This is a genomic window from Pseudomonas sp. gcc21, from assembly GCF_012844345.1.
GTDB lineage: Bacteria > Pseudomonadota > Gammaproteobacteria > Pseudomonadales > Pseudomonadaceae > Halopseudomonas.
The window spans coordinates 1720379-1833915 of sequence record NZ_CP051625.1 but is presented as its reverse complement, the minus strand read 5'-3'; the positions used below and the strand labels follow the sequence as shown (position 1 = coordinate 1833915).

Sequence of the window (113537 nt, the reverse complement as noted above, 5' to 3'; positions counted from 1 at the left end):
CAGTCCTGATCAGCTGCTCACCGTCGATATCCAGCACCCGTCACGAACCGCCAGCGCAGGGACTGTCTAAAACACTTTGTCCCTGAGCGAGGCCCGATATGAGAACGCGAAAGCCTGTTACTGATCACGCCACCGAACACGGCGGCAAGGGAGGAGTGTCGTCTTTTGCGCTGGTTGCCGCTGCACTTGGCGCATCGGCTGCGGCTGCGCGGTATTGTACATCCCGCGCTGAGAAGGAATACCCGCCGGCCGGGCAGTTCGTCGAAGTCGATGGAGTGCGGTTGCACTATGTCGAGCGCGGTTCCGGTGAGCCACTGGTATTGCTGCATGGCGCTGCCAGCATGACCGACGATTTTCTGATCAGCCCCTTCCTGGAGATGGCTGCCGAGCGGTACCGGGTGATCGTCTTCGATAGGCCCGGTTACGGATACAGCGAACGGCCACGTTCGACCGTATGGGGGCCGGTCACCCAGGCTGCGCTATTTCAGGAGGCGTTCCGTAAGCTGGATATCGACCAGCCGCTCGTGCTCGGCCACTCATGGGGCGCGATGGTCGCGTTGGCGCTGGGTCTCGACTTTCCCTGGTCGATTAAAGGCGTGGTATTGATGAGTGGCTATTTTTATCCGACATCCCGGCCGGAACTCGCGCTGACCAGCGTTACCGGCTTGCCTCTGTTCGGCGATATCTTGCGTTATACGCTCTCGCCCTGGCTGGTGCGCGCGGCCTGGCATCTGGGATTGAGGAATATTTTTGCGCCAGGGCCGGTGCCTGAGCATTTCAAGAACCAGTTCCCGGTCTGGTTAAGTCTGCGTCCCCTTGCGTTGCGCACGGCGAATGAGGAGTTCGCCTTGCTCAATCCCGCCAGTGACAGCCTGCATAACCGCTACTCTGAGCTCGAAAAACCCTGCGTCATTATTTCCGGCGATGGAGATCGGGTGCTCAGCCCATTGGATCATTCGGCGCGCTTGCACGCTGAGGTGCGTGGTTCGGATTACTGGGTATTTCCCGGGGTGGGGCATATGCCGCACCACGTCGAGCCGCAACAGGTTCTGGCAGCAATCAATCTGGCGAGAGAAAAGGCGGCCGATCGCAAATGACGTGCGCTGTCGTCAGCTGTTTATCGCGAAGAGCGGACTGATCAGCAGCAACACAAAAGCGGCCAGCGGGCAGAGGGGTAGCAGGTACGCGAGCGGCGCCGTCGGCGCGCCCATTATCGCGCCCCGGTCGACCAGCCACAGGCTGAGAAGCGTGGCAGCCGCGGCCAGTAGTAGGGCGTTGATGGCGACCAAAGGCGGGGTGGCAAGGCTGATCAACGCCGACCCGATCAGCAGAAAGCAGAGGGGGGTCAGATAGAGCAGCCAGGCCGTGCGGCGCCAGAAGCCCTGCTCACGGTTGCAAATCACCGTGATGATCATGCCCAGTGCCAGCGAATTCGACAGAATCATTCCCTCATAGGTCAGCCCTGGCAGCCAGGCGAAGGTGATGCAGAGTAAGACGCTCAAGAAACAGTAGGCCAGTTGTTGCCATTGGCGTAACAGAAGCAGCGTGATCATGAGCAGCGTGCCAAGCAGCGCGGGGTATACCGGCGAAATCAATGCGCGGGTATGGGTTAGAAAGGGTGCGACCAGATCATTGTAGGCTGCCAGCCAGGTGGTTGCGGTAAACTCCGCGATACCGAACCAGGGACGCGCGAAATACAGCAGCGGGACGCTGAACAGCGTTAGCGCGCCAGCAGCGAAGGGTGACCAGCGCTCCTGAAGGCGCAGAAGCGTTAGCACTACGAGTCCCAGTCCTGCGAGCGCCGCGAGCAATCCCAGGGTCTGGGGCCAGAAATATTCGGGCACCGGCCAGCGCAGGGCGCGTCCGGCAAAGAACCCTGGCAAAACATATGCCGGGGCCCAGGCCAGGGCAGACAGGATATTGATCGATATGAACCGCCAAACCGGCATATCGAACATGCCCGCGACCATGGGGATGACTGGGCGTATCGGCCCGACGAAGCGGCCTATCAGAATGCTCAGCACGCCGTAGTGCCGGAAGAAGCGTTCGCCGCGGTCAATCCATTGTGGATGGCGGCGAAACAGGGATAACCGCCGGATATCCTGATGGAACACCCGGCCCAGAGCGAAGCTCAACAGGTCACCAACCACCGCGCCACTGAACGCCCAGGCGAGGGTGGCCCACATCCGCAGGTCTCCGCCTCCTGCCATGGCAGTGGCGGCGAACATCAGCACGACGCCGGGCACCAACAGCCCGGCAATGGCAAGTGACTCAACCAGTGCAATCAGGAAGATGGCGAAACCCAGCCACTGAGAGTGCGTGCTGAGCCAGGCCATCAAGGCTTCAATCAAGTCTGCAGACTCCGGCGCTGCCAATGTAATGGTAGTGCTCGCCCTCCAGGCGCGTGCGTCCCAGCGGGTTGCGGGTGCAGACCCGTGCGTAGGCGGCATCAACGAAACGGTACATCAGGTGCTCATCCCGACCCGTCGGTATGCCCAGGCGGGTGGTCTGGATGATTTCTTCAGGACGATAGCCGTCATCGTCGATGAAGAACCTTGATGTGTCGAACTGCTGCGCCGTCCACTCAGGCACCTTCAGTCCGAGCGCCTTGCACAGCAATGTCTGGCCGGAGCAGAGTTTTTCGATCGGGCGCTGACTGCCGTTCTGCGCCGGGTTGAGCTTGTGCATGAGTGCCAGGCTATCGGGGCCACTGACCTCATCGGTAACGGGAAAGGCTGACTTGATCAGTACGGCATTGCCGGGGCCTGCGGCGCTGATGTTCAGCGAGTCGCCGCCGCGGGCGTAGTACATGTAGATGGTGCCGCCGTCCATGAACAGGGCGCGGCGAGTATGGGTGTAGCCGAGTGAGGCGTGGCTGCCCTTGTCTTCGAGTTTGTAGGCTTCGGTCTCGATGATGCGCGCCGAAAGCCACAGCCCGTCAACCTTATGGCGGATAACTTTGCCCAATAGCTCGACAGCGACTTGACGAGATTCGCGATGGAAGAAACTGTTCGCCAGAGGGCGGGCAGAGGGCCAGGGAAGCTGAGTAACTGACATATCCGAGATCATAGCAGGTTCGCCCTGTCCAGCACCCTGGCGGGCCGCTATAATGCGGCTTTTGTTCCGGCAGGCATTTCAGGATGGGCATGAATACAGAGCAGGTAACCGAATACATGGCAGGGCTGGGTCGTCAGGCCCGCCAGGCTTCGCGTGTTATCGCCCGCGCCAGCACGGCTGTCAAGAACCAGGCGTTGCTGGCAACGGCTGATGCAATCATCGAGGCCAGCGCCGAGCTGATTGAGGCCAACGCGCTCGATCTGCAGGCCGGGCGTGAGAGCGGGCTGGACGAGGCGATGCTCGACCGGCTGGCATTGACGCCGGAGCGCCTTGAAGCGATGGTCGAGGGCCTGCGCCAGGTGGCCGCGCTGTCTGATCCTATCGGTTCTATTCGCGACATGAAATTCCTGCCCTCGGGTATTCAGGTCGGGCGCATGCGTGTACCGCTTGGCGTCATCGGCATCATCTATGAGTCGCGTCCGAACGTGACGGTCGAAGCGGCCAGTCTGTGTCTGAAATCCGGCAATGCCTGCATCCTGCGGGGTGGCTCTGAATCGATCCATTCCAACCAGGCAATTGCGCGCTGCCTGCGCCGCGGGCTGGACCAGGCAGGGTTGCCGCAGGAAGTTGTTCAAGTGGTGGAAACAATTGACCGCGCTGCAGTGGGCGCCCTGATCACCATGCCTGAGTTTGTGGACGTGATCGTTCCCCGTGGCGGTAAAGGTCTGATCGAGCGGATCAGTCGCGACGCGCGCGTACCGGTGATCAAGCATCTCGACGGCATCTGCCATGTGTATGTGGATGACAAAGCCGATCTGGACAAGGCCGAAGCCATCGCCCTCAATGCCAAAACCCACCGTTATGGTGTGTGCAATGCAATGGAAACCCTACTGGTGCACAAGGCCATAGCAGAGGCGTTTCTGCCCCGGATAGCGCAGGGCTACGCCGAGAAGCAAGTTGAGCTGCGCGGATGCCCCGCCACCTGCGGGATTGTGGCCGGCGCAGCGCCCGCCAGTGAAGAGGACTGGAATACCGAGTATCTGGCGCCTGTTCTGTCAATCCGGGTAGTAGAGGATATGGACGCCGCGATCGAACACATCAATACCTATAGCTCCCAGCACACCGACGCCATGGTTTCGGAGGATTACACCCGCGCCCGGCGCTTCCTTGCTGAAGTGGATTCCAGTTCGGTGATGATCAACGCCTCGACGCGTTTCGCCGACGGTTTCGAGTACGGCCTGGGTGCCGAGATCGGCATCTCTACCGACAAGATTCACGCCCGCGGGCCGGTGGGTCTGGAAGGCTTGACCAGCGAGAAGTACGTGGTGTTCGGCGACGGGCACATTCGCCAGTGAGTTTCGGATGACTCGCCTTACGCGCCGCATTGGCCTGTTCGGAGGCACTTTTGATCCGATTCACAACGGTCATCTGCGCAGCGCGCTTGAGGTGCACGAATGGTTGGGGCTGGACGAGCTGAGGCTTATTCCCAGTGCCCGCCCACCGCATCGTGACGTACCCGGTGCCACTGCGGAGCAGCGCCTGGATATGGTAAGACTGGCGGTGCAGCACGCGGACGGGCTGGTTGTCGATGATCGGGAGCTGCGCCGTGAACGCCCCTCCTATACAGTTGAAACCCTTGAATCGCTTCGGGTTGAACTGGGTGATGACGTAGCCTTGTTCATGGTCGTGGGCTGGGATGCGTTCTGTGGCCTGCCGAGCTGGTATCGCTGGGCTGAGCTGCTCGATCTGGCCAGTCTGGTAGTTTTGCAGCGACCCGACTATGATCTCGATGCGCCGGAGGTGCTCAAGGACCTGATGGCCGCGCGCAGCGTTAACGACCCTTCCGAGGCGACCGCACGTCATGGGCAGATAATCGGCTTGACTCAGACGCCTCTGGCAATTTCCGCTTCCCATATCCGAAGTTTGATTGCAGAAAGCCGCTCACCGCGCTTCCTGTTACCGGGCTCCGTGCTTGGCTATATTGAAACCAATGGGCTATACCAGCCCACTTAATGAGGATTTACCCCCGCATGCAGATTGATGACCTGGTCCAGGTAGTAGAAAGTGCATTGGATGAGCTCAAGGCCAAGGATGTGGTACGCATCGACGTGCGTGAGCTGACCAGTGTGACTGATTTCATGATCATCGCCAGCGGCACCTCCAACCGGCACGTCAGTTCGTTGAGCGACAACGTTGTGGAGAAGGCGAAGGAAGCCGGATGTCGTCCCCTGGGCGTGGAAGGCAAGGACTCCGGTGAATGGGTCCTGGTCGATCTGGGCGACATCGTCGTTCACGTCATGCAGCCGGCGACTCGCCAGTTCTATGATCTGGAACGTCTGTGGCAGAGCGCCGAATCGCGCCGCGAACAGCAGCAGTCTGCTTCCGACGCAGAGTAATCCGGATTGCGTATACGCTTGATCAGCGTGGCGTCCCGTATGCCGCGCTGGGTGGAAGAGGGGTATCAGGAGTACGCCAAGCGCATGCCTGCCGACCTGCCTCTGGATCTGGTTGAGATTCCCCTTTCCACCAGGGGAAAGAATGCCGACGTCGCCCGGTTGATGCGTCGTGAGGGCGAGCAGATGCTGGCCGCGACGCAGCCGGGTGACCGTATCGTTACGCTTGAAGTAGCCGGCAGGAATTGGTCCACCGAACAGCTCGCGGAGCAACTTGAACGTTGGCGTCTCGAGGCCCGCAACGTCAATCTGATGGTGGGCGGGCCGGAAGGCCTGGCCGAAGAGGTTGCAGCGCGAAGCGATCAGCGCTGGTCACTTTCGGCGTTGACGCTTCCGCATCCACTGGTGCGTATACTGCTGGCCGAACAGATTTACCGCGCCTGGACCGTTCTGAACCGCCACCCCTACCATAAGTGATACATGGCCAAACCGATTCACCTCAAGGACCACAGCAAGGATGCGGGCATCGTCCGGCAGCGCCTGTTATTGGCTGCGGCGGTGGTTGTCCTGCTGTTGCTGGCGCTGGTTGCGCGGATGTATTACCTGCAGGTGATCCAGTTCGAGCATCATTCCACGCTGTCCGAGAACAACCGCGTCCATGTGCAACCGATTCCGCCGTCCCGTGGCAGGATATATGATCGCAATGGCGTGGTATTGGCGGAGAATCGGCCAAGTTTCAGTCTGAATATTACGCGCGAGCGTACCCCTGATGTGGCAGCGACCTTTGAGCTCCTCAAGATGTTGCTGGAGCTGGATGATGAAGAGATCGAACGTGCGCAGAGGCGGTTGATGCAGTCGCGCCGGCCCTTTGAGTCGGTGCCGGTGATGTTCGGACTTGATGACGAGCAGATCGCGCGCATCGGCGTTAACCGGTTCCGTTTACCTGGGGTGGAGGTGCAGGCCAGTTTTGTGCGGCATTACCCGCTGGGTGAGCATTTTGCCCATGCGGTGGGCTATGTTGGACGTATCAATGACAAGGAAATGCAGCAGATCGATCAAGTCGCTTATGCCGGCACGCATTATATCGGCAAGACTGGCATCGAACGTTTCTATGAAGAACTGCTCCACGGGAAGGTCGGTTACGAAGAGGTTGAGACCAATGCGCGGGGCCGGGTCCTGCGTGTACTTGACCGCACCGATCCCGTGCCTGGGCGCGATCTGACGCTGCACCTTGATAGCCGTCTGCAGGCGGTCGCCGAACAGGCAATGGGTAAACGTCGGGGGGCGGTCATTGCTATCGAGCCGGAGACCGGCGGGGTGCTGGCCTATGTCAGTCAGCCGGGCTTCGATCCGAACCTGTTCGTCACCGGTATAAGCTACGCCGACTATGGCGCTTTGCGGGACTCGCTTGACCAGCCACTGTTCAACCGTGTGCTGCGGGGGCTGTATCCACCGGGCTCGACGATCAAACAGCTGGTAGCCATCGCTGGACTGGATACGGGCATCGTAGGGCGTAATAACCGCGTGTTCGATCCAGGCTTCTTTCAATTGCCGAACCACAGTCACAAGTACCGTAACTGGAATCGTGGCGGCGATGGATGGGTGGATATGCGCCGTGCGATTGCCCGGTCCAACGACACCTACTTCTATGATCTGGCGCACAAGCTGGGCATCGATCGTATGCATGAGTACCTCAGTAAATTCGGCCTGGGTACACGCGTCTCGCTGGATATGTTCGAAGAGGCTGCAGGACTGATGCCGTCCCGTGAGTGGAAGCGGGCAACGCGCCGTCAGCCCTGGTACCCGGGCGAGACAGTAATCACCGGGATCGGCCAGGGGTATATGCTTACCACCCCCTTGCAGTTGGCGCATTCCACTGCACTGATTGCGAACAAGGGCGTGTGGCGTAGACCCCGGTTGATGATGCATGCCGAAGGGGTACTGCCTGACGAGTCGGATACGCCGGACGATATCGAGCTGAAAAATCCTGACGACTGGAACTTCATTACCGAAGCGCTGGAAGATGTTATGCATGCCCCCCATGGTACTTCGAGAGCGGCGGCCCTCGGTGCGCCCTACCGTATCGCCGGAAAGACTGGCACAGCGCAGGTTGTCGCCATCGCCCAGGGCGAGCGCTACGATTCAGCCAGCCTGGCTGAGCGTCACCGTGATCATGCCCTGTATGTCGGTTTTGCACCGGCCGATGCGCCACGTATTGCCGTGGCTGTCATGGTCGAGAACGGCGAGTCGGGCGGGCGCGTCGCAGCACCGGTGGCCCGCCAATTATTCGATGCCTGGTTGTTGTCCGAGGGTGAACAGATCAATGAAGACGGCGCTGACGAACTGACCGCCGAGGTGCAACCGTGAAATCCTGGGCCAGTACCCGAGCAGTCACGGGTGGAGAGAAAGGGTTGCAGCGTCGTGAGCCGCTATGGCTGCGGCTGCATATAGATCCCTGGCTTTTGTTGCTGGTGTTGACCCTTGCCGGGGTTGCCGGTTTCGTTCTGTATTCTGCCAGCGGTATGAATACCGCCATGCTTTACCGGCAGGGAGCTGCTTATGCGGTAGGGCTCGCGGTCATGATAGTCGTCGCCCAGTTTCAGCCGCGCTTCATGCAACGCTGGGTGCCGTTTGCCTATGTCGGTGCGGTCATCCTGTTGATCGCTGTGCTGCTGATTGGCGTGCAGGCGAAGGGCGCCCAACGGTGGCTGAGTATTCCGGGATTGATGCGTTTTCAGCCCTCGGAAATCATGAAGCTGATCATGCCGATGAGCGTCGCCTGGTATCTGGCCCGGCGAGAATTGCCACCGAACTTCAAATACGTCTGTTTGAGCCTGCTGATCATCGGGCTGCCTGTGCTGTTAATTCTCAAGCAGCCAGATCTGGGAACCTCGCTACTGATCGCCAGCTCAGGCTTCTTTGCGATACTGCTTGCCGGGCTGCGCTGGCGTTATATTCTCGGCGCTGCGGTATTGCTGGTGCCCGCCGGTGCAGGTATGTGGTTTTTTGGCATGCACGCCTATCAGAAGACTCGCGTGTTAACCTTTCTCAACCCCGAGAGCGATCCGCTGGGCGCAGGCTGGAATATCATCCAGTCAAAAGCCGCTATCGGTTCCGGCGGGGTGTTGGGCAAGGGCTGGTTGCAGGGTACCCAGTCACATCTGGATTTTCTTCCCGAAGGGCATACCGACTTCATTATCGCCGCGCTGGCCGAAGAGTTTGGCATGGTCGGTGTCTGCCTGCTGCTGGTAGTGTATTTGCTGATTGTGTTACGCGGGCTGTATATCGCTCAGCATGCCCATGACAATTTCTCCAAGCTGTTGGCCGGTAGTGTCACGTTGACATTTTTTGTATATGTTTTCGTCAATATCGGGATGGTGAGTGGCCTGTTGCCGGTGGTCGGCGTACCCTTGCCGCTGATAAGTTACGGCGGCACCTCGCTGGTAACATTGCTGGCAGGTTTTGGCATCCTGATGTCAATCCATACGCACCACAAGTGGATGGCACAGGGAAGATGATCAAGCTGTTCCGGGAATCAGGATTCTGCATGATAAATACTGTGAGCGGATGGCTGCGGCATAAGACTGCAGTTGTCGTGTTGGCCGGGTTCAGCCCTGTGTTGCTGGCCTCCGATTATGGAGAAGACCATGCAGCGGTTGCGCCCTTCGTTGCAGAAATGCAGGCGGAGCATGGCTTTCCTCCGAAATATGTGAAAAGCCTGCTGGCCCAGGCGGAACGTAAGCAAAGCATCATCGATGCGATTTCGCGTCCGGCTGAGCGGGTCCGGCCCTGGCACGAATATCGGAAGATATTCATCACTGACAAGCGTATTGCCGGCGGCGTCGAGTTCTGGGAGCGCAATGCCGAGGCGCTGGCGCGTGCCGAGCAGGAATACGGCGTGGAGCCGGAGGTGATTGTTGCCATCATCGGCGTAGAAACCTTCTACGGCGGTAACAAGGGCAGCCACCGCGTTATCGATGCGTTGACCACGCTGGGCTTCGACTATCCGCCGCGGGCTGAATTCTTTCGTCGGCAGCTGAAATCCTATCTTGTATTGGCGCGTGAGCAGCAGGTCGACCCGCTCAGTCTCACAGGTTCCTATGCTGGCGCGATGGGTTTCCCGCAATTCATCCCCAGCAGTTATCAGGCCTTTGCGGTGGATTTCGATGACGATGGGCAGGTTGATATCTGGAACAATCAGGTCGACGCCATTGGCAGCGTCGCGAACTACTTTGCTGAGCACAAGTGGAAGCACGGCGACACCGTGGCTGTTCAGGCTACTGTGTCAGGCGAGCAGTTCAGCAAAGGGCTGACTATTGCAGAAGGACTCGAGGCACGGCGCAGCGTGGCTGCATTGAAGGAACTCGGCTGGGATATCCAGCACGAGCTGGCAGACGAGGCTGAGGTGATGGCCTTCGAGTTTGATGTGGGTGAGTCCATGGAATACTGGATTGGACTCCACAACCTGCACGTCATCACCCGCTACAACCGGAGTGTGATGTATGCCATGGTAGTTCATCAATTAGCTGACCTGATACGCGAGGCTAGAGATCAATGACAATGCGAACCTCGAGCCGCATGCGAATCGTTGCGGCGTCGCTGCTGCTGGGAGTGCTCGCTGGCTGTTCGTCTGCGCCTCAACCGGGGCAGGGGAGCGGCATGGTAAGCAAGCCTGCGATAAGACCGATGCAGGACGGCGCGCCTACGCACATAGTTGACGTTTCGACCATCCCTGACGCCATCCCGGTACCGCATACCGGTCGGTACAAGGCGACCCCGTACAAGGTCCTGGGCAAGTACTACACCCCCATGCAGGACGGCAGCAGTTACCGCGAAACGGGGCCTGCTTCATGGTATGGCACCAAATTCCACGGCCAGCTGACCGCCAACGGTGAAGATTACGATCTCTACGGCATGACTGCTGCGCACAAGACCCTGCCGCTACCGACCTACGTCAGGGTGACCAACCTCGAGAACAAGCGCACCGTGATCGTGCGTGTGAACGACCGGGGTCCGTTCTACTCGGACCGGATCATCGATCTGTCTTATGCTGCCGCCAAGAAGCTGGGTTTTGCGGAAAAGGGCACAGCGCAGGTGCTGGTCGAAGGCATCGACCCGGTGGCTTGGCAACAGCAGAACAACCCGGGATACCTGGTCAAGAAGAACCCGCCGATAGAGAACCTCGCATCCGCACCGGGGCAGCAGATGTTTTTACAGGTTGGCGCTTTTTCGTCGAGTCAGGCGGCAGAGCAGTTGCGTGTGCGGTTACAGAATGCACTCAATACCACGGTGTTCGTGACGCCTGTTCAACAGCCAACCGGGACATTCCATAGGGTCCGTCTCGGTCCGGTAGCCAGTCATGACGAGGCGCAGAAGCTGATCGAAGCGCTTCGAGTGGCGAATCTGGGCAACGCCACCCTGGTTACATCCAACTGATCATCAGCCCAGTACATTTACTTACGTGAGTATCATGCTTAAAAAATTCCTCCAAACCGTGTTGATTACCGGCACTACGCTTGCCTCCTGTGTAGCTGTGGCGCAAACCCCGACCCCTACGCCCACCCCAGTGCCGGATCCGGCGGCCGCCTCAATGCCTATTGTGCCGACGGCCCCAACGCTGGCCGCCAGCAGCTACCTATTGGTAGACGCCACCAGCGGGGAAGTGCTGGTTGAGCACAACGCGGATGAGGCGCTGCCCCCAGCCAGTCTGACCAAGATGATGACCAGCTATATTGCGAGCCTTGAAATCCTGCGCGGACAGATCAAGGAAGAGGATATGGTGCTGGTCAGCGAAAAGGCCTGGCGCAAGGGCGGCTCCAAAATGTTTATTGAGGTCGGTAGCCAGGTTCGGGTAATCGACCTCCTGCGCGGCATCATTATCCAGTCGGGCAATGATGCGAGCATCGCCCTGGCCGAGCATATCGCCGGTAGCGAAGAAGCCTTTGCCGACCTGATGAACGCCCATGCCCAGCGCCTCGGCATGACGAACACCCATTTCGAGAACTCTACCGGCTGGCCGGCTGAGGGTCATGTGTCCAGCGCCCGTGACCTGGCTATCCTGGCCAAGGCGATCATTCGTGACGACCCGCAGCACTACAGCATCTACAAGGAAAAGGAGTTCCTGTGGCAAGGCATCAAGCAACCCAACCGTAACCTGATGCTTTGGCGCGACAGCACTGTGGATGGCCTTAAAACCGGGCACACCGATGAGGCCGGCTATTGCCTGGTGGCCTCGGCCAAGCGCGATGACATGCGCTTGATCTCGGTGGTAATGGGCACCAGCAGTGAAGCAGCACGCGCGGCCGAGACCCAGAAGCTTCTGACTTGGGGATTCCGTTTCTTCGAGACCCGGACCTTCTATGAGGCCGACGAAGTGCTGTCCCAGGCCCGCGTTTGGGCTGGCGAGCAGGATACGGTTGACGTGGGACTCAGCGACGGTCTGGTTCTGACTCTGCCGAAGGGTCAGCTCGAAAAACTTGAAGCCAGCATCGTCATGAACAGCCGTATCAAGGCGCCTATCGCGGCTGGCGACGTGCTCGGACAGGTCGAAGTACGTGATGGTGAAAAAGTGGTGCATGCCGCTCCGCTGGTTGCGCTCAGCGACGTAGAAGAAGCTGGGATCTTTGGTCGTCTGTGGGACAGCATTCGCCTGTTCTTTTACGGACTGTTTGACTGAACCGGAGGATTGGTATGAGCGATTCGACTAGCGATGCACCGCGTATCGAGTTCCCTTGTCGGTACCCTATAAAGGTAATTGGTGCGGCGGGGGAAGGCTTTGTCGAGCTGGTCAGCGAGATCGTCGAGCGCCATGCGCCTGGCTTTGACCGCAACTCGATTGATGTACGTGACAGTAAAAATGGACGCTTCGTTTCCATCCGGATGGTGATAACAGCAACCGGGGCGGATCAGCTTGAGGCCCTGAATGCTGAGCTGAAAGCCTCCGGGCGGGTTCAAATGGTTCTCTGATGCCGCAGTTGATCATCCGCGAACTTGGCTTGGTGGACTATCAGCCAACCCTGGAGGCCATGCGCGTTTTCACTGCCGAGCGCGATAGCGATACGCCGGACGAAATCTGGCTGTTGCAGCACCCGTCCGTGTTTACCCAGGGACAGGCTGGCAAGGCCGAGCACGTATTGGCGGCGGGGGGCATTCCGGTAGTCAGTGTCGAGCGTGGTGGGCAGGTTACCTATCACGGACCTGGCCAACTGGTCGCTTACCTGCTGATTGATATCCGACGCCTCGGGATTGGCGTTCGAGAGCTGGTCACCGCTATGGAGCAGAGTCTGGTGGATTTGCTGGCCGAATACGGCGTTTGTGCTGCGCCGCGCGCGGATGCACCGGGGGTATACGTAGACGACGCCAAAATTGCCTCATTGGGCCTGCGCATCCGCCGTGGTTGCTCCTTTCACGGTCTGGCACTGAACGTGGATATGGATCTGGAACCCTTCAGTCGCATCAACCCTTGTGGGTATGCCGGGCTGGCGATGACCCAGATGCGTGGGCTTGTCAGTCCCCCGCCCGATATGACTGAAGTCGGCACGCGACTCGCCACCCATCTCAAGAAGCAGCTTGGATACGCCTGAATGCCGGCTGTGAAGGCGGGCGAATCGGCATGGAGTCGGCGGAGCTATACCGCCATCCCCTCGGGATGCTCAGCTGAGCGAGCGGATGGGGATCAGATCTGACTGCGGCGTCTGGCCTGGTACCGAAGCCGGCTCGGCGAGACCCAGATTATTCTTCTCAAACACGCGGTCGGCGCGATAGCTGGAGCGTACCAGCGGCCCAGAAGGGACCTCCATGAAGCCCTTGGCAAGACCAATTTCCCGATAGCGGTTGAATTCCTCGGGAGTCACCCAGCGTTTGACCGCCAGGTGGTTTTTGGTCGGACGCAAATACTGTCCCAGGGTGACGATGTCGACCCCAATCGCACGCAGATCATCAAAGGTGGCGAGGATTTCCTCATCGGTCTCACCCAACCCCAGCATCAGACTGGTCTTGGTGATCACATCCGGGCGGTGCTGCTTGGCATGGGCCAATACATCCAGCGTTTTGCGGTAACCGGCGCGGGGGTCACGCACTTCATGGGTCAGGCGTTCGACTGTTTCGACATTCTGCGCAAACACTTCAAGCCCTGAATCAACCACCGCTTCGATAGCGCTGTGCACACCATTGAAATCCGGGGTGAGGGCTTCGACCACCACCTGCGGCGTGCGTAGTTTGATCGCTCGTACGGCAGCGGCGTAATGATTGGCCCCGCCGTCGGGTAAATCGTCGCGGTCGACCGACGTCAGCACAATGTAGCGCAGGCCCATGAGCTCAACAGATTTGGCGGTATTTTCCGGCTCGTCCTGGTCCAGCCAACCGTTGGGGTTGCCGGTATCGACGGCACAAAAGCGGCATGCGCGGGTGCAGACGGAGCCCATCAACATAATGGTGGCGGTGCCATTGGTCCAGCATTCGCCCATGTTGGGGCAATGCGATTCCTGGCAAACGGTGCTCAGCTTGTGTGAGGTGACATTGGCCTTTACGGCTTCAAAACGGTCACCCGCCGGGATGCGTGCCCGCAGCCATTTGGGCTTCGGTTCGAAAATTACCGGTTCGGCTTCTCCGGCACGTCGCTTCTGACCATCCTTGATGGCGCGTATGCCTTGCGAATTGCGAAACTTCTCGCCACTGGCGACATGCTTGGAGACTTCGTCACTCATGGATGGTTCTCGCTCCTGTTGAATGAAGCCGACTAGATAGAGTTGGTGGCCGGTCTGGCCATCACAATGTGGCCGAGTTTAACACAAGGGCGCTACCGAACGACCCTGCACAAGAGCGATGCAGGGTGCTTACGGACCAGTTGCGTCAAGGTAATCAATGCTCACGAAGACGTTCCAGCAGGGCGTGGGTGGCATAGCCATCTGCGGGCATGCCCAGGCTGTTCTGCAACCGTCGGATCGCCTGGCGGGTATTGGCACCGATAATTCCGTCGGCGCTACCCGGATCGAAACCGCCCGCATCCAGGCGTTCCTGGAGTTCGATGCGTTCAGAACGAGAGAGTGGGCGGTCGTCCCGTGGCCAGCTGGCCTGGATATCATCACGGTTCTGCAACCGGTCAGACATCAGGCCAATAGCCAGTGCGTAACTGGTGGAATTGTTGTAGCGCAGTATGCTGCGGAAATTGCCAGTGACCAGGAAGGCCGGGCCGCGATAGCCCGCGGGTAACAGCAATGACGCCTCCTTGTCGCGCAGGCGCGAAGGTATGGCTGGGTCGGTGCCGGCTTCCACTCCCAGCGATAGCCACTCGGATACGGGTTTGCGGATGGCCATATCAGCCAGCGCGAAATCAAAATCACGTGGCAACTTCACTTCGGTTCCCCAGGGTAGGCCCTGTTGCCAGTTCGAGTGAGACAGGTAATTGGCGGCCGATCCCAACGCATCGCCTGGCGACTGCCAGATATCGCGACGGCCATCGCCGTCAAGGTCCACGGCATAACTGTTGAAGGTACTGGGAATGAACTGGGTCTGGCCCATTGCGCCGGCCCAGGATCCAAGCAGTCGCGACGGCGGCACGTCTCCCTGTTGTAGGATTTTTAGCGCTTCGATGAGCTGGGTATGTGCAAACGTCGGACGGCGACCCTCATGCGCCAGAGTAGCCAGCGAACGGATTACCGACTTGTCGCCGATGTTGTTGCCGAAGTTGCTTTCCAGGCCCCAGATGGCCACAAGCACATGACGGCTCACGCCGTAGCGCTGTTCGATCGTATCCAGCGTGTCTGCATATTGCGATAACGCCCGACGGCCCTGCGCCAATCGCTGTGGCGATACAGCCCCGTCCAGGTACTGCCAGACCGGGCGAGTGAACTCCGGCTGGCTCTGGTCGGCCCGAACGATCGCGGAATCCGGCTCGATATCCTTGAAGGCATTATCGAAAACCGCCGGGCGAATACCGGCAGCGAGCGCCTCTTCACGGAACCGCGCCCGCCATTCGGCAAAACTGGGCTGTTGCTGTTCCTGCCGGACAGAGACTTCAGTAGATGAAGCGGGTGTACTCGAAGCTTCTATCGATGAATTTGCGCACGCGGCCAGCAATACGAGACTGGCGCCAGCGACGGTCAGTCTGCGTCCGCTGGCACGGTAGCGCATTAGCTTGTTGAGCATTGATGATTCCGATGTTGGTTTTTGAGGGAACTGTAGCATGGCAACCATACGCCAGGGCAGTGCACCGATAGTCGCGGTCAGGGTGTAACAGTGCGTGTAGGCGCCTGACGAACGGCCAGTTCGGGGGTGTAAAAACCGGTTCGCTGGTGCTGTCGCCGTTGCGTTCTCCTGCTATAGTGCTGCCATCCGCTGCCCACTGTCGGCGAACACGTTCGCTTTATTCTCACCTCGAAAAACAAGATAAAGGAAGCAATGGCGTCTCCTAAGGAATCTCGACGTTGGCAGCTTTGGGCCGTTGCCCTGATAGTGCCTATTTTTACTGCGGCATGGTTGAATCATCCGTCCTACGCAATGGCCGATTTTGCAACCTATGAACTGACGGCTAGCGCTGAAACCCGCCAGTTGGACGATGTCCCCCTGTTTGAACAGCAGTTCGCCTCGTCAGATCTGGACGAATTCGTACATTCGCCGTCGGTCACCGCGTTGCCGAATGGCGACTTGCTTACCGTCTGGTTCGCCGGTTCACGCGAAGGCGCAGCAGACGTAGATATCCGCGGGGCCCGATACGATGCGATGCGCGGCCAATGGGGCGCTGAGTCGGTATTGGTTGACCGTGAGACCACACGCCGCAGCGTCGGCAAGCCCATCCGCAAGCTGGGTAATCCTGTCGTAGCCTTGGCACCGGATGAGCGCCTCTGGTTGTTCTATGTATCTGTTTCGGTCGGTGGCTGGGCGGGTAGCGCAATCAATGTGATGGTGTCCGAAGATTTCGGTGAAAGCTGGTCCAGGCCCCGCCAGTTGGTGACTTCGCCTTTCGTCAATATCAGTACGCTGGTGCGCACCTCTCCAGTGTTTCATGCCGACGGCTCGATTGGCTTGCCGGTATATCATGAGTTTCTTGGCAAATTTCCCGAATATCTCTATCTGGACTCGCAAGGGCGCATCAAGGACAAGTTCCGTATAGCCGATGGCGACAATTCGCTGCAGCCCACCATAGTGCCAATTGACGGGAAGCGGGCGGTTGCATTGCTGCGCCAGGCCGGCGAAAACCCTCACGTGCTTGCGACCATCACCAACGACGCCGGACAAACCTGGCTGCCCGAATGGCCGGTTACGCCGTGGAACCCCAACGCGTCGCTGGCGGCTGTCAAATCACACAGGGGTAGTCTGCTGGTTGCGCAAAACAACCTGGTTGATGGGCGGTTCCGGCTGACTCTGGACGAGGCAGACGCGGATCTGGTGACCTGGTCAATGGTCGCCGAGATTGACGCTTCGCCGGATCGAGAGGGGGATGCGATCCCTCGCCACCTCTACGAACCGCTGCTGGCGACGACGTTTCTCAGTTCCAGCGGGAGCGCCCGCCGGAAGCTGGTCGATGAGTACCTGAAGAAACTGGACCGTCGAACCTGCAAGGACAACCTGTGTGACTTCCAATATGAATACCCGTCCCTGATTCGCGCATCTGATGGTCGGTATCATCTCGTCTATGTCTGGAACAACAGTTTCATCAAGCACGTCGCTTTCAACGCTGCATGGGTAGAGGCGCAACTATGATTTTGCTGAGTGTGCAAACCTACCTCACGTTCTCGCTTACGCTGTTTCTGTTGTTACCGCTTGGCGAGCTGAGTCGTAACCGGCGCCTTGGTGTGCTGGCCGGTTTGACCGTGCTCGGCATGCTGCCGCTGATTGGCGGCATGTCCCTGTCAGGATATCTGCGGGGCCTCACGGATGACCTCGCGTGCACCAGTATGGTCTGGCTGGCTGCCGGTGCGCTGATGCGGTTGGGTTTCATCAATGCCTGGTCGCGGCCGCAGATTACCCAGTTATGGATCTGTTTTGCTGTTGGCGGGGCACTGCTGTTTCCGGCTGCGATGGGCGTTGGCATGATCGATACCTACGGTTGGGGCTTCAATCCACGGCCCTTGCTCATCGCTGTCGCGGTAGTGGCTCTTCTGATGGTGTTGTTACGCAATGCGGCTGGCGCGTTTCTGCTGATCGCTGCGACCGGCGCTTTCGTACTCGATGTGAAACCCTCGGATAATTATTGGGATTATCTGCTGGATCCGTTCATCTTCCTGTACTCGATAGGCGCTCTGGTTGTTACCGGCGTCTCCTGGATAGCATCGCGGAAAGTGCGCATTCGCCGCTCGGTAACGGCGATGGAAGGAAGCCTCGGAGAATCCGGCCAGGCGGGGCGCAGCAACGCATAGCCTGAGCCAGGCGGATGTGATAGGGTGCGCATCAATTATGTCCGGATGTTGCTGTAGCAGGCGGGATTTACCTGTCTGACGAATATCCATTCACTTGTCGCACAGGTCTTTGCAATGCGCTGCTTTACCGGCGTTACGCCACCATAGTATCCCCTCCGGCTCCAGGCGCTCTTGTCGCCTGGCTCTGCCTGTGCGTCATTATTCGACGTATGGACAGCTGTAGTTTTTAAAAACGGTAGCGCCTGACCGGCCTGCCGCTCCCCGCATTTTTACTTTTATTCATCGTAGCGAGCTGAAGGCCATGCCCGCTCTGGATAGGATCATCATGTCTCAGTCGATGTCTCTGGCTTTTCGGAATAACTTCATGGGCCAGGCTCCTGCCTGGTACAAGCGAACCATCGTCGCCTTTCTGGTACTGAATCCGTTGGTACTGTGGGTCGCCGGACCCTATATAACCGGTTGGCTATTGGTCGTTGAGTTCATCTTTACCCTGGCGATGGCGCTGAAATGCTATCCGCTGCTACCGGGCGGACTGCTTGCCCTGGAAGCGCTGGTCATAGGAATGACTACGCCGGACGCTCTGTACGCCGAAATGCAGGCGAACTTTCCGGTCATCCTGCTGCTGATGTTCATGGTGGCGGGTATTTATTTCATGAAGGATCTGCTGCTTCTGGTGTTTACCCGGATCCTGTTGGGCGTGCGCTCGAAATCCAGTCTGGCGCTGGTCTTTTCGCTCACCGCAGCGGTCATGTCAGCCTTTCTCGATGCCTTGACGGTCACCGCAGTGGTCATCAGCGTTGCGGTAGGTTTCTACTCGGTCTATCACCGCGTCGCGTCCGCGCCGGAAAAGGCCCGGGCCGAGAACGTCGATGTGCAGGTTGAGGATGAACCTCTCGAACTGCACCGCAATGACCTCGAGACCTTCCGCGCTTTTCTTCGCAGCCTGCTGATGCACGGTGCTATCGGTACAGCACTGGGTGGCGTCTGTACGCTGGTAGGCGAGCCGCAGAATCTGTTGATAGCCGGCGTGGTGGGATGGGATTTCATCGAATTCTTTCTGCGTATGGCCCCCGTCAGCATGCCGGTATTGGCGGCAGGATTGTTGACCTGTCTGCTGCTGGAGAAAACCAGCTCGTTCGGATATGGCGCAAAATTGCCGCGTAACGTCCGGCGTGTGCTGGAAGAGTTTGCCGCTAGTGAGCGGCTTAAGCGCACCAGCGCGCAAAAGGCGCAATTGATTGTGCAGGCAGTCGCGGCAGTGCTTTTGGTGATAGGTCTGGCTTTTCACCTGGCAGAGGTCGGGTTGATCGGTCTGATGGCTATTATCCTGATGGCAACGTTCAACGGGGTAACCGACGAGCACCAGATCGGCAAGGCGTTCCAGGAAGCACTGCCTTTCACCTCTTTGTTGGTGGTGTTCTTTGCCATTGTGGCGGTGATCCATCAGCAGCATCTGTTCAGCCCGATTATCGCAGCGGTACTGGCGATGCCTGAATCGGCCCAGCCAGGCATGTTCTTTCTGGCCAATGGGGTGCTGTCGATGATCAGCGATAACGTTTTTGTTGCCACTGTATACATCAGCGAGATCAAGCAGGCACTGGATGCCGGCTCGATCAGCCGCGAGCATTTCGAGCTGCTGGCGATCGCCATCAATACCGGAACCAACCTGCCCAGCGTCGCGACGCCGAATGGTCAGGCGGCGTTCCTGTTCCTGCTGACCTCAGCGATTGCGCCGCTGGTCCGGCTCTCCTATGGCCGCATGGTAGTGATGGCGTTCCCCTATACCCTGATGCTGGGAGGCGTCGGGTATTTTGCTGTGGTGAACTGGCTTTGACGCTTGCAGCATTACTAGAAAGGAACAGTGATTGAGTATGACTATGATCGAAAGGGTTCAACAGGAGTGGTTTTCCAACGTTCGCGGCGACCTGCTTAGCGGTCTTGTCGTGGCGTTGGCGCTGATTCCCGAGGCCATCGCATTCTCGATTATTGCCGGCGTAGACCCGCGAGTTGGCCTCTACGCCTCGTTCTGCATCGCGGTGGTGGTCGCTTTTACCGGGGGTCGGCCGGGCATGATTTCTGCGGCTACCGGTGCCATGGCGCTGTTAATGGTGACTCTGGTCAGGGAGCACGGTCTGGAGTACTTGCTTGCCGCGACAATCCTCTGTGGTGTGCTGCAGATCGCAGCAGGCTTTCTCAAACTTGGATCGCTGATGCGCTTCGTGTCCCGTTCGGTGGTGACCGGTTTCGTTAACGCACTGGCGATTCTGATATTCATGGCGCAGTTACCCGAGCTGACCAACGTCACCTGGCATGTCTACGCCATGACGGCGGGCGGTCTGGCGATCATCTATCTGTTCCCCTATATTCCTAAGCTTGGCAAGGTCATTCCGTCGCCGTTGGTATGCATTCTGGTGCTTACCGCCCTGGCTATGGCGGTGGGGCTGGATATCCGTACGGTAAGTGATATGGGTGAGTTGCCGGATACGTTACCGGTGTTCCTCTGGCCGGAGGTGCCACTTAACCTTGAAACCCTGATGATCATCTTTCCTTACTCGGCAGGCCTCGCGGTGGTTGGTTTGCTGGAATCCATGATGACCGCGACTATCGTGGATGACCTGACCGATACCTCCAGTGACAAGAACCGGGAATGCAAAGGGCAGGGTATTGCGAACATTGGTTCCGGGCTGTTGGGCGGCATGGCGGGTTGCGCGATGATCGGGCAATCGGTCATCAACGTGAAATCCGGCGGCCGCACCCGTCTCTCATGTCTGGTTGCCGGGGTAGGGCTCCTGTTGCTCGTGGTGTTCCTAAGTGACTGGGTCGGCCAGATTCCCATGGCAGCGCTGGTAGCCGTGATGATCATGGTGTCCATAGGTACCTTCAGTTGGGATTCGATACGCAATCTGAAGAAGCATCCGCTGTCCACCAATATCGTGATGGTCTCGACAGTGGCGGTCGTCGTTGCCACGCATAACCTGGCTTATGGGGTACTGGTGGGCGTGCTGCTGGCAGCCCTGTTTTTTGCCAACAAAATCGGCCATTTCCTCTATGTGAATAGCGAGCAGGACGCCAGTGGCCGCGAGCGCACCTACAGGGTAGTGGGTCAGGTGTTTTTCAGTTCGAGCGACAAGTTCGTTGATTCGTTTGATTTCAAGGAAGCCGTTGATAAGGTGATCATTGATTTGTCCCGTTCGCATTTCTGGGACATTACAGCTGTTGCGGCGTTGGACAAGGTAGTGATCAAGTTGCGCCGGGAAGGCGCCGAGGTTGAAGTCCGCGGGCTTAACGAGGCCAGCGCAACCATCGTCGACCGGTTCGGTGTTCAGGACAAGCCGGAAGCGGTAGACCGGCTGATGGATCACTAGGGTCTGTTCCCGTTTCATCGCGGCCGCGACGGAGGCCCGTTTGGTGCAGAACAAGGCGCGAGGAACGAAATTTGGTTGTTCCAAATGAGCGACGAGTAACGCAGTGCCGCGCTAAACGGGCCCCGTCCCTACGGGTTACGCGTCAAATGACGCCATGCGGCGTTGCGGGACTTGGCAAGGGAACAACCATTACCTGCGTCCCGCGCCTTGCGGATCGCCGCCCGGCCTGGCGCCATTTGACACAGCAACGCGGCTCGCGATGAAACGGGAACAGATCCTAAGCAGGAGACAAAACAATGATTAAACTCGATGTGCTCGCCTGTATTGATGGCTCCCGTTCAGCCGGCGCAGTCTGTGATTACGCTGCCTGGGCCAGTCTGCAACTGGCAGCGCCGCTGACTCTGATGCACGTGCTGGATCATACCTATGCGCCGCAGGTGACTGATCTGTCGGGTAATATCGGGTTGGGCAGTCGCGAACATCTGTTGAATGAGCTCGCGGAACTCGATGCCCGACGCGGAAAGCTGATGCGTGAGCAGGGCCAGTTCCTACTCGAGGCGGCCGCTGAGCGGGCCCGCGCAGCCGGTGTCGTCGAGCTACAGAGCCGTCAGCGGCATGGCAGTCTGACCGACACATTGCTGGAGCTGGAATCGGAGATCCGCCTGCTGGTTGTCGGCCGTCAGGGCGAAGCGGGCGATTCGCTGGGAAGCCACGTGGGCAGCCATCTCGAGAGTGTTGTCCGCACCATGCACCGCCCCATTCTGGTTACAACCGGCGACTTTCATCGGCCAACCAGCGTCATGTTGGCCTTCGATAACAGTGCGACGACCCGCAAGGGTGTAGATATGCTGGCCGAAAGCCCCTTGTTCAAAGGAATGCCTATTCACCTGGTGATGGTTGGTCCCGACACCAGTGACCACCGGGAACCGATGAACGCGGCCAGGCAGCGTCTCGAGCGCGCCGGTTTTACAGTGCATAGCGTTATTCGTGCGGGGGACGTCGAGCAGGTTCTGCTGGGCTATCAGACGCAGCATGGCATCGACATGCTGGTGATGGGGGCTTATGGACACTCGCGGATCCGTCAGTTTTTTGTAGGCAGTACCACCACGCATCTGCTGCGCAAGGCTACCGGCCCGGTGTTATTGCTGCGCTAGGTTAAGCGATAGCAGGGGGCAAGGCCGCTTACAGCTTCAGCCGCGCCCCGGAGACCTCTACCGCGATGCGGGCAAGGCTGTCCCAGGGAGAGCCAGCCTGTTGTCCCTTGATCTGCTCATCGGCTTGCTGGGCGATGCTGAGCCAGCTTTCCCAGGCGGGGGCAGGGTGCCGCTGCAAGGCGCGGCTTAACAGGGGTTTACGCTTGTCCCAAACGGGCGGGCGCTGGCTGGCGAAGATCCTCTCCAGGGGCAGTCCGCGCGCCAGATCCTGCGCCATGTTGGTCAGGCTACGCAGTTCCCGTGCAATCGCCCACAACACAACAGGCGCTTCAACACCTTCCCCGCGCAGGCCGTGCAACACGCGCAACGCCTGTTGCGGCTCGCCCTTGAGCATTGCATCCGCCAGATTGAATACATCGAAACGGGCGCTGTCAGCTACCGCTTCCTGTACGGTCTGCACATCCAGTACGCCGCCATTACAGAACAGTTTCAGCTTTTCTATTTCCTGGGACGCAGCCAGAAGGTTGCCTTCGACCCGAGCGGATAACAGCTCCAGTGCTTCTGGGCTTGCCTGGATGCCGGCGCTGGCTAGACGGTCGCGCATCCAGCCCGGTAGTTGTTGGGCTTCAATCGGCCAGATTTGCACAAACCGGGAGGCGGAATGTTCAATGAGGGTTTTGGCCCACTTGCTGCGCTGGGTGCTGCCGTCAAGTTTTGGCAAGCTGACCAGCAGCGTGGTGTCAGGGGGAGGAGAGTCCAGCCAGGCAATCAGCGCTTTGCCGCCTTCGTCGCCGGGTTTACCGCCGGGAATGCGTAGCTCGATCAATCGCTGTTGCGCGAACAACGACATGCTGTGGCTGGCGTCATGCAACTGACCCCAATCGAAAGTGCGATCGACGTGAAATACCAGGCGCTCTTCCGAGCCGGCCCGACGGCAAGCATGGCGGATCTGGTCAGCGGCTTCGCCAGTGAGCAGCGGATCATCGCCGCTCACCACGAATACTGGCGCTAACTCATCCTTGAGTTGCTTGCTCAGCTGAGTAGCGTTGAGTTTCATCAGCCGCTCAGGGAGCCAGCTGATCCAGCGCCCGCTCCCGCGCAGCCAGGTCGCGTTCGGTCAGGCTGGACAGCCGGAACAGTACCTGGCGCGTCATGTCGCGGCGCATCTCCTCGCGTAGCAGGTCTTCTTCCTCCGCGGTGCCGACGATGTTGTCACGGTCGTTGACGTAGACGCGGCGGGCGGTCAGCGTCTCGGGCCCGATCAGCGGGCGGCCTTCCGAATCGTTGATCTGAAAGGTCAGGTGCTGGCGGATCTCGTATTCAGCGGCCGATATACGGCTGGTATAGCTGAGCGCGACGCGTTCATGGCGATCGCTGATCAGTCGCAGGTGGTAGTCCGCCGCATCGGTAATGCGTACCCCATCTGACTGCAGTGCAGCGAGCAGCTGGCGATAGGTCGGGCTGTGTTCATCGGGCGCGCTGAACCTGAGTTCATCCAGCGTGACGCTATCGACGCCGGTACCGCGCAGGTGAAAACCACAGCCGCTAAGCAGCACGCCGGCCGCCAGCATGGCGCAAGTCAGCAGGTGACGGGGACGTTTCAGCAGCATGTTGGCTCTCCGTTGCATCTCAGTTGGCGACAATATTGACGAGTTTACCCGGCACCACAATGACCTTGCGGATGTTCAATCCCTCGGTGAAGCGCAGCACATTTTCATTCTGACGTGCGGCCGCTTCAACCACTTCACGGCTTGCGTCTGCGGCAACTTCAAGATGGCCACGCAGTTTGCCGTTGACCTGAATTACCAGCTGCAGCGTGTCCTGAACCAGAGCCGACTCGTCGAGCTTCGGCCAGGGCGCGTTGATAACCGGGTCACTATGGCCCAACGCTTGCCACAGTCCATGGCTGATGTGCGGAGTGATCGGGGCCAGCAACAGAGCCACGGTTTCCAGCCCTTCCTGCAACAGGGCGCGGTCCTGTCCGGATGCCTGTGGCGCTTTTTCCAGCACGTTCATCAGGGTCATCACCGCAGCGATAGCTGTGTTGAATTTGTGATTCTGCCCGATATCCTGGCTCGCCTGTTTGATGGCAAGATGAATCGCGCGGCGTACACCTTTCTGCTCGTCGGTGAGACTGTTGGTGTCCAGCGCTGCCGGGCGATCGCCCTGAGTGTGCTGACTGGCCAGACGCCAGACGCGGCGCAAAAAGCGATGTGCGCCTTCCACGCCGGTATCCGACCATTCCAGGCTCATGTCCGGTGGGGAGGCGAACATCATGAACAGGCGGCAGGTATCGGCGCCGTATTGCTCGATCATCGACTGCGGGTCGACGCCGTTGTTCTTGGATTTCGACATCTTTTCGACGCCGCCGATTTCCACCGGCTGGCCGTCGCGGATCAGACGCGCGGCGATGATCTTGCCCTTGGCGTCACGCTCAACTGTGACATCGGCCGGGTTAAACCAGGTCTTGCCGCCGTTGTCTTCGAGGCGGTAATAGGTTTCGGCGATCACCATGCCCTGGGTTAGCAGATTCTTGAAAGGCTCGTTTGAATCGACCAGGCCTTCGTCACGCATCAGTTTGTGAAAGAACCGCGCATACAGCAGATGAAGGATGGCGTGTTCGATGCCGCCGATGTACTGATCGACCGGCAACCAGTGGTTGGCAGCCTTCGGATCCACCAGACCCTGCTCGTAATGTGGCGAGGCATAACGCGCAAAGTACCAGGAGCTCTCGACGAAGGTGTCCATGGTGTCGGTTTCACGACGGGCCTGGTTACCGCAGGTGGGGCATTTGCATTGATAGAATTCCGGCATGCGCGCCAGCGGCGATCCTGCGCCATCGGGCACGACATCTTCGGGCAATACTACCGGGAGCTGGTCCTCGGGTACCGGAACATCACCACAGGTATCACAATGGATGATCGGGATCGGACAACCCCAATAGCGCTGCCGGCTGATGCCCCAGTCACGCAGGCGGAACTGGGTGCGCGGCGCGCCTAGTTGTTTCTGTTCCAGCACGTCGCCGATAGCGGTCAGCGCGCTATCAAAATCCATATCGTTGAATTCGTCAGAATTGATCAGCGTGCCTTTCTCGGCGTAAGCGTCCTGCCAGGGCGTAGGTGTTTCATCACCGGCGGAGGTACGCACGACGGGCTTGATCGGCAGGCCGTATTCGAGAGCAAAGGCAAAATCGCGCTCATCGTGGGCGGGGACGGCCATTACCGCGCCTTCGCCATAGGTCATCAGCACGTAGTTGGCGACCCATACCGGGAGTTTTTCATCGGTTACCGGATGCCGGACGAAAAGCCCGGTGGGCATCCCTTTCTTTTCCTGGGTGGCGATGTCGGCTTCGGCGACGCCGCCCCGTTTGCATTCATCAATGAACGTTTGCAGCTGGGGGTTGTTGGCGCCTGCCTGGGTAGCGAGGGGATGCTCCGCCGCCACCGCTACATAGGTTGCGCCCATCAATGTGTCGGGACGGGTGGTGAAGACCTTGAGTCGGCCATCCTCACCGATGCTATCAATGTCGTAGGGAAACTGTACTTCCATGCCGACGGATTTGCCGATCCAGTTGCGCTGCATGGTCTTGACCTGTTCAGGCCAGCCCGGCAGATCGTCCAGGGAACTGAGCAGTTCTTCCGCGTAATCGGTGATGCGGAAGTAGTACATCGGGATCTCGCGCTTCTCTATTACCGCGCCACTGCGCCAGCCTTTGCCGTCGATCACCTGTTCATTGGCCAGGACGGTCTGATCAACCGGATCCCAGTTGACCGTGCCGTTCTTGCGATAGATCACTCCTTTCTTGAACAGTCGTGTGAACAGCCATTGCTCCCAGCGGTAGTATTGCGGTGTGCAAGTGGCGAATTCACGCGACCAGTCCACTGCCAGCCCCAGGCTTTGCAGCTGGGTACGCATGTAGTCAATGTTGGAATAGGTCCAGCTCGCCGGCGCCACCTTGTTGTTCATGGCGGCGTTTTCTGCCGGCATGCCGAAAGCGTCCCAGCCCATCGGTTGCAGCACGTTCTTGCCCTGCATGCGCTGATAACGCGCGATCACATCACCGATGGTGTAGTTGCGTACGTGCCCCATGTGCAGCTTGCCGCTGGGGTAGGGAAACATAGACAGACAATAGAATGTCTCCTGGCCAGGCGTTTCGCTGACCTGGAAGGCATTGGTCTGATTCCATTCGGCCTGGGCGGCTGCTTCGATTTCACGGGGAGAATACTGTTCTTGCATGGCGTGGGCTGGTCGACTCGTCAATGTCACAAAAGTAGTGGGGCAGGATACACCACCGGCCGTGCCACAGGTAGTCATTGCCATTCGTCGCCGCGTCTATTGCCTGCTCCTGCTGCGTCTATGCTCTGTTAGAGAGCGTATGACGTTACTCGCACAGGAAATCAGTCAACAGTTGAGGAGGTATTTGATGAAGACACCGGAACCGGAGCCGCTCTCTTGCTGGAACCGGGATTCCTCCTACGGACGTCTATTGAGAAGGCTGGATCAGGCAATGGATATGGCACGGACCCGGCAATGGCTGGATGGTCAGCCGCCCGGTCTCACCGAACTGGAACTCAGTGGTTTGAGCAAGGAAGACGTAAGGCTGCTATGGCGAATCCTCGATACGCTCGAAACGGGCCAGCAGCCATTACCCAACTATCTAGAGAAGCAAACCCTAGACCGCTCGACGTCTGAGCAGGCACAGCAACAACCCACCCACCATTAACAATCCCAGGGGCCAGCTCTTCCAGCGCAAGAAGGGAGTCTGCCCCTCCCTGGGTTGCACCTCACCCTTCAGCGCGAGGGCCGCAAACTGCGGAATCCGCGCGCGCAATTCTCCCTTGTGATCGATCAGTGCTGTTACGCCGTTATTGGTGCCCCGGACCATCCAGCGGCCGCTCTCGATCGAACGCATACGCGCCATCTGCAGGTGCTGTAGCGGCCCGATAGACCGGCCGAACCAGCTGTCATTGCTGATCGAGATCAACAACTGGCTCTGTGCGGCAAGGCGAGCGGCAAAGTCCGGATACACCGCTTCATAACAGATAAAGGGTGCTAGCTCATGGCCCATGGCGCTTAACGGGGCCTGCTCTGCCGGCCCGCGGGAAAAGCTCGACATAGGCAGGTCGAAAAAAGCAATCACACCGCGCAGCCACTGCTCCAACGGCACATATTCACCGAAGGGCACCAGTTTGTGCTTCAGATACTGGTTGCTCTCGTCACCAGCAACGGAAATGCCATTATAGATACGCATGTCGTCACCCTGGCCCTGGTCCACGGGGATACCGGTGATCAGCGTTGTGCCGCGCTCGGCCAGATTGCGCGCCATGCCCTCCACGAAGGGCTGCGCCTGGCTTTGCAGCACGGGAACAGCGGTTTCTGGCCAGACGATCAGATCCACCGGGCCCTGCGCATAACTCATGTCGCGATAGGTGGCGAGGGTGTGATCGATGTGGGCAGGGTCCCATTTACGGGATTGGGCGATGTCCGCCTGGATCAGCGCAACGGATAAGGGTTTACCCACCGGAGCGGTCCACTCCACGGTGTTCAGCAGCAATCCACCGAGCCATATCGCAACCAGGCTGATGCCGCCCAGTACCGCCTGGCGCGGCCTGATCCACAGCCTGGCTTCACTGAGCAGGCAGGCGCTCAGTACGCTCAGCAAGCCAACCAGCCAGACCCCGCCGACAGGTGCCCAGCCTGCCAGCCATGTGTCGGTATGCGCATAGCCGTGATACAGCCAGGGAAAACCGGTGAGGAACCAGCCGCGGAACATCTCGGTGGCGACCCACAGCAACGAAAAGCCGAAGCACGCCAGCCATATTCCAGTCGTTGGGCGCAGCCAGCGTGACCAAAGCCAGGCCATGAGCGCCGGGATCAATGCCAGCCCGCAAACGAACAGGGCGGTGAGCAGGCCTGCCAAAGCGGGCGGCGCATAGCCGTGCACGTGAATGCTGACGTAGACCCAGGATACGCCGGTGGCGAATAGTCCCACACCCCAGGCCCAGCCCCGCAGCACCGCCTGCCCACCCTTGACCTGTTTCAGGCCCTGGTACAGAAGGGCTACCGAAACAAGCCCCAGGGGCCAGAGGTTGAAGGGGTTGAGCGAAAGCGTGCTCAGCGCCCCGGCAACCAGCGCCAGGACATGGCCGGGCCAGCCGGGACTGCGCAGCCAATCGATGCTTCGAGAAATCAATGGATTACACGCCTCAGGCAGGGACGACGGTTACCCGCAGCAAATGGACGCGACGGCTATCGGCATTCAGAACCCGCACCCGGAAACCGTCCAGCTCGACCACTTCGTTGCGTTTGGGCAAATGACCGAACGCATTCATGACCAGCCCGCCGACCGTATCGAATTCTTCATCGGGGAATTCGGTATCGAAGTGTTCGTTGAACTCGTCGATGGGCGTCAGACCCTTGATCAGGAAGTCCCCGCTGGGCAGCGGCTTGATGAAGCTGTCATCGTCAACATCATGCTCGTCCTCGATGTCCCCGACGATCTGCTCGAGTACGTCTTCGATCGTCACCAGTCCGGATACACCGCCGTATTCATCGATCACAATGGCCATGTGATTGCGGTTGGAGCGGAACTCCTTGAGCAGGACGTTGAGCCGCTTGGACTCCGGCACGCAGGTGGCGGGACGCAGGATGTCCTTGATGTTGTAGCGGTCGGTATCCGCTTCCAGCACCAGCGGCAGCAGGTCCTTGGCCAGCAGGATACCCAGTACATCATCAATGGTTTCGCCGATGACGGGGTAGCGGGAGTGAGCAGCTTCGATCACCGCAGGCAGGAATTCCCGCGGATTCTGGGTGGCCTTGATGGTTGTCATCTGCGAGCGGGGGATCATGATGTCCCGCACCTGCATGTCTGACACCTGCAGAGCGCCTTCAATAATCGACAGGGCCTCAATGTCCAGGACCTCGTTGGAGTGCGCACCGCGCAATAATTCCAGCAATTCCTGGCGATTCTGGGGTTCATGGACAAAAGCCTGGGCTATTTTATCCAGCCAGGACTTGTGTCCGTTGGTCGATCGGTCTTCGCTCATGGGTCCTTACTCGTCGGTGGAAAGATAGGGGTCGGAAATGCCCAGTTCCGCCAGTAACTGGCATTCCAGGTTTTCCATTTCCTCTGCTTCGGCGTCTTCCATATGGTCGTAGCCAAGCAAGTGCAGGCAGCCATGGATAACCATGTGTGCCCAATGGGCCTCGGCGGTCTTGTGCTGTTCGGCTGCTTCGCGCAGCACCACAGGAACGCAGATCACCAGATCGCCCAGTAGAGGAATATTCAGTTCGGGGGGTAAATCAGACGGGAAGGACAGAACGTTGGTGGCGTAGTCCTTTCCGCGGTATTCATGATTCAGTTCACGGCTCTCGTCGGTGTCAACCAGACGGATGGTGAGTTCATGGCCGGGTTTGCCTCGCAGGGCTAGCCCGGCCCAGCGTCTGAGGCTTTCATCGTCAGGTTGACCGCTGGCCTCAGTCGCGCGCTGAATGTCGACTTCAATCGCGTCATTGGTCATGACTGCGGTCCCTGCGCTCCTGCTTCAGCTTCTCCCGCAGTGTCTCCTGCTCGCTGTCGAAGCGGTCATAGGCCTCGACAATGCGTTGCACCAGCGGGTGCCGCACTACATCCTTGGATTTGAAATGGGTAAAGCCGATGCCCTTGACGTCTTTGAGCACTTCTACCACGTGTGACAGGCCGGATTTGGTGCCGCGTGGCAGGTCGACCTGGGTCACATCGCCGGTGATGACAGCGGTGGAGCCGAACCCGATGCGGGTCAGGAACATCTTCATCTGTTCAAGTGTGGTGTTCTGGCTCTCGTCCAGAATGATGAAGCTGTTGTTCAGCGTACGACCGCGCATATAGGCAAGGGGCGCAACTTCGATCACCTGACGCTCAATCAGTTTGGCGACCTGCTCAAACCCGAGCATTTCGTAAAGCGCGTCGTATAGCGGCCGCAAATAGGGATCGATCTTCTGCGACAAATCCCCGGGTAGAAAACCGAGCTTTTCACCGGCTTCAACCGCAGGACGAACCAGCAATATGCGCCCGATCTGTTCGCGCTCCAGCGCATCAACCGCGCAGGCCACTGCCAGATAGGTCTTGCCGGTGCCCGCGGGACCAATCCCGAAGTTGATATCGTGCTCCTGAATCGAACGCACGTAACTCTGCTGATTCGGGCCGCGCGGCTGAATGGTCATGCGCTTGGTACGCAGCACCACCGGCTTGTGCGTATCGGTCTGCAGGGCCGCGCTCAGATTCTCCAGGCCGGATTCCTGCAGGAACAGATGAACGGTATCGGGCGTGAGTTCTGCGTCGCGCGTTTCGCGGTAGAGCTGACGCAGGACGGCTTCGGCAGAGCGCGTGATTTCCGGGTCGCCAATCAGTTCGAACTGACTGCCCCGGTTGCGCACTTCGATGCCCAATCGTTGTTCGATCAGGCGGAGATGTTCATCGAACTGGCCGCAAAGACTGGCAAAACGGCGAGAATCAACGGGTTCGATAGCGAAACGATGGATCTCGGAGGAAACGTTCAAGTTGGTCTGTTGTACCCCTTGGATTCAGGAAAACACAGCATAGCGCGCAATGCGGGCACTGCAAAGACAGGTGCCCGGGCAAATGTTTTGCGCGCTTTTACTGAAGAGTTACGCTGTCGGTGAGAGTTCCGCGCAGCGAATGAGGGAGCGCTTCGTCGATCAGTACGTCAACGAACTGCCCGATCAATCGCGGATTGTCGCTGCGAAAGTTAACGATCCGGTTATGTTCGGTGCGGCCCTGCAGCATGCCCGGATCCTTCTTCGAGTAGTCCGTCACCAGAATACGCTGCGTTGTACCGGCCATACGGCGGCTATTCTCGAAGCCCTGCTGGTTGATACGATCCTGGAGCACCTTCAGACGCTGCTTTTTGATTTCCATTGGCGTGTCGTCAACCAGGTCGGCTGCCGGTGTGCCGGGCCGTGAGCTGTAGATAAAGGAGTAGGAGAAATCGAACCCTACCTCCTCGATCAGCTTCATGGTCTGAGCGAAGTCCTTTTCGGTTTCACCGGGGAAGCCCACGATAAAGTCGGAACTGAGCAATATGTCGGGCACGGCCGCCTTGAGCTTGCGGATCCGTGACTTGTATTCCAGCGCGGTATGGTTGCGCTTCATGCCAGCCAGCACACGGTCCGAGCCGGACTGCACAGGCAGGTGCAGGTACTTCACCAGCTCGGGGACGTCTGCGTGCGCCTGGATCAGGCTGTCGGAGAATTCCAGCGGGTGCGAAGTGGTATAGCGGATGCGGTCGATTCCGTCGATGGCAGCGATGACGCGGATCAATTCAGCGAGATCGGCCACCCGCCCGTCGTGGGTTGCGCCACGGTAGCCATTGACGTTCTGCCCGAGCAGGGTGATCTCACGCACGCCGTTCTCGGCGAGGTGGATGGCTTCGGCCAGCACGTCATCGAAGGGACGGCTGACTTCCTCGCCCCGGGTATAAGGCACAACGCAGAAGCTGCAGTACTTGCTGCACCCTTCCATCACCGAGACGAAAGCGGTCGGTCCGTCCACCTGCGGCTCGGGAAGGCGATCAAACTTCTCGATCTCGGGGAAGGATACGTCGACCTGCGGCTTGCGCGTGGTCCGTGCGGCGTCGATCATTTCCGGCAGGCGATGCAGCGTTTGCGGGCCGAACACCACATCCACGTAGGGCGCGCGGTCGCGTATCGCCGAGCCTTCCTGGCTGGCAACACAACCGCCAACACCGATGATCAATCCGGGGTTCTTGTCCTTCAGCGGACGCCACCGACCGAGCTCGGAAAACACCTTCTCCTGCGCTTTTTCGCGAATGGAGCAGGTGTTGAGCAAAATGACATCGGCATTGTCCGGGGTGTCGGTCAGTTCCATTGCCTGACCATCGCCGAGCAGGTCGACCATTCGCGAGCTGTCATACTCGTTCATCTGGCAACCGTGGGTCTGGATATAGAGTTTCTTGGCCATGGGAGATCTGCTGAGGGTATCGTGGGAAAGGCGCGATTATACACAGATGGTCGGGCCTTTGTTACGCCCCGCGCTGTGGTATGATCCGCGCCCTGTTACAAGGTCTGTCGGCGCTTTGATGAGCGCAGCGTGCCAGACTCACCTTCCTGTTTTCCGGTTATCACCGCATTCACAAGAGCAACTCTGAATCACTCCATGAGCAAAGATAAAGAACCTATTTTTCGTGTGATCTTTCACAATCAGGGGCAGGTGTACGAGCTTTATGCCCGGCATATCTTCCAGAGCGAGCTGTGGGGCTTCCTGGAAATCGAGGAGCTGGTGTTCGGTGAGCGTTCCCAGGTGCTCGTCGACCCGGGCGAAGAGAAACTCAAGAATCAGTTCGATGGCGTCAACCGCAGCTTCATCCCCGCGCATGCGATTGTGCGCATCGACGAGGTAGAAAGCGTCGGTCAGGCAAAGATCAGTGAAGCCAAGGGCCATGTCGGCAACGTGATGAATTTTCCGTCACCGCCGGGCTCGGGACAGTAAATCGGGGGCCGGTCAGCTTCTGAGCGGAGCTGGCCGGTGAGCGTCATTCCTGCGGCACCACCGGCACGCCGGGTCGCGCTGAGCCATTGCCATTGAAGAACCGGTCGTACTCTTCCTTGCGGAGCTGGTTCAGATAATTGCGAAACAGCGTGCCGAGCACCTGCGTCGCCATCTCGATTTCTTCCCGATTCATTTCCGTGGCAATCCTGTCGCTGGCGTCCATGGCTTCATCCTGGCCGTTGATAGCCGCCATCTTGAGGATGATGTAAGCCTGCGGCAGGTTTCGCTCGACGCCTTCTCCCTGGTAGTGCATCAAGCCCAGCCGATACTGCGCAGCAGGGTGGCCCTGTACCGACGCTTCTTCGAACCACTCGAGCGCGGTGTCCAGGTCCTGTTCGATGCGCTCGCCCTGATAGTAGAGGTCGCCCATCTCGAATTGCGCCTGCATGTCGCCTTCGTCGGCAGCGGCCCGGCAGTTATCCAGTGCCAACTGCAGACTCTCATCATCCACCCGGTTCAGCGCGCAGCGATCCTCGGCGCTGATCAGCAACGGGTTGCCGCTTTGCGCATTGACGAGCAGAGGGCTGAAAGCGAGGCCAAGCAGTATGGCTCGCATCGACATCAGGGCTCGGTTTTTCATCAATCGCTCGTCATCTGAGTGTTCAGGCTCTGTGATTGGGTACTGAGCAGGCCCAGCGCGAGCCCCAGGGCGACGAACCCGGGAATCAGCCAGCTGGCCTGCTCGCTTGTTCTGAATAATGCTTCAAGAGGCATTTCATTGCCCAGCAATCCCGGGGCCAGTAGCGAGCCGGCGGCGATTACGCCGAGTGCTGCAGCCAACCGATGCCGCCGCACATTCAATAGTGCGGCGAGCAACAGGGCAGCGACGCCAAGCAGATTCACCAGCCAGTGGTATTGTTGCTCCAGCTGCATGCGTCTGGCCAGCTCAAAGAACGCCATCAGGCCAAGGATGATCTGTCCCCAGGTCATCGGCTTCCAGTGTAGCCCCAGCGCGAGAAACAGGCAGGCCATTCCCAGCAGCGGTAGCGAAAGATGCTGCGCTGCAAGGCCGAGCATGCGCTGAGCATGCAGCAGACCTTCCTGATCCAGGCCCAGTTCGGCCAGCACCATCAGCAGGGCAGAGGCGCCAGCCAGCAACAGGCCAACGAGACCCGCGGTCAATGCCCCGCGCGCAGGCAGGTGCAGCGGCTGTCGGTGCAGCCATAGCCAGAGACTCATCCCTGTCAGGCTGCCTGTCAGCGCAACGTAAACGAATAGCGTCATAGGGAGGCGAAGGCTTTTTCGGCGGCGTCCAGCGTCAGCTGCAGCTCGGTGTCGCCGTGGGCAATCGAGGTGAAACCGGCTTCGAAGGCGCTTGGCGCCAGATAAACGCCGTTCTCCAGCAGTACGTGGAAGAAGCGTTTGAAGCGTTCCGCATCGCTGGCCATGACATCCTCGAAGGTGACGATGTTGTCCGAGCCGGAGAAATACAGGCCGAACATGCCGCCCGCCTGGGTGGTGATGAAAGGAATGCCGGCTGCATCGGCCCGTTCCTGAAGGCCGGTCAGCATACGGCTGGTGTAGTCAGTCAACTCATCGTGAAAACCAGGGCGCTGAATCAGCTTCAGTGTGGCCAGACCGGCCGCCATGGCAAGCGGGTTGCCCGACAGCGTGCCTGCCTGATAGACCGGGCCCAATGGTGCGATGACTTCCATGATTTCACGCTTGCCGCCAAAGCATCCGACCGGCATGCCGCCGCCAATGATCTTGCCGAAGGTGGTCAGATCCGGCGTGACGCCGTAGTACGCCTGAGCACCGCCGAGGGCAACGCGGAAGCCGGTCATGACTTCGTCGAATATCAGTACTACGCCATGCTGGTCACAGAGGCTGCGCAGCCCCTCGAGAAAACCCGGCGCCGGTGGCACACAGTTCATATTGCCGGCGACCGGCTCGACGATGATGCAGGCGACGTCGGAGCCAACGTCCGACAACATCTTCTCGACCTGTGCGATGTCGTTATAGGGCAGGGTGAGGGTGTGTTTGGCAAAGTCGGCAGGCACCCCGGCGGAGCTGGGCACGCCCTGGGTCAGCGCGCCGGAGCCTGCCTTGACCAGCAGGCTGTCGGAGTGGCCGTGGTAGCAGCCTTCAAACTTGATGATGTTATCGCGACCGGTGTAACCACGGGCCAGGCGTATCGCGCTCATGGTCGCTTCAGTGCCGGAGCTGACCATGCGCACCAGATCCATCGAGGGTACGAGTGAGCACACCAGATCCGCCATCTGCGTTTCCATTTCGGTCGGCGCGCCATAGGACAGGCCGTGGTCGAGTTGACGGCGTACCGCATCCAGCACATCGGGATGGCTGTGGCCAAGGATCATCGGGCCCCAGGAACCAACATAATCGATATAGCGTTTGTCATCCTCATCGATGATGTAGGCGCCCTCGGCATGCTTGATGAACAGCGGCGTACCGCCCACGCTCTTGAACGCGCGGACTGGAGAGTTGACGCCGCCTGGAATGTGTTTCTGAGCGTTGGAAAAGAGGACTTCGGAGCGGGACATGGCTTTTTCTCTCAAAGGGGTGGAAACAATTCGGTGAAACCGCGGGCCCGACGTTCTACTTCCGCCGGGGATCCGGCGGAAAACAGGCTATTGACCACGGCGATCATGTCGGCACCGGCGCCGATCAGTTGGGGCGCGTTATGCAGGGTGACTCCGCCTATGGCTACAAGTGGCAGGGCAAAGCGGCGGCGTACCTCTTCGAGCAATACCGGAGTGGCCGCCGGCGCGCCGGGTTTGGTGACGGACTGGAAGAACCGGCCGAACGCAAGGTAACTGGCACCCGCGGCTGCCGCTTCTTCGGCGAACGCCTGGCTTGCATGGCAGGTGGCACCAATGATTGCGTCAGGCCCGAGGTGCTGGCGTGCTTCGCGCAGGGACCCGTCGTCGCGGCCGAGGTGCAACCCCACGTCCAGTTCGGCGGCCAGCGCCAGATCATCATTGATGATCAGCTGCGCGCCGTAGTAATCACACAGCGTCCGCAGGCGCGAGGCTTCATCCAGCCTGCGGACCGAATCTCTGGTCTTGTCGCGGTACTGCAGCAGCCGAGCGCCGCCTGCCAGAGCAGCATCCACCCAGGGCAGCAGCCGTTCGCCAGACAACAATGCATTGTCAGTAATGGCATACAGACCTCGCAGGGTCTGGCTCATGAACAGAAGTCCAGTGGCAGCCGGCGCGGCACATACTGCCCATGGCCGGGCTGCTCGGCGTCGCGCAGGGTACGCCAGGTGTAATCAAGCGCGGTCCTGACTGCGCTGACCAGCTCTTCACCCAGGGCCAGCCGGCCAGCCAGTGTGCTGGCCAGGGTACAGCCGGAGCCGTGGTAACTACCGGGCAGACGCTGACAAACGAAGGTGTGCTGTTGCCCGTCGCGGCAATAGAGCCGGTTGTGAACCTCGCTTTCGTCACCGTGGCCTCCAGTAATCAGCAGGTTCTGGCAGTAGGGCAGCAGTTTGTCGGCACAGGCATCAGCGTCACCCTCGGGCAATTCCGCGAGGATGCGCGCCTCGGGCAGATTCGGCGTGGCGATGCGCGCGACGGGCAGCAGGCGTTCACGCATGGCGTAGCCGACATCGTCCTTGCCCAGCGATCCGCCGCCCCCGGCGCGTAACACCGGATCACATACCAGCGGTGCGTGTTCAAGCCGTTGCATCAGCTCCAGGACGGTATCGACCATTTCGACGGAGCCAAGCATGCCGAGCTTCACAGCCGAGACCGGCATGTCGGCGATTACCTTGTTCGCCTGGGCCAGCACCCATTCGCGATCCAGCACGCGAAAGTCGCTGACATCCTGCGTGTCCTGCACGGTCAGAGCAGTGACAGTTGGCGCAGCGTGACAACCCTGTGCAATCAGTGCTTCTATATCTGCCTGCAGGCCTGCTCCTCCGGACGGATCATGACCGGAGAGGCACAGCACTACAGGGCGGGAAGGAGTAGGTATATTCATTGCTCAAGCTTATCATCAAGCACCCGGTTGCGGCAGCCGGGGGGCGGGCTAAAGTGAATAAGGCGCTTCGTTTGCTGCACCTGACCAATCGGCATGGCAGACGCGCCACTGCCTGAAAATAACAACAATCCTGATGGGACACTATTGAGATGAAAGCGATCAACCAGTGGTTCGATGAATACGGTGAAAGCCATGTCGATCCGGTCAACAAGATGCTGCACTGGATCTGCGTGCCGCTCATAACCTTCAGCGTGCTGGGTATCTTCTGGGCCATCCATCCGGCGGTCGCGATACTTGCTGTGGCGCTTGCACTGGCGTTTTATGTGGCGCTGTCATGGCGTATCGCGGTGACCATGCTTCTGGTGAGCACACTGATGCTGCTGGTGCTAAGCCTGATGACCAATGTATTGGTGCCGTCGCTGGCGATTTTCGTGGTGGCCTGGATCGGTCAGTTCATCGGGCATCACATCGAAGGGCGCAAACCGTCATTCTTCAAGGACATTCAGTTTCTCCTGATAGGCCCGATCTGGTTGCTGGGGTTCGTTTTTCGCTCTCTCGGATTGCGCTACTGACTTAAGCGTAAATACGAAGGCTTTAGTGGACGCTGTGAAGGCTCTGTCTGCCGCGGAGAGTCAGCGCGGCGCCAGCGCCTGATCGAAGAGCTTGTGCATAAAGCGGCTTACCGCCTGGTTGGGGCCGTATACAGCGGTCAAACTCGCGTCCGCCTGGGTAATATGCCGGAGCAGCTGTTTACGCGCTGCATCCGGCCCGAGAAGCGTCACCAGGGTGGACTTGCCTTCGTCTTGCAGCGGGTCTTTTCCGGTGTCGGTGGCGCCATCGCGCAGATCGTCCAGCAGCTGAAACGCCTGGCCGAGCTCCTGGGCGAATTTCGTCAAGCTCTGGCGCTGGGTGTCAGTAGCGTCGGCGACCAGCGCAGCCATGTTCAGGGCTGCTCCGAAGAGCACACCGGTTTTCAGTTCATTGGTGGTGGCAATGTCCTGCGCTGAGCGCTGGGTCGCCCCCTCGCGAAGGTCCTTGTACTGTCCGTGCACAAGCCCTTGCATGCCCACTGCATTGGCCAGCTCTGTCACCAGCTGGGCGCGCAGCGCAGCGGAAACGTTCGGTAATGAAGAAACCAGACTGAACGCCTTGGTCAGCAGGGCGATCGCAGCCAGCACTGCGACGTCCTCCCCGTACTCGCGGTGTATGGTCGGGCGTCCCCGGCGCACTTGAGCGTCGTCCATGCAGGGCATGTCGTCGATGATTAGCGAGCTGGCGTGAACCATCTCTACTGCACAGCCCAGATCGATCAGCGAAGGGGAGCTGCAACCCAGACCCTGGGCAGCCATCACCAGCAGCAGGGGGCGTACGCGCTTGCCCGCAGGCAAGACACTGCCGCGCATGGCGTTGGCCACCTGATCCCGGCCAGTAGCGTCCAAGGGCAGCCACTCGCCAAGGCGTTGATCAACCGCCTCTCTGATCGAATGCACGTTTTGCAGGCCGCTTGCCTCTACTGCCACTGATAACGAATCCATAAGCACGCTGCTCCAGTCGGCGTTCCTTCGATTGCGGTCACTCGAGGCTGAACTGTAGCTGAAAAAATTGTTCAGAGTTGACGTTCGCGCTTGTTTGCAAAGTAAGCCGCTCCTCATCAGGGGAGGCAAAGTTTCCTTGCAATGCAATGACAGCTGCACCCGAAAAAAAATCCCTCGGTGAAGGAGTGGTCCATGGCACATGGAGAGCTGGTTGACCGTAAGAACGACCATCTGGATATCGTGTTGGATCCCGGGCGTGCCATCTCGCCTGTGGAGAACCCCTTCAGTGCCTTTCGACTCGAACACTGCGCACTCCCCGAACTGGACCTCGACGCTATAGACCTTAGCCGGGAATTTCTCGGCCGGACGCTGCGCGCGCCAGTGCTGATCAGTTCCATGACCGGCGGGGCGAAGCGCGCGAAGGGCATCAATCTGCATCTTGCCGAGGCAGCTGAACAGCTGGGTATCGCGCTGGCGATAGGCTCCCAGCGGGTGGCCGTGCAGACCGGTGTCGACCATGGCCTGACCCGTGAGCTGCGCGCCCGGGCACCGAGCGTGCCGCTCTTGTCCAACATCGGTGCGGCGCAACTGGCCGAGCCACAGGGCATCGACTGGGCCCGCCAAGCGGTGCAGATGATTGATGCCGATGCGCTCATCGTGCATCTGAATCCGCTGCAGGAGGCAGTGCAGGGCGGCGGTGACCGCAACTGGATCGGCGTGCTGGCCAGTCTGAGGCGCCTGGTCCGTGAGATTGATGTTCCGGTGGTGGTCAAGGAGGTCGGCGCAGGCATATCGGCGCGTGTCGCCACCAGCCTGGCGGACGCCGGCGTTGCCGTGATTGATATAGCCGGCGCTGGCGGTACCAGCTGGGCTGCGGTGGAAAGCGAGCGGGCAACCAACGAAGCCGACCGCCGCGTAGCGCAGGCCTTCGCCAGCTGGGGCATCCCCACGCCATACGCCATCCTCGGAGCGCGACAGGTGCTGCCGCGCAGCACCCTGATTGCCTCCGGGGGCATCCGCGATGGCGTTGATGCGGCAAAGGCAATTCGTCTCGGCGCGGATCTGGTAGGTCAGGCCGCCGCAGTTCTGCACGGCGCGACCCAGTCAACCGACGCGGTGGTCGCTCACTTCCAGATACTCATCCGTCAGCTGCGGATCGCCTGTTTCTGTACCGGTAGTGCGAATCTGGCGGCGCTCAGGCAGGCACCCATCTTTCGTGACGCCACTTTGCTGGAGCCCTGGACGTGAGCCACTTCGGGGTTGTGGCGCCGCCTTTCCCCAGTCATTTCAAGGTGTTTCAGGCGTTGGCGATTGAATTGATCGAACGTGGGCATCGCGTGACGTTCCTGAACCAGGCCGACGCCAAGACCTGGCTGGACGATGAAAGGATCGGCTTTCAGATGCTCGGGCGCGATTCGCATCCGGTGGGCAGTCTCGCCGGGACGCTGCGCTGCGCGGCCAATCCGGGAGGGCCGCTGGGCCTGCGGCGGCTAATCGGGGATATGGCGCGGACCACTGATATGCTCTGCCGCGAACTGCCTGACCAGCTTGAGGCGCTGGGCATTGATGCGCTGCTCTGCGATCAGATGGAAGCCGCTGGTGGGCTGGTCGCGGAGGCGTGCGGGCGGCCATTCGTATCGATTGCCTGCGCGCTGCCGGTCAATCGCGAGCCGGGCGTGCCGCTTCCGGTCATGCCAATGGCCTACGAGGACAGCGAGCGGGCGCGGCAGATCTATCAGGGCAGTACCCGAGTCTACGACTGGCTGATGAGCCCGCACCGGCAGACCGTGGCTCGGCATGCACAGCGTTTCGGGCTCTCGCCCCGTGAGGGGCTCCACGAGTGTCTGTCGCCTTCGGCGCAGATCAGCCAGACCCTGCCCGGGTTCGAATTCCCCCGACGGGAGCTCCCGGAACACTTCCACCATGTGGGCCCGCTGCGTTCGGCCGCCGAAGCCAGTCGGCCGCTGACCATCGAGCTGGATCCTGATCGGCCGCTTGTCTTCGCCTCGCTGGGCACGCTTCAAGGGCAACGTTTCGGCCTGTTCAAGCGGATCGCCCAGGCCTGCGCCGGGCTCGATGTGCAATTGCTCTTGGCCCATTGCGGCGGCTTGAGTGTCGACCATGAAGAGCAACTACGGCGTGCCGGTGCGACCTGGGTAACCGACTTCGCGCCGCAGCAGGCGGTGCTGCAACATGCCAGCGCAGTGGTCACCCACGGCGGCCTGAACACTGTGATGGACGCTATTGCCAGCCGCACCCCCATGCTGGTCACGCCTATTGCCTTCGATCAGGCTGGCGTGGCCGCCCGCGTCGAGCACGCCGGCATCGGCCTGAAGGCTTCGGCCCGTTTCGCCGGGCCCGGTACGCTGCGCAAGGCTCTGGAGCGGCTCTTGTCGGACAGGGATTTTGTACCCGCGCTGGAGCGCATCAGCGAGCAGGCACTTACCGCCGGCGGCACACGCGCCGCCGCGGATATTGTCGAACAGGTATTACGTACCGGCCGGCCGGTGCCCGCCGAGCAGGCCGCATGAGCGCCGCCTGGGATCTGGTGCTGGTCGGAGCGGGGCTGGCCAATGGGCTGATTGCCTGGCGCCTCAGACAACTGCGACCCGAGTTGCGGGTGCTGCTGCTTGAGGCCGGGGCGGTGCCCGGTGGCAACCACACCTGGTCGTTCCAGGCCTCGGATCTGACCTCCGCCCAGCTGGAGTGGCTCGATCCGCTGATCTGCGCCCGCTGGGCCGGCTATGAGGTGCGCTTTCTGACCCTGCAGCGACAGTTTGAAAGTCCTTACTGCAGTATTTTTTCCGAACGCTTCGCCGAGGTTATTACTGCCGATCTGGGCGAGAGTCTGCGTACGTCCACCGCGGTCCGGTCGTTGGCACCGACATGGGTAGAGCTTGAAAGCGGCGAACGCATCGAGGCGCAGGCGGTCATCGATGGCCGTGGTGTAGAGGCCAGCCCGCACCTTGCTCTGGGCTATCAGGCGTTCGTAGGGCAGGAATTGCGCCTGACTGAGCCGCACGGGCTGACGCGGCCGATTCTCATGGATGCCACGGTGAGCCAGGGGCAGGGCTATCGCTTCGTCTACGTGCTGCCCTTCGCCCCGGATCGTCTGCTCATCGAGGACACCCATTACATCGATGCGCCCGTGGTGGATGCTGCGCTGCTGCGCGAACACATCGCTGCCTACGCCAGCGCTCACGGCTGGTGCATCGAAGAAGTGATGCGCGAGGAGCAGGGCGTTCTGCCTATCACTCTGGCGGGCAACTTTGCGCAATTCTGGCAGGCAGCAGCGGGCCAGCCGCGTAGCGGGCTGCGCGCCGGACTCTTTCATGCCACCACCGGCTATTCGCTACCCCACGCGGTGCGTCTGGCCGAGCTGGTCAGTGCTGCGCCAGAGCTGGATGCCGAGACGTTGTTTTCGAGTATCCGGAGCCAGGCTGAGCAGGAGTGGCGCCGGCAGGCATTCTTCCGCCTGCTTAATCGCATGCTGTTTCTTGCGGGACGACCCGAGGAGCGCTGGCAGGTCATGCAACGCTTTTACGGACTGCCCGCAGGGCTCATACAACGGTTTTACGCGGGCCGGCTCACTCTGCCGGACAAGGCGCGCATTCTCACCGGCAAGCCGCCAGTCCCGGTTCTGGCTGCGGCCCGGGCGGCGATGACCGTTACCCCACAGCAGTTAAGGAATCGAGCATGAAGGCTGATAAGCGCGCTGTGGTAATCGGCGCCGGGTTTGGCGGATTGGCGCTGGCTATCCGGCTGCAGGCGGGCGGTTACCAGACCACGGTGCTGGAAAAACGCGACAAGCCGGGCGGCCGCGCTTACGTGTACGAGGATCAGGGCTTCACCTTCGATGCGGGACCGACGGTGATTACCGACCCCTCAGCGCTTGAAGAGCTTTTCACGCTGGCAGGCAAGCGCATGGAAGACTACGTCGAGTTGCTTCCGGTGGCGCCGTTTTATCGGCTTTGCTGGGAAGACGCGCCGCCCTTCGACTATGCCAATGATCAGGCTGAGCTGGACCGGCAGATTGGCGAGCGCAGTCCCGAGGATGTGGAGGGCTATCGCCGTTTTCTGGCGTACTCGAAAGACGTTTTCCAGGAAGGGTACCTCAAGCTCGGCGCAGTACCTTTCCTCTCCTTCAGGGACATGGTGAACGCCGCACCGCAGCTTGCGCGGCTGCAGGCCTGGCGCAGCGTCTACAGCATGGTTTCGAGTTTCATCAAGGATCCGCATCTGCGCCAGGCCTTCTCGTTTCACTCTCTGCTGGTGGGCGGTAATCCCTTCGCCACTTCATCGATCTACACTCTGATTCACGCTCTGGAACGGGAGTGGGGAGTGTGGTTTCCACGGGGCGGCACCGGGGCGCTGATCAGCGGCATGGTCCGGCTGCTGGAAGATCTGGGCGGCAAGGTCGAGTTGAATGCCGAGGTAGCCGACATCGAGGTGCGCGATAACCTCGTGCGGGGGGTCAGGCTTCACGATGGTCGCCGCTTCGAGCTGGACGCGCTGGCGTCCAATGCAGACGTGGTGCATACCTACGACCGTCTTTTGCGGGGCCATCCACGCGGCCCCCGGAACGCCCATGCACTCAAGCGAAAGCGCTTCAGCATGTCGCTATTCGTGATCTATTTCGGTCTGAGCAAAGTGCCGGAAAACCTTCAGCACCATACGGTCTGTTTCGGCCCGCGCTATCGTGAGCTGATCGACGAGATCTTCAAGAGCGAAACCCTGGCCGACGACTTTTCCCTCTACCTGCACGCCCCATGTGTGACCGACCCCTCGCTGGCGCCGCCCGGCGGCAGTGCTCATTACGTTCTCGCGCCTGTGCCTCATCTGGGCAATGCGCCGATCGACTGGGAGGTTGAGGGGCCGCGCTATCGGGACCGCATCCTCGATTATCTCGAACAGCACTACATCACGGATCTGCGGGCGAATCTGGTCACCTGCCGGCATTTCACGCCGGTGGATTTTCGCGATGAACTCAACTCGCACCTGGGGTCGGCGTTCTCGCTGGAGCCGATCCTCACCCAGAGCGCCTGGTTCCGCCCGCACAATCGCGATCCGGAGATTCGCAATTTGTATCTGGTCGGTGCAGGCACCCATCCGGGCGCCGGCGTGCCCGGCGTTGTAGGCTCGGCCAAGGCAACGGCCGGGTTGATGCTGGAGGGCAACTGATGGACGCCTTGGTCGACCACGCAACCCAGACCATTCGCGCCGGGTCCAAGAGTTTCTCCGCTGCGTCAAGGTTGTTCGATCCGGACACCCGGCGCAGCGCAGTATTGCTCTACGCCTGGTGCCGGCATTGCGATGATGTGATCGACGGCCAAGTGTTGGGAAGGGAGCAAGCCGGTGCGGCGAACACTGCGCAGGAACGTCTGGCCGAGCTTGAGGACGCCACCCGGCGGGCCTATTTCGGAGAGTCGATGAGCGACCCTGCCTTCGCCGCTTTTCAGGCAGTTGCGCTCAAGCACGACATCCCCCAGCGGCACGCACTGGAGCATCTTCGGGGCTTCGCCATGGACGTTGAAGAGCGGCGTTATCTGCGCATCGAGGACACGCTGGAATACTGCTACCACGTCGCCGGCGTGGTAGGCGTGATGATGGCGATCATCATGGGTGCCCGAGATGAGCCGACGCTGGATCGCGCCAGCGACCTGGGTATTGCCTTCCAGCTGACCAATATTGCTCGCGACATCATCGAGGATGCTGCTATCGGGCGCTGTTACCTGCCGGCAGATTGGCTGGCGGAGTTCAATATCTCGCCACAGCAGCTCGGTGACAGCCGCCATCGTCCGGCCGTAGCGGTGATGGCGAAGCGTCTGGTGGACCTCGCTGAGCCTTATTACGTTTCCGCCCTCCAAGGGCTGCCTGCGCTGCCGCCACGATCCGCCTGGGCGGTCGCCACCGCCCATGGGGTTTACCGGGAAATCGGGGTCAAGGTGGTCGAGCGGGGAGAGCGAGCCTGGGACAGCCGGACCTTCACCAGCGGGGCGGACAAGCTGCGCCTTGTAGCACGAGGAGTCTGGCAGGTCTGGGATGCGCGGCGACGAGAGCCTAGGCCGCGCCCGGCTCTTTTTCGCCGTCCCCGATAGTCTCGTCGCTACGAGCGAGGCGGCCATGGTGCAGTTCCCGCAACTGTCTGCGCAGCCTCGGAACCGGCGGCGCAACCAGAAAGCCGAAGGATACACAGCCCTCCCGACCTTGGACGGCGTGGTGCATCAGATGTGCCTGATAAAGGCGTTTCAGATAGCCGCTGCGCGGCACATAGCGGAACGGCCAGCGCCGATGGACCAGGCCGTCATGGGCCAGAAAGTAGAGCATGCCGTAGGCCGTCATTCCGGCACCGATCCACTCTAGCGGATGATAGCCTGAGGTACCCAACGCAATCAGTGCGATGGCCACTCCGGCAAAAACCACCGCATACAAATCGTTCTTCTCGAACCAGCCGGCGCGCGGCTCGTGGTGCGACTTGTGCCAACCCCAGCCCCAGCCGTGCATTACATACTTGTGCGCCCACCAGGCGAAGGCTTCCATCCCCACCAGGGTGGCGAGAAATACCAGCAGGTTAGTCATCAGGCCCATGCGCTGAGCTCCGGTAAAATGCCAGTGGCCATTCTAAACCGACTCGCGAGGGCGAGGCAGCGTCACCGGTCCGCATCCACAGACCCGGGCTGCGCCGCTGCGTCCGTGTCGTTGATGGGATCAAGCGCCTCCAGTGCCAGCCGAAGAGCGGGGGCGGAGTCGAAGCGCCGACGCTCGATGATCCGGCTGTCTTCAAGACCGAGCCAGAGTACCTCGCTGCGCTCCGTCACATACCGGCTTGCCACCTGATCCTCCCGATCCAGAAGGATGCGGTAGGCTGCAGAGCGCATGGAGGGTATCAGTACGCGGTTGGCTACAAACTTGGGCACGCGGGTGATGTCCGCAACGTAGATCACGCTGCGCTGCGCCAGCCAGCCCTCCGGTTGATCCTTGATTGCATCATTTACCAGCCCTGCAGCGCCATTGCTTGCAGCGATGAGCATGACGCGTTCATCCGGTTCGAAGGTATAGGGCTCATCAAACTGATCGGGTAGTGTCCAGGGCTCGATACGGTCAGTGGCCGGCGTGGCGGGCTCGTCCGCCTGAGCGAAAGGCATTAGCAGCAGGCTCAAAGCAAAAAACAGCGGTTTCATGAAGGCTCCGACTCGGTTTGCGTGGTTCAAGAGTAGCTGCAGCGGGTCAAGGCGTCATGCCCTAATCAGCATCGGATGCCGGCGGGGCTCTTGGTCGGTTAACCAGGCGCCTGTGGCGTCAGTTCTCGCCAGTGCCCGGGTTGCAGATCCCCGAGCGCCCAGTCCCCAATTCTGACCCGCACCAGCCGCAGGGTTGGTAGCCCCACCGCGGCGGTCATCCGTCGCACCTGGCGATTGCGGCCTTCGCGAATGGTTATCGCAAGCCAGGTAGTGGGAATGCTTTGACGAAAGCGCACCGGCGGATCGCGTGGCCAGAGCTCAGGCTCGGCTATCACTGCGACCTCCGCCGGCCGGGTTGGGCCGTCATTCAACACTAGCCCTTTACGCAGAGTCTCCAGCTGTTCTTCAGTTGGTGTCCCTTCCACCTGCACCCAATAGGTTTTTGCCAGCTTGTGCTTCGGGTCGGTAATCCGTGTCTGCAGCCGGCCATCATTGGTCAACAGCAACAATCCTTCGCTGTCCCGATCCAGCCGGCCCGCGGGATAGACGCCGCTGATGTCGATGAAGTCCTTCAGCGTCGCGCGGCCCTCACCGTCGGTGAACTGGGTCAACACATTGAATGGCTTGTTGAATGCAATCAGGCGCGGATTGGCTGGCGGCGGCGCGGGCGCTCGGCGCGGTTTAGCCAGGGGTCGCTTGGCTAGGGAAGGCTGTTTCGGCTTGCGCATGGTTGAAGGCTGCAGTGTAAAGCCCGTCATGCTAGTTCGGTTGGTAGTCTGGGTCCAGTAGCGTTAGGAGCATCGCCCGCCGGCTGTCAGGCTTGCGCAAGACGCCGTGAACCCATCCATGGGGGCTTGGTGAAAACATCCCTGTTTTCAACACTTGCTCCACCCTGACAGTCGGCGGGCTCGATTGAGCCTCGGCGTGAGGCGGAGCATAAAGCTGGTTTGGGGTCTGCCTTCCGGCAGCTCAAATGTTGACGCGAAGCGAGGCGACAGGGTCGAGCCGACCGTGCGATGACATGGATGTCATCGACGAGCTTACAGGGACGTACTTGCAGCGTGTCGGCGCGGCCCTGCCTCCTCGCGACAGCTGACTCTGAAACACGACCCAACGAATGACTGAAATTTATTTGGAGCTTGTAATTGGTGCCGCCGAGATCACCGGAGCAGGGCGCCCACCGGCTGCCAGGCTTGCGCAAGACGCCGTGAACCCGTCCCTGGGGGCTTGACGAAAACATCCCTGTTTTCGACACTTGCGCCACCCTGACAGCCGGCGGGCTTGATGAACATCGGTGTGAGGTGGAGATTTAAAACGAAAGCCGATTTCGCTTTGTTTTTCCTGTCAGGTAATTCCAATTTTGATGCGAAGCGAGGCGACAGGGCTGAGCCGACCGTGCGATGACATGGATGTCATCGACGAGCTTACAGGGACGTACTTGCAGCGTGTCGGCACGGCCCTGTCGTCACGCGGCAGCCCACTCCATATGATCCAATGAGCCTTACCGTTCTTTTCGAATGCAGAGCATCAGCCCTGCATTGGCGCAGAGCGGGCCACCAGTGCCGCGACATCAACACCCCGCGGCAGTGTGCCGAAGGCATGGCCGCGTCCTTCGAGACGACTCGCAATGAAGGCGTCGGACACGGCCTGGTTGCCTGCGTCCAGCAAGAGCTTCGCCTGAAGCGCGACAGCAATATCTTCGGTCAACTGGCGCGCGCGGTACTGAATATCGTCCTTGTCGGCAAAGGCCTGCTGCAGACGCTGAATATGTGCCGCAAGTCGGGCGTCACCCTGGCCGTCGCCGAGCTCGGCGAAGAGCACATCCAGCACGCCGGGCTCCTTCGATAGAGCGCGCAGTACGTCGAGGCATTGCACGTTGCCGGAGCCTTCCCAGATCGAGTTCACCGGCGCCTCGCGATACAGGCGCGGCAGGATGGTGTCCTCGACATAGCCTGCGCCGCCGAGGCATTCCTGTGCTTCGTTGATCATTGCCGGGGCACGTTTGCAGATCCAGTATTTGCCGATTGCGGTGACCAGGCGTGCGTATTTCACTTCCTGCTCGTCATGTGCGTTGTCGAGTGCCTTGCCCATACGCATGGTCAGCGCCAGAGCAGCTTCGCTTTCCAGCGCCAGATCGGCCAGCACGTTCTGCATCAGCGGCTGCTCAACCAGCGGACGTCCGCCCACCTGCCGATGCGTGCAATGGTGAATCGCCTGAGTCACGGCCTGGCGCATCAGCGAACTGGAGCCGATCATGCAATCGAAGCGGGTCAGCGAGACCATTTCTATGATGGTCGGTACGCCGCGCCCGTCTTCACCGACCATCCAGGCCAGCGCACCCCGGAACTCGACCTCGCTCGAGGCGTTGGCCCAGTTGCCCAGCTTGTTTTTCAGCCGCTGAATATAAAACTCGTTGCGTGAGCCGTCCGGCCTGTGGCGCGGCAGCAGGAAACAGCTCAGGCCTTTGTCGGTGTAGGCGAGGGTAAGGAAAGCATCGCACATCGGCGCCGAGCAGAACCATTTGTGTCCAACCAGTTGGTAGGCTTCGCCAGGCCCGCCGATACCTACGGGACGGGCGCGTGTGGTATTGGCCCGCACATCGGTGCCGCCCTGTTTCTCGGTCATCGCCATGCCGATGGTAGCGCCGGTTTTCCCGGCCATCGGCAGGTTGCGCGGGTCGTATTCGCGGGACAGTATTTTCGGTAACCAGAGCTCCGCCAGATTCGGCTGCAGGCGCAGCGCTGGAACGCAGGCGTAGGTCATGGTCATCGGGCAGCTGGTGCCGGCTTCGGCCTGGTTATGTAGATACATGGTTGCGGCGCGCGCCACCTGTGCGCCGGGACGAGGATCCGTCCACGGAGCTGACGTAATGCCTGCTGCGATACCCGCTGACATCAGTTCGTGGTACGCCGGATGGAATTCAACCAGATCAACGCGGTGACCATAGCGGTCATGGCTGTTGAAGACAGGCTTGTGTTCGTTAGCGAGAAAGCCTGCCGTCATCAGGCGGTCACCGGCCACAGCGCCGTATCGCGTTAGCGCCTCGTCAGCCCAGCCGCCGCCGTAACGTCTCACCCATTCCTGCAGCGGAAGATCCGAGCGGTAGAGGTTGGTGCCATCCAGTGGCGGCACCTGATTGGTGACTTCGTGAGTTTCCGCGAGGATCTCGATGCTCATGGGTAGGCTCCTTGGCGCTGACGCGATGGGATGAGCTGAACCCTGAGCATGCCACTATTGGGAATGCAGCGAAACTGGTCCGCTGCAAGCGCAGTTTGCCGGTGTCAGCCGTCGACCCGGCCGATGATGATGGCCTTGATGATGAACCCGAGCACGCCCAGGCCGAGCGCGAAAAACAGCACCATGGTGCCCCAGCGCCCAGCTTGGGATTTCTTGGCCAGATCCCACACGATAAACCCCATGAAAGCCACCAGGCCGAATAGCATAAGGGGCATCGCGAGCGCTTCAAACTGCTGGTAATCCAATTGATTGCTCCTGAATAACGAGAAAAACGCTGCGCATTATACCGTTCCCGGTCGATGCGCTCAGCCTTGATCGATAGTCTCTACTGAGGAGTGATATGCGCCAGCGGAAGTTCAGTAGACGCGACGATTTTGTGCAGCATGAAGCTGGACCGCACGCTGGAAACCCCCTCAATGCGTGTCAGGGTACCGAGCAGGAACTGTTGATAGTGCTCCATGTCCGGCACGACTACGCGTAGTTGATAATCGGCATCCATCCCGGTGACCAGGTAGCAATCGAGCACTTCAGCGCAGCCCCTGATCGCCTTTTCGAATCCTTCGAAGCGTTCAGGGGTGTGTCGGTCCATGCCGATCAGTACGAAGGCGGTCAGCTTCAGCCCCAGGCGAGCCGGATCCAGCAGGGCCACCTGGCGCGTTATATAGCCGCTGTCCTCGAGGTGTTTCACGCGCCGGGAGCAGGGTGAGGGTGAAAGGCCTATACGCTCAGCCAGCTCCTGATTGCTTATGCGAGCGTCGCGTTGCAGCTCCGCGAGGATTTTCAGATCGAAGCGATCCAGATTGTGCTCATTCATGGTTCGGCCTTAGATAATTGCAGGTAAACGGCATAAATAGATGTTTTGTTGCTGAAGCATAGGCTTTGCGGGCAATCTTAGGCAAGAAATGGCGCTGCGGTAGGGGTACCATGGTTTCAAGTTTGAAGCCCGGACCGAACAGTCCAACTTCTCCTTCAACCAACAGGGGAAGCGGCCGCAGATCTTACCGGACCTGCAGGCCATTCGGTCACCCAGCTCACAAGGCTGAGGAATAAGGCAGCATTTCACCAGAATGCGAAACGGACATAAAACGAAAACGGCTGACCTCGATGGTCGGCCGTTTTCGTTTCAGGCTGGATCGGTATGCACCAGCACATCGGCCTGCGGATAGGCTTTCTCGATGACCATGCGAACTTCCTCACCCAGATCGTGCGCCTGAGCAAGCGACATCTCTGCGGGCAACTCGACGTGCAGTTGCATGAACCAGTGCTGTCCGGATTCGCGGGTGCGCAGATCATGTACGCCAACCACGCCAGGGACCGCGCGTGCCAGCGCGAGCGCATGCGCGCGGATTTCGTCAGAAAGTTCGTGGTCCATCAGGATCTGGGTGGCAGACAGGCCAATGTGCACCGCGCCGTAGGCAATGTAGAGCGCGATGACCACACCGAACAGCGCATCCGCCCGAGCGATACCGTAATAAGCGAGCATCAGCGCCGCGATGATGCTCAGGTTCATCAACAGATCCGAGCGATAGTGCAGGGCATCGGCGCTGATGGCGGTGGACTGGGTGTGCTTGATGACGCGGCGCTGGATCAACAGCAATCCGATGGTGGCAGCGATAGAGATCAGCATTACCAGCACGCCGAGCCAGGCTGCATCAAGCGGCTGCGGATTGATCAGGCGCCTGATGCCCTGCACGAACACCAGAATGGCGGATCCGCTGATAAAGGCCGACTGTGCCAGGCCGGCGAGTGCCTCGGCTTTACCATGGCCAAAACGGTGGCCCCTGTCAGCGGGCTTGAGGGAGTAGCGCACCGCAAACAGGTTGATGATCGAGGCGCCGGCATCCATGAAGGAGTCGATCAGCGAAGCCAGCAGGCTCACCGAACCTGACATCAACCATACCGAGCCTTTGAGCACGATCAGACCCAACGCTACCGTCACTGAAGCGTAGGTGGCGAGCTTCAGCAGACGGTTCCGGCTTGCAGGATCCAGCACCTTCGCGGTCATCAGGCGCGCTTCGCAGCCAACCCGAGCAGAGCCAGTTCCTGATGGTCCGGTCTGGTCATCGGCTGGGCATGCTCCAGCGGCAGATCCAGATTCAGTTCCTGCTTGATAATTGCCTTGAGCTTGAGCCGATCCACCTTGCCCTGGCCATCAACGGCTTCGTTGAGACGCTCCGGGGCGATGCTGTAGCGCTGGTCCGGCAGATAAATCGCACCGGTAGCGAAATCCACTGCAAAGGCCACGATGCCAGGCACCAGGTAGAACAGCAGGCCGATCGCGTTCAGGGCAGCAATACCCGGATCAATATTGCCCTGGATCTGTCCGCGGCGCTCCGGATAGAAAATCGTACCGCAGGCGGCAAGCTGGGTAGTCAGAGCTGTGGTGAGCAACACACAGGCCAGTGGTTTCAGACGCATCATTAAACTCCTCCAATCCGTTATGTCGGCGGTTCGTGTGAGACGGCAGGGCCGGGTAGAATAGCGACCCATTTCAGCTTTCAGTGTAGCGAGTTCTATTTGAACCAGACGAGCGAACTCCCGGTCCAGAATGTCCTGCCGCAGCTGGAGGATGCCCTTGCCAGGCATCCCTGCGCCGTGTTGCAGGCGCCCCCGGGTGCAGGCAAAACGACACTGGTCCCGCTGAGGCTGCTGAATAATACATGGTTGGCCGGGCAAAAGATCATCCTTCTCGAACCGCGTCGCCTGGCCGCGCGTGCAGCGGCAGAGCGCCTGGCCGAGATGCTCGGCGAACCGGTCGGGCAAACCGTCGGCTACCGTATCCGGCTGGAGACACAGGTCAGCGCTGCCACCCGCATCGAAGTCGTTACAGAAGGCATACTTCAGCGATTACTGCAGGCTGATCCCGAACTGCCGGGCGTGGGACTGGTGATCTTCGATGAGTTTCATGAGCGCAGCCTGGATGCTGACCTGGGTCTGGCGCTGTGTCTGCAAACCCAACAATACCTGCGTGACGAGCCGCCGCTGAAACTGCTGGTGATGTCCGCTACGCTGGATGCCGAGGTGGTGAGCCGTTTGTTGGATGATGCGCCGCTGATTCGCAGTGAAGGCCGTCAGTATCCCGTGGAAGTCCGTTACGGCAATCCGCTAGAGCCAGGCCGATTCATCGAGCCCGTCGTGGTACAGCAAACAGTGCAGACGCTGGCTGAAGAGGCGGGCAGTGTTCTGGTTTTCCTGCCTGGTGTTGCAGAAATCCGCCGCGTTCAGTCGCAGCTGAACGAAGCCCTGGGCGAGCGTCCCGACATTCTCGTCACTCCGCTTTATGGGGAGCTGGACTTTGCTGCCCAGCGGCAAGCTATCCGTCCTGCTGCACCCGGTCAGCGCAAGGTGGTGCTGGCAACCACCATCGCTGAGACCAGCCTGACCATCGAGGGTATTCGGGTCGTCATCGACGCAGGCCTGTCCCGCGAGCCGGCCTTCGATCCGGTATCCGGCATGATGCGCTTGCACACGCGCCGGGTGTCGCGTGCTTCGGCAGAACAGCGCGCCGGCCGGGCGGGACGTCTCGAACCCGGCGTATGTTACCGGCTGTGGTCAGCTGACCAACATATGCAACTGGCGGCGCGGAGCCAGCCGGAAATGCTGCAGGCCGACCTCGCGCCGCTCGCGTTGCAATTGGGTCAATGGGGCGTGCACGACGTAAACGAATTGGCGTGGCTTGACCCGCCCCCGTCTGCTGCGTTGCAGCAAGGGCGGGAACTGCTGGCGCGTCTGGGCGCGTTGACGCTGGACGGTCAAAGCTGGAAGCTGACCGAGCATGGTACTGCCATGGCTGCGTTGCCGATGCATCCGCGTCTGGCGCACATGCTTTTGCGCGGTCACTCGCTGGGGCTCGGAAGACAGGCGTGTCAGCTTGCAGCAATAATCGGTGAGCGCGATATTCTTCGCCAGGTGCAGGACGCCGATATCGCCCGCCGCATGGCCGTTTTTACCGCGCCTGAAGCAGATCCTGCGGTCGATCGCGGCGCGCTGCATCGTGCCCGACAGCTCTCCGCCCAATGGCAGCGACTGCTTGGTTCGCAGCCTAGCGGTTCAGCTGTAGCAGACCCGGCTGCAGAAAAATGGATCGGCTTGCTGCTGGCCATGGCCTATCCCGACCGCATCGCCCAGCGGCGTGGCGAAGCCGGCAGTGAATACCGTCTGGCTAACGGCCGGTCAGCCGCTTTTATCGAAGTTGATGCGCTGCAACAAGAGCCATGGCTGGCTGTCGCCAGTCTGGGTGGGCAGGCAGCCCAGCGGAGCGCCCGTATTTTCATGGCTACGGCATTGGATGCTGAGCAGGTCAGGGAATATCTACCTGAGTTACTGAGCAGGCGGGATACACTCGAATGGGATCCGCGTAGCGAGACCCTGCTGGCGGAACGTCAAATCAGGCTGGGCGAGCTGGTATTCAGCCGGGAAGCCTTGCCGGATATCGATCCCGCGCAGCGTAACCGTGCGCTGTGCGATGTAGTCCGACGTCAGGGCCTGGCTCTGCTACCGTGGACCCCGGCACTGCGCCAGTGGCAGGCACGGATCCAGCTGCTTCGCCGGTTGGATGAAGAGGCTGGCGTTCAAAGCGTCTGGCCCGATCTGTCAGACGCAGCCCTGCTGGATACGCTGGAAGATTGGCTGGCCCCTTATCTCGATAAAGTGCGCCGCCTCGCGCATTTCGCGAACCTCGATTTGCCGACAATCCTTGGCACGCTCTTGCCGTGGCCATTGCCCAAACAGCTTGACGATCAGGCACCGACGCATTGGGCGGTGCCGACCGGATCGAGAATCCGCATCGACTATGCAGAAGAGCCGCCTGTTCTGGCGGTGCGTCTGCAGGAAATGTTCGGCTGTACCGACACCCCGCGCATCGCCGGCGGCCGCGTCGCGTTGAAATTGCACCTACTGTCCCCGGCCCAGCGCCCGCTGCAAGTGACCCAGGATCTGGCCGGATTCTGGGCGGGCAGTTATGCCGAGGTGAAAAAAGACATGAAAGGCCGCTATCCCAAGCACTACTGGCCGGACGACCCGGCGCAGGCGCAGCCTACCGCCCGAGCCAAACCGCGTAAAAGTTGATCCGAACGTTTCCAGTACTGCGGAAGGTTGCCTGTCATGCGTGATCTGATTCGGCGTGAATGTTTTCGTCGATGCTCCGGAGCAGGGCGCCCGCCAGCTGTCAGGCTTGCGCAAGACGCCGTGAACCCGTCCCTGGGGGCTTGACGAAAACATCCCTGTTTTCGACACTTGCGCCACCCTGACAGCCGGCGGACTTGATGAGCATCGCCGTGAGGTAAAGTTTAAAAGCGCTTTAGTTTTCGCTTTGATTCTCTCTCAGGCAACGCCCATGTTTATGCGAAGCGAGGCGACAGGGCTGAGCCGACCGTGGGATGACATGGATGTCATCGGCGAGCTTACAGGGACGTACTTGCAGCGTGTCGGCGCAGCCCTGTCGACTCGCGACAGCTGACCCCAAAACAGAACCAACGCAGTTATTGCTTGAGGCGTTTCCGGCTAACGGAACATCACACCGAAACGCAAACCCAGCGAATGGCAACGTGGTCTGCGCCCCCGTCAGCTACGATCAGCTTGGTCCCTCTGACCCGTCCGCGTACAATCCCAGCCCCTTCCAGCATCGAGGAGCCCGCCATGGACAACACCAGCCAGATTATTGAGCGCAGTAGCGAGTTGTTCGCCAACAAGCGACTGCTGTTGGTCAATCCAGTGGCCGATGGGCTGACCCGTGAGTTGCCAGCCGACTGGCACGTCTGGACCTGGGACTATGCCGTCTGGCTGGGGCTGAACGGCCAGCTTGATGAAGAACACCTAAGTTTTTCGCATCTCTGTCCGCAGCTCGAAGAGCTCGACGGCGCGATTCTCGTCATGCCCAAGGCGCTTGAGCGCGCCGAGTATGCGCTGGCGCAGATGGCGCCTTTGTTAAAGGCTGGTTGCCCGTTGTATCTGGTGGGCGAGAAGAAGGGCGGTATTACCCGTGCGGAAAAGCTGTTGGCGCCGTATGGCGACAACGCCGAAAAGCTCGACTCGGCCCGCCATTGCCAGCTGTGGCGCATGCCGGTGAATGGTCAGGCTGCGCCGTTCCGTCTGGAAGACTGGCTGCGTGAATTCACCGTCGAGTTGCATGACCAGAAGATTGATCTCGTCAGCCTGCCCGGCGTATTCAGCCACGGCCGGCTCGATGAGGGCAGCGAGCTACTGTTAGAAGAGCCAGCCGAGCTGCCCGCAGGAAGAGTACTTGATTTTGGCTGTGGGGCAGGGGTGTTGTCCGTGGCCCTCGGCCGACGCAACCCCGAGACCCGGTTTGAGCTGGTTGATGTAGACGCCCTCGCGCTCTACTGCGCGACCGAGACGCTCAAGCGCAATAATATCGAAGCCGAGGTCTATCCCTCGGACGGTCTGAGCGATGTTCACGGGCGCTTTGCCGGTGTCGTGAGCAATCCACCGTTTCACAGCGGTATCCGGCATGACACCAGTATTGCCGAGCGCTTCTTCGAGCAGGTCACGCGCAATCTTTTGCCGCGTGGAGTGCTGCGTATTGTCGCCAACGGCTTTCTGAAATACCCCGCCCTGGTGGAGGCTCACATCGGCCCGTGCCACGTGTTGCGCGAGAACAATCGCTTCAAGGTCTACTCGGCAACCGCGCCAGGTTGATCTGCCCGGACCTTATTGCTAAAGTTCCGGCCGTCTTAGGGGAGTAGTCTCTCCGGAAGCCAGTCTTCCACGGCAAACGTCAACATAATCGGCCCGCAGGTCGTGGCGTTTGCGACCCGCATTTCGATCGGGTCTGACGAGACCTTTGACATGCATGCACCAACCGAGGGCGGGGGTGCGCGCGTGTCATTGGTTCGCTGATCCGCCCTCTCTGGAACATCCGTGGAAGCCTTTTTCGTATCAACCGGTATTGTTGCGCTGGCGGAGATCGGCGACAAAACCCAATTGCTGGCGCTATTGCTGGCGGTACGTTTTCGTAATCATCCTTGGCCCATTGTTCTGGGCATCTTCGTCGCGACAGTGGTTAATCACGCCCTGGCCGGCGCATTGGGCCAGCTGGTCGCCAGCTTTCTGTCCGACACCCTTCTGCATAGCATTGTCGCGGTGAGCTTCATTGCGGTGGCGGCCTGGACACTGGTTCCAGACAAGCTTGAGGACGAGGACACAGCGCCGATCGGCCGCTACGGCGCTTTCATGGCAACGCTGGTTGCCTTCTTTATTGCGGAGATGGGCGACAAGACCCAGATCGCGACTGTCGTGCTGGCTGCTCAGTTTGTGGATTATGGCTGGGTGGTGCTTGGCACGACGCTGGGGATGATGTTGGCCAATGTGCCGGTCGTGTTTCTGGGCAACGCGGTGGCGGGTCGGCTCCCGCTGGACCTGATTCGCCGGATAGCGGCTGCGGCGTTCCTCATACTCGGTTTGTATTCAGCCTGGCTTGCCTATACCGGGTATGCGATGGGCAGCGGAAGTTAGGGCTCGGGATTGGCTAGGTGAGAGTAACGCCCGGCCTCATGCCGGGCGTTACCGTCAGCGAATCTGCATATCGTCGCGGACCGACGTGACGCCTTTTATCTGCCGCGTCAGCTCAACCGCGCGATTGGCGGCCGCCCGTGAACTGACATAACCGGTCAGCTGAACCTCGCCCTTGTAGGTCTCGACATTTATCTCGCTGGCGCGGACAGTGTCGTCCTTGATCAGAGCGGTTTTGACCTGAGTGCTGATGACGCTGTCATCGACAAATTCGCCGGCCGACTTCTGGCCCGAGGCTACGGTACAACCGCCCATGAGAATCAGGCCGAGGGCGAGAAACAGCGCAGTGAGGTATTCCCTGGAAAGCTTCATTTAGAGACTCCTGTTGACGATAGTGTCACTGTTGAGACTTGAGGGTGGGGCGTTAGTTTCGGGGAGAAGGCGCGGCGCGTATGGCTGGCCTAAGATCAAGTCATTGTCTGATAGAGGATCGAATCGATGTGCGAACTGATGGGTATGAGCGCCAATGTGCCGACCGATATCTGTTTCAGTTTTGCGGGTCTCATGCAGCGCGGCGGCGGAACCGGCCCGCACGGGGACGGTTGGGGCGTGGCGTTCTATGAAGGGCTGGGCGTGCGCTGCTTCCATGACCCGCAGCCCTGTCATCAGTCGGCCATTGCGCAGCTGGTCGAGAGCTATCCGATCAAATCGGAAAACGTGATTTGCCACATCCGCCAGGCTAACGTCGGACGCGTGGGGCTGGTAAATACGCACCCGTTCATCCGGGAGTTATGGGGACGCTACTGGACCTTCGCTCACAACGGCCAGCTGCATGATTTTGCCGCCTCGCCTGGACCCTTTCAGCCGGTGGGCTCTACTGATAGCGAGGCGTTGTTCTGCGATCTTCTCAATACGCTGCGAAGCCGTTTCGGTTCCGCGCCGGAGCTGGAAGAGCTGGTGCCGTGCCTGGCCGGCATCTGTGGAGCGTTCGCACGCCAGGGCGTGTGCAACCTGATGATCAGCAATGGGGAATGGCTGTTTACCCTGTGCACCACCAAGCTCGCGTGGATCACCCGGCGTGCGCCTTTCGGTCCGGCCCAACTGAGCGATCGCGACCTTGCGATCGATTTTCAGGAGCACACCACCCCGAATGATGTAGTGACCGTCATCGCAACCGAACCCCTCACCAGTAACGAGACCTGGCAGTTATACATGCCTGGGGAATGGAGGTTGTGGTGCGGGGGCAAGACAGTTATGCAGGGTAATGTGCTGCGGTAACCCGTCGAGCTCGCGTGCCCGTGCTGAAATCGTCGTTGGGTTTACATCCGCTCGGCACTGCTATCAGAAACCCGCGTGACCAATGAGTTCCGCTTTGTGTGGCCGTTCAATTCCGGACTGAGATTCCGCTCACGCTTCCATGCCGCCCCCGACTGGCCGCGTTGACAGCGATTCATCCGACTACTTAGCTTTGTCAGGCAGGGAGGCAAAGTCGTGCTGATATATCGGATAAATGGCACGCGCTCTTCCGTGTCTCGGCTGCCTCCTCTTGGGGTCGCCCGTAGCGGATTCCTTTAATGTCAAACGTGTTTTGCTGGAGGAATGATGGCCCCCTTTACGCTCCGTGCGGGCAGTTTACGCGCCCGCACCGCAACCCTGACGATAACGCTGGCTTCCCTCTTGTCGTTCGCAGGCAATGCCGCGGCGTCGACCGCCCCCGCTCGACCCTATGTGCCAACCCCTTATCCCGTTGTTGAGCGCATGCTCGAGATGGCAGCGCTGCAACCGGACGATCACCTCATCGATCTTGGATCCGGGGACGGCCGCATCGCCATCAGCGCCGTCAAGGATTGGAACGCCGGCTCGGCACTGGGCATTGATCTGAACAGCGCGCGGCTCGCCCAAGCGCAGCAGAACGCCGAGGAGGCTGGCGTAGCGGATCGGGTTCGGTTCGAGCGAGCCGATCTGCAAGAAACTGATCTCTCCGACGCATCGGTACTGACGGTGTATCAGCTCAATGCGAAGAATCTCTGGTTACAGCCGGTCATACTGAAGAACATGAACCCCGGCGCGCGCGTACTCACCCACAGCTTTGACCTCGGCGAATGGGAGCCGGATCAGTCCGATACGGTGGAGGGCGGTACCGTGCATATGTGGACCGTGCCGGCGAGCGTGGGCGGCAAATGGCAGTTGACCACTGCCGAGGGGACCGAAGCGCTGATCCTCATTGAACAGAGTTACCAGAGAGTAGTGGGCAGCGCCGAAATCGGAGGCGAGCCCATGATGCTGTCCGAGCCGCACCTGCACGGCAATGAGATCCGCTTTACCATCGACTCCCGGCAGTATGTAGGCAAGGTCGAAGGCGACCGGATCGTTCCGCTGGAGGGTACCGATGTCGCAGTGGGCTGGAATGCCCAGCGTATCTGAAGTGAGCTTGCTGCAGGCGCTCCCCGAAGGGCGCCTGCGCTCTTGTTGAACGTCAGCAACCTTTCGTTAAACGGAATAAATAGCCAGCGGTATGCGATGGGCGATCAGGGATTCCTGAGTCACCGCCCATCCGTTCTGCCTGATCGATGCCAGCAGCTTCATTAGTTCAGCTGAGCGATTCAGCTCGAGCAGTCGTTGCAGGCACGGGTACTGCTTCTCGAACGTCCCAGGCTTTGACATAGTTTGCACCAGCTTTCCCGGCTCGGCGGGGGCGAGTAATGCGATATGGCATCGCCCCAGATGCTTGCCGACGCCCAGAGCGATATCTATCCCGCTCGGATCGAAATCCCCAAAAAACAGGATCGCAACCGAATCCGGCAGAGCCTCCAGCGTGCCCAGAAGCGCCGCGGCATCCGCGCCGTGGCCGCGGTACACGAACAGACTTCGCTGCCGATAGCGCTCCGGCAACATATGCGTGATATCCCACCAGCGCTCCATGGCGCTGCCATTTTCAATGATGATCACCTGGTCAATGCGCTCGGGATTTATCACCAGTTTCGCGCCACAAACCCCAACATACATCCCCGGTAGACAGGGGATCTGGACTATCGCGCCGTTGTCGTCGCGCATCTCGACCAGCCCGTCGGTCGTGGCTACGCGCACCATGCGGAAGACCGGTTGAGAACCGAGTTTGTCCTGCGCGGTGTCTGCGGACAGGTCCGTCCGGCTCTTCTCAATATCCAGTGACAGTGGGTCGTGGCGGGTCAGGCGTCGGGCTGCTGTGTATAGCTTGTCGAGATCGCTGTCTGACAGATCCAGACTCGAGCGCGACCGTATGCCGACGCCGTATTCTTCGTGAATCGATAGCCAGACACGGGTCAGCGGCACCTTGCGCTTGCGTGTACGCAAGGCCTCCTGGACCGTCTTGAACCACTCAGGCTCCATGGCTCACCAGGCGAAACTCAATGTCCTCGACCATATGGTTGCCTGAGTAGCCGGGCAGGGGCCGCTCACGGAAGCGCATGCTGAGCTGATCGCCCTTGGCGTAGTCGCTGTTGGCGTAGTGATCGGCGACGCATACCAGCCATAGCTCGGGATCGATTTCGAGATCCAGGTAGGACAGGCACGCAAGAGAGGAGGCCGGTTGCTGCTCGGCCAGTTGCGGCAGTATCTCGAACATCTGGCGCAGAGCCTGCTCCACCGGCTCGGGTTCGGCCAGGAAAACGCCGTCGCGGCAATCCTTGACCGGTACCAGGGGCGGCTCCTGATGTCGACGTTCAGGCTGTTCATCCGCGGCGATACGCGCCAGCGCCTGTTGGGCGATATCGCTCAGCACGCGTTCTTCGCTGGGGCTGTCGATGGGCGGGTGAGCTTTCAACTCAAGCCGTTCGGCGGAGCGGAAAATGCGCGGAATGCTGCGGTAATGTTCAAGTCCCGGTTGGTAGCCGGGGTTACGCTGATAGTGCTGCAGCAGCGTATCGATCAGCTCGTTGTGCTCGCGATAACGCTGATCGTCCTGCAGCTTGGTCAGGTTCTCGCGCAGTTTGTGCAAGGCATCGTGGAGTTCGTCTGCACAGGAGCCGACCGCACGCCCGAGCACTTTCTTGAGCAGGTGCGAAAGCAAACGGTCCGAACGCGCGAGCTCTGACAGCACATCAGGCGTCAGGGTGGCAAACAGGTCATTCAGCTGTGAGGCCTCCTTGATCGCACGTTCGTTTTCCCGGATGCGCTGCGACAGATCGCTGACCATGCTGAACTCGTTGCGCACGTAGCCCGCGAAGCGCTGGGTGATCTCGCGCAGCGTATCGATCAGGTGCGCGACGATCTCCTGAATTTCCGATTCGTAAACCTTCTGGTCACGCATCAGGCCGCGGTCAGCGGTAGCCAGATAGCCGGAGATGGCGTGCTTGAGCTGGTCGAACAGATCATCTACGGCGCCGCTCGACAACCGGCGACGGTAATTCTGCGTGGCGTGATGGAACAGCTCGGACACCACCCGGTTGACCTGCACGTAGGAATCACGCTCGTCCAGACGGAAAACCAGGCGGTGCGCCTGCAGGTCGGCAATGGCTTTTTCGCCGTCCTGCTCGTCGACGATAATGCCCTGATTTTCGATGCAGGCGCGGCTCAGGACATCGCAGTGCTTGTCCAGCATGCGAATGGTACGCGCGGCTTCGTCGTACCTGGCCATCAGATCAGCTGCTCCTGTTCCTGCGCGGTCGCCTGTTCATGTTCCCGGTCCGCGAGCCGGATGCCTTCCTGCTGACGAATGAACTCCATCTGATCCTGCAGCATCGACCAGCGCGCAGTGGCTTGATAGACCGATGGGTGACGTTCGACGAGAAAACCTTCCTTCTCAAGAAAACGCAGCAGTTGATTGAGACGGGTACGGGGATCGACCTTGCCGCGCATCTGGAACCGCTGCGCGATGCTTTCAAGCTCGGCCTGCAGCGCGGAGGAGCTCTCAATCGCCCCAAGCAACTCGCTTTCCTTGAGAATGTCGCGCGCGCTCAGAGGATGCGCCTCTGGTGACAGCTGGCGGGTCAGGCGCAGCCACATCAGCAATGCCTCCCATTTGGTGGCAAGTGCATGGAACTGATGGTTCAGCCGGTTGCGTACGCCCTTGTCCTCAACATCCAGGTAGACGCAGTAATAACCGGTCATATCGCTGGTCAGCGCGACGCCACGGCCGAGCACGGCCAGATGCTGATTGACCCGGTCGAGGTTATCTTCCAGCTGCAGATACAGATAACCCGCCTCGTCGCTGACTTCACAGAGCAGCTCGCCTTGCAGGAGCTTTTCGATTACGTGGCGGAAGGTGGCGTTGCTCATGCCTTGTCCCCTTCTGTGAGCGCTTCGCTGCCTGACAATAACTGTGCCAGCGGATTGTTGGGTGATGCCTGTTTTGCATACACGAAATCGCGCACGCCGTGGTCCTTGCTCAGGAGAAGACGGTGCTTGTAGCGGCGCAGAAATTCGTGGGAGGCGGTGGGCTGTGCGCACAGCAGCACGATGTTCTTGCGGTCCATCATGCGGAAGAGTTTGTCGATGTTGCTGGGATGCAGTTCGCCCAGCTCGTCGATCGGCCAGGTGATGGTCACACTCTCATCCGGACACAAGAAGCGTGACAGGCCACCGAAGATCACCACCACGGCAATGCTGGATAATCCGGTACTGCTGGAGTTGCGCAGATCATTGTCGTTGCGGATCGGTACGATACGGCCGTTCTCGGTGAACTGTATTTCCAGCTCCACCAGCGAACCGAGATCGCTGGCAGTCATGCGCGCGCTGCGGAACATCTTGTCCAGAGAGCTTAGCCCGTTGCGCAGCTCGGTCGACGGGAGATCATGGTGGCGCGTCAGTTCCCATTCATGCCAGTCGCGGGCGAATGCCTTCAGCTGCGGCCAGAAGTCGAACTGCGTGATGCGCGACAGCAACCGGATGCGGATATCGGAGATGGCTTCGAAGTCATGCTCGGTATTGATCCGGGTTTCCAGCGTGCGCGAGACCTGGGTGACCCGCAGATCAATATCCTTGAGTTCTTCGTAATAACGCGCCATGGCCCCGCCGGCGCTTTTCACGTTCTCGATCAAGGCCTTGCGAATCTCGGGCAGGTCATGCTCGACAATCCGGCGCAGATCGGCCATGGACTCGATGCGAAATGCCTCGGACCCTTCGCTATGCACAGAGGTGTGCAGACGTGCGTTATGCAGGTGCTGCCACTTCTGATAGACCTGCGAATCGGGGTGCTGGTTGAGTGCGGCAACACAGCGGGTGAAGGCCTTGATGACCGCGTCTCTGGTCTCGGCAGTCGCCTTGATCAACCGCCGCAATTCGTCAGTAACCAGCGTCGCCGATTCCAGGGAGCCAGTGTGTTCTACTGAACCGGTCTGATGCGCGGCGATTTCCTCGGCCGATACCGGAATGCTTTCGCTCAGTTCACCGGCGCTACGCGCCAGCTGCTCCCAGTCGTGCAGTTGATCTTCGAGCCGTTTGAGTGCCGCACCGAGCTGCTTTGTCTGATCCTTCAGAGCATTGATGCGTGCGCTGTAGCTGTCCTTGCAGTCCTTCAGCTCGCGCTCGACTGCTGTCAGTGCGGTCTGGGCCTGATACAGCGACTCTTTCAGCGCATCAAATCCGGCCCAGTGATGTTTCAGCCAGTAGCGGTATTCACGCACAGGTTCTTCCATGGACTGGATCTGGCCGATGCGGTCATTCAGTGTCTTTACCCGCTGCTCGGTTTCGCGGATCGACACGACGTCCACACCGGCGCCGCGCAGCTTGTCGTCGCGCGCCTGTTCGATAGCGGCCAGATCCTGCGCAGCGGCGGAGCGGCGATGCTCCATGGCGTCCTGAACCGCGGCGAGCGCAGCCTTGGCAGCATCCAGCTGTTCATCATGTGATTGCTTGAGCGCGTCGCGGCGGTCGGAGAACTGGGTTTTCAGCTGATCGCGGCGCTGTTGCTCCTGAGTGAGCCGGTCCTTCATCTGCTGCGTCAGGTTGCGCAGTTGTTCAGCTGCCTGAAGGGTTCGCGCTTCGATGGCTTCGTTTACTTCACGCTGGATCAGCTCCGCGCTTTGTTCGGACTGCGCGTAGCGCTCGCCGGCTTTTTCGTGCGCCTGCCTGGCGCGGGCGAGGGCGTCCTTTGCCTGGGCCTGGTCCTGCTGTGCACTCTGCCATTTCTCCTCACTACGCCCCAACTCCTGTTCAGCCCGTTGCAGGGCCTGTTCGGCGCGGCTGAGTTGCTGTTGCAGTACGGCTTCGCTTTCAGCTGCGGCGGGCAGCGCAAGCGCACCGAGATCCAGGCTGACGCCGTACAAATCCGAGCCGGGCTGATCGGATAGCCTTGGCGCCAGGTCAGTGCGAGACAGCAGCGCAGGATTGATCGCCTTGCCGAGATTTTCATGCCAGGGCAGACCGCTGGTACGCAGATAGGCCAGCAGGGTTCCGTCTTCGGGATACAGCAACGCCTGGATCTCGTCCCGGCTAGCTTTAGCCTGCTGCACATCGGCTCGTGCGCGTTCATAGTGTTGTTCGGCGCTGCGCTCGGCACTGGCTGCCAGCTCCAGTTGCTGGCGGACGCGCTCAACATCCCGTTCTGTCTGTTCACGCTGTTCGCGCGCAAGGGCGACAGCACTGGTTGCGCTGCGGCGCTGCTCAAGCTCGGTCGCGCTCGGCTCGCGGGCCTGGCGCTCCTGTTCGCGAGCGTCTTCCAGCAATGCCTCGCATTCATGGCGCACCTGCGTCAATTGCTCGTCGAATGCTTCCAGCTCCTGCTCGCGGCTTTGTTCAAGTGCCTCGCTTGCCAGTTGATGCTGGCTGCGCAGCGCGTCGCGCGCCTCCTGTGCCTCATGTTGACGGGCTTCCAGAGCGGCCAGATCCTGTTCGAGTTTCTGGTTGATCGTCACTTTGGCCAGATCGGCCTCATGCGTGATGGTTTCGCTTTCGGCCTTGAGCACCTGCAGGCGATCTCGTGCTGCTTCAAGGTCGGAGCGCACCATGGGCAGGTTCGCCAGTTCTGTTTCCCAATGACGGATGTCGCGTTCCGTTTCCCAGTCGGCGCGCTCCTGCTCGAGGCTTTGCAGCCGGTCGCGGTAGGTTTTTACCTCCGCGCGTTGCTGGCTGATCTGTTCATCCAGCGCCCCGCGCCTGGCTTGCAATTCCTCTTCCAACGCTGTGATGTCGAGATTGACGCCCGCCAGCTGACGCGTGAGCAGGGCAGTCTGATCCGCCCCCAGCGCCTGCAGATTCGACAGAGCCCGGCGGCAGTCATCGAGTGCAAGGCGGTTATCTTTCACCGAATCGAAGTCGGACAATGCCTGCTTCACAGTTTTCTCGTGCTCGCCAAACGCGGTCAGGCTTTTGAGATCACTCCACAGGCCTTCGTTCTTGATGTGGCTGGGCGGCGCGCCGAGGTTGACCACATCGCTGAGCAGCGAGTCGACGATCATCTCCTTGAGCCGCGCCATCATCTGATCCTTCTTGATGGACACGGTGGTCAGGGCATCGATGTGCTGCATGCGCGTTCGTATCGAGCCCAGCCCGAACTGACCGGCCAGCGTACGAATATCAATGCGCGAGCGCGCACCCTGTACCCGACGGCCCCCGCCGGTGGGGTCGTTCTGGATAATCGAACGGAAGTCGACGATGCGGTTGATCTCGGGGCTGACGCGGATATCCAGCGAGGGCACATGGTGGCGAAGGATGCTGGCGGCATCATCACCCCGGGCAAACAGCGCCTCCATGTCAGGATGAAAGACGCTGGCGTCGGCGGCGGCCTTGACGAACCGGTAGGCAAATCCGGCGTCGCCCTCCTTGCGATACATCACCGCGCAGCAAGGCTCGTCGTCAGCCCGCGTGTATTCGAACACCAGCATGGACTGACGGTTGGGCAGGTAGTAATTGACGAAGCTGTCCTTGCCGGCAACCTTGTCGACCAGCCGGTTCGGCTCGTAGCCGTAGAACATGGGGATCAGGCGCAGCGCGGAGGTCTTACCTGCACCGTTGGTGCCCTGCAGGTTGGTGTGTCCGTCGCACTCGATGCGTACCCGCAGGCCGCGAAAGTACGAATGGTGAAGAATGATGCTTTTAAGCCCGCTCATCGGAACCAGCTCCCTGGGTTGTGTGAATATCCGCGTGAGTCCGGAAAAGCGTCGGCTGTCTGCTTAGCGGGTTGCGGAGAGGCAAGAATGCCGAGGCCGTATGGTAACTGCTCGGGCGGGGATAGGGGCGCTGTTTTTGTCGGCCTGAACGATGAGCGTAGGGCGTGAGTAGGGCGTGAGTAAAGCCAGAGGCTGAGGAGGCCCTAAAGGGAAGGCCAGGCGGAGCTTGCCTGAATACTTGGCTAGGCTGGCGCCGCTCTTTCGATTCACCCCGGACCATGGAAGGTCGAGTTCCATCTCGACCAGCGCCATTGCCGGAGCGCACGGTGGCCGGGATGGAACCCGGCCTTCCAAGCCAGTGCGTTCGGGTATTTACTTCAGTGCAATGCTGTAGCTGAGAATGACACGCGCCTCGTCCACGTCACGTTGATTGCTGACCCGGCTGCGCAAACTGCCATGGCGCAGGGTAACGCCGACATTTTTGAACGCGCCGCTTTGCACCTTGTAGTCCAGCCTCAGGTCACGCTCCCATTCCGTGTCCGCGCCACGCTCGGCTGCGCCGATATCGCTGCCGCTCAGGTAGGCGGCCGACGCTTTCAGGCCCGGCACACCGACCTGGCTGAAGTCGTAGCTGTACTGGGTAACCCAGGTCTTTTCCCCGGCGCGCAGGAACTTGCCGATTTGTGAGTCGGTGATCAGATAAGCCGTGGCACCATCGCCATTGTTGATGAAGGGAAAATCACTGTCGCCACTGAGGTGCTGATAGCCCAGACCCAGCGAATGGCCCTCGAGGCTGTAGGTGAACAGGACACTGCGCGCTTCGTTGTCCACACGGCCGGCCGTCGAGCCGCTGTCATAGAATCCGCGTGCGAGATAACCAGCGGCCCGGTCGTCGTTTGCACCCACAGAATCACTGTTGAAATAGCGCAGGTCAGTGACGAGTGTGCCGGCACCGAGTTCGGTGCTGTGTTTGGCTCCCAGGAAGTGCTGGCGATAATAGTCTTCAAGTTCGGCGAGGAAATAGGTCGCGGTCAGGTTGTCATTGATCTTGTATTCGGCACCGCCAAAACGGAATTGATTGACCCGCTCGTCCCCGCCGTTGATGCGCAAGTGCTCGTAATCGCTCGATGCCCGACCGCTGGCCCGTGCGATTTCTCCCAGGTGCAGAGTCAGATCGCTGATTTCGCTCGAGGTCAGATGAGCGCCGCGGAAAGTTTGTGGCAGCAGCCGGCCGTCGTTGCGTGTCAGTACCGGCAGGCTGGGCTGCAATACCCCCACCTTGAGTTCTGTTTCGGAGATACGCGCCTTGGCGGCTACATCGAGGCGGCCGAAATCACTGGCGGCCTGGTCGTCATCCAAGGGAAACATGACGCCGGGGTTGCGCGAAAGGCCTGTCTTGCCGCTGCGCCCGCCACCGTCGAGCCTCACGCCTAGCTGACCCAGTACGTCGACACCAAAGCCGACCACGCCCGGGGTGTAACCCGAACGTGCATCAAGCAGGAATCCCTGACCCCATTCCTCGGCTTTGGAGTACCCCGGATCGCCGCTGCGCTGATCCTGATTGATGTAAAAATTGCGCAGCTTGAGGTCGATCTTGCTGCCCGAAACGAAACCGTCCTGCGCTATGGACAGAGCGGGCAGGCCTAGCAGGCCGGCGGCGACGGCGCTGGCTATCAGCGTTTTTTTCATGCGGTTGATACTCCATTGAATGCGGCGGCGACTCAGGTGGCGCGCCGACGGGCGCAACATATATGAAGCTGGGAAACTGAAAAAGTGCAGGCGGGCAATTGGAGTCAGCCACCAGCTTGGGCGCAGGGCATGACATGCGCTACCTGCTGCAGGCGCTCTCACTGCCGACATGGGTTGAACCCTTGACTCCGGGCGTGGCCACGCAGCCGTCTGCGTGGCCAGAGCCGATCAGCGGGCTGCTTCGTACAGCGGCTGAACCCTCGGAATGGCGCTGCGGAGGTTCTCGATGCGGCCACTGGAGCTTGGGTGGGTGCTGAGAAATTCCGGCGGCGCGCCCTGTGCCGCAGCGCCCATCTTCTGCCACAGCGTCACGGCTGCTTCCGGCTTGTATCCCGCGCGGGCAGCCAGCTCAAGCCCGATCAGATCCGCTTCGGTTTCGTTGGAACGGCTATTGGGCAGCATCAGACCATATTGCACGGCGGCATCGGCCGCCTGTCGGCTGAGTTCGCCCAGGCCCAGCAGTGCGCCGACCAGTTGCGTCCCGGTCTGGCTGATATAGGCGCGGGAAATCGCTTCCCGGCCATGTTCACGCAGAGCATGTGAAATCTCGTGGCCCATGATCTGGGCGATTTCGTCGTCGGACAGATTCAGTTTCTCAACGATGCCGGTATAGAAAATGATCTTGCCGCCCGGCATGCAGCTGGCGTTGAGTTGGTCACTCTGGATGAGATTCACCTCCCAATCCCAACTGCGTGCGTCCTGACGGAAATGCGTCACTTGCGGAATAAGCTTGTTGGAAATGCCACGCAGACGCTTGAGCATCGCCGCGTCGGTGTTCAGTACACCCTTGGATTTGGCTTCGCTGAGCATTTCGCCATAGGCCTTGGCAGCCATCTGGTCCACTTGTTCAGCAGGCAGGGCGCTGACCATGCGCTGTTCGCGGTTGACGCCAACGGCTCCGCCCTGGGTGGTTTGAACAGTTTCACAGCCGACCAGCCAGAGAAACGGCAGACACAGAAGCAGACGGGTACGCATGGGCAGGTTCCTTGGAAAACGGAGCAATAGATTAGAGCGATGACCCCGGGCAGGCAACTGCAAGCCCGCCATCACGGCCAAGATTGCTCTACATCCAGCAGGAAGCAGCCTGATTTAGCGGGCGGGTGCGTTGAGACAGGACGGTCTGCGCGGGCTTCAAACTGGCGACTCGGCCGTCACCGGATGGCCGCTGGGTGCGCAGCAATGTGGGCCGACGGTAGCGGGATTGCTCATGGCCGGGTTGACCGGATACATCATCTCGACCTGGGATTCGGCGTTGAGCAGTAGCGGCTGCAGAGCGGACGGAGCGGTTGCCGATGCCAGCCAGATAGCCTGCTCGGCCCGGTTGAGCGTTGCCGGCATGCGATAACCCAAACGCTCAGGCAGGCCCTTGGCGGGTACGGTAATCAAAGCGCAGCTGTCCCAGTACGTATTTTCATCCAGGCTGTAACGCTCCCATATGCCTGCAATCGCCAGACCACCCTGGCGATGTCGCAGATACCAGGGTTGCTTGCGCTTGCCCTGTACCCGCCAGCTGAAATAACCGTCCACCGGAATCAGGCATCGGCGCTCGACCAAAGGCTGGCGGAACATCGGCTTGTCGTGCATGACCTCGGCATTCACGCTGAAAGGGGCGCGGCTCAGATCCTTGAGCCAGCCGGGCGTAAGGTTCCATAACACGCGGGCACACTCGAGCTGGTTATCTGTCTTGCGGAGAATCAGCAGCCGCTGGCCGGGCGATATATTCCAGGCGGGTTTCCAGTCTCCGGGCACATCGGCGATTGGCGGAGTAAACTGTGCGAGACGCCCGGCCATCAGGCGAGCAGCTCGTGTTCGGGTTGTTGATCGGGGTCATCGGATTGCGGCATGACCGGTTCTGCCTGCTGCCAGGAGCTGATCAGTTCACGCGCCAGATCGGCGTCCTCTGCCGGCACCCATATGCCCAGCAGCCCATGCGCGGGCAGTTCGCCAACAGCGCCCTGCAAGTATTGGCCGCTGAGATGGCAGTGGATATGTCTATCCATGAGTATGTGCCGGAGCAGCTCGCCTTCGGTCAGGTCGGCCGGCTGGTAGATGCATAACATGCTTAATCCTGCTCCCTGCGCAGGTCGACGTGATAGTCGGGGTCGCCTTCTTCCATCCACAACGTGACATGGATCGGCTGGCAGCAGACCTGGCAATCTTCGACATAGGACTGGGCGCCGCCGGACAGATCCAGCAACAGACGGATCGTTTCGCCGCAATGCGGACATTGCAGCGATGCTTCGTCAATCGCCTGCATCGATGTCCTCCGGTGAGTAATCATGGTTTTGTGACGGTGAGTGTAGTCCGAACGTCGATCAGGCGAAACCGCGCCCGCGCCAATTGTTCCTGCCCGCTGCGGCAAGCATAATGCGCGGCTTAACTGGAACAGACGAGGATGACATGGGCGAGTTTGATGCCATAAAGCCCTTTGAGGATAACGATGTCCCTGAAGTGCTCAAGCGCCTGAGCGGGGATAAGGAATTGTGCCGGATGCTGGCGCGATACCGCTTTGCGCGGCTATCGAGGTGGGCGCCCGGTCTGGTCGAGCGGTTGGTAGGGTTCGGCTTGCGTCGGGAAGCGCGGGGCATAAACAGCATCGAGGCGCTGCAACACAAACTCGAACCCTATCTGAACCGGTTGATCGAGCGCAGTACGCTGGATGTGACCTACAGCGGGCTGGAAAATCTGCGCAAGGATCAACCTCACCTGTTTCTGGCAAATCACCGCGACATAGTCATGGACCCGGCGTTCGTCAACTATGCGTTGTACCACGCCGGGCACCCGACGCCGCGGATTGCCATTGGCGACAACCTGCTGCAACGGCCCTTTGTCAGTGACCTGATGCGCCTGAACAAGAGCTTTATCGTGCACCGTTCGGTGACCGGACGCCGCGAGAAGCTGGCTGTCTATCAGTCGCTCTCAGCCTATATCAACCATTCGATCCAGACCGGGCATTCCATCTGGATCGCACAGAGCGAAGGGCGCGCCAAGGACGGCAAGGACGAGACTGACTCGGCGATCATCAAGATGCTTTGCATGAGCCGCCGCAACGAAGCCTTCGAGGAGGTGATCCGCTCGCTGAATATCGTTCCGGTGTCGATCGCCTACGAATGGGACCCCTGCGACCTGATGAAGGCGCGAGAGCTGGAGCAGCGTGAGCGTACCGGCAGCTATCAGAAACAGCCGGGCGAAGACGACCGCTCTATCGCCATGGGGCTGACGGGTTACAAGGGGCGGGTACATGTAGCGTTCGGCGAGCCGATGACCGATGACTATGCGGACGCGCGCGCCGTTGCCCGCGAGGCAGATCGCAGCATCCTGCTCTCGTACCGGCTGTATCCAAGTAACTATCTGGCCTTCGAGCACCTGCCGGACTTGCCGGAGCTGGCGATTGGCGACTGGCGTAAGCAGTTCGATGCGCAGCAACTGACGGCGGAGCAGGCGCGTTTCGAGCAACGCCTGGCTGAATGCCCCGAAGAACACCGCAGCTGGTGGTTGGCGCAGTATGCTAATCCGGTCATCAGTCAGCTGCGCCAGCAGGCCTTTCTGGACAGCCTTTAATAGGCTGTCCGGTAATGCTCTCCCACCTTCAGAACTGAGTGCTGGCCAGCGTCAACAGCGTGGCCAGCAACAGGCATACGCCGCCGACTGCGTAGAACATCCGGTTGATCCGCTGGGTGGCGGCAGGAATTGTCGCCTCCCCTGAAACGGCCGGACTGGTAGCGAGGCGCGCTGTGGCGCGGGCACTGCGCAATTGAGTGGCAAGCCACAACCAACCCCCGGCAAGACCATAAAACAACGCCAGTCCGTTGAGGACCAGCGCGGGATTGTTCAGATAATAGAGCCAGGCGACCTGTAATACGGGCATGCGGAAACCTCAATCAGAGATCGGCAACCGACGGGTATTCTTGTTGTTATTGGCGGGTTACGGCGAACGAGATGAATGTACGGGGGCGGATAACCGCTCCGATGAAAAGTCGCGACGGATTCTAGCGAACTTGCCAGCTGCAGACGACCGTTGCGGTTGATTTCTGATCAGTGGCTCCGCTCCGGCAGTCACAAGTGGTAAGAGGTTCACGCAACATCCGGGCAACGAAAGCGTCTAATCTGTCACTGATCTGATGAAAGTGGAGTACACCATGAAGAAACATCTCTGGATGACCTGGCTGTTGGGCGCTCTGCTGGTTCTCGGCGGGTGTGCCAAAGGGCTGACCGGCGATACCTATTCCCGTGAGCAGGCCCGCACCCCGCAGACAGTTCGCATGGGCACCGTCGAATCGGTGCGTTTCGTGCAGATTGAGGGCACCAAATCCGTGATCGGCCCGGGTGCAGGCGCAGCAGTCGGCGGCATTGCCGGCAGCGGTCTTGGCGGCGGTCGCGGCAGCATGATTACCAGCGTGCTGGGCGCCGTAGCAGGCGGCGTTGCAGGGGCTGCGGCCGAGGAGGGGTTCACCCGCAGGCAGGGTATTGAAATTACCGTGCGTGAAGACGACGGGCATACCCGATCCTATGTTCAGGCCGTCTCCGATGACGTGTCCTTTTCCGAGGGTGAGCGCGTACGCATCATGACCGTGAACGGTGAGTCGCGCGTGACGAAGTAGACACTCAAAGGCCAGCTTGATCAGGCACCATGCTCGTCCGCAACGGTCGAGCGGGTGCTTGAGTCGCCTGGGAATGCTGACCCCCACAGAATGATCAGACGCCCCTCATCCATTACCGGCCGGCTTACCACACGCTTCGATTTACGTTGAACTGTATCAAGGTGCTTCAGCCGCCGAAGATTCCCCTCTTATTTATAGCGCCTTTGCGCTCGCCGCATTCAACGGAAATCAGGCCGTTGCCCCCCGACTATCCTGTATGAACAATGGTTGCACTATGACTGCGCAGCATAGCTGCGCGGAACGTTCATGGAGGTTGCGATGACAAGACCCTGCACGACGAAGGCCGGCTGATGCAATTCGGCTTGCTTGCTATCGCGCTGAACGGGCTATGCGCGCCGCTGATCTGGCGTCTGTTGCCACGGCAGGCGCTGTGGCTGCTGGCACTGGTCCCAGCGGGCTGTTTCGCCTGGTTTGTGAGTCTTATCCCGCTCGTCGCAGGCGGAGACATCGTCACTTCCAGTATGGCCTGGGTGCCGTTGCTGGATGTCACCTTTACCTTGCGCCTCGATGGTCTGGCGTTACTGTTCGCCCTGCTCATCACCGGAATAGGCACGCTTATCGTGCTGTACTCCGGCAGCTACCTCAGCGGGCATCCCCATCTCGGTCGCTTTTACGCCTATTTGCTGATTTTCATGCTGGGCATGCTGGGGCTGGTGCTGGCGGACGACATCATGGTGATGTTCGTGTTCTGGGAGCTGACCAGCATCGCGTCCTTTCTGCTGATCAGTTTCGAAAACACAAAGCCCGAGGCCCGTCGCGCGGCGTTGCAGGCGTTGCTGATTACCGCAGGCGGCGGTCTGGCGTTGTTGGCCGGCCTGGTGCTGCTCGGCATAGCGGGGCAGGGCTGGCGGTTTTCCGGTCTTGAAGCGGGAGTGGTGCAGGCCAGCTCGTTATCCCCTGCGATCATGGCGCTGGTACTAATCGGCTGCTTTACCAAATCAGCGCAGGTGCCCTTTCATATTTGGTTGCCCAACGCCATGAATGCACTCACACCGGTGTCAGCTTACCTGCATTCGGCCACCATGGTAAAAGCAGGTATCTACCTGCTGGCACGCTTGAATCCTACTCTTGGCGGGGGCGTTGCCTGGAGCTCGATACTTATTGGTATCGGGGCGTTGACCGCTCTGGTTGGCGCTGTTCTGGCTATTCGCCAATACGATCTCAAGCGCATGCTGGCCTACACCACGGTCGCGGTGCTTGGCCAGTTGACAATGCTGATCGGTACCAACACCACCTATGGTCTGCAGGCATTCGTGCTCTATCTGGTGGCGCATTCCCTGTACAAGGGCGCCTTGTTCATGGCCATTGGTGCGGTGGACCACGCCACGGGTACGCGGGATCTGCGCCGGCTTGGCGGGCTTTTCACAATCATGCCGTTCACCGGCATCGCGGTGGGCCTGGCTGCCTTTTCCAATGCCGGTCTGCCTCCCTTTTTCGGCTTCATCGCCAAAGAGTTCAAGTACTCCGGTCTGATCGAACTGGGTGCTATCGGTTGGGCGGTCACCATCGTAATGATACTGACCAATGCACTGTTATTCGCAGCCGCAGGGTTGATATTCATTCGCGCCTTCCTGGGTCGTCGTCCGCAATATGCCACCGCACCGCATGAAGTATCACCCTTCATGTGGCTCGGCGCGCTCATGCTGGCGATCGGGGGGCTTGGTCTTGGGATCTGGAATCAATGGCCGGAGGCCTGGCTGGTCAACACCGCAGTGGAAGCCATTTCAGCTGGGCCGATTGATGTGAGCCTGTATCTCTGGGGCGGCATTACACCGGCCGTGATTGCCAGCGTTCTGACTATCAGTCTTGGCGTGTTGTTTTATCTGCAAGCTGATCGGGTGCGCTGGTTGGCCAGACAGCTTGACCGCTTCTGGCGGGTTAGCGGCGACTTACTGTGGGACGGCTTCTTGGTGCGGGTGTTTCAGCTGGCGGGTGCGGTGGCGGGTAACTTTCAGCACGGCTCGTTGCGCGCACATGTCGCATTACTAGCCTGCGCCGTGAGTGTGACCATTCTGGGTGGGCTATGGCTGGTGGATGCTCCCCTGTGGCCCAGCGAGTCTCTGGCGCCGCTGTCCTTGCCGGGAATTGTCGGCGCGTTGTTGGCAGCCGGCGGCGCGGCGGGTGCGGCGCTCAAGTCCGGACGCCTGGCGCTGGTGGCTTCGCTGGCGGCCAGTGGTTTGGGCTTGGCGCTGTTCTATCTTTCGGTCAATGCACCAGACGTAGCGCTGACCCAGCTGATGGTCGAGACCCTGACCGTGGTGTTCCTCGCTGTGGTATTACGGCGGATGCCGGGGCTGCCGGCCGTTGGCTCGGGTTCCGGACGCAACCGGCGCTGGCAGGTGATTGCCGCCTGCACCGTGGGTGTTGCGGTGACGCTGCTGATCATGGCGGTCGTCAGTCAGCCGCTCCCAGGCGATATTGCCGAGTGGCTGACCGAGAACAGCTTGCCCGGCGGCTATGGGATGAATGTGGTGAACGTCATTCTGGTGGACTTCCGGGCTATCGATACGCTTGGCGAAATTCTGGTGGTGGCCCTTGCTGCGCTGGCTACATCAACCTTGCTGGGTGCCGGTCAGGCGGCCGACATACGGCCCCGGGGGCTCCCGGAGTTCGGGTCAGTCCTGTTGCGTCAAGGTATGCGGCCACTGGCGGCGATCATGCTCGCGGTATCGCTGGTGGTGTTCTGGCGGGGACACAACTATCCCGGCGGCGGATTCATCGGCGGTCTGGTGGCAGCGACGGGTTTTGCGCTGCTGGTGCTGACGTTCGGACGGGGCATCCAGCGCGGGCTGGGACGGGTGCCGCCGACCACAATCATTGCTGCCGGCCTGGCCTGCGCCATGGGAGCCGGCATCGGCGCGGTCCTGCTTGGTGATTCCTACATGACCAGCCGCTGGGCAGAGCCCTTCGGCGTGAAACTAGGCACGCCGCTGCTGTTCGACCTTGGGGTCTTCCTGACAGTCTTTGGGTCGGTGACCCATATGCTGCGTAACCTGGTCGGGAGGGCCAGCTGATGGAATGGGTCGCGGCAATCACAGCGGGAACCATGGCTGGGCTGGGCATATGGATGATGCTCGATCAACACCTCATACGCGTTGTGCTCGGCATCACAGTGTTCAGCAACGCAATGAACCTGGGCGTACTCGTCGCAGGTCGTCACGCCGGTGATGCGCCGGCCTTCGTTGCGCTTGGTTCGGATACCGCGGGCCTGGCCAACCCGCTGCCGCAGGCGCTGGTGCTTACAGCCATCGTGATTGGCTTCGCACTGTTTGTTTTTGCGCTATCGATACTCAAGCGCACCCACGAACTACATGGCGACGAGGAGACTGATCACGTCAGTGCCGTGGTAGAAGAGCCCGCCCCCGACGGGCAGGAGAATGGCATAGAGGAGGGCGATGAAAGGCCGCCCGCTGAAGCGAAGCCGTCGCCCCGGGGGGCTCAATGAATCTGCTGCTGGTACTGCCGGTACTGCTGCCGCTCACGACCCTGATGCTTTGTCTGCTTGTCCGGCGACGCCTGGCATGGGTCACGCTGATCAGTCTTGCCGGCAGCACACTGCTATTGATTACCGGTCTGTGGCTGGTGTGGATAGCTGCGCAGGGAACCGTGATCACGGGCCAGATGGGCAGCTGGCCCGCGCCCTATGGGATCAGCCTGGTGATCGACCGGTTATCGGCGGTGATGGTCGCCATCACTGGGGTGATTGGACTGGCGACGCTGGTATACATGCATCGCCAGCCGATGGCACAGGAATTTCTGCGCGACAGTCATCTGTTCACTCAGGGGCTGCTGACAGGGATATGCGGGGCGTTCATCACCGGCGATGTGTTCAACCTGTATGTCTGGTTTGAAGTGTTACTTATGGGGTCCTTCGCACTGATATCGCTGGGCGGTGGTCAGCGGCGGCTGGCGGGAAGCATGACCTACCTGGTACTCAACCTGCTGGCTACGCTGTTGTTCCTGCTGGCGGCAGGCCTGGTCTACGGTGCGAGCGGCACGCTGAACATGGGTGAGCTGGCCTTGATCTTCCGCAGCGGCGAGGCAAGTGGTAGCGCGACATTGGGTGTCACGTTGATGCTGCTGGCGTTTTCCATCAAAGGAGCGCTGTTTCCGGTATTCGGCTGGTTACCGGCTTCATATCACGTGGCCTGGGTGCCGGTGTCTGCGCTGTTTGCCGGATTGCTGACCAAGGTCGGCGTGTACGCGCTGATCCGTCTGGTGACTTTGCTCTGGCCTGAGCAGGGCGTGGCGCATGAAGTTCTATTGTGGGTTGCCTGCGCAACGATGCTCGTCGGCGTCCTGGGCGCAGCAGCGCAAACCGAGATTCGGCGCATCCTGTCCTTTCATATTGTCAGCCAGGTTGGCTACATGGTGTTGGGCCTTGCCCTGGCGACACCCCTGGCACTGGCCGGCGCGGTGTTTTATCTGATTCACCATATCGTTGTAAAAGCCAATCTCTTCCTGATTGGCGGTCTGGCATCGCGGTTTACCGGCTCCGAACGCCTGGCGCGGATGGGCGGTCTCTACGCAGCCAAGCCGTTGCTGGCGGTGCTTTTCGCCATCCCTGCCTTGTCATTGGCCGGCATTCCGCCCTTGTCAGGATTCTGGGCCAAGCTGATCCTGATACGCGCAAGTCTCGAGGCAGGTCAGGGATGGGCGGCTTCCTTTGCACTGCTGACCGGTGCCATAACAGTGCTGTCCATGAGCAAGATATGGAACGAGGCTTTTCTCAAGCCACACCCTGACGGGGATCATTGTGAGCACGCGGACCAGGCACCGCGTAGCGCCTGGGTGGTGGTCGCGGTGCTGGCCTTGATGACGGTGCTTATCGGCTTTGGTGCGGGGCCGGCAATGGAGTATGCCTGGGCCGCATCGCTGCAATTAACCGAGGCACAGGCATACCTGCAACGTCCGGCTACGGAGGGCGCACCTTGATGTTACTCACGCACGTACTGAGCGCTGCCTTGCTGGCGTGGGCAACGCTCGGATTGACACCGACCCGATGGCTGCTGGCAATGCTGGTGGTCTACGTGGTGTTCAGGTTGCTGGGCCTGGCAGTGCCAGCGTGCCGGATATATGCGATGCGCGCTGAAGCGGGTGCTCGATTTGTTCCCTGGTATGTCTACAAGATTGTTGCTGCCTCCGTCGACGTTGCGCGTGTAACACTGAACTGGCGCCGGACCGTTTCACCGGCCGTGGTGCGCGTAGCCTTGCAAACGGACGACAAGCGGCTGATCACGCTGATCTGCTGCCTGTTGACGCTCACGCCGGGCACGCTGGCGCTGGATTACCTGGATAGCGTGCTCTATGTACACGTACTGGATACGCAGAGCGCTGAATCGGTCCAGCAATCTGTGGTTGACATAGAGCAGCGCCTGGCTGCCTGGATACACCCGATGGGAGGACAGCTATGACTACTGAACTCTATGGCGCGAGCTGGGTTCTGCCGTTGGCGGGGAGCATTCTGCTACTTAGCGCCTTGATACTGGTGCTCAGGTTGCTGCTGGGTCCGAGCCGGCCTGACCGGGCTGTAGCGGTGGATGCGATGACAATGGTCGGCGTCGCCAGCGTTGCGGTAATGGCGCTTTACCGGGGGGATGCGGAGTTACTGGATGTGGCGGTTGTACTGGCTATCGTCAGCTTTTTCAGCAGCGTCGCCTTCGCTCTGCTGTTCAGCGCTGGTGGCCGTGGCGCGTCCAATCACCCGACCCATGACGAAAGGGCCGACCGATGACGAGCCAGATACTGCCTGTTGCTGCATCGGTATTGGTCCTGCTCGGGGCGTTGCTGAGCTTGCTGGGCGCGATTGGCGTGTGGCGGTTACCGGATGCTTATGCGCGCATGCATTCGGCGAGCAAGGCCGGAGCGCTGGGGGCGATTCTGGTGTTAATGGGTGTGCTATGCGCTACCTCTGGCATGGTATGGATGGAGACCTTGCTGGCAGTATGTGTGCTGCTCATCACGGCGCCCCTGGCGGCCCATGCTATAGCCCGTGCAGGATATATGGCGGGGATTCGACCCAGAACCGGTTCACTTGGCGACGCGCTGGAGGAAGACCTTCAGCGGCCGAAATCCCCGCGGTCCTGAATCACAGCGGCCGCTGCGCCTCTGTCGAACGCCCGGTGCACAGATAGCCGGTATCGGGCTTTGCTGATTGGGGAGTCAAACCATGACAGCTAAACGCTGTCTGTGGATAATGATGCGCCTCCGGGACCTTGGACCGGGAAGGCGAATCCGCCATACGAAGAAGCCTGAAAGGCCATAAACGGAGTGTGTCCCGCATGACCCTGGCGCTTATTGTATTGCTACCTTTTCTGGGCTGTTTTCTGCCCCTGTTGACTGGCGAGCGAGGACGCTCGCTCTGCGCAACAGCCACCATGCTTGCGCCGATCATTGGCCTGGTTCTGTTGTGGCGTCACGTGCCCGATGTGTTCGCTGGCGAGACGGTTGTGCAGAGCTGGCCATGGCTGACCCGCGTGGGGCTGAATCTCAGCTTCCGGCTCGATGGGTTGGGCTTCATGTTCGCCTTGCTGATCATGGGCATCGGGCTGTTGGTGATCCTGTACGCCCGCTACTACCTGTCAAAGAACGACCCGATGGGGCGTTTCTTCGCCTATCTGCTGCTGTTCATGGGCTCAATGCTCGGCGTGGTGCTGTCGGAAAACCTGCTGCTGATGATGTTTTTCTGGGAGCTGACCAGCCTGTCGTCATTCCTGCTGATCGGTTACTGGTCGCATTCCAGCGACGCGCGTAAAGGTGCGCGCATGGCGCTGGCCGTTACCGGCGGGGGCGGGCTGGCCCTGCTCGGTGGCGTGTTGCTGTTGGGTCAGATAGTCGGCAGTTACGAGCTGAGCGACGTACTGGTGGCTGGCGATATCATTCGTGCCCATGCGCTGTATCCGGTGGTGCTGGTTCTGGTGCTGCTGGGCGTGTTTACCAAATCCGCCCAGTTTCCGTTCCATTTCTGGCTGCCCCATGCGATGGCGGCACCCACGCCGGTATCGGCCTATCTGCACTCGGCCACCATGGTCAAAGCGGGGGTGTTTTTGCTGGCGCGGTTGTATCCGGCGCTTTCCGATACCGATCTGTGGTTCTACCTGGTCAGTATTACCGGCATGGTCACCTTGCTGATCGGTGCCTGCACGGCGCTGTTTCAGCATGATCTCAAGGGGCTGCTGGCCTATTCGACCATCAGTCATCTGGGCCTGATTACCTTATTGTTTGGCATCGACACACGCCTGGCCGCAGTCGCCGCGGTGTTCCACATCATCAACCATGCGACCTTCAAGGCTTCACTGTTCATGGCCGCCGGCATCATTGACCACGAGACCGGTACCCGCGACATGCGGCGGATCAACGGCTTGTGGCGCTATATGCCGCATACCGCAACGTTGGCTATGGTCGCCGCGGCAGCGATGGCGGGGGTGCCGCTGCTCAACGGCTTCCTGAGCAAGGAAATGTTCTTCACCGAAACCCTGCAACAGCACCAGTTCGGCAATTTCAGCTGGATCATCCCGCTGGTCGCGACGCTGTACGGCGTTTTCTCGGTAGCCTATTCGCTGCGCTTCATCCACGACGTGTTCTTCAATGGCAAGCCGGTGAATCTGCCGAAGTACCCGCCGCATGAACCGCCGCGCTATATGAAGGTGCCGGTGGAAATCCTCGTGGCACTCTGTTTGCTGGTCGGCCTGTGGCCGGCGTTCACTGTCTCCAGCCTGCTGGCCGTAGCTGCCAGCGCCACGCTGGGTGGCGGCCTGCCGGAGTACAGCCTGTCTGTATGGCACGGCTTCAACCTGCCGCTGATCATGAGCATCGTGGCAATGGTGGTCGGCATCATTGTGTACTTCACGCGCAGACAATTGTTCGGCTGGTATGAACGCCTGCCGGATATGGACGCCAAGCTGGTATTCGAAAACGCGATCCAGACGCTGGTGGGGCGCGCCGGGCAATTCACGCTATTGCTTGAGAACGCATCGCTGCAGCGTTACATGACCTGGATGCTCTTCGCTGCGCTGGTGGTCACTGGCTTCTGGCTGGTACGCCTGCCGGTGTGGCAGGGTGAAGTGGCGATGTCGCCAGTTGACGGCATCACGCTCGTTGGTGCGCTGATTCTGATGATAGCGGCTGGCGCCACTGCACTCATGCATCGGCGCAGGCTGGTCGCGCTGATCATGCTCAGCGTGGTGGGGTTGATGGTCGCGCTGGGCTTTGCGCGCTTCTCCGCTCCGGATCTGGCATTGACCCAGCTCTCGGTTGAAGTGGTGACCATCATCCTGTTCATGCTGGCGTTGTTTTTCCTGCCGCGTTATACCCCGCGCACCTCATCCACTCTGCGTAGTAGTCGCGATGTGATTCTGGCTGGGCTGGCGGGGCTGTTGGTCGGCGGCTTGACCTTCGCCGTGCTGACCCGCCCCTACGACACCATTGCCAGCTTCTTCCTGGAGAACAGCTACAGCGGTGGCGGTGGCACCAACGTGGTCAACGTGATCCTGGTCGACTTCCGCGGGTTCGATACCATGGGCGAGGTCACCGTGCTGGCCATCGCCGCCGTCGCCATTTATGCACTGGTTGACGGGTTGCGTTTACGCATCCCTGAAACTGACATGAACGGGCGCGGTTGGGCGCGAGCCACGCGACCGCTCATGCTGGTTAACCTGACCCGTGTGATTCTGCCGCTCGCGCTGCTGGTATCGGTGTATATATTCTTCCGCGGCCACAACTTGCCCGGCGGCGGCTTCATTGCAGGCCTGATCACCGCCGTGGCGCTGATCCTGCAGTACGTGGGGAGCGGCGAGCAATGGACGACGCAACGCTGGGGCGTGAATTACCACCATCTGGCGGGTATCGGTGTGTTGATTGCCGGCTTGACCGGGCTGGGCAGCTTCGCCTTTGGCTATCCGTTCCTGACCAGCGCCTTCGGTTATTTCCACTTTCCGTTAGTTGGTGAAGTCGAGCTGGCCACAGCAATGCTCTTCGACCTCGGCGTGTATCTCACTGTAGTGGGCGCTACGCTGCTGATCCTCGCCAATATCGGCAAACTGTCCGGAAGCCGTACTGTAAGGGAGACGCTTTAATGGAATTGCTGTACGCCCTGACGCTGGGCATTCTCACCATGTCCGGCGTGTACCTTTTATTGCGCGCACGTACGTTTCAAGTCGTCGTTGGCCTTACCCTGCTCAGCTATGCGGTCAATCTGTTTCTGCTGGCTATGGGGCGCTTGCACACCGGTATGCCGGCGGTATTGGGCAAAGCCGAGCAGTACGCTGACCCCTTGCCGCAGGCACTGGTATTGACTGCCATCGTCATCGGCTTTGCCATGACCGCCTTCGCTCTGGTGCTGGCATTACGGGCGCAAGGCGAGCTGGACAGTGACCACGTCGACGGCAAGGGAGACAATTGATGAATCAATTGCCGATCCTGCCGGTTCTGGTGCCCATGTTCATGGGCGCTTTGTTGCTGCTTATCTCGCGAAGCAGCATGCCGCTCAAACGCGGCCTGTCGCTGATCGCCGTGCTCCTGCAGATACCACTGGCCATCGCGTTGGTAGGGCAGGCCAGTGAAGGGATTGAAGTCTACGCCGCCGGCAACTGGGTGCCGCCATTCGGCATCGTACTTGTCGTCGACCGTCTGGCAGCCTTCCTGCTGCTGGTCACCGCGGTGCTGGCCTCCTGTTCAGTTCTGTATGCGATGCGCGGCGACGATAACCTGGGGCGCAATTTCCATGCGCTGTTCCAGTTTCAGCTGATGGGCATCAACGGCGCCTTCCTGACGGGCGATCTATTCAACCTGTTCGTGTTCTTTGAAATCCTGCTGATCGCGTCCTATGCGCTATTGCTGCATGGTGCGGGCTCTTCACGCGTACGCGCCGGCCTGCACTACGTGCTGCTCAACCTGTTCGGATCAGCGCTGTTTCTGTTGGCGGTGGGTACGCTCTATGGCCTGACTGGCACGCTGAACATGGCGGATATGGCCCTGCGCATCGCCCAGCTGCCTGAAGCAGAAACCCCTTTGATTGGCGCGGCAGGCATGCTGCTGCTTATCGTGTTCGGCCTGAAAGCGGCGATGTTCCCGCTGTATTTCTGGCTGCCACGCGCCTATTCCGCCGCCTCGGCGCCCGTCGCAGCGCTGTTCGCCATCATGACCAAGGTCGGTATCTATTCAATCATCCGGGTCTATTCGCTGATGTTTGGCGAAGGCGAGGGGCCGCTTGCCTGGCTGGTAAATGACTGGCTCTGGCCGGTCGGGCTAGCCACGGTTGTCCTCGCTACGATCGGAGCGCTCGCTGCGAGTACGCTGAACGGCCTGGTCGCGTATCTGGTTGTGTTGTCGGTGGGTATCCTGATGGCCGGCATATCCCTCGCGACAGCTGAAGCACTCACTGCCAGCCTTTTTTACCTGGCGCACTCCACCTGGATCAGTGGTGGCTTGTTTCTGCTTGCCGGTCTGCTGGCGCGCACCCGCGGACCGCGCTATGGTGCCCGGCTCATACCCGGGCCACCGCTACCGAAACTCATGCTGTTCGGTGGCGTGTTTTTCCTGTCCGCCATCTCGATTGTCGGCCTGCCGCCGCTTTCGGGCTTCATTGGCAAACTGATGCTGCTGCGCTCGGCCGGTACCGGGGCTGAAGCCGCCTGGCTGTACGCGGTGGTACTGGGCAGTGGCCTGGTGGTTCTGGTTGCGATGAGCCGGGCGGGGAGTACCCTCTTCTGGCGCAAGGATACGACAGCTGTGCCGGGTGAGCCCATGGATGCGCTGCGCATGACTGCGGTCGTGCTGCTGCTGCTGTGTAGCCCGATGATGGTAGTTTTCGGTGAACCGATAATGGACTATCTGGACGCCGCATCGGCAGAGATATTCAACCCCTCCGGTTACATAGAGCAGGTTATGTCTACCCAGGCAGTCAATCCCGGAGGTGAGCCATGATGACGCCGAGAGCTTTGCTGCCGCACCCCTGGCTAAGCCTGTTTCTGCTTATTGTCTGGCAGCTGATCATGAACGATCTGGGTGCCGGTACGTTGATCATGGGTGCGGTGACGGCCTGGTTGATCCCGTTGCTGACCAACCCGTTCTGGCCCAATCCGCCGACCCTGCACAAGCCTGTGGTGCTGCTTCGATTCACCCTCAGGGTGTTGCTGGACATCGTCACCGCGAACGTTGAAGTAGCCAAACTGATCCTCGGGCCGAATCGGACGCTGCGACCGGCTTTCGTTGAGTATCCGCTCGAGCTGACCAACGATTTCGCCATCAGCGTCCTGGCCAGCACGGTGTCCCTGACGCCGGGTACGGTCTCGTCGGATATCAGCGATGACCGCAAGACACTGCTGATTCACGGTCTGGACGTCGCGGACGCCCAGGAGCTGATCGACACTATCAAACAGCGCTACGAAAACCCGCTGAAGGAGGTATTCGAATGCTCCACAACGTGATTCTTCTGTGTCTGGGCATCATGTCGCTGGCAACAGTGCTGAACATGATCAGGTTGATCATCGGCCCCGATATGCCGGACCGGGTGCTGGCGCTGGATACGCTCTATATCAATGCCATCGCCCTGATCATCCTGTTCGGCCTGTATCTGGATTCCGATCTGTTCTTCGAAGCGGCATTGCTCATAGCGGTGATGGGTTTCGTCGGGACGGTAGCCGTTTCGCGGTACCTGCTACGCGGCGACATCATTGAATAAGGAGTGCTCATGAACGACACCACCTGGATCGAGTGGCTGGTCGCCGCGCTGATTCTGATAGGCAGCGTATTCGCATTGATCGGCTCAATCGGCTTGTTGAAGCTACCGGATTTCTTCATGCGCCTGCATGGCCCGACCAAGGCGACAACGCTTGGGGTTGGCGCGCTGGTAATTGGCTCGCTGATCTACTTCAGCACCAAGGGAGACGGCCTCAGCATGCATGAGCTGCTCATCACCATCTTTCTGTTCATCACTGCCCCGACCAGCGCCAACATGATGGCCCAGGCAGCCATGCACCTGCAGCTGCAACGGGTAGAGCGGACAAAAGGGGAGCCCTGGAAGCAATAGCGATGTGGCAACAAGTTGCGCAGTTTCCTGTGGATAAGTCTGTGCGCAAACTGTTAGCGATCCAGTTTGCGGTGGTGAGGGCTGAGTGCGCAACTTTTTGCGCACCTTGAGCAGGAAGCTGCCCACCGCTTTGTGACCCGCTTCGCGCGGGGACTGGAATGCATTTTCTATTGTTTCGTAAGTGGTTGATTTATGGAGATATTTTTAGCCTGGCACAGCTCTTGATACGTATAGGGTTCCCGGATCAACAAAGATCCACGAACCCAGGCAAGGAGAGCTTTCATGCCAACACCAGCGTATCTGACTATCGAAGGCACCAAACAGGGCCTTATCACCGCCGGCACTTTCACCGAAGATTCTGTGGGCAACATTTTTCAGGAAGGCCACGAAGACCAGATTCTGGTTCAGGCTTTTGATCATCAGGTCATCATTCCACGTGATCCGCAATCCGGTCAGCCCACCGGCCAGCGCGTTCATAAACCGCTGATGATCACCAAGGTGTTCGACAAGTCTTCGCCGCTGCTTTTCAACTCGCTGACCTCTGGCGAGCGTCTCAACAAGTGCCGTCTGGAGTGGTACCGCACTTCAGCCACGGGTACCCAGGAGCACTACTTTACCATCGAGCTGCAGGACGCGATCATCGTTGACGTTCAGTCGCGCATGCCGAACTGCCAGGATCCAAGCCTGTCGCATTTCACTCATCTGGAAGACGTGTACTTCACCTACCGCAAGATCATCTGGACGCACGAAGTGTCCGGCACCTCCGGTTCTGACGACTGGCGCACGCCGATCTCCGCATAATTTTGCGAGAATCACCCATCGACCGGCCCTGCGCCGGTCGATGGTTTTTCGGCAGTCGACACCCCAGTCGGAAGGGCAGTGTTGCATATTGATGAGGACATCGGATGTTCGCCCCGGCCAACCAGCCCCATTTCAATCTGGCCATTCAAGGCCTTTCGCACGACTTCAAGGTCCTTGAATTCACTGGCCACGAAGCCCTGTGCCGACCCTATCGTTTCGAGCTGGATCTGGTCAGCGGAATTCCGGATCTGGACATCGAAGGCTTCCTGCACAAGCCTGCCTTTCTCGCTTTCGCCGCTGATGGTCGCGGTGTACATGGCCTGATCCACAGCATCGCCCAAGGCGAAGCCGGCAAACGTCTGACGCGTTACCGCATCATTCTCGTGCCGCAACTGGCTTACCTGGCGCACCGCATCAATCAGCGCATCTTCCAGCATTTATCTGTACCGCAGATCATTGCGCAGATCCTCGAAGACCATGGCATCCAAGGCAACACCTACCGTTTTCAGTTGGGCAGTCAGTACCCGGAACGGGACTACTGCACCCAGTACGACGAGACCGACCTGCATTTCCTGCAGCGCTTGTGTGAAGAAGAAGGGATTCACTACCACTTCGAACACACGGATGAGAGCCACACCATCGTCTTTGGCGACGACCAGACCTCTTTTCCCAAGCTGAAGCCTACCCGCTTCGAACAAGGCAACGGCATGGTCGCGGATGAGCCGGTGATCAAGCGCTTCGCCCTGCGCCTGGAAACCCGCCCGAGTCGCGTCACCCGCCGCGATTACGATTTTGAAAAACCGCGTCTGCAACTGGAAAGCGCTGCCCGGGGCACAGCCGCCCCTGATTTGGAAGACTATGATTATCCCGGCCGCTTTACCGACCGCGAACGCGGCAAGCATCTGGCCCAGCGCAGCCTGGAACGCCACCGCAGCGACTACCGCCTCGCTGAAGGCTCAAGCGACCAGCCATTGCTTGTTACCGGACATTTTCTACCGCTCGCCAACCACAGCCGCGACAGCTGGAACGACCTCTGGCTACTCACCGAGATTCACCACGAAGGCAAACAGCCTCAAGTGCTGGAAGAGTCTGTCACCAGTGACGTCACCGCTGCCGATGGCTTTACGCAGGGCTACCGCAACCGCTTCACCGCCACGCCCTGGGATGTGCCCTATCGTCCCCAACTCGAACACCCCAAGCCCCAGGTACTGGGTAACCAGACAGCTGTCGTAACCGGTCCGCAAGGCGAAGAAATCCACTGCGATCAATACGGCCGTATCAATGTCCAGTTCCATTGGGACCGTCACGGTCAGGGCAATGACAAGACCAGCTGCTGGTTACGCGTTGCGAGCAGCTGGGCCGGCGACCGTTACGGCGGCATCGCTATTCCCCGCGTCGGGATGGAAGTGCTGGTCTCCTTCCTCGAAGGCGATCCGGATCAACCCCTGGTCACCGGCTGCCTGTACCACAAGGTATATCAGGTTCCCTATGACCTGCCGGCAAACAAAACCCGCAGCGTGTTCAAGACACTCAGCAGCCCCGGCGGTGAAGGCTTCAACGAACTGCGCATCGAAGACAAAAAGAATGAAGAACAGATCTTCATCCACGCCCAGCGCGACTGGGATCAGAACATCCAGCACAACCAGAGCATCCGCGTCGGCCACGAACGCCACGACCGTGTCGAAGCCAACAGCTACACCGAACTGCTCGCCGAAGAACACCACACCACCCACAGCGACCGCCGCACAGAAATCAATGCCGACGATCACCTGACCGTCGCAGGCAGTCAACACGTCAAACTAGGCCACGGCCAATTCATCGAAGCCGGCCAGGAAATTCATTTGTCCAGCGGCATGAAGGTGGTGCTGGAGGCAGGCTCTGAGATTACTTTCAAAGTTGGAGGCAGTTTTGTGAAGCTCGATCCAAGCGGCGTGACGCTGGTGGGGCCGAGTGTGAAGATGAATTCAGGTGGGAGTGCCGGTAAGGGAAGCGGGGCGGCGCCGTTGTTGCCAGAGAAACCTGAGGGAGGCGAATTCGCGGCTACAGGTGACCGTAGCCACGGCACCGCATCGAACCCGAAAGTATCGCTGGATTCGAAGGGGCCTGGGCCCAGCCAGCTGATAATAGACGTGTGGGGCGACCCGGACGCCGGCGGACAGGTACAACTACTCGACCCAGAGAATGAAGCATGAACGAGCTGAAGGATCAGTCGATACAGCAAGGCACTCGAAAGCGCACAGAATATGAAGACGCGCGCCGAGCCAGACTGGCTCTGAATATCGATCGCACCGATGGCGGCACTCTGCAAATTGTTATTGAAAATGACATGCGCAGCCACGAGGAAGAGCCCGAAATTCAACAGAATACCTTCCTCGCTGTCATGCCCTTGGCGCGCCTACCCGGTTACGACCGATATAATCAATCACCAAAGGGTGCATTGCCTCGTGCCGGACGGATCTATGTTTTTCGTAAAAAAAGGCTATGGCGAGAGCTGGTTTGCGATGGTAAGGGAAATCTGTCCGATGTGGATGTCACACATTGGCGGCGGATGTCAGAGAAACAAGATGCTGACATTCGTCCTGCAGTAGGCAAGGAGCAAGCGCTTGTTCTTGTGCCCATGCTGCTCCAAGGACGATTTGTCGGTAATGAATACCAAATGGCCTATAGTGAGCTGCCTTGGACGTGGGAATACATTAGCTGGCTAGAAGAACGTAGTGACCGCATAAGTGCTCGATGCCATGAGGTAGGCCCAGCGTGGGCGGCTGCTATGATCGGCGGAGAGCGGTGGAGTGCCAGCCAAGCGATGCCTGTCTTGGTGATCGACAAGGAGACAGAAGGGCTGCGTCCACGGGATTTTAGCGTCGAGAGTCTGATGGATGATCCCGCGTTGTTCAAGCCTGCACTAGCCAACATTCCTGCTGGCGACTGGGCGGCTAAGTTGCAGCGAGTCCTTGAGCAGCTCGCCGCCTACGAACGTGCGGATGTACCTCAACCTCTCACAAACTTCGCTGCAGTCGCTGATGTTCTTGCTGAAAGATCACTTAGAGGCTACCCGAAGCTGGTTGGTCTGATGCTTGACGACCCGCTTTTCACGCTACGTCATGCCATAGCGCAGATACGGCAAGCGGAACATTACTTGCTAGCGCTCAACGCTTTGATACCACACGTCCCGAATGGGCGTTATGCCCAAGTGTTGCACAGTACCGTGATGCACGAGGCTAACAACCCCCTGTCCAAGTTCAGGGCTCATCTGGATACCGACCAGTTGAATGACGTCGTTTTTGAGCTTCCGCGGCGCGATGCCCGTGAATACATGGAAGGCATGCTTAAGCGGCTGATAGATCTATTTGATGGGAGACAACTGACGTACGTAGCCCAGGACTGGCTAATGAGCAGAGACGAGCGACTGTTAGAGCCGTACGTGTTGCTAGCCGAAGCTCTGGATGCACTTTGTAAAAATCCAGCCCAGTCTGATGCTCTGTGTCTCGCTGCAACGAGCAGCGGTTTTCAGAGAGCTCTTGTTCGCCTTAGTCAAAGCCTGCTAAGCGGGACACACGAACTAACGCGGACCATGCTTGCAGGAAAGGATGGGGAGCTGCCGGAAGCGGTTATCCGCATTCAAGCCCTGGCCCGAAACAGCCGGTCGCCAGAACCGAAAAATATGGGTTTAAGTAGTCTGCTGCAGATAGTCGACATCGACCCGGAAGATACTGATCGTGGGATGGTGTTCAAGAATCTGAATGCGCTGGTTGCAGACGCAATGGAGTATTTTTCGCTGACAGTTCTGACCCATATCAATAGGCTCAAGGCAAGTGAGGTCTTGATACAGGTCGACTTTCACCGACTGTTCGCACCCTCCCTCGGCGTTCTAAGCCGGCTCTCACCGAAATGGCGTGGGCTCCAATTGATGAAGGCCGGGGAGGCGCAAGCCCAGAATTTACGTATCGTAGGTGTGAATACTGGCAATCTTCGCTATGGTCTAACGCCTACGGAGCGAACCACTCTTAGCCGCAAACACTACCTCTACGGAAATATCCTCGATCATGAAAACCGTGTTATAGGATCGAGTAGTCCGCGCCAGCTTGGCGGCAATCTGTTGCCCAACCAGGGGAGCGCAACATTGATCGTTGCTCCAGAAAATCATCCTGAGGTCCATCGATTCAACGCCTGGAAAACAACTTTAAGCAGTCATGTAGAGACAGTGACCCGAACTCCTGCACTGCCATTGGTTGCTGTGGCATGTGCTTTGTATAACTTGCAGGCTCAAAGTATTGACATGAAAGGATTGTTGTCTGAAGGCACGGAAGGCGACATTCGATATCAAGCTGGAAAGATTTTGGCATTAGCTGATCTTGCTACGGCAATCGGAAGCATAGCAAAACCGTTATCAGGTCAAGGAAATGGGCTGGTTTATTTACTTAATAAACCTCGTTTTGGCGTTCCTAAACCGTTCACTCAATGGCGTGCGAATCTTATCGAACAAACCGGTAGTTCTAAACTACCGATTCTTCGATCATTGTCTGGCGGGGCGCTACTTTATAGCGCTGTACTATGCGCATGGGATGCTAAGCGAGCGTGGCACCAGGGTGACCGGGATGCCGCATTGGCTTATGGTATGGCAGCCACTGGCGGCGCCGCCTGGGGAGCTTATGTTCTAGGCATGTCGATCAATCCGATTGTGCTGGCCGCAGGTGCAGTACTGTTTATCGGAGGGAGCATTATCGCCGGCTGGCTAATTGATAGTGATATTGAAGCACTTTTAAAAAATGGACCCTTCGGCAGGCAGCATGGCCGGGCAGGTGTGCTCGACAGTCTGCTGGGTGACGATGAACGATTCGCTCACCTTGCCGATCCGCAGAATGCCTATATACAGTTGCTTGGCATCCTTGGGAAGCCGGTAGTTCGGGTCGAGCGCTTGGCGGATTGGATGCAGGGCGCTCCACACCATCACAGTAAAAAGCTAGAGCGGATTAGTGGAAAGCGCATGCTTCGTCCATACATTTGCCAGCCACCAGATACCCAGCCCCTCGAAGCCGACGACTGGATAGTGACTCTGCATTCGCCGTTGCTTTCCATGTTCGGTCTAGGAGGGCAATTTCGATTACACGCATTAGAGCAAGTTGGAGTATTGCCGCTTACCGGAATATTTGACGTCGAGCGGGTTGAGCATCGTGTTATTGGTGACGCTAAGGTGTCAGCTCTGCCGCTGGACGACGCCACTGTTGTCTATGTTTTACCTAAACAATTTCCATTAATAAAAATGACATCCTTGCAATGCCATGACTATCGAGTCACTCAGCGGCTGCAAATTATGGCCCAATTTCGCATTGATATCGGCGAGGCGACAGGCCAGCCGCTTGTGTTGCCCCAGCCCAGTCCTAAACGTTGGAAACCTTATAACGCTGCTTTTCTCCGCACTCCTTCGCCCACCGACAAGTTAAATGAGGCACCTTATTGGCTAATCGAAACCACGGAATTCAAGGTATGACCCCTCAGGAAAGGCATCCCTCGTATGGTCCTGCTGCTTTTTCTGCTAGCAGCATCCCTGCGCTGGCAGCAGAAAAAAATCTTCGCGCTGGCGTGATGGATAGTCGGTTGGCCTGGGGTCACTATGCTGCGCTAAATTCCGCTGTTGAAGTGGAGCATCAACTTGAAGCAGAACTTCATACTACCTATGAGAGGCAGGTTCGCGAAGATAGGGAAAAGCGTATCTACTGCGATGCAAGAAGATGGAGATTTGAAAACCTGAGCCGGATACCATATTTCCTGTTTATCTTGAAAATGATGTGCTATGTCTTTCCGTTTTTCGTGTGGGGGCCAAAAATATCTTCTATCTTGGAGAGCAACTTTTTTGTTCCAGCAGTAACCGTATTGCTAGTTATCACTAGTCTGGCACTGTTTGACAAACGTTGGCTATACGGATTTCTGCTGCTGGTTTTGACTGCTGTACTCACCGCCGCTGTTATCGCTTGGGACCAAAACGCCCTATGGGGTTACTGGCCGGAACAGACGGCGTTTTGGCTTGGTATGATTTTGTCTTCGATAGGGCTGTTTGGTGCGGATGCGTTGCTATGGATATATGCCCGCTTTTACACTCATGACGGCAGCGGCTTCGATCGGCGTGAAGGTACGTTGACTATCGCTCGACGTTTTCGTAAACCTTTTGTCGCTCCATTCTACGAATTTGATGCGGTTTGCCAGTTACAGCTGACGCCGCATGGGGGGCACGATTATGTCCTCTGGCTGTATCACCGCTATACCAGCACCAAAGTATGTCTCGCCACCAAGTTACATAGTTTGGGCCTGGACAAACCCAACGTGCTAGCTTTCTGGGACACCTTGCAGCGATACATGGATGTCGAGCAACCTTTGCCAGACTTACCCATCCTTGAACAAAGCCGACACCTGGATCCGGTGACAGCTGCCCACGATAAGGCATGCGGTCGTGCATCCCGGTATTGGCGCGATATCGATGCGGAGACGTGGAGCCGCAGGGAAGGACGCGCCCTGAGTGAAAAACTGAAAGCTTACCCATGGCAGCAACACCCTTGCGTTCTGCAAGAGAAGATTGATCCGGACTTAAGTATCGAACGCTACTACCGAAATCAGGAAGCCAAGGGCATCCATGCTACGCCCAAGGGCGATGATTTTGATGACATCCACAGGGGATAGCCTAACGGCACAAAAGTTGGTCCATCCAGCTCAGTCTCGGCCCAGCCTCCCTGGGATTCTCAGGGGTGTTCCCCACGGCCGCACGTGCTGGAAACGGCAGCGAAACGTGGTGTATAGACCGGTTAAACTATCTTCCATAGTTTGTGACTGTGCATTAGACATAAGCAAACGTCCGCATCGGGGGATAACAGAAGGTATAGTTTTGCCATTGGCGCGTATACCACCCAGAGCCAGACAAAGGTCGCTTGGTCAAAGTCGAGGGCATACTTTACTACTCGCCCATTGAAGGATTTGAATTGCTAAATGTGGAAATTAAGGACTCAGCATGGATGTAATGGCAGCCACGCTAATACGATACCAAGCTGCACAGTATAAGCCCAGTTTAATTTTGAGCTCATCAGATCAGTGTGAAGTTGCTCCGATGATGCCCATTGATATTCAGGAGCAAAACGAGAATTTATTATCGTTTCGAGCTAACGATGAAATGTTCAAAGGTATCTGGACAGGGGCGTTGGGTGGGTATGGTGGGACGATGTGTTTGTTAATAACCGGCTACCTCTTACTTGACGGAGACTTCGAATTCGCGTGGCAAGTTTTCCTGGTCGCCGCAGCTATGTTGATTGTTCCTTTTTTCTGGGAGGTATTCACTCCATCTTCAGCACCAATCCTTCTCAATCGCCGGACCCGAGAGGTCTACTATCAGCACGCCGGACGTCTCTACCACGCCCCGTGGGACGATATAGGTGCTATAGCCTACGAATATAAAATGGTACACCAGAATACTGGTGCAATGACCAGCAGCCTGCTTGAAATAATGATGCAGCGCTTTGGCGAGCCCGAAGATCGCATTTTCGTAGCCCTTGGCTTGCCGATGGGCAAATCGCTTGCGCTGCAACAGCATGTTTGGGCTGATCTGCAGGCATATATGGATCGAGGTCCATGGCTTGATGAGCAGGGTGATGGCACTAGCTCGCCTGATTGCGTAAAACAGCAGATCAAGCTCAACCAACATAATCGACGAGATGATATCAAGCTACCGTGGAAAGGTTTCCTAGAAACCCGAAGTGCGGGCCATCTCTTTCGGGTCTGTTTCCATGTTCTTCTCTATCCGGCTTCTGTTCTCTGGGATTTTACCCGCGACATGGCAATAAAGCGGAGCCAACACGACTGGCCTAAAGAAGTATCGGAACGCCTGAAGCCAGACGGGCCAACCAGCCGATTGATAGATATCCAGAGGAACGAGTGCGGGCGAGTAGTTAGGTAGGTCGACAGGCTTGGATGAGTCTCGTTGACAAAGAACAAAAAAGTGGTTGTCCACGAGTTTTCGGCAATCAATTCCGCTGCATAGACAGAGCTCTACCTGATGAAGAAAGACCAAATTCTCTGGGCCGACCAAGAGAGCCACGCGGCCATAGGAGCAGTAGGCTGATGGGATTATCTTGCTACACATCAACCTCGTACTCATCGGCAAAGCTAGAAACCCAGCCGTCCGCAAAGCCAGGCTCAGGTCTCAAACGTTTGGCCGGCCGGCGCTTACCTTGGGGCAATACCCAGAAAGTGGTGCCAGAAGCCTTCATGCGGCCCGAGCCGGAAACTTTGCGGTTTTGGGAGAAGGAATACAAACGCAGGGAGCACCTGAAAGCCGAAGGCATCTATAAGCCCAAGCCGATGGAGCGCATCGATTTTCATGACCGTTGCGATCATGAGCATTATCGGCATGCGCCATGGGCCAAACGTTCCCAGTTCTGGCTTTTTCTACATCCTTTCGGGAAGGTTGGTTTCTTTCTTTTCCTTTTTCTAAGCATTGTAGTTGCGTTACTTGTAACCTCTCTGGCCGATGCGGACTATTTAGGCGCTTTTGTGAAAGCGTTTAAATTAATGTTCACAGCTTTCGCTGTTGCTTGTTTAGCAGCCTGGTTGTTAGCGTCGCTCGTTATTCACCAATTTCCCCGCCTTTGGGCCAAGCCCAGCAAGGGCCCGAAGTGGGAACTCAATCGGCGCACCGGTATGATTACGGTGTTCGAGTACCGCCGGCGGCAGGTGAATGAGAAACCCGCTCCGTTTCATGAGTTCGACGCCTATATCACCACGACACCGGACCGTCAGGGCCTGCCGATGAACGTGCTGAGTCTGGAGCATCGTTATTCGGATATCAGCATTCACTTCGGTGATTTGCAGCCACCAGACCGCAACACTGAGCAACTCTGCGCACTCTGGGACTTTATTCAGAATTATATGGACACCAGTCATCCGCTGCCGGACGCGCCGCTATTCGAAGAGCACCGCAGGAACGACCCGACCACGGTCGAGCATGACAAGGCAACGGGGCGCAAGAAACGCTTCTGGATAGACATGAGTGAGGAGCCTTTCAAGCAGGAAAAAAGCCGTATGCGAAGCAAGGTGGATGCAATCAACACGTTCAGCCGTCGGAACTTGATGGCTCAGCATGTGAATTATCCGCTCTGATTTTATCGGTTAACTATCACCACGTTACCAACACTGAGAATAATGTGACTGCTGCTTTACTCCATAGCTCAAGTCGCCGGCGCATCCAACAGCTGATCCGACTCAGCTGCAGCTTGAACCGGCCACGTCGAGGAAAAGGTCGCTTTCATGGCTGGGCCGAGCTCCCTTTATCTGGACAACTTACAATTTGGCTGTGCGCGTGCAGGTCTGAGTTCACGGCGATGAGAGAACACGGGTACCCTGCGCCAGCGCTTGTGGATCGTCTGGTTTACAGCGATGCAGACCGCAGCAAGCCGAAATTCAAAAGTCACCACCAGACCTTCTGGGTCAGTGAGCGCAGCCACGGCGTCGAAGCACCTGTACCGGAACGAGCAGTGCGATGAACAAGTATTACGCTAAGACGGCATATCATCCTGACTATATTCCAGAACAACCAATCCCTGAGAAGCGTGGCTGGTTGCGACGCTTCTCTACAGCGCGACTGCCCTGGGGGAAAACTCAGGAGCTATACCCTGTCAGCACTTTACAGCGAAGAACACCATCTTCTCTGAGATTGAGTGAGAAAGCGGAACAGGAACTGGTCGCAGGTCAACGCCGGGTCGAGACGTTCGAACAGCATGATTATCACGGCAAAGTGAACCATGAACAGATTCGCTATGCGCCTTTATCTAAGAGAACTATGTTCTGGTTGTATCTCTGGAGCGGAGGCAGGTTTGTATTCTGGGTGGCTGTTTTACTAGTCCCGTTACTCTGGCTAGTTGGAGCGGGTGCAATGGACGGTGATTATGTTAACAACCTTTACATTTCCGTGAAAGAAACGGGACCGTGGTTTTTTGGCGTTCCATTAACCTGCTGGGCCATAGGCTCTTTTGTCGTCCATAAACTCCCCAACTGGTTTATGCGCCCCTCCAAGGGTCCACTATGGGAAATTAACCGGCGTACCGGAATGGTGACCATCTTCGATTACGACAATATGGGCAAATATAAAAGCGAGGGGCTTATAGGCGAGTTTGTGTATCCGTTCCACGAGTTCGACGCATATATCGACAGCGGCCCGACGCGCCAGGGCCACATGTTTTATCAGCTCTATATTGCGCACCGCTATCAAAATCACGTTATTAGCTTAGATGTATTTGTGCCGCGCGATAGTGATATTGAGCCACATTACGCTGGTTGGGATTTCGTGCAGAACTATATGGATACCAGTCGCCCGCTGCCGGATATTCCGCTGTTCGAGCCCTGGCGGCAACATGATCCAGTGACAGCTGAACATGATCGCCGTACCCGCCGCGAGCCTCGATACTGGCGAGATATGGACGATGAGACCTGGAAAGCCAAACTCACCGAGATGCAGCTGAAGGTATATGAAATCGATACCCGCGAGCGTTTGAACTTGATGGCGGAGTTCGTAGAGTATGCCGATTGAAGGAGAATCGGATGGGCGCGGTTAACGAAGCCTTCGGCTGACCGGTTAGCCGCTGCCCGGAAATTTTCCGAGCCTAGCCTCTCGTTGACCTGGCTAAGATGCCGGGCCCTCGCGCTCGGTGCACATCGTTTACCCAATCTCTCCCGCCTCCTCAACAACCTCTCCCCGAGGCCGTGGAAACCCAGCAATAATTGCAACGATGGCAACCGCTCCCAGCAACCAGCAATAGTGCACCTGGCCGGCCAGTATCAACGGCGATACGCCGGCTAGCGAGCCTGCCAGGAGGATTTGGGCGCCGTAGGGGATAAGACCCTGGACTACGCAGGAAAATATATCCAGCAAACTGGCGCTGCGGCGGCGATCTACGTTGTAGTGGCCCGCCAGGTCGCGGGCGACGCTGCCGCTGACGATGATTGCTACGGTGTTATTAGCAACGAACAGGTTGGCCAGACTCACCAGCGCGGCGATGGCGGCTTCACCATTGCGACGTCCGGCTTGGCCCAGTTTTGCGGTGATGTTTTGAATGCTCTGTCGTAGCCAGGCCAAACCGCCTTCGCGTTTCATTACCGCTGATAACCCGCCAATGAACATGGAGAGCACGGCGATTTCGAGCATGCCTTCGAAGCCGCTGTAAATATCATTCCCCCAACTGGCTACCGAGTAATCTTCTCCAAGGAACATGCCGGTAAATCCCGATAGCACGATCCCTACCATCAACACGGCGAATACGTTCAGTCCGCTCAGCGCCAGCACCAGTACGGCGAGATAGGGCAGCACGAGCATAAACTGATAATCGGCCAGTGCAGGCGCGGTGGCGGTATCTCCGAGGATGAACAACAGGATCAACGTCAGGGCTGCAGCGGGCAGGGCAATCAGCAGGTTCAGCTTGAACTTGTCGCGCATGGCAACGCCCTGGGTGCGAGTGGCCGCGATGGTGGTATCGGAGATGATCGAAAGATTGTCACCGGCCATCGCGCCGCCAATCACTGCGCCCATGGCTGCCGGAACCGAGATGCCGGTGGCTTCGGCAAAGCCAAGTGCAACAGGTGCAACCGCGCCGATGGTACCCATGGAGGTACCCATGGCAGTCGAGATGAATGCAGCAATCAGGAACAGGCCTGGCAGCACAAAAGCAGGCGGTATGAAACTCAGTCCCATGTTGACCGTCGCCGTTACCCCGCCAATGGCATCGGTAACCGTGGCGAAAGCCCCGGCGAGAAAGAATACCAGCACCATGGTGATGATATTGCTGTTGCCGATGCCGGCAATGAAGGTATCCAGGCTTCGATTAAGCCCCTCCCGTGCGAGCAGGATGGCCAGGACGATGGCTGGGAGTATCGCGACCGGTGCCTTGATTTGATAGAACGCGAACTCTGTCCCGATCAGCGAGTAATAGGTCCCGCTACCGAGAAATATCAGGAGAAATAGCAGTAGCGGGAGCAGGGCGATGGCGCGGGGCTGAGGCCGTTCTTTCATATCAGTTCCGTTCGGGGCGCAAAGGACGCAAGTGTAAGCAGCATTGCGAGCATAGGCCAGTATTGCGAAACCTGGCGTAGCGCAGGCGCGCTACACCCCCAGGGAAAACCGAGGCTGTGATAATTCGGAGGTTATAACAAGCAGGAGAGGTTGCGAGAGCAAGAATACAGAAGAAGGTTTGGCTGCCCCGGAGCCGGGGCAACCAGAATTGCGTTAGTCGGCCATCGCCATGTTTGTGGCGACTGGGGTCATTACGATTTCTACACGACGGTTTTTATGACGACCGGTCTCGGTGCTATTGTCTGCCCGGGGTTCTTCTTCCCCCATGCTGCTTAATTGCATGCGCTTACGGCTGACACCACCTAACATGAGGACATTGGCTACGGCCTGGGCGCGTTCGAGGCTTTGCTGTTCGTTCAGGGTGTCTTCGCCTGCGTTGTCGCTATGGCCGATTACCGAGAAAAGGGTTTCTTCGTCGTCGCGGATAGCCTGGGCGATCTTGCTCAAAGGAACCAGGCCGGAGGGCAGCAGCAGGGTGCGCTTGGGGTGGAAGTTGCCGTCTACCGGAATGATCAGGCGAATCTGTTCACCCTCGCGTTCAATTTCGTAGCCCTGGGACTCGGCGACTTTGGTCAGATGTTCGACGCGCGGTTCAGCCCACGGCTTGGAAACCTGAACAGGTTCCGGAGCCTTTGAAGCGCAGGCCGCCAGAGCAAGACTAAGGGTGAAAACGGCAACTACTTTTATGGTTTTCATGCACGCGTCCAAAATCAAGAGCTTGAGAGGAACAACTGGAGTTGTCTATAACTCGTTGTTGCCGAAGGGTAGCATTCTGGCGCAATTCTGTGACCAATTGTAGCCAGGGTTTTCCTAGACGAAAGTGTTATTAGAGAAGGGGTTCACATATGCGCCTTGGTTTAAGGGCTGTTTGCTTCGCGCTGTGCGGCAGTTCCGTTTTGCTGTCCGGTTGTTCGTCGTTGCCCTGGTCATCGTCGGAAAGCGATAGGGTGGTTGGCCTGCTCGAAAGCACTGAAGACGGATGGACTGTTCAACGATGCCGCGATGAATCCATCGTCAATGTTGCAGGCGCGACCATTGTGGAACCGCTGTTCCAGCGCGTTGCGCAGCCGGGACAGATCGCGATCTTTGTAGACGTCGAAGGTACGCTCCGTGACGACAGGTTATCAATCAGGCGGGTGCTACGTATGCAATCAACCGGTCGGGGTTGCGCTGATGAACCGCAATCGGGCCAATGGATAGCCCGCGGCATTGACGACTCCTGGCGCCTGGTAGCGGACGGGCGGGGCATCCGCTTTGACGGCCTGGCCAATCAGGAGGCGGGACCGGTGCGGATGATTGCCGAGAGCTTGCCCGATGGTTCGATGAGCTTTCGCGGGGCGGAGGGCGACGACCTGGAATTGTGGCTTTATCCGCAGGACTGTTTTGATAACGCTGGAGATTACCGTCATCTCACTGCAACGCTGACCGTCAACGGCAGACGCCTGAACGGTTGCGCCTATAAAGGTATGGACGTGGCGACACCTTGAGCGTCCGGCCAGATGAAGAGCATGGATGCCTAACCACCAAGATAGGCGCTACGCACCTGGGGATCGGCCAGTAGCGCCTCGCCGGTATCCTGCAGCACGATGCGGCCGTGTTCCATTACATAGCCGCGATCTGCCAGCTTGAGCGCCTGATTGGCGTTCTGCTCCACCAGAAAGATGGTCACGCCATTGTGTCGCAGCTGTTCGATGATCTCGAATATCTGCTGAATGATGATTGGCGCGAGCCCCAGCGAGGGCTCGTCCAGCAACAGTAACCGCGGTTTGCTCATCAGGGCGCGTCCGATGGCGAGCATCTGCTGTTCACCCCCAGACATAGTGCCGGCGCGTTGCTGGTAGCGCTCCTTGAGGCGTGGAAATAGCTCCAGCGTGGCATCGAGTTGCTTGTCGAACTCATCGCCGCGGACAAAGTACCCGCCCATGGTCAGGTTTTCTTCCACGGTGAGACGCGAGAATACCCGCCGGCCCTCCGGCACGATGGCGATATCCTTGCGCATGATTTGCGCAGTAGTCAGCGTTGTCAGGTCATCACCTTCGTAGCGGATGCTGCCGCTGGTTGCGCGCGGCTCCCCACACAGCGTCATCAGGAGCGTCGTTTTACCCGCGCCGTTCGCGCCAATCAGCGTGACGATCTCACCGCATTGCACCTGCATGCTGATGTCATGCAATGCTTGGATCTTGCCGTAGTGGGTCGAAACGTTCTCGAAATACAGCATGCAACGTCCTCAGGTCTCGCCCAGATAGGCCTTGATCACATCCGGGTTCTGCCGGATTTCCTCGGGTGTGCCTTCCGCGAGCGGGCAGCCCTGATTGATCACCACGATGCGATCGGAAATGCTCATGACCAGCTTCATGTCGTGTTCGATCAAGAGAATGGTCAAATTGTGCGTGTTGCGCAGCTCGGCAATCAGCTCTTTTAGTTCCTCTGTCTCGCGGGGATTGAGTCCGGCGGCGGGCTCGTCCAGCATCAGGAGCGCGGGTTGGGTGACCATGCAGCGCGCTATTTCCAGCCGTCTTTGCTGGCCATAGGCGAGCGTATTGGCCTTGCGGTTGGCGAACTCGAGCAGGTTTACACGCTCGAGCCAGTAGGCCGCGCGCTCCATGGCCTCCTTCTCGCTGCGGCGAAAAGCCGGCGTCTTGAACAAGCCGGCGAGCATGTTGGTATTCATGTTGTGGTGTTGGGCAACCAGCAGGTTTTCCACCACCGACATTTCCTTGAACAGCCGCACGTGCTGGAAGGTCCGCACCATGCCCCTGCGCGCTACCTTGAAGCCAGGCAACCCCTGAATATCGTCCCCGTTGAACAGGATGCGTCCGGCGCTGGGCTTGTAGAAGCCGGTCAGACAGTTGAATACAGTCGTCTTACCGGCACCGTTGGGGCCGATCATCGAGACGATCTGTTGCGGCATGATTTTCAGTTCCACACCGTCCACCGCAAGCAAACCGCCGAAGCGCATGGTCAGGCTGGATACCTCAAGCAAAGGCTGGATGACGCTCACGTCCGTAACTCCATATGCGGGCGTTTCATTGGCAGCAGTCCCTGTGGGCGCCAGATCATCATCAGCACCATAAGCAGACCGAACAATAGCATCCTGTATTCGTCGAACTGGCGGGCCACCTCAGGCAGCAGCGTCATGATAATCGCCGCGAGAATCACGCCCACCTGCGAGCCCATCCCGCCCAACACAACGATGGCAAGGATGATCGCCGATTCAATGAAGGTGAAGGATTCGGGGCTGATAAAGCCCTGGCGCGCGGCGAAGAAGCAGCCGGCGAACCCGGCGAATGTTGCGCCTATGGTAAAGGCGTTGAGCTTGACCGCAGTAGGGTTGATGCCCAGTGAACGACAGGCGATTTCGTCTTCGCGCAGTGCTTCCCAGGCGCGGCCAACCGGCATGCGCAACAATCGATTGATGACATAAAGCGTGACCAGCACCAGCACCAGTGCCAGAAAATACAGGAACATCACCCGGTGTACGGAGCTGTACTCGATGCCGAAAAACTCGTGAAACGTCTGCATGCCGTCACCGGCACGGCGGCTGAATTCCAGACCGAACAGGGTGGGCTTGGGAATGCCGCCGATTCCGTTCGGGCCGTTGGTCAGCCAGGTCATGTTGTTCAGCAGGATGCGGATAATCTCGCCGAATCCGAGCGTCACGATGGCCAGATAGTCGCCACGTAGCCGCAGCACTGGGAAGCCCAGCAGAAACCCGAACAGCGCAGCCATCGCGCCTGCTGCAAAAAGCCCGGGCCAGAACCCGATCTCAAAGTACATCGCCAGCAAAGCGTAGGTATACGCTCCCACGGCGTAGAAGCCGACGTACCCCAGATCCAGTAAACCTGCCAGGCCGACGACGATATTCAGCCCCAGCCCGAGCATGATGTAGATAAGCACCAGTGTTGCCAGATCGGTGCCGCCACGGTCAGCGTAGAAGGGCCAGACCAACGCAGCGGCGATCAGAAAACACCAGAACAGGCGGCGAACGACCGGCTTCTCGGTTACTGCGGTCAGCGCGCCCGGGGATTTTGGCAGGCCTGGCAGGGCGCGCCACACAGCATCCAGTTGGTCGCGAAACAGATTGAACAGGAACATGAAAAGCGCTGCAGCCGCGATCTTCCAGTACACATCAGGCCCGGCGCCCGTGATAGTCAGTACGCCGCCCGACTGACTGAGTCGCACCCCCATGAGCAGACCCGTAAGCGCGACCACCACAACCGCCGAAATTACCGCGGCTTTCAGATTATGCCGGGTCATACCTTCTCCACCTCCGGGCGCCCGAGAATGCCGCTGGGGCGGAACAGCAGCACCAGGATCAACAGACTGAAGGCAACCACATCCTTGTATTCACTGCTGAAATAGCCCGCGGTCATGGCCTCGGTTACGCCGAGCAGCAGCCCGCCCAGTACTGCGCCGGGAATGCTGCCGATACCGCCAAGCACCGCCGCCGTGAAGGCCTTCAGCCCGGCCATGAAACCGATGTAGGGATTCACCACGCCGTAATACATGCCCAGCAATACCCCGGCAACCGCTGCCAGTGCAGCGCCGATGACAAAGGTCAATGCGATGATGCCGTTGGTGTTGATGCCCAGCAGGTTGGTCATTTTCAGATCTTCAGCGCAGGCGCGGCAGGCACGGCCCATGCGTGAGTGGGTGATGAACAGCGTCAGCACGGTCATGGCGACCAGCGTCACCGCGAAAATGATCATCTGCATATAGGACAGCGTTGCGCTGAAGCCCTCGGGCGGGCCGATATTGATGCCGCCGGGTATCAGGTTGGGCATGGCAATGTCCCGCGAGCCCTGCGCCAGACGCACCAGATTCTGCAGAAAGATCGACATGCCAATCGCGGAAATCAACGGAATCAACCGGTTACCACCACGCAGGGGGCGATAGGCAACACGTTCAATGCTATAGCCGTAGGCGCTCGTCACTATCATGCTGATGATGAAGGTGCCGATGATCATCAGCGGCAGGTACTCGATCCCGAACATCGCCAAAGCCGCAATGGAAATGAAGGTGATATAGCTGCCGATCATGTACACCTCGCCGTGGGCGAAGTTGATCATGCCGATAATGCCGTAGACCATCGTGTAGCCGATGGCGATCAGGGCGTAGGTGCTGCCGACCGTCAGGCCGTTCAGCAGTTGCTGGACGAAGTAGTAAAGCGAATCGGGCATGGCCACAACACCTGGAAAAGGACAGGACGGTCAATGCGGGCAGTGTCAGGGGCATAACAACAGGCCCGTGGGGTTACCAGCGGGCCTGCGAATATTTGCATTATTCGGACAGTGCGGTTTTGCTGGAATCGGCGTGCCACTCGTAGACCACGAAATTGAAGTCCTTGAGATCGCCCTTTTCATCGAAGCTCAGCGTGCCAGTGGGTGTCTCGAAGCTGTTTGAGCGCAATGCTTCGGCGACGTCGAATGGATCAGTGCTGTCAGCCAGCTTGATACCGTCCGCGATGACCTGCACAGCGGCATAAGCGGGGAATACGAAGGCGCCGGAAGGGTCCTCGTTCTTATCCTTGAAGGCTTTTACCAGGTCAGCGTTTTTCGGGTCTTCATCGAACGCCTTGGGCAAGGTAACCAGCATGCCTTCGGCCGCTTCGCCGGCGATCGCAGTGATGTCCGTATTGCCGACGCCCTCCGGCCCCATAAAGGTGGCCTTCAGGCCTTGCTCTCTGGCCTGGCGCAGAATCAGCCCCAGCTCCGGGTGATAGCCGCCGAAGTAAACAAAGTCGACATCGCTCTGGCGCAGCCTGGAAATCAGCGCAGAGAAATCCTTGTCCCCGGCGGTGATCCCTTCAAACAGGGCGACGTCGATATTGTTTTCGTTCAGTACATCGCGCACCGCAGTGGCTATGCCTTCGCCGTACTGCTGTTTGTCGTGCACCACCGCAACTTTCTTCGGCTTGACCTGCTCGACAATATATTTGCCAGCGGTGGGGCCTTGCAGGCTGTCCAGACCGATGGTTCGGAAGATCAACTCATAACCGCGTTCGGTGATCTCCGGGCTGGTCGAGGCCGCCGTAATCATGAGGATGCCTTCATCTTCGTAGATATCGGAGGCGGGCTGGGTGGAACTGGAGCAGAGATGGCCGACCACAAACTGGATGTCTTCATTGACGATACGGTTGGCGACGGCGACGGCCTGTTTCGGATCGCATGCATCGTCAAACACCATGCCTTCGAGCTGACTACCCTTCACGCCGCCCGCAGCGTTGATCCGGTCGATCGCCATCTTGGCCCCAATGAATTGCATGTCCCCATATTGCGCGACAGGCCCGGTGACCGGACCGGCCAGAGCGATCTTGATGGTGTCTGCGGCCATTACAAAGCCGGAGGTGCCGGCCATGGCGGCCACTGCGATCATGCTTGAAAGGGCTTTCCTGTATGGTTTTTTCATTTTTCTGCTCACTGTCATCCGTACGATTGAGGGGGCCTGCAGGCTGTCGCAACGCAGTTATTCTGTGAACTCCATAGCAGCAGTCTAGCAACCGCTTGCGAAGCTGGGAAACCAAGCGGCAAAAAAGTCGCGAAGTGCCAGCAATCAGCCCTGAACGCGGCCGATAGAGACAGGGTTCAGGCGCGATAGAGTAATGGCCGTTGCAGGACAACACCTGGTCGCAGCGGGCACGCTCGTCTTCGCAGCGCCGGGGCGTTAATATGCGCGGCTTATTGATAGCCGGAGCACCCCATGACCGAACCCACCGATACCTATGCAGCAATTCTCGGCGCTACTGCCAGGATCGAATGGAAAGCCCTGGAACCGCATTTTGCCCGTGGCCAGGTGTTGTGGGCGGCAATGGATCTGGATCTGGTAGAGGTCGCCCAGGCATTGATCAGCGATGACAGCGCGACAGTGAAAAGCTGGATGGACCAGAGCAAGGTTGCATTATTGACGGATGAACAGGCGCAGGACTGGAGCGAGCGAGACCCGGAGAATCTTTGGGCCGTCGTGGTACGCCCCTGGGTATTGGTGCAGGAGCGCGGTTAGCGTCTAGCCGAGGCGCGCTCGCAGCCAGGCGCTCAAGGCGTCCACCAGCAATACCATCACAATCATTGCCAGGATGACAGTCATCGCCCGTGGCTGTTGGAACAGGCTGAGCGTCACATACAACATCTGTCCCAGCCCACCGGCGCCGACAAACCCGAGCACCGCGGCCATGCGGATGTTGTTCTCCCACCGATACAAGCTGTAGGCGATCCATTGCGGCATCACATTCGGCAAGGTGCCGTAGCAGAAAGCGGCAATCGGGCCGGCACCTGCATCGCGTAATGCCTGTGCCGGTTCAGTCGGAGTATTTTCCAGTGCTTCGGCAAAAAGCCGCCCGAGGACGCCGGCGGTGTGTAATGCAATGGCCAATGTGCCGGCGAAGGGTCCGAGCCCAGCAGCCAGTACCATCAATGCCGCCCAGACCAGCTCAGGCACCGAGCGCAACGCATTGAGCAGCAGGCGCGACAGGCTCTTGGCTACGCGCCCGATCCGGCCTGCGGCCAACAGACTCAGCGCTGCACCGGCCAGGGCAGCCAATAAAGTGCCGATGGCTGATATGGCCAGTGTTTCCAGTGCGCCACGCGCTATTTTTGCTAACCAGTCCGCTGATGTTTCCGGCGGGAAGAATGATTGCGCGTAGCTGAGCATCTGCTCCGGGCTGTCGCCACGAAACAAGCCGAGCAGATCCATCCTCAAATAGGCAAAGGAGGCGATCAGTGCTGTGATTATGGCGCCGATCCAGAGAATCGCCTCCAGTCGCCGACTCATGCCAGCCTCCGACGCAACAGCGTACTGAGCTGGTCGGCCAGCAATACCAGCACAAGGAAGGTAAGCAGAATGCTGACTACTTCACCGCCGGCAAACATGCGGATCGACAGGTCGATCATCTGCCCCAGACCACCCGCGCCGACGAAGCCCATGATGACTGAGGCGCGCACGGCGCATTCCCAGCGGTAGATGGTATAGGACATCAGTTCCTGCGCAGCGGCCGGCAGTACGCCGTAGAGGAATGCCGCCAACCGAGGGCTGCCGGCCTGCATCAGTGCCCGTGCGGGGCGTTGGTCGACCGACTCGTAAATCTCCGCGTACACCTTGCCGAGCATGCCGCTGTAGGTGATGGCAATTGCCAGCACGCCCGCGGTGGGGCCGAGCCCCACCGCACGCACAAACAGCAGTGCCCAGACGATTTCAGGAATGCTGCGCAGCAGAATCAGCAACAAACGCACCGGATAGCGTGCTGCGCTGGCCCCGCGTGAAGGGCGACCGGTCAGCACAGCGGAAACAGACAATGCGCGGCTGGCAAACAGGCTCAGTGGGATAGCCAACAATAGCGCCAGAGCCAGGCCTGCCGTTGCCATGGCCAGGGTTTCCAGCGTCGCCTTGCCGAGCATGGCAAGGAATTCAGGCGAGGTGTCGGGCGGCCAGAATCCGGCGAGAAAGCGGCTGAATACATCCAGGTTGCGCGGGTCAACCAGCGTGGCCAGCGAGAACTCGGTAATAACCAGACCGGGCCAGAGTAGCGCGATGGCCAGCACAGTAATAAACAGGCGGGGCAGGGCGGCCGGGTCGCGACTGGCGACGGCGGGCGATGCTAGAAACATCGTGGCGCGGCTCGGGTGAGTTTGTCCCGTAGCGGCACATTGGTTGATGCAGATTCGCTAGCGGCGCCTCGCAGGCTGTCGTTTACATAGAGGCCGTTCAGATCGGCATCGGTTACTTCGTTTGCTGCGCGATCAAACAGAATGGTGCCGCCGCGCAGTCCAATCACCCGCGGAAAATGCCGTAGCGCCAGATCCACCGCGTGCAGGCTGGCAACCAGGGTGACCTCGCGCTCTGCCGCGATGCGATTCAGCAATGCCAATGTGTGGTCGGCCAGCACCGGGTCCATGGCAGATACCGGCTCATCGGCCAGCAACAGGTCAGCGCCCTGATACAACACGCGGGCAATGCCCACGCGTTGCAATTGGCCGCCGGATAGCTGATCGCAGCGCGTATAGAGTTTGTCTGCCAGATCCAGAGGTTCAAGGGCGGCGCGAGCACCTTCTGCATCCAGCGGATAACACAGCGACGCCAGTGCGCGCGGCAGCGACCACTGTCCAAGCCGCCCAGCCAGTACCGCTGTCACCACCCTCTGCCGTGGCGGCAGGGGCGGGCTCTGGTGAATCAAGCCGATACGCGTGCGGAGCTGGCGCAGTGTGCGGCCACGCAGTTGCGTCGGGTCGTTTTCCAGCAGGCTCAGGCGACCGGCGCTGGGGTTCAGGCCGGTGCCGAGCAGGCGTAATAGTGTGGTTTTTCCAGCACCAGACGGTCCGATAATCGCCACGCGTTCACCGGCGGCGATCGTCAGGTCAAGCTTTTCGAGCGCCGTGAAACCGCCGGGATGGGTCAGGCCTACCCCGTCCAGTCGGATGCTCACTCCAGCAGGCCGGCGGCGCGCGCAGCGTCCTCGATGCCTTTGTAGTTCTCGGCATTGGTTTCGATGAAGCGCGAGGCGCGTTGCAGATCAAGGATCTCTTTGTGTTCGGGATTCTCAGGATCCAGCTTGAGGAAGGCCTGCTTGATCTTGTCGGTCAGCTCTTCACCCAGATCACCGCGCACCGTCCAGTTGTAATCGAAATAGGTCGGGGTGCGGTTATATACACGAACCTTGTCGGTATCGACCTTGCCGTCTTCCACCAGCTTGTCCCATACCGATGCGTTGAGCACGCCAGCATCCACACGACCGGATTCAACCCAGGCGACGGTGGCATCATGTGCGCCGGAGAAGGCGACGCGGCTGAAGAACTTATCGGGATCGATACCGTCCTGCTGCATGAAGTAACGCGGCATCAGGTGGCCGGAGGTAGAAGAAACCGAGCCGAAGGCGAAGCTCTTGCCTTCCAGGTCAGAATGTTTGTTGACCTTCTCGTCGGCGGTAATAAAGGTGCTGGTGAACACCTCATCCTGCTCACGCTGAACCAGCGGTATGGCGTCGCCGGTGCGCAAACGCGCCTGCACAAAGGTAAAGCCGCCCAACCAGGCCATATCCAGTCGCTTCGCGCCCAGCGCCTCAACCACACCTGCGTAATCGGATACCGGCTGGAACTTCACTTCCATGCCCAGCTCTTTTTCGAGGTATTCACCGAGTGGCTTGAACTTGCGCAGCAGCTCCGTAGGCGCCTCGTCAGGAATCGCAGAAACCCGCAACACTTCGGTGTCGGCAGCGTGAGCAGAAGAAAAAACAGAAGCAACAGACAGGCACAAACCAGCCATCACGGCCAGCGGACGTTTGATCATCGACATGTGTTTCTCCGGTTCAATAGCGGAAGACTCCCGACCGGGTGTCGAGACCAGTCAGGGCGTGGCGCAAGTTTACTGCATCGCGGAAGGGAGGCAAGCGGTCAGGTGAAACCTCAGGTTGGCGCGCGCGTCGGGCAGCATGCGGACGCGCCAGCAAGGTTTGCTGCTGCTGTGGAGCTTCGGCGTAGCGCAGGCGCGCTACACCCCCAGGAAGGCTCTGCGAATGGGTTGATTCCTGGAGTCGGCGTGCGCCTGCACGCCGACAGGGTTCGCTGCTGCAAGGCTTCGGCGTAGCGCAGGCGCGCTACACCCTCAGGGAGGCTCTGCGAATGGGGTTGGTTCGTGGGGTTGGCGTGCGCCTGCGCGCCGACAGGGTTCCGCTGGTGCCGCAGGGCTTTGGCGTAGCACGGGGCGCTCTACGCCCCTAGGGTGTAGGCCAGACTATCTCTTCTTCTCGTATCGTTGGCTGCGATCACCCTCAAACCCCCGGCCCACACCGCAACACCCTGGCACTCGCCAACGACTCCCCGCTGGACGATTCCAGCCAACCCACCGTTGACCAGCCCAATTGATTGACCACCAGTCGATACTCATAACCCGCCTCAAACCCATCGTAATAAACCGCCAGAATGCAGCTGCGCCGCTGAATATCGCCCAGCAAGCCGCTGGCCGAGGCGCGGGCGGAGCTTTCATATCGATAGCGCACCTGTAGCTCGTGTTCACCAGGCGGGATGTCATCAAACCGGAGCCCCTGGACCAGCTCACCATCAAGGCGATAAGCGCTGAGGTGATCGCCGGGGCGCATGGTGTCGAGGTTGATGCGCACCACATCCGTCGGTACCGGCTCATGCGGTTGAGACACGCAGCCGGTCAGCAACAGTGTTAACAATAAAAAGGCACGCATCGCGATCTCCGAATGTTGCGCTAATGAGCTGAGCTGATTCGCCGGACTTTTCATCACCCTGCAGCCGGCCGACGACGTGCTTTGCGCAACCCGCGTCCAGCAATAAGCCATGCTGCTAAAGCTCAATCAACCAGGCGCATAGCAGTAGCCGCTACCGGAACGGCAGGGCATTCTCACACACCGAATTCGATCAACTGCGCTTTGAAACGTTCAGAGCCCGTGACAGGAGACTTCACATGCAGGATTTAAAGGGCAAGGTAGCGGTAATCACCGGTGGCGGCAGCGGGCTGGGGCGTGAGCTGGCGTTGTGCTGCGCCGCGCGCGGGATGAATCTGGTGCTGGGCGATGTCGACGAGAAGGGCATGCAGGAAACCCTGCGCCTGGTTGAAGAAAAAGCACCAGGCACCGAGTCAGCCACCATGCGTCTGGACGTTTCCAAACTCGAGCAGGTTCAGGAGTTTGCCGCGCTGGCTAAGAGCCGCTTCGGCGGCGCGCACGTTCTGTTCAATAACGCTGGCGTCAGCGTTGGCGGTCCGGTCTGGATGAACACCCAGGCCGACTGGGAATGGGTGATGGGCGTGAACCTCTACGGCGTGGTATGGGGCATCAAGGCCTTCACCCCGATGATGATCGAGCAGGGCGAAGGTCATATCGTCAACGTCGCCTCCGCTGCAGGCTGGCTGAACGGCCCGAGCATGGCGGTATACAACGCGAGCAAGCATTCGGTCGTTGCGCTGTCCGAAACGCTGGCGCTGGATCTGCGCGATGTGGGTGCTGAACAGGTCGGCGTCACGGTACTCTGCCCGGCATTCTTCCCCACCGCCATCCATGATTCCGCACGTAACCGTCCGGCTGACAAGGCAGACACCATTGTGCGCACTGAAGTCGCTGCTGAGCGTACCGCTGCTATTCAATCCGCCGTCGCCAAGGGTCGCATCAAGGCAGAAGACATTGCGGAGATGACGCTGAAAGCAGTTGAGGAGGATCAGTTCTACGTCTTCCCGCATCGCAAGATCAAGGATCTGATCAGGCTGCGCGCTGAAGCTGCTGGCGTTGAGAAGACTGTATTCGATTCGATGAATCCCTAAGCAGCAATATCCCGGCATGCTCTGACAAGAGCGTGCCGGGAGCAACACCCTCAACCAACCGAAGCCACCTTTCTGAACGGCAGCACGTTGGGCTGCTCCGCTACAGGTTGCGTAGCCTCGACAGGTTTCGGTTTGGGTCGCGCCAACAGGAACCCCTCCACCGCACGGCGTACTTCCCACCAGGCGGTGCGGTGTTCCATCTCCAGAAAGTGCCCGCAATGCCTTACGGTCACAAATTCGGCCTGCGGGGCTAGGCCGCCAAATTTCCGAGCGTCCTCCGGGCTGGTGTACTGGTCCCACTCACCGTTGATAAACAGCAACGGCACGTCAATGTTGCTCACACAGCGCATGTAGTTATCGGCCACCAGGCTCTTCATCTGCCGCACGTGATAAAGCATCTGCTCGTACTCGTGGTCTTCCAGCGTACTGACGTGGCGGAAGTTGCAACGCTTGAAGAAGGGTGGCAGATACTCTCCGATGGTGCGGTTGATCAGATCGCCGACTTCCTCGCGATCCAGCGCAGCCAGGCAATCCTCAGCCGAGGCCAGATAATCACGCATGGGCGCGTTGAGTACCGGCGAGAAGGATTCGATCACCGCCTGTTTGATCCGCTCCGGCCGCTGGGCCAGCGCCAGCAAGGTCGCCACGCCGCCCCAGGAGAAAGACATCACCCGGTCCGCCTCAAAATGCTCGATCAGTTCAAGGAGAATAATCGCCTCGTCTTCCTTGCCGATCAAAGGCGGGCAGGGGTTGTACGGGCGGGACTGCCCGGCGTAGGGCATGTCGAACAACACCACGTTGAACAGCGGCTGCAGATAACGCAGCGTCTGACCAAAGGATGCACTGGTCGCCAGCGAACCGTTCACCAGAATGATCGTGCTGGTAACGCCGGGGCAGGCGTAATAGCTGGTGTGCACCTTGAGGTCGCGGTGCACGCGAACGACCGCCTTGTTAGCATTCATGAAGCACCTCCGTCCGGGCGCGACCCGCTGCCGCGCCAATTGAGATGCTCCTAGCTAATCCTAACGGGATGACAAAGCGGTTGCAGAGCGGAGCCGCTGGTCGAACTTCATATGGCTGTCATAAAGGGTTGTCGTGCCTTGGGGGAGCGCGCCTGCGCTACGCCATATGTCCACCACCGGAGCCGTTATTGATTGAATGCTTACGGCCGAAACAGCTCATCCACCAGCTCAACAATCTTCGGCTGCACCTGCACATATTTATCCGGGTGCCCACGCCCGTTGCTGGCATCGTAGATCGCATGCCCCGCCGGCCTGCCGCCGCGGTATACCTGTATAGCCGCGTAGGACATATAACTGCCCAGATCGACCGACCACCGCGCATCGTAGGTCAACGCCCATTCACAGGCCTGCGCCGCCGACCGGTTATGAACCAGATGGTAATTCACCCCTCTGGACGACAAGGTCAGCAGGACGCTGTCCAGCACACCGCTGCGCACACCGGGGTTGTTCACCACACACAGGGGCGCGTTCGGTCGTTTATTGACGTGTTCGATCTGCTGCTGAATGGAACAGCCGAAGAGAGGGAGGGCAAGCGCGAATACAACAAACAGCTTTCCGTGCATTGTGGATCCGTATCAATCATAGCGGCGGGCATGATGCCGATGCGGGGGCAGTTTGCCAAGGTTGGTAGGCCGCCCTAACCATTGGCAGCGGTGATTTCACGCAACACCATCTGTCGCTTCTCTGGACCGTGGATCAGCCAGCAGTCCGCTGATAAAAAACCTGCCCAGCTCTTTCGATGTGCTCCCGCAAACTGTCATTGTCTATATGCGTGTATAGCGAGAGGTCAACAGACCAGGGCAATAGCAAATCGTCGATCTGGTTCTCGATAGCCAGCAAGTCGTGCATATCCAGGGCCTCGCCCTTGAGTGTCAAGTCTATGTCAGATCCCGGGCGATAATTTCCTTTGGCTCTAGAGCCGTAGATCCAGACACTCTCGATGTCAGGCCAGCGGTCAAACAAGTGTCGCAGAGCAGCGATGGCTGTAGCGGGAAGACCAAATGGAGTTTCTGCGGTCATGGCTGATCTGCAAGGGTCTGCATCTGGATGGCGAACTGTTCGAATAAATCGTGGTAGATGTTCAGAATGTTATCCGTAATCGCATTGGCCACCGCTTCGTTATAGGTATGTGCGGACTGATTGCGGCTCTTGATCATTTCCATCCAACCTTCACCGTCGGTGATGAGCTGCTGCTTGAACGCGCTGCGGATGGCATCACGGGAACCGGTGATAGCAGGGTTGCCCTGATACAGAAAATAATCTTTCATCAGATTCCAGGCCAGCTCAAAAACGAACTCGAACGCCTGAATAAGCCCCTGTTTTTCCAGGTCGCTGAGCGGGCGGGTTCCGGCCAGGTCCACAGCGTCTCGCAGGCGCGATAGCGCACGCTGATAGTTGGCGAGTCGTTGCAGCCAGCGAATATCCTGATCAGCCATGGATAGCTCCGAGGTTGTTAGCGAGGCGGTTAGCTTATCCGCTAGCGCTATGGGAGACCAGCCGCTATCCAGCCAGCGCCAACCGACTGCGCGCTCCCTACGATTAATCTCCAAAATAGGTTGAACGGGCAGCATTGGCGGTCCTGGCGATGAGAGATCAAGTTTACGGAGGCAGGAATGTGCGGGTATTCCCAGTATCGGAAGAGCCTGGCTCCATCCCGAATACCGGGAAAATGTACCTGAACTGACCCCATTTCCTTGCGCATGCATCCCACGCCAACCCTCAATTGTGCTTTACCAAGCGGCCTTCCGATCTGGTTTGCGCAGCTCATTGGCTGCGGCATCGCCTGTCATTCCGGCTCGTGGATTGGACAGCCGTTATGTGTCGCGCGAAATCCTGCAGACATTTCGTAGGCAGGTTTACGTGCTCGCATGATTCCACCAAGCGGACGATGTGCGGCCAGCCCGTGCCAGGGGCTGAACGACATCCCGTCATCGATGCGTCTGGCCAACGCGTCCGACCAGCCTTTTTGCGGTTTCAGCTCGATACGGCCTACCGGAACGTACGGGCTCTGTTCTTCCGGCCATTCCACGGTGGCGTCTTCGATGGGCATTGCCTCCAGGTCGGTGGCCAGTTGTACGCGCACTTCCCAGGTGCCGCCGTGGTTGGCGAAGTGTTCGGTGATTGCGTCGCGCAGAGCGTTTGGACCGTCCTTCAGGTCCAGCGGCTGACCTTTGAGCCGCTGCAGATCGGGCGAAATCGGCGCCACGCTCAGCTTGGCGAAATACGGACCCCAGAGCATTGGTACGACGCTATAGTAAGTTTCGCCGAGCATGTTGGTCGCCGGATGCCCGCCCAGCCCCTTGAGCGTTGCGCTCTCAGCACCGGCTTTCTCGATCAGCAATTCGGCGCCACGCAGTACCGCTGATAATACCTGTTTGGCCTGTGGCGCACGGTCCGTGGTTTTCGCCAGCAGTTTCAACGAACGCAAGAAGGCCTTGATGTCCGGAGCCATGAACACCGGCGCGTTGACCAGTACAAAATCCTGCGTAGTGGCATTTTCTGAGCTCGGTAACCGCTCGCCCGCAATGCGCGTAATCTTCAGCGCCATCCCACGCGGTGTGGAAACCTTATCGTCGAGGATGTCGCCCGGATTGGTCGACAGACGCATGATGAGCGGGAACCTGCCCGGCCGGGCGAAGGCGCCCTGAGCCAGTTCCTCAGGCAAATCATCAAGGACGGTCAGCTCGCCTTCCAGCAAGCCATGACTCTTGGCGTGGACGCTGCGGATCGCGTGACCACCGTCGGCGTAGGTGGTCTCCAGGATGTGCCGTAGCGAGTCGATGATCTCCTGTTGAACCGCCGCTTCGTTGTCGTCAACTTGCTCAAAATGTGGCTCGAAGGGCAGAGGGCGTATCGAAAGGTGTGCCATGTGCTGTCTCCAATGAGTAAAGGCAGGCGCTCATTGAATGGACAGGCTGGATCGAGGCTTGTTCGTTTGCGTCATTCGGCTGACCTGTCGGTTCAACTGACCCGAATGCCTTTGTGGGGTAACACTTATTGTGTGGGAGCTTTTGTGGGAAGAGGTAACACCCAAGGGGGTAAAAGGTAACACCGGTTGGGTTGTGAGTTGGGCTGGCAAACAAGCATAGAACATAACTAATTGATTTATAACGATTATATAAACTTGGCACGCAGTCTGCTTTGTTATCGGTACAACAAAAATAAAAATCGCAAACATACTAATAAAAACAAGATTCGGCTCCACACATAAAAAGAACAAAACGTGCGAGTGCAGCAAACTGATTTTTTTGGAGAATGGGAAGGTCTCTTCCTGCGCGTCCAAAGCAATCCGCTTGCTTTAGGCAACCCGGGATGGGTTTCACGGGGTGGCAATGCCGCCCAGCCCAAAAGAACAAGAAACAGCTCGAGAACAACAAGAACAACCAAGGGGGAGCGAAAGCTCCCCTTTGAGCTTTCTGCGGTTTGGAAAAATCCCTTCTCTGTCCACCGGTGCTGTATTGGCCGATCTGAATGACTCTTCGAGTATCCGTCAACTAGCGCCAACAACGCAGCGAAACGTTCATCTGACCCCAATTTCTCCCACAATTTTTCCACGGAGAAACGTTCATCTGCCTTAGTTTTGCGGGATTGCTGTACTGGCAAGGAAGTAGTAACGTATC

Annotated in this window: 109 protein-coding genes and 1 riboswitch (1 of these 110 cut by a window edge); of the genes, 55 read left to right on the top strand and 54 right to left on the bottom strand. The window is 59.1% G+C overall.

Annotated features, from left to right (window positions below):
* Together HG264_RS08510 and HG264_RS08505 are read left to right on the top strand one after the other, a co-directional pair.
* Positions 1–9 carry the end of an LON peptidase substrate-binding domain-containing protein gene (locus HG264_RS08510; RefSeq protein WP_169407259.1) on the top strand. Its footprint begins 576 nt before the window's first position, so 9 of the gene's 585 nt are visible here — the last part of the coding sequence; its start codon lies beyond the left edge, outside the window; its stop codon occupies positions 7–9.
* Positions 10–98: 89 nt separating this feature from the next.
* Positions 99–1097, top strand: coding sequence for an alpha/beta fold hydrolase (locus HG264_RS08505; protein WP_169407258.1), 999 nt, complete (start codon positions 99–101; stop codon positions 1095–1097).
* 12 nt (positions 1098–1109) lie between these two features.
* Here the strand turns inward: HG264_RS08505 and HG264_RS08500 are convergent, their stop codons facing one another.
* Positions 1110–2351: a DedA family protein gene (locus HG264_RS08500; protein WP_169407257.1), complete on the bottom strand. Its 1242-nt coding sequence runs from the start codon at positions 2349–2351 to the stop codon at positions 1110–1112.
* On the bottom strand, positions 2344–3066 hold the full coding sequence (locus HG264_RS08495; protein ID WP_372240233.1) for a DNA-3-methyladenine glycosylase: 723 nt from the start codon (positions 3064–3066) through the stop codon (positions 2344–2346). Before HG264_RS08495 ends, HG264_RS08500 begins: the two co-directional genes overlap by 8 nt.
* Positions 3067–3146: 80 nt before the next feature.
* Here HG264_RS08495 and HG264_RS08490 point away from each other — a divergent pair, with 80 nt between their 5' ends.
* From HG264_RS08490 to lipB, 11 genes are all read left to right on the top strand, one after another.
* A complete protein-coding gene (locus HG264_RS08490; protein WP_256663823.1) occupies positions 3147–4412 on the top strand; it encodes a glutamate-5-semialdehyde dehydrogenase in 1266 nt (421 codons plus the stop codon).
* A gap of 7 nt (positions 4413–4419) precedes the next feature.
* Positions 4420–5070 (top strand): nicotinate-nucleotide adenylyltransferase, encoded by a 651-nt coding sequence (gene nadD, locus HG264_RS08485; protein WP_169407255.1) that lies wholly within the window; start codon positions 4420–4422, stop codon positions 5068–5070.
* A 17-nt stretch (positions 5071–5087) separates the two neighbouring features.
* On the top strand, positions 5088–5453 hold the full coding sequence (gene rsfS, locus HG264_RS08480) for a ribosome silencing factor (protein ID WP_169407254.1): 366 nt from the start codon (positions 5088–5090) through the stop codon (positions 5451–5453).
* A gap of 6 nt (positions 5454–5459) precedes the next feature.
* The gene (rlmH, locus tag HG264_RS08475) at positions 5460–5927 is read left to right on the top strand and encodes a 23S rRNA (pseudouridine(1915)-N(3))-methyltransferase RlmH (protein WP_169407253.1); all 468 of its coding nucleotides are present in this window, start codon (positions 5460–5462) and stop codon (positions 5925–5927) included.
* Between the two features lie 3 nt (positions 5928–5930).
* On the top strand, positions 5931–7817 hold the full coding sequence (gene mrdA, locus HG264_RS08470; protein ID WP_169407252.1) for a penicillin-binding protein 2: 1887 nt from the start codon (positions 5931–5933) through the stop codon (positions 7815–7817).
* The gene (rodA, locus tag HG264_RS08465) at positions 7814–8968 is read left to right on the top strand and encodes a rod shape-determining protein RodA (RefSeq protein WP_256663821.1); all 1155 of its coding nucleotides are present in this window, start codon (positions 7814–7816) and stop codon (positions 8966–8968) included. Before mrdA ends, rodA begins: the two co-directional genes overlap by 4 nt.
* A 32-nt stretch (positions 8969–9000) precedes the next feature.
* On the top strand, positions 9001–10008 hold the full coding sequence (mltB, locus tag HG264_RS08460; protein WP_372240232.1) for a lytic murein transglycosylase B: 1008 nt from the start codon (positions 9001–9003) through the stop codon (positions 10006–10008).
* Positions 10005–10886, top strand: coding sequence for a septal ring lytic transglycosylase RlpA family protein (locus tag HG264_RS08455; RefSeq protein ID WP_169407250.1), 882 nt, complete (start codon positions 10005–10007; stop codon positions 10884–10886). The genes mltB and HG264_RS08455 overlap by 4 nt, the downstream gene beginning before the upstream one ends.
* Positions 10887–10950: 64 nt before the next feature.
* Positions 10951–12126, top strand: coding sequence for a D-alanyl-D-alanine carboxypeptidase family protein (locus HG264_RS08450; protein WP_372240231.1), 1176 nt, complete (start codon positions 10951–10953; stop codon positions 12124–12126).
* 14 nt (positions 12127–12140) lie between these two features.
* A complete protein-coding gene (locus HG264_RS08445) occupies positions 12141–12416 on the top strand; it encodes a YbeD family protein (protein WP_169407248.1) in 276 nt (91 codons plus the stop codon).
* A complete protein-coding gene (gene lipB / locus HG264_RS08440) occupies positions 12416–13033 on the top strand; it encodes a lipoyl(octanoyl) transferase LipB (protein ID WP_169407247.1) in 618 nt (205 codons plus the stop codon). The genes HG264_RS08445 and lipB overlap by 1 nt, the downstream gene beginning before the upstream one ends.
* Before the next feature lie 69 nt (positions 13034–13102).
* Here the strand turns inward: lipB and lipA are convergent, their stop codons facing one another.
* Together lipA and HG264_RS08430 are read right to left on the bottom strand one after the other, a co-directional pair.
* Positions 13103–14155, bottom strand: a complete 1053-nt coding sequence (gene lipA, locus HG264_RS08435; protein WP_169407246.1) for a lipoyl synthase — start codon at positions 14153–14155, stop codon at positions 13103–13105.
* 154 nt (positions 14156–14309) lie between these two features.
* Positions 14310–15596: a lytic murein transglycosylase gene (locus tag HG264_RS08430; protein ID WP_169407245.1), complete on the bottom strand. Its 1287-nt coding sequence runs from the start codon at positions 15594–15596 to the stop codon at positions 14310–14312.
* A gap of 252 nt (positions 15597–15848) precedes the next feature.
* Between HG264_RS08430 and HG264_RS08425 the strand changes: the two genes are divergently transcribed.
* The 5 genes from HG264_RS08425 to HG264_RS08405 all read left to right on the top strand — a co-directional run bounded on the left by HG264_RS08425 (position 15849) and on the right by HG264_RS08405 (position 22325).
* Positions 15849–17150, top strand: a complete 1302-nt coding sequence (locus HG264_RS08425; RefSeq protein ID WP_169407244.1) for an exo-alpha-sialidase — start codon at positions 15849–15851, stop codon at positions 17148–17150.
* Positions 17147–17806, top strand: coding sequence for a hypothetical protein (locus tag HG264_RS08420; RefSeq protein ID WP_169407243.1), 660 nt, complete (start codon positions 17147–17149; stop codon positions 17804–17806). The genes HG264_RS08425 and HG264_RS08420 overlap by 4 nt, the downstream gene beginning before the upstream one ends.
* 325 nt (positions 17807–18131) lie before the next feature.
* A complete protein-coding gene (gene nhaB / locus HG264_RS08415; protein WP_169407242.1) occupies positions 18132–19640 on the top strand; it encodes a sodium/proton antiporter NhaB in 1509 nt (502 codons plus the stop codon).
* Between the two features lie 43 nt (positions 19641–19683).
* Positions 19684–21171, top strand: coding sequence for a SulP family inorganic anion transporter (locus HG264_RS08410; RefSeq protein ID WP_169409064.1), 1488 nt, complete (start codon positions 19684–19686; stop codon positions 21169–21171).
* A gap of 296 nt (positions 21172–21467) precedes the next feature.
* Positions 21468–22325, top strand: coding sequence for a universal stress protein (locus HG264_RS08405; protein ID WP_169407241.1), 858 nt, complete (start codon positions 21468–21470; stop codon positions 22323–22325).
* Between the two features lie 28 nt (positions 22326–22353).
* Here the strand turns inward: HG264_RS08405 and holA are convergent, their stop codons facing one another.
* The 3 genes from holA to leuS are packed head-to-tail and all read right to left on the bottom strand — an operon-like array spanning position 22354 to position 26561.
* Positions 22354–23382: a DNA polymerase III subunit delta gene (holA, locus tag HG264_RS08400; RefSeq protein ID WP_169407240.1), complete on the bottom strand. Its 1029-nt coding sequence runs from the start codon at positions 23380–23382 to the stop codon at positions 22354–22356.
* Between the two features lie 7 nt (positions 23383–23389).
* Positions 23390–23935: an LPS assembly lipoprotein LptE gene (gene lptE, locus HG264_RS08395; protein WP_169407239.1), complete on the bottom strand. Its 546-nt coding sequence runs from the start codon at positions 23933–23935 to the stop codon at positions 23390–23392.
* Between the two features lie 19 nt (positions 23936–23954).
* A complete protein-coding gene (gene leuS, locus HG264_RS08390; protein ID WP_169407238.1) occupies positions 23955–26561 on the bottom strand; it encodes a leucine--tRNA ligase in 2607 nt (868 codons plus the stop codon).
* A 187-nt stretch (positions 26562–26748) separates the two neighbouring features.
* Between leuS and HG264_RS08385 the strand changes: the two genes are divergently transcribed.
* Positions 26749–27048, top strand: a complete 300-nt coding sequence (locus HG264_RS08385) for a hypothetical protein (RefSeq protein WP_169407237.1) — start codon at positions 26749–26751, stop codon at positions 27046–27048.
* Here HG264_RS08385 and lnt read toward each other — a convergent pair.
* The 5 genes from lnt to miaB all read right to left on the bottom strand — a co-directional run bounded on the left by lnt (position 26998) and on the right by miaB (position 32304).
* A complete protein-coding gene (gene lnt / locus HG264_RS08380; protein WP_169409063.1) occupies positions 26998–28503 on the bottom strand; it encodes an apolipoprotein N-acyltransferase in 1506 nt (501 codons plus the stop codon). The two genes, HG264_RS08385 and lnt, sit on opposite strands and share 51 nt — an antisense overlap.
* A gap of 28 nt (positions 28504–28531) precedes the next feature.
* Positions 28532–29371, bottom strand: coding sequence for an HlyC/CorC family transporter (locus HG264_RS08375; protein WP_169407236.1), 840 nt, complete (start codon positions 29369–29371; stop codon positions 28532–28534).
* 6 nt (positions 29372–29377) lie between these two features.
* Positions 29378–29845, bottom strand: a complete 468-nt coding sequence (gene ybeY, locus HG264_RS08370) for an rRNA maturation RNase YbeY (protein WP_169407235.1) — start codon at positions 29843–29845, stop codon at positions 29378–29380.
* A complete protein-coding gene (locus HG264_RS08365) occupies positions 29835–30863 on the bottom strand; it encodes a PhoH family protein (RefSeq protein ID WP_169407234.1) in 1029 nt (342 codons plus the stop codon). Before HG264_RS08365 ends, ybeY begins: the two co-directional genes overlap by 11 nt.
* A 97-nt stretch (positions 30864–30960) precedes the next feature.
* The gene (gene miaB / locus HG264_RS08360; protein WP_169407233.1) at positions 30961–32304 is read right to left on the bottom strand and encodes a tRNA (N6-isopentenyl adenosine(37)-C2)-methylthiotransferase MiaB; all 1344 of its coding nucleotides are present in this window, start codon (positions 32302–32304) and stop codon (positions 30961–30963) included.
* A 195-nt stretch (positions 32305–32499) separates the two neighbouring features.
* Between miaB and HG264_RS08355 the strand changes: the two genes are divergently transcribed.
* Complete coding sequence (locus HG264_RS08355; protein WP_150299686.1) at positions 32500–32832, top strand: DUF1820 family protein; 333 nt, start codon at positions 32500–32502, stop codon at positions 32830–32832.
* A 43-nt stretch (positions 32833–32875) separates the two neighbouring features.
* Here the strand turns inward: HG264_RS08355 and HG264_RS08350 are convergent, their stop codons facing one another.
* Genes HG264_RS08350 through HG264_RS08330 form a run of 5 tightly spaced genes read right to left on the bottom strand, consistent with a single transcriptional unit; the run spans position 32876 to position 36837 of the window.
* A complete protein-coding gene (locus tag HG264_RS08350; RefSeq protein ID WP_169407232.1) occupies positions 32876–33472 on the bottom strand; it encodes a tetratricopeptide repeat protein in 597 nt (198 codons plus the stop codon).
* On the bottom strand, positions 33472–34116 hold the full coding sequence (locus tag HG264_RS08345; protein ID WP_169407231.1) for a hypothetical protein: 645 nt from the start codon (positions 34114–34116) through the stop codon (positions 33472–33474). The genes HG264_RS08350 and HG264_RS08345 overlap by 1 nt, the downstream gene beginning before the upstream one ends.
* Positions 34113–35393: a glutamate-1-semialdehyde 2,1-aminomutase gene (hemL, locus tag HG264_RS08340; RefSeq protein ID WP_169407230.1), complete on the bottom strand. Its 1281-nt coding sequence runs from the start codon at positions 35391–35393 to the stop codon at positions 34113–34115. Before hemL ends, HG264_RS08345 begins: the two co-directional genes overlap by 4 nt.
* Positions 35394–35404: 11 nt before the next feature.
* Positions 35405–36040, bottom strand: coding sequence for a thiamine phosphate synthase (gene thiE / locus HG264_RS08335; protein WP_169407229.1), 636 nt, complete (start codon positions 36038–36040; stop codon positions 35405–35407).
* Positions 36037–36837, bottom strand: a complete 801-nt coding sequence (locus HG264_RS08330; RefSeq protein ID WP_169407228.1) for a hydroxymethylpyrimidine/phosphomethylpyrimidine kinase — start codon at positions 36835–36837, stop codon at positions 36037–36039. Before HG264_RS08330 ends, thiE begins: the two co-directional genes overlap by 4 nt.
* Before the next feature lie 149 nt (positions 36838–36986).
* On the opposite strand from HG264_RS08330, the gene HG264_RS08325 reads away from it, so the two are divergent.
* Positions 36987–37409 carry a DUF962 domain-containing protein gene (locus HG264_RS08325; RefSeq protein ID WP_169407227.1) on the top strand — a complete coding sequence of 141 codons (423 nt, stop codon included), beginning with the start codon at positions 36987–36989 and terminating at the stop codon, positions 37407–37409.
* Positions 37410–37469: 60 nt separating this feature from the next.
* Here the strand turns inward: HG264_RS08325 and HG264_RS08320 are convergent, their stop codons facing one another.
* Positions 37470–38372, bottom strand: a complete 903-nt coding sequence (locus tag HG264_RS08320) for a polyprenyl synthetase family protein (RefSeq protein WP_169407226.1) — start codon at positions 38370–38372, stop codon at positions 37470–37472.
* A 192-nt stretch (positions 38373–38564) separates the two neighbouring features.
* On the opposite strand from HG264_RS08320, the gene fni reads away from it, so the two are divergent.
* Genes fni through HG264_RS08295 form a run of 5 tightly spaced genes read left to right on the top strand, consistent with a single transcriptional unit; the run spans position 38565 to position 44470 of the window.
* Entirely contained in the window at positions 38565–39620 is a 1056-nt protein-coding gene (fni, locus tag HG264_RS08315) for a type 2 isopentenyl-diphosphate Delta-isomerase (RefSeq protein WP_169407225.1), read from the top strand.
* Complete coding sequence (locus HG264_RS08310; protein ID WP_169407224.1) at positions 39617–40903, top strand: glycosyltransferase; 1287 nt, start codon at positions 39617–39619, stop codon at positions 40901–40903. Before fni ends, HG264_RS08310 begins: the two co-directional genes overlap by 4 nt.
* Positions 40900–42072 (top strand): lycopene beta-cyclase CrtY, encoded by a 1173-nt coding sequence (crtY, locus tag HG264_RS08305; protein ID WP_169407223.1) that lies wholly within the window; start codon positions 40900–40902, stop codon positions 42070–42072. Before HG264_RS08310 ends, crtY begins: the two co-directional genes overlap by 4 nt.
* Complete coding sequence (locus tag HG264_RS08300) at positions 42069–43553, top strand: phytoene desaturase (protein ID WP_169407222.1); 1485 nt, start codon at positions 42069–42071, stop codon at positions 43551–43553. The genes crtY and HG264_RS08300 overlap by 4 nt, the downstream gene beginning before the upstream one ends.
* Positions 43550–44470, top strand: coding sequence for a phytoene/squalene synthase family protein (locus tag HG264_RS08295; RefSeq protein ID WP_169409062.1), 921 nt, complete (start codon positions 43550–43552; stop codon positions 44468–44470). Before HG264_RS08300 ends, HG264_RS08295 begins: the two co-directional genes overlap by 4 nt.
* On the opposite strand, the gene HG264_RS08290 is transcribed toward HG264_RS08295, so the two are convergent.
* From HG264_RS08290 to HG264_RS08255, 8 genes are all read right to left on the bottom strand, one after another.
* A complete protein-coding gene (locus tag HG264_RS08290; protein WP_169407221.1) occupies positions 44433–44960 on the bottom strand; it encodes a sterol desaturase family protein in 528 nt (175 codons plus the stop codon). The genes HG264_RS08295 and HG264_RS08290 overlap by 38 nt on opposite strands.
* 62 nt (positions 44961–45022) lie before the next feature.
* Positions 45023–45553, bottom strand: coding sequence for an FAD/FMN-containing dehydrogenase (locus HG264_RS08285; RefSeq protein WP_169407220.1), 531 nt, complete (start codon positions 45551–45553; stop codon positions 45023–45025).
* A gap of 98 nt (positions 45554–45651) precedes the next feature.
* Positions 45652–46281 carry a pseudouridine synthase gene (locus HG264_RS08280; RefSeq protein ID WP_169409061.1) on the bottom strand — a complete coding sequence of 210 codons (630 nt, stop codon included), beginning with the start codon at positions 46279–46281 and terminating at the stop codon, positions 45652–45654.
* Between the two features lie 799 nt (positions 46282–47080).
* Entirely contained in the window at positions 47081–48730 is a 1650-nt protein-coding gene (locus HG264_RS08275) for an acyl-CoA dehydrogenase family protein (protein WP_169407219.1), read from the bottom strand.
* A 104-nt stretch (positions 48731–48834) separates the two neighbouring features.
* A complete protein-coding gene (locus tag HG264_RS08270; protein ID WP_372240210.1) occupies positions 48835–49035 on the bottom strand; it encodes a DUF2788 domain-containing protein in 201 nt (66 codons plus the stop codon).
* An 80-nt stretch (positions 49036–49115) separates the two neighbouring features.
* Positions 49116–49604, bottom strand: a complete 489-nt coding sequence (locus HG264_RS08265) for an Lrp/AsnC family transcriptional regulator (protein ID WP_169407218.1) — start codon at positions 49602–49604, stop codon at positions 49116–49118.
* Between the two features lie 309 nt (positions 49605–49913).
* Positions 49914–50783 (bottom strand): cation diffusion facilitator family transporter, encoded by an 870-nt coding sequence (locus tag HG264_RS08260; RefSeq protein ID WP_372240230.1) that lies wholly within the window; start codon positions 50781–50783, stop codon positions 49914–49916.
* An 11-nt stretch (positions 50784–50794) separates the two neighbouring features.
* Positions 50795–51211, bottom strand: a complete 417-nt coding sequence (locus tag HG264_RS08255) for a polyribonucleotide nucleotidyltransferase (RefSeq protein WP_372240209.1) — start codon at positions 51209–51211, stop codon at positions 50795–50797.
* Between the two features lie 96 nt (positions 51212–51307).
* Between HG264_RS08255 and hrpB the strand changes: the two genes are divergently transcribed.
* The 3 genes from hrpB to HG264_RS08240 all read left to right on the top strand — a co-directional run bounded on the left by hrpB (position 51308) and on the right by HG264_RS08240 (position 56263).
* Positions 51308–53857 carry an ATP-dependent helicase HrpB gene (hrpB, locus tag HG264_RS08250; protein WP_169407216.1) on the top strand — a complete coding sequence of 850 codons (2550 nt, stop codon included), beginning with the start codon at positions 51308–51310 and terminating at the stop codon, positions 53855–53857.
* A 570-nt stretch (positions 53858–54427) separates the two neighbouring features.
* Positions 54428–55447, top strand: a complete 1020-nt coding sequence (locus tag HG264_RS08245) for a methyltransferase (RefSeq protein WP_169407215.1) — start codon at positions 54428–54430, stop codon at positions 55445–55447.
* A 26-nt stretch (positions 55448–55473) separates the two neighbouring features.
* A riboswitch (yybP-ykoY riboswitch) is annotated at positions 55474–55581 on the top strand.
* An 88-nt stretch (positions 55582–55669) separates the two neighbouring features.
* Positions 55670–56263, top strand: coding sequence for a TMEM165/GDT1 family protein (locus tag HG264_RS08240; protein WP_169407214.1), 594 nt, complete (start codon positions 55670–55672; stop codon positions 56261–56263).
* A gap of 54 nt (positions 56264–56317) precedes the next feature.
* On the opposite strand, the gene HG264_RS08235 is transcribed toward HG264_RS08240, so the two are convergent.
* Positions 56318–56632, bottom strand: coding sequence for a BON domain-containing protein (locus tag HG264_RS08235; protein ID WP_169407213.1), 315 nt, complete (start codon positions 56630–56632; stop codon positions 56318–56320).
* 126 nt (positions 56633–56758) lie between these two features.
* On the opposite strand from HG264_RS08235, the gene HG264_RS08230 reads away from it, so the two are divergent.
* Together HG264_RS08230 and HG264_RS08225 are read left to right on the top strand one after the other, a co-directional pair.
* Entirely contained in the window at positions 56759–57538 is a 780-nt protein-coding gene (locus HG264_RS08230) for a class II glutamine amidotransferase (RefSeq protein ID WP_169407212.1), read from the top strand.
* Positions 57539–57859: 321 nt separating this feature from the next.
* Positions 57860–58684: a cyclopropane-fatty-acyl-phospholipid synthase family protein gene (locus HG264_RS08225; RefSeq protein WP_218573051.1), complete on the top strand. Its 825-nt coding sequence runs from the start codon at positions 57860–57862 to the stop codon at positions 58682–58684.
* A gap of 66 nt (positions 58685–58750) precedes the next feature.
* On the opposite strand, the gene HG264_RS08220 is transcribed toward HG264_RS08225, so the two are convergent.
* From HG264_RS08220 to HG264_RS08180, 9 genes are all read right to left on the bottom strand, one after another.
* Positions 58751–59593: a hypothetical protein gene (locus HG264_RS08220; protein ID WP_169407210.1), complete on the bottom strand. Its 843-nt coding sequence runs from the start codon at positions 59591–59593 to the stop codon at positions 58751–58753.
* A 25-nt stretch (positions 59594–59618) separates the two neighbouring features.
* Positions 59619–60875, bottom strand: coding sequence for a hypothetical protein (locus HG264_RS08215; protein WP_169407209.1), 1257 nt, complete (start codon positions 60873–60875; stop codon positions 59619–59621).
* Positions 60875–61516, bottom strand: coding sequence for a hypothetical protein (locus HG264_RS08210; protein ID WP_169407208.1), 642 nt, complete (start codon positions 61514–61516; stop codon positions 60875–60877). The genes HG264_RS08215 and HG264_RS08210 overlap by 1 nt, the downstream gene beginning before the upstream one ends.
* A complete protein-coding gene (locus HG264_RS08205) occupies positions 61513–65286 on the bottom strand; it encodes an ATP-binding protein (protein WP_169407207.1) in 3774 nt (1257 codons plus the stop codon). The genes HG264_RS08210 and HG264_RS08205 overlap by 4 nt, the downstream gene beginning before the upstream one ends.
* A 372-nt stretch (positions 65287–65658) precedes the next feature.
* Entirely contained in the window at positions 65659–66975 is a 1317-nt protein-coding gene (locus HG264_RS08200; protein WP_169407206.1) for an OprD family porin, read from the bottom strand.
* Positions 66976–67203: 228 nt separating this feature from the next.
* Positions 67204–68010 carry a M48 family metallopeptidase gene (locus HG264_RS08195; RefSeq protein ID WP_169407205.1) on the bottom strand — a complete coding sequence of 269 codons (807 nt, stop codon included), beginning with the start codon at positions 68008–68010 and terminating at the stop codon, positions 67204–67206.
* A 156-nt stretch (positions 68011–68166) separates the two neighbouring features.
* Positions 68167–68826 (bottom strand): SOS response-associated peptidase, encoded by a 660-nt coding sequence (locus HG264_RS08190; protein WP_169407204.1) that lies wholly within the window; start codon positions 68824–68826, stop codon positions 68167–68169.
* Complete coding sequence (locus tag HG264_RS08185) at positions 68826–69095, bottom strand: DUF2007 domain-containing protein (protein WP_169407203.1); 270 nt, start codon at positions 69093–69095, stop codon at positions 68826–68828. The genes HG264_RS08190 and HG264_RS08185 overlap by 1 nt, the downstream gene beginning before the upstream one ends.
* A 2-nt stretch (positions 69096–69097) precedes the next feature.
* Positions 69098–69292 carry a CPXCG motif-containing cysteine-rich protein gene (locus HG264_RS08180; RefSeq protein WP_169407202.1) on the bottom strand — a complete coding sequence of 65 codons (195 nt, stop codon included), beginning with the start codon at positions 69290–69292 and terminating at the stop codon, positions 69098–69100.
* Positions 69293–69435: 143 nt separating this feature from the next.
* On the opposite strand from HG264_RS08180, the gene HG264_RS08175 reads away from it, so the two are divergent.
* Positions 69436–70596 (top strand): 1-acyl-sn-glycerol-3-phosphate acyltransferase, encoded by a 1161-nt coding sequence (locus HG264_RS08175; RefSeq protein ID WP_169409058.1) that lies wholly within the window; start codon positions 69436–69438, stop codon positions 70594–70596.
* A 28-nt stretch (positions 70597–70624) separates the two neighbouring features.
* Here HG264_RS08175 and HG264_RS08170 read toward each other — a convergent pair whose 3' ends face one another.
* Complete coding sequence (locus tag HG264_RS08170; RefSeq protein WP_169407201.1) at positions 70625–70903, bottom strand: hypothetical protein; 279 nt, start codon at positions 70901–70903, stop codon at positions 70625–70627.
* Between the two features lie 271 nt (positions 70904–71174).
* Between HG264_RS08170 and HG264_RS08165 the strand changes: the two genes are divergently transcribed.
* From HG264_RS08165 to HG264_RS08070, 20 genes are all read left to right on the top strand, one after another.
* The gene (locus HG264_RS08165) at positions 71175–71636 is read left to right on the top strand and encodes a hypothetical protein (RefSeq protein WP_169407200.1); all 462 of its coding nucleotides are present in this window, start codon (positions 71175–71177) and stop codon (positions 71634–71636) included.
* Positions 71637–71986: 350 nt separating this feature from the next.
* Positions 71987–74710, top strand: a complete 2724-nt coding sequence (gene mbhE, locus HG264_RS08160; RefSeq protein WP_169407199.1) for a hydrogen gas-evolving membrane-bound hydrogenase subunit E — start codon at positions 71987–71989, stop codon at positions 74708–74710.
* Complete coding sequence (locus HG264_RS08155; RefSeq protein WP_169407198.1) at positions 74710–75141, top strand: sodium:proton antiporter; 432 nt, start codon at positions 74710–74712, stop codon at positions 75139–75141. Before mbhE ends, HG264_RS08155 begins: the two co-directional genes overlap by 1 nt.
* On the top strand, positions 75138–76631 hold the full coding sequence (locus HG264_RS08150) for a proton-conducting transporter membrane subunit (protein WP_169407197.1): 1494 nt from the start codon (positions 75138–75140) through the stop codon (positions 76629–76631). Before HG264_RS08155 ends, HG264_RS08150 begins: the two co-directional genes overlap by 4 nt.
* Positions 76631–77110, top strand: a complete 480-nt coding sequence (locus tag HG264_RS08145) for a Na+/H+ antiporter subunit E (RefSeq protein WP_169407196.1) — start codon at positions 76631–76633, stop codon at positions 77108–77110. Before HG264_RS08150 ends, HG264_RS08145 begins: the two co-directional genes overlap by 1 nt.
* A complete protein-coding gene (locus HG264_RS08140) occupies positions 77107–77430 on the top strand; it encodes a monovalent cation/H+ antiporter complex subunit F (RefSeq protein WP_169407195.1) in 324 nt (107 codons plus the stop codon). Before HG264_RS08145 ends, HG264_RS08140 begins: the two co-directional genes overlap by 4 nt.
* The gene (gene mnhG, locus HG264_RS08135) at positions 77427–77783 is read left to right on the top strand and encodes a monovalent cation/H(+) antiporter subunit G (RefSeq protein ID WP_169407194.1); all 357 of its coding nucleotides are present in this window, start codon (positions 77427–77429) and stop codon (positions 77781–77783) included. The genes HG264_RS08140 and mnhG overlap by 4 nt, the downstream gene beginning before the upstream one ends.
* 194 nt (positions 77784–77977) lie before the next feature.
* Entirely contained in the window at positions 77978–80770 is a 2793-nt protein-coding gene (locus tag HG264_RS08130) for a monovalent cation/H+ antiporter subunit A (protein ID WP_169407193.1), read from the top strand.
* Entirely contained in the window at positions 80770–81096 is a 327-nt protein-coding gene (locus HG264_RS08125) for a Na+/H+ antiporter subunit C (protein ID WP_169407192.1), read from the top strand. The genes HG264_RS08130 and HG264_RS08125 overlap by 1 nt, the downstream gene beginning before the upstream one ends.
* Positions 81096–82619, top strand: a complete 1524-nt coding sequence (locus HG264_RS08120) for a monovalent cation/H+ antiporter subunit D (protein WP_169407191.1) — start codon at positions 81096–81098, stop codon at positions 82617–82619. Before HG264_RS08125 ends, HG264_RS08120 begins: the two co-directional genes overlap by 1 nt.
* Positions 82619–83122, top strand: a complete 504-nt coding sequence (locus tag HG264_RS08115) for a Na+/H+ antiporter subunit E (protein ID WP_372240229.1) — start codon at positions 82619–82621, stop codon at positions 83120–83122. Before HG264_RS08120 ends, HG264_RS08115 begins: the two co-directional genes overlap by 1 nt.
* The gene (locus tag HG264_RS08110) at positions 83107–83376 is read left to right on the top strand and encodes a K+/H+ antiporter subunit F (protein ID WP_169407189.1); all 270 of its coding nucleotides are present in this window, start codon (positions 83107–83109) and stop codon (positions 83374–83376) included. Before HG264_RS08115 ends, HG264_RS08110 begins: the two co-directional genes overlap by 16 nt.
* 9 nt (positions 83377–83385) lie before the next feature.
* Positions 83386–83724 (top strand): Na+/H+ antiporter subunit G, encoded by a 339-nt coding sequence (locus HG264_RS08105; RefSeq protein ID WP_169407188.1) that lies wholly within the window; start codon positions 83386–83388, stop codon positions 83722–83724.
* 282 nt (positions 83725–84006) lie between these two features.
* The gene (locus HG264_RS08100; RefSeq protein WP_169407187.1) at positions 84007–84525 is read left to right on the top strand and encodes an Hcp family type VI secretion system effector; all 519 of its coding nucleotides are present in this window, start codon (positions 84007–84009) and stop codon (positions 84523–84525) included.
* 104 nt (positions 84526–84629) lie between these two features.
* The gene (gene tssI / locus HG264_RS08095; protein ID WP_169407186.1) at positions 84630–86717 is read left to right on the top strand and encodes a type VI secretion system tip protein TssI/VgrG; all 2088 of its coding nucleotides are present in this window, start codon (positions 84630–84632) and stop codon (positions 86715–86717) included.
* On the top strand, positions 86714–90013 hold the full coding sequence (locus HG264_RS08090; protein ID WP_169407185.1) for a hypothetical protein: 3300 nt from the start codon (positions 86714–86716) through the stop codon (positions 90011–90013). The genes tssI and HG264_RS08090 overlap by 4 nt, the downstream gene beginning before the upstream one ends.
* 554 nt (positions 90014–90567) lie before the next feature.
* A complete protein-coding gene (locus HG264_RS08085) occupies positions 90568–91197 on the top strand; it encodes a hypothetical protein (protein ID WP_372240228.1) in 630 nt (209 codons plus the stop codon).
* A 325-nt stretch (positions 91198–91522) separates the two neighbouring features.
* The gene (locus HG264_RS08080; RefSeq protein ID WP_169407184.1) at positions 91523–92461 is read left to right on the top strand and encodes a hypothetical protein; all 939 of its coding nucleotides are present in this window, start codon (positions 91523–91525) and stop codon (positions 92459–92461) included.
* 164 nt (positions 92462–92625) lie between these two features.
* Positions 92626–93663 (top strand): hypothetical protein, encoded by a 1038-nt coding sequence (locus tag HG264_RS08075; protein WP_169407183.1) that lies wholly within the window; start codon positions 92626–92628, stop codon positions 93661–93663.
* Between the two features lie 379 nt (positions 93664–94042).
* The gene (locus HG264_RS08070) at positions 94043–95089 is read left to right on the top strand and encodes a hypothetical protein (RefSeq protein WP_169407182.1); all 1047 of its coding nucleotides are present in this window, start codon (positions 94043–94045) and stop codon (positions 95087–95089) included.
* Between the two features lie 129 nt (positions 95090–95218).
* Here the strand turns inward: HG264_RS08070 and HG264_RS08065 are convergent, their stop codons facing one another.
* Both HG264_RS08065 and HG264_RS08060 read right to left on the bottom strand, forming a co-directional pair.
* Positions 95219–96565 (bottom strand): Na+/H+ antiporter NhaC family protein, encoded by a 1347-nt coding sequence (locus HG264_RS08065; RefSeq protein WP_169407181.1) that lies wholly within the window; start codon positions 96563–96565, stop codon positions 95219–95221.
* Positions 96566–96778: 213 nt separating this feature from the next.
* Entirely contained in the window at positions 96779–97321 is a 543-nt protein-coding gene (locus tag HG264_RS08060; protein ID WP_169407180.1) for an OmpA family protein, read from the bottom strand.
* A 341-nt stretch (positions 97322–97662) separates the two neighbouring features.
* On the opposite strand from HG264_RS08060, the gene HG264_RS08055 reads away from it, so the two are divergent.
* Complete coding sequence (locus HG264_RS08055) at positions 97663–98112, top strand: hypothetical protein (RefSeq protein ID WP_169407179.1); 450 nt, start codon at positions 97663–97665, stop codon at positions 98110–98112.
* A gap of 29 nt (positions 98113–98141) precedes the next feature.
* Here HG264_RS08055 and HG264_RS08050 read toward each other — a convergent pair whose 3' ends face one another.
* The 5 genes from HG264_RS08050 to HG264_RS08030 form a co-directional block, all read right to left on the bottom strand.
* Positions 98142–98843 carry an ABC transporter ATP-binding protein gene (locus HG264_RS08050; protein ID WP_169407178.1) on the bottom strand — a complete coding sequence of 234 codons (702 nt, stop codon included), beginning with the start codon at positions 98841–98843 and terminating at the stop codon, positions 98142–98144.
* A gap of 9 nt (positions 98844–98852) precedes the next feature.
* Positions 98853–99617 (bottom strand): high-affinity branched-chain amino acid ABC transporter ATP-binding protein LivG, encoded by a 765-nt coding sequence (gene livG / locus HG264_RS08045; RefSeq protein WP_372240227.1) that lies wholly within the window; start codon positions 99615–99617, stop codon positions 98853–98855.
* Between the two features lie 5 nt (positions 99618–99622).
* Positions 99623–100882, bottom strand: a complete 1260-nt coding sequence (locus HG264_RS08040) for a high-affinity branched-chain amino acid ABC transporter permease LivM (RefSeq protein WP_169407177.1) — start codon at positions 100880–100882, stop codon at positions 99623–99625.
* A complete protein-coding gene (livH, locus tag HG264_RS08035) occupies positions 100879–101805 on the bottom strand; it encodes a high-affinity branched-chain amino acid ABC transporter permease LivH (RefSeq protein WP_169407176.1) in 927 nt (308 codons plus the stop codon). The genes HG264_RS08040 and livH overlap by 4 nt, the downstream gene beginning before the upstream one ends.
* A gap of 100 nt (positions 101806–101905) precedes the next feature.
* Entirely contained in the window at positions 101906–103033 is a 1128-nt protein-coding gene (locus tag HG264_RS08030) for a branched-chain amino acid ABC transporter substrate-binding protein (protein ID WP_169407175.1), read from the bottom strand.
* A gap of 291 nt (positions 103034–103324) precedes the next feature.
* Here HG264_RS08030 and HG264_RS08025 point away from each other — a divergent pair, with 291 nt between their 5' ends.
* Positions 103325–103624 (top strand): DUF2288 domain-containing protein, encoded by a 300-nt coding sequence (locus tag HG264_RS08025; RefSeq protein ID WP_169407174.1) that lies wholly within the window; start codon positions 103325–103327, stop codon positions 103622–103624.
* 3 nt (positions 103625–103627) lie between these two features.
* Here HG264_RS08025 and phnE read toward each other — a convergent pair whose 3' ends face one another.
* The 5 genes from phnE to HG264_RS08000 form a co-directional block, all read right to left on the bottom strand.
* Entirely contained in the window at positions 103628–104392 is a 765-nt protein-coding gene (gene phnE / locus HG264_RS08020; RefSeq protein ID WP_169407173.1) for a phosphonate ABC transporter, permease protein PhnE, read from the bottom strand.
* Positions 104389–105225: an ABC transporter permease gene (locus tag HG264_RS08015; protein ID WP_169407172.1), complete on the bottom strand. Its 837-nt coding sequence runs from the start codon at positions 105223–105225 to the stop codon at positions 104389–104391. The genes phnE and HG264_RS08015 overlap by 4 nt, the downstream gene beginning before the upstream one ends.
* Positions 105216–106040 carry a phosphonate ABC transporter ATP-binding protein gene (locus tag HG264_RS08010; protein WP_169407171.1) on the bottom strand — a complete coding sequence of 275 codons (825 nt, stop codon included), beginning with the start codon at positions 106038–106040 and terminating at the stop codon, positions 105216–105218. Before HG264_RS08010 ends, HG264_RS08015 begins: the two co-directional genes overlap by 10 nt.
* Complete coding sequence (locus HG264_RS08005) at positions 106037–106900, bottom strand: putative selenate ABC transporter substrate-binding protein (RefSeq protein WP_169409055.1); 864 nt, start codon at positions 106898–106900, stop codon at positions 106037–106039. Before HG264_RS08005 ends, HG264_RS08010 begins: the two co-directional genes overlap by 4 nt.
* A 481-nt stretch (positions 106901–107381) precedes the next feature.
* On the bottom strand, positions 107382–107807 hold the full coding sequence (locus HG264_RS08000) for a hypothetical protein (RefSeq protein ID WP_169407170.1): 426 nt from the start codon (positions 107805–107807) through the stop codon (positions 107382–107384).
* Between the two features lie 236 nt (positions 107808–108043).
* On the opposite strand from HG264_RS08000, the gene HG264_RS07995 reads away from it, so the two are divergent.
* Complete coding sequence (locus HG264_RS07995; RefSeq protein ID WP_169407169.1) at positions 108044–108895, top strand: SDR family NAD(P)-dependent oxidoreductase; 852 nt, start codon at positions 108044–108046, stop codon at positions 108893–108895.
* Between the two features lie 50 nt (positions 108896–108945).
* On the opposite strand, the gene HG264_RS07990 is transcribed toward HG264_RS07995, so the two are convergent.
* From HG264_RS07990 to HG264_RS07970, 5 genes are all read right to left on the bottom strand, one after another.
* Complete coding sequence (locus tag HG264_RS07990; RefSeq protein WP_169407168.1) at positions 108946–109857, bottom strand: alpha/beta fold hydrolase; 912 nt, start codon at positions 109855–109857, stop codon at positions 108946–108948.
* 200 nt (positions 109858–110057) lie between these two features.
* Positions 110058–110480 (bottom strand): Sbal_3080 family lipoprotein, encoded by a 423-nt coding sequence (locus tag HG264_RS07985; protein ID WP_169407167.1) that lies wholly within the window; start codon positions 110478–110480, stop codon positions 110058–110060.
* A 133-nt stretch (positions 110481–110613) separates the two neighbouring features.
* Positions 110614–110937: a nucleotidyltransferase domain-containing protein gene (locus HG264_RS07980; RefSeq protein WP_163984018.1), complete on the bottom strand. Its 324-nt coding sequence runs from the start codon at positions 110935–110937 to the stop codon at positions 110614–110616.
* On the bottom strand, positions 110934–111353 hold the full coding sequence (locus tag HG264_RS07975; RefSeq protein ID WP_163984017.1) for a nucleotidyltransferase substrate binding protein: 420 nt from the start codon (positions 111351–111353) through the stop codon (positions 110934–110936). Before HG264_RS07975 ends, HG264_RS07980 begins: the two co-directional genes overlap by 4 nt.
* Positions 111354–111703: 350 nt before the next feature.
* Positions 111704–112786, bottom strand: coding sequence for a catalase family protein (locus HG264_RS07970; protein ID WP_169407166.1), 1083 nt, complete (start codon positions 112784–112786; stop codon positions 111704–111706).
* Positions 112787–113537: the final 751 nt, after the last annotated feature.

Excerpts from the sequence above, each read along its gene's own strand:
- HG264_RS08505 (WP_169407258.1), top strand. The coding sequence starts at position 99 with ATGAGAACGCGAAAGCCTGTTACTGATCACGCCACCGAACACGGCGGC.
- HG264_RS08490 (WP_256663823.1), top strand. The coding sequence starts at position 3,147 with ATGAATACAGAGCAGGTAACCGAATACATGGCAGGGCTGGGTCGTCAG.
- nadD (WP_169407255.1), top strand. The coding sequence starts at position 4,420 with ATGACTCGCCTTACGCGCCGCATTGGCCTGTTCGGAGGCACTTTTGAT.
- rsfS (WP_169407254.1), top strand. The coding sequence starts at position 5,088 with ATGCAGATTGATGACCTGGTCCAGGTAGTAGAAAGTGCATTGGATGAG.
- mrdA (WP_169407252.1), top strand. The coding sequence starts at position 5,931 with ATGGCCAAACCGATTCACCTCAAGGACCACAGCAAGGATGCGGGCATC.
- HG264_RS08455 (WP_169407250.1), top strand. The coding sequence starts at position 10,005 with ATGACAATGCGAACCTCGAGCCGCATGCGAATCGTTGCGGCGTCGCTG.
- HG264_RS08445 (WP_169407248.1), top strand. The coding sequence starts at position 12,141 with ATGAGCGATTCGACTAGCGATGCACCGCGTATCGAGTTCCCTTGTCGG.
- lipB (WP_169407247.1), top strand. The coding sequence starts at position 12,416 with ATGCCGCAGTTGATCATCCGCGAACTTGGCTTGGTGGACTATCAGCCA.
- lipA (WP_169407246.1), bottom strand. The coding sequence starts at position 14,155 with ATGAGTGACGAAGTCTCCAAGCATGTCGCCAGTGGCGAGAAGTTTCGC.
- HG264_RS08430 (WP_169407245.1), bottom strand. The coding sequence starts at position 15,596 with ATGCTCAACAAGCTAATGCGCTACCGTGCCAGCGGACGCAGACTGACC.
- HG264_RS08425 (WP_169407244.1), top strand. The coding sequence starts at position 15,849 with ATGGCGTCTCCTAAGGAATCTCGACGTTGGCAGCTTTGGGCCGTTGCC.
- HG264_RS08420 (WP_169407243.1), top strand. The coding sequence starts at position 17,147 with ATGATTTTGCTGAGTGTGCAAACCTACCTCACGTTCTCGCTTACGCTG.
- nhaB (WP_169407242.1), top strand. The coding sequence starts at position 18,132 with ATGTCTCAGTCGATGTCTCTGGCTTTTCGGAATAACTTCATGGGCCAG.
- HG264_RS08410 (WP_169409064.1), top strand. The coding sequence starts at position 19,684 with ATGATCGAAAGGGTTCAACAGGAGTGGTTTTCCAACGTTCGCGGCGAC.
- HG264_RS08405 (WP_169407241.1), top strand. The coding sequence starts at position 21,468 with ATGATTAAACTCGATGTGCTCGCCTGTATTGATGGCTCCCGTTCAGCC.
- holA (WP_169407240.1), bottom strand. The coding sequence starts at position 23,382 with ATGAAACTCAACGCTACTCAGCTGAGCAAGCAACTCAAGGATGAGTTA.
- lptE (WP_169407239.1), bottom strand. The coding sequence starts at position 23,935 with ATGCTGCTGAAACGTCCCCGTCACCTGCTGACTTGCGCCATGCTGGCG.
- leuS (WP_169407238.1), bottom strand. The coding sequence starts at position 26,561 with ATGCAAGAACAGTATTCTCCCCGTGAAATCGAAGCAGCCGCCCAGGCC.
- HG264_RS08385 (WP_169407237.1), top strand. The coding sequence starts at position 26,749 with ATGAAGACACCGGAACCGGAGCCGCTCTCTTGCTGGAACCGGGATTCC.
- HG264_RS08375 (WP_169407236.1), bottom strand. The coding sequence starts at position 29,371 with ATGAGCGAAGACCGATCGACCAACGGACACAAGTCCTGGCTGGATAAA.
- ybeY (WP_169407235.1), bottom strand. The coding sequence starts at position 29,845 with ATGACCAATGACGCGATTGAAGTCGACATTCAGCGCGCGACTGAGGCC.
- miaB (WP_169407233.1), bottom strand. The coding sequence starts at position 32,304 with ATGGCCAAGAAACTCTATATCCAGACCCACGGTTGCCAGATGAACGAG.
- HG264_RS08355 (WP_150299686.1), top strand. The coding sequence starts at position 32,500 with ATGAGCAAAGATAAAGAACCTATTTTTCGTGTGATCTTTCACAATCAG.
- HG264_RS08350 (WP_169407232.1), bottom strand. The coding sequence starts at position 33,472 with ATGAAAAACCGAGCCCTGATGTCGATGCGAGCCATACTGCTTGGCCTC.
- HG264_RS08345 (WP_169407231.1), bottom strand. The coding sequence starts at position 34,116 with ATGACGCTATTCGTTTACGTTGCGCTGACAGGCAGCCTGACAGGGATG.
- hemL (WP_169407230.1), bottom strand. The coding sequence starts at position 35,393 with ATGTCCCGCTCCGAAGTCCTCTTTTCCAACGCTCAGAAACACATTCCA.
- thiE (WP_169407229.1), bottom strand. The coding sequence starts at position 36,040 with ATGAGCCAGACCCTGCGAGGTCTGTATGCCATTACTGACAATGCATTG.
- HG264_RS08330 (WP_169407228.1), bottom strand. The coding sequence starts at position 36,837 with ATGAATATACCTACTCCTTCCCGCCCTGTAGTGCTGTGCCTCTCCGGT.
- HG264_RS08325 (WP_169407227.1), top strand. The coding sequence starts at position 36,987 with ATGAAAGCGATCAACCAGTGGTTCGATGAATACGGTGAAAGCCATGTC.
- HG264_RS08320 (WP_169407226.1), bottom strand. The coding sequence starts at position 38,372 with ATGGATTCGTTATCAGTGGCAGTAGAGGCAAGCGGCCTGCAAAACGTG.
- fni (WP_169407225.1), top strand. The coding sequence starts at position 38,565 with ATGGCACATGGAGAGCTGGTTGACCGTAAGAACGACCATCTGGATATC.
- crtY (WP_169407223.1), top strand. The coding sequence starts at position 40,900 with ATGAGCGCCGCCTGGGATCTGGTGCTGGTCGGAGCGGGGCTGGCCAAT.
- HG264_RS08300 (WP_169407222.1), top strand. The coding sequence starts at position 42,069 with ATGAAGGCTGATAAGCGCGCTGTGGTAATCGGCGCCGGGTTTGGCGGA.
- HG264_RS08290 (WP_169407221.1), bottom strand. The coding sequence starts at position 44,960 with ATGGGCCTGATGACTAACCTGCTGGTATTTCTCGCCACCCTGGTGGGG.
- HG264_RS08285 (WP_169407220.1), bottom strand. The coding sequence starts at position 45,553 with ATGAAACCGCTGTTTTTTGCTTTGAGCCTGCTGCTAATGCCTTTCGCT.
- HG264_RS08280 (WP_169409061.1), bottom strand. The coding sequence starts at position 46,281 with ATGCGCAAGCCGAAACAGCCTTCCCTAGCCAAGCGACCCCTGGCTAAA.
- HG264_RS08275 (WP_169407219.1), bottom strand. The coding sequence starts at position 48,730 with ATGAGCATCGAGATCCTCGCGGAAACTCACGAAGTCACCAATCAGGTG.
- HG264_RS08265 (WP_169407218.1), bottom strand. The coding sequence starts at position 49,604 with ATGAATGAGCACAATCTGGATCGCTTCGATCTGAAAATCCTCGCGGAG.
- HG264_RS08255 (WP_372240209.1), bottom strand. The coding sequence starts at position 51,211 with ATGATGCGTCTGAAACCACTGGCCTGTGTGTTGCTCACCACAGCTCTG.
- HG264_RS08245 (WP_169407215.1), top strand. The coding sequence starts at position 54,428 with ATGGACAACACCAGCCAGATTATTGAGCGCAGTAGCGAGTTGTTCGCC.
- HG264_RS08235 (WP_169407213.1), bottom strand. The coding sequence starts at position 56,632 with ATGAAGCTTTCCAGGGAATACCTCACTGCGCTGTTTCTCGCCCTCGGC.
- HG264_RS08230 (WP_169407212.1), top strand. The coding sequence starts at position 56,759 with ATGTGCGAACTGATGGGTATGAGCGCCAATGTGCCGACCGATATCTGT.
- HG264_RS08225 (WP_218573051.1), top strand. The coding sequence starts at position 57,860 with ATGATGGCCCCCTTTACGCTCCGTGCGGGCAGTTTACGCGCCCGCACC.
- HG264_RS08215 (WP_169407209.1), bottom strand. The coding sequence starts at position 60,875 with ATGGCCAGGTACGACGAAGCCGCGCGTACCATTCGCATGCTGGACAAG.
- HG264_RS08210 (WP_169407208.1), bottom strand. The coding sequence starts at position 61,516 with ATGAGCAACGCCACCTTCCGCCACGTAATCGAAAAGCTCCTGCAAGGC.
- HG264_RS08205 (WP_169407207.1), bottom strand. The coding sequence starts at position 65,286 with ATGAGCGGGCTTAAAAGCATCATTCTTCACCATTCGTACTTTCGCGGC.
- HG264_RS08200 (WP_169407206.1), bottom strand. The coding sequence starts at position 66,975 with ATGAAAAAAACGCTGATAGCCAGCGCCGTCGCCGCCGGCCTGCTAGGC.
- HG264_RS08195 (WP_169407205.1), bottom strand. The coding sequence starts at position 68,010 with ATGCGTACCCGTCTGCTTCTGTGTCTGCCGTTTCTCTGGCTGGTCGGC.
- HG264_RS08190 (WP_169407204.1), bottom strand. The coding sequence starts at position 68,826 with ATGGCCGGGCGTCTCGCACAGTTTACTCCGCCAATCGCCGATGTGCCC.
- HG264_RS08185 (WP_169407203.1), bottom strand. The coding sequence starts at position 69,095 with ATGTTATGCATCTACCAGCCGGCCGACCTGACCGAAGGCGAGCTGCTC.
- HG264_RS08180 (WP_169407202.1), bottom strand. The coding sequence starts at position 69,292 with ATGCAGGCGATTGACGAAGCATCGCTGCAATGTCCGCATTGCGGCGAA.
- HG264_RS08175 (WP_169409058.1), top strand. The coding sequence starts at position 69,436 with ATGGGCGAGTTTGATGCCATAAAGCCCTTTGAGGATAACGATGTCCCT.
- HG264_RS08170 (WP_169407201.1), bottom strand. The coding sequence starts at position 70,903 with ATGCCCGTATTACAGGTCGCCTGGCTCTATTATCTGAACAATCCCGCG.
- HG264_RS08165 (WP_169407200.1), top strand. The coding sequence starts at position 71,175 with ATGAAGAAACATCTCTGGATGACCTGGCTGTTGGGCGCTCTGCTGGTT.
- mbhE (WP_169407199.1), top strand. The coding sequence starts at position 71,987 with ATGCAATTCGGCTTGCTTGCTATCGCGCTGAACGGGCTATGCGCGCCG.
- HG264_RS08155 (WP_169407198.1), top strand. The coding sequence starts at position 74,710 with ATGGAATGGGTCGCGGCAATCACAGCGGGAACCATGGCTGGGCTGGGC.
- HG264_RS08150 (WP_169407197.1), top strand. The coding sequence starts at position 75,138 with ATGAATCTGCTGCTGGTACTGCCGGTACTGCTGCCGCTCACGACCCTG.
- HG264_RS08145 (WP_169407196.1), top strand. The coding sequence starts at position 76,631 with ATGTTACTCACGCACGTACTGAGCGCTGCCTTGCTGGCGTGGGCAACG.
- HG264_RS08140 (WP_169407195.1), top strand. The coding sequence starts at position 77,107 with ATGACTACTGAACTCTATGGCGCGAGCTGGGTTCTGCCGTTGGCGGGG.
- mnhG (WP_169407194.1), top strand. The coding sequence starts at position 77,427 with ATGACGAGCCAGATACTGCCTGTTGCTGCATCGGTATTGGTCCTGCTC.
- HG264_RS08130 (WP_169407193.1), top strand. The coding sequence starts at position 77,978 with ATGACCCTGGCGCTTATTGTATTGCTACCTTTTCTGGGCTGTTTTCTG.
- HG264_RS08125 (WP_169407192.1), top strand. The coding sequence starts at position 80,770 with ATGGAATTGCTGTACGCCCTGACGCTGGGCATTCTCACCATGTCCGGC.
- HG264_RS08120 (WP_169407191.1), top strand. The coding sequence starts at position 81,096 with ATGAATCAATTGCCGATCCTGCCGGTTCTGGTGCCCATGTTCATGGGC.
- HG264_RS08115 (WP_372240229.1), top strand. The coding sequence starts at position 82,619 with ATGACGCCGAGAGCTTTGCTGCCGCACCCCTGGCTAAGCCTGTTTCTG.
- HG264_RS08110 (WP_169407189.1), top strand. The coding sequence starts at position 83,107 with ATGCTCCACAACGTGATTCTTCTGTGTCTGGGCATCATGTCGCTGGCA.
- HG264_RS08105 (WP_169407188.1), top strand. The coding sequence starts at position 83,386 with ATGAACGACACCACCTGGATCGAGTGGCTGGTCGCCGCGCTGATTCTG.
- HG264_RS08100 (WP_169407187.1), top strand. The coding sequence starts at position 84,007 with ATGCCAACACCAGCGTATCTGACTATCGAAGGCACCAAACAGGGCCTT.
- tssI (WP_169407186.1), top strand. The coding sequence starts at position 84,630 with ATGTTCGCCCCGGCCAACCAGCCCCATTTCAATCTGGCCATTCAAGGC.
- HG264_RS08090 (WP_169407185.1), top strand. The coding sequence starts at position 86,714 with ATGAACGAGCTGAAGGATCAGTCGATACAGCAAGGCACTCGAAAGCGC.
- HG264_RS08080 (WP_169407184.1), top strand. The coding sequence starts at position 91,523 with ATGGATGTAATGGCAGCCACGCTAATACGATACCAAGCTGCACAGTAT.
- HG264_RS08075 (WP_169407183.1), top strand. The coding sequence starts at position 92,626 with ATGGGATTATCTTGCTACACATCAACCTCGTACTCATCGGCAAAGCTA.
- HG264_RS08070 (WP_169407182.1), top strand. The coding sequence starts at position 94,043 with ATGAACAAGTATTACGCTAAGACGGCATATCATCCTGACTATATTCCA.
- HG264_RS08065 (WP_169407181.1), bottom strand. The coding sequence starts at position 96,565 with ATGAAAGAACGGCCTCAGCCCCGCGCCATCGCCCTGCTCCCGCTACTG.
- HG264_RS08060 (WP_169407180.1), bottom strand. The coding sequence starts at position 97,321 with ATGAAAACCATAAAAGTAGTTGCCGTTTTCACCCTTAGTCTTGCTCTG.
- HG264_RS08050 (WP_169407178.1), bottom strand. The coding sequence starts at position 98,843 with ATGCTGTATTTCGAGAACGTTTCGACCCACTACGGCAAGATCCAAGCA.
- HG264_RS08040 (WP_169407177.1), bottom strand. The coding sequence starts at position 100,882 with ATGACCCGGCATAATCTGAAAGCCGCGGTAATTTCGGCGGTTGTGGTG.
- livH (WP_169407176.1), bottom strand. The coding sequence starts at position 101,805 with ATGCCCGATTCGCTTTACTACTTCGTCCAGCAACTGCTGAACGGCCTG.
- HG264_RS08030 (WP_169407175.1), bottom strand. The coding sequence starts at position 103,033 with ATGAAAAAACCATACAGGAAAGCCCTTTCAAGCATGATCGCAGTGGCC.
- HG264_RS08025 (WP_169407174.1), top strand. The coding sequence starts at position 103,325 with ATGACCGAACCCACCGATACCTATGCAGCAATTCTCGGCGCTACTGCC.
- phnE (WP_169407173.1), bottom strand. The coding sequence starts at position 104,392 with ATGAGTCGGCGACTGGAGGCGATTCTCTGGATCGGCGCCATAATCACA.
- HG264_RS08015 (WP_169407172.1), bottom strand. The coding sequence starts at position 105,225 with ATGTTTCTAGCATCGCCCGCCGTCGCCAGTCGCGACCCGGCCGCCCTG.
- HG264_RS08005 (WP_169409055.1), bottom strand. The coding sequence starts at position 106,900 with ATGATCAAACGTCCGCTGGCCGTGATGGCTGGTTTGTGCCTGTCTGTT.
- HG264_RS08000 (WP_169407170.1), bottom strand. The coding sequence starts at position 107,807 with ATGCGTGCCTTTTTATTGTTAACACTGTTGCTGACCGGCTGCGTGTCT.
- HG264_RS07995 (WP_169407169.1), top strand. The coding sequence starts at position 108,044 with ATGCAGGATTTAAAGGGCAAGGTAGCGGTAATCACCGGTGGCGGCAGC.
- HG264_RS07990 (WP_169407168.1), bottom strand. The coding sequence starts at position 109,857 with ATGAATGCTAACAAGGCGGTCGTTCGCGTGCACCGCGACCTCAAGGTG.
- HG264_RS07985 (WP_169407167.1), bottom strand. The coding sequence starts at position 110,480 with ATGCACGGAAAGCTGTTTGTTGTATTCGCGCTTGCCCTCCCTCTCTTC.
- HG264_RS07980 (WP_163984018.1), bottom strand. The coding sequence starts at position 110,937 with ATGACCGCAGAAACTCCATTTGGTCTTCCCGCTACAGCCATCGCTGCT.
- HG264_RS07975 (WP_163984017.1), bottom strand. The coding sequence starts at position 111,353 with ATGGCTGATCAGGATATTCGCTGGCTGCAACGACTCGCCAACTATCAG.
- HG264_RS07970 (WP_169407166.1), bottom strand. The coding sequence starts at position 112,786 with ATGGCACACCTTTCGATACGCCCTCTGCCCTTCGAGCCACATTTTGAG.